Genomic DNA, 115,343 nt, shown 5'->3' with positions numbered 1-115,343 from the left:
TTCTTTTGTAGCGGGTTCGTAAAAATATAAAGCGAGTATAGTTTGAATAGGAAACATTGTAATCGCTTCTATAAACATGCTTATTCTTCTTATTGTTAAAAAAAGATTATTTTTCATTACGAATATATTTAATATATAAAGTATTTTTGTCGTGGCAAAACATAAAAATAATAATATTATTAAAAAATAAGGAAGACTATTTGCAGCGGGCAAAAGATTAATATATTTCGGAGTTTGATTATTATTTGCATTTTTTATAAAAAGAAATATTGCAAATAAATAAATAAAAGAAAAAATTATATCTAAAATTATAGTTATTAATTCGGCGTTTTTGCGAGATATTTCGGGATATAAAACCGCTCCACAGAAAGAGCATTTTTTGGCATATTTATCGTTTATCGATTTGCAAGATTTACATTTAATGGTTTTCGCCATATTTAAAAAATCTCCTTAAATTAATTGTAATTAATTATATTTTTTATTAAAAAATTGTCAAATGATTTGTATTATTTGTATTTATAGAAATTTATTTTTATATAACGAAACAATTAAATTCAAATAAATAAACTATAGATTAATTTTTAATTCTAATTTATACTATACTAAAATTATAAATTCTTAATTAAAGGAAAATATTATGCAAAATAATAATTACGATAAAGACTGCATTTTTTGTAAAATAATAAACGGAGAAATTCCTTCAAAATTTATAAAAGAAAATGAATATTGCGTTGTATTTGCAGATTTGCATCCGAAGGCGAAAGTTCATTTATTGGTTGTTCCTAAAAAACATTTTAAAGATATTATGAAAACGGAAGAATTTTATATAAATAAAATTTTTGAAACTATAAAAAAAGTCGCTAAAGAGAAAAATTTATCGTCTTTTAGAATAATAAATAATTGCGGAAAGGGTGCGGGACAATCTGTTTTTCATGTTCATTTTCATGTTCTTTCGGGCGATAATTTAAAAGAATAAAAATTAAAAATAATTTGGAGTAAAAATGATAGACAGCCATTGCCATCTAACATTAATATCAAAAAAGAGTAAAGAGTTAATAGAAGTTATACAAAGAGCGAATCAATCTGGAATATTATATTTTGTCGATATCGGAGTTCATCCAAGCGATATAGACGAGAGAATGTTTATATTGTCAGAAGCGGAAGGAGTCTTTTTAAGCATAGGATATTATCCCGATTATGCGAAAGAAAATAACGAGCATACTATAAAAGCGTTTGAATTAAAAATAAAAACTTTGAATAAAAATAAATTAAAGAAAAAATCCGTTTACGCTGTCGGAGAGATTGGACTCGATTATTATCACAATTCGGAAAATAAAAAAGAGCAGAGAGAATTTTTTAGTAGTTTATGCGAAGTTGCAAAAAGAGTGGAATTGCCAATTTTGATTCATAGCAGAGATGCGTTTAAAGACACATTTCAAATCTTAAAAGAAGCCGATATTCCAAAAAGAGGATTATTCCATTGTTTCAGCGGAAATGTCGAAGAGGCTAAAATCGCATTGGATTTGGGCTACACTCTTTCTTTTTCGGGAGCGGTGACTTATCTTAAAAACGATTTTATAAGAGAAGCTGCAAAATATGTTCCAAAAGATATGTTTACTATAGAAACGGACGCTCCTTATTTAACGCCGCAAAAAGTAAGAGGACGCGCAAACGAACCTTCTTTTATACCTTATACTGTTGAAGTTTTAGCCGAAGCGCGAAAAGAAAATAAAGAAGATATTATGAGAGCGGCTTTAGAAAATGCGGTTAGAGTTTTAGAATTGCCTATAAATTTATTATAATTTTTATTTTTAAATTTTATTATTTGATTTAATTTATTTCAGTTTCAATTACTACATTATAATCGTTTGAGCTATAACTTTCTTCGATTATATAAGCTTTATTTGTCAATTCCGAAGATTTATTTGCGTCAATTCCGCTTTCAATCAATATTTTGTATAACGATTCATAAGCTCTGCCTAAAGCGTTTTGAGTTAACATTTGTCTCGTATAAGCGTTTAATTTTGCATTTTCAGAAATTTCTATAGAAGCATTCGCCCTAATTTTAGAATCAATAAATCCTTCTTTTTTCATTTTCTCTAAACTTTCGACAACATTTTTATATAATTTTTCGTCATTAATTTTTATTTTGGTAAAAAATTTATCGTCTTTTTTGTATTCTTTTATAATAGCTCTTTTTTCAAAATCGATTAAATTATCGTCCTTCAATGCGAAAGCTATTATATTATAATCGTTTCTGTTAATTAAATTTGCCGTTTGATTTGCAATATAAAAATATATTTGATTTATCGCTTTTTCTTTGCTCGCTTCAAAACTTAAATCGCTTGATGATTTTGAATATAAAATTCCTTTTTGCAAATTATTATTTTTGCAGGAAAATAAAATTAATAGAATAATTTTAATAAAAATAAAAGAAATAAAATACAACTTGTTTTTTTTCATAATTTATTTATAATACATTGTTTTATAAAATAATCAATATAAACGGAGATATGATTGAAAATTAAAATATCCGACATATTATTTCTATCGTTTTTAATTTCTTTTTTAATATTTTCATGCAAGAAAGAAGAAGATAATTTACTTGAAGATATGGCTTATTTGGATAAATCTTATATTGAAACTTTGCTCGATATTAGAGACAATAGAAATATAAAACAAAGCATAGAAAGATTTATGATTAATTGGAGCGGTTTTAAGAAAAAATATTATAATATAAACGAAGAAGACCCGCAATGGAAAACCGATTTCGACACTTTGCAAGACATATTAATAAGTTCGCATTATTATATTATAAGCGGAGAAGATAAAAGCGCGGGTTATTCTATATTTCATGATATTAAATATGTTTTGTCGGATTTGAGAAAAAGAAATAATATAGATTGGTTTTTTGATAATTTAAACTCTATTTATAAATTAAGTTATAGACTCGGAGAATTATCAAAAGTGTATATTGGAAATAATGTTAATTTGTCTTTAGAAGAAAAAGAAAAACTTATAATGGTTTATTATTTATTAAATTCCGCCATCGAAACTACTATTGAAGAATTTGATAAAAGTAATATTTTTTTACTGCGATTAAATCAAGCTAGATTAGAAGCTATAAAACATAATATTAACGCTATCAATAATTTAAAACAATCTATTGGAAACGATATAGCCTCAAATATTTATAAGAATATAGCTAGCTTATGCAATAATATGCTCAATATATATTTTAATACAATTCAAATAATGAAAGGCTGATAATGAAAGGATTTTTAATAGCAAATAAACCCGCGGGCATAACTTCTTTTGATGTAATAAAAAAATTAAAACCGATTTTAAAAGAAAAGAAAATTGGACATGTGGGAACTTTAGACCCTTTTGCTAAAGGAGTTTTAATTTTGGCTTTTGGAAGATATACGAAATTATTTTTTTTATTTGACGATATGCCTAAAGAATATATGGCGGTTGGAGTTTTTGGAGAAAGCAGAGATACGGACGATATTAACGGAAATATTTTAAAAGTTGCAGATAAAAAAAATATTTTAAGTTTTGCCGAACTTGAAAATATTATTAAGAAAAATTTTCACGGAAATATAATTCAAAAACCGCCGATTTTCAGCGCAAAAAGAATAAACGGACAGCGAGCCTACAATATGGCGAGAGAAAATATTGATTTTGAAATTAAAAGCGTCAATGTTTGCGTAAACGATATAGAATTATTGGAATATAATTATCCTTTTTTTAAAATTAAAACTTCGGTTAGCAAGGGAACTTATATAAGAGCGATTATAAGAGATATTGGCGAGATAACGGGAAATTTTGCTTATACAAAAGAATTAATTAGAATGGCAATCGGAGATTTTAGTTTAGATAAAGCAAGCGATTTAAATAATATTTCAAGTAAAAATATATTGTCTTTTTTTGATATGTTTAAAAATATTGATAAAAAAATTATAGAAAACGAAAAAACTATAAAACAAATTCTTTGCGGAAATACAAAAATGATTGAGAATTTTGATTTTACTTATATAAAGAATAAATATTTAGCTTTGATTGATAAAAATAATAATTTAATCGCGTTAATAGAAAAAGAAAATATAAACGGAAAAAATATATTTGCATTTATTAATTCGTAAAATTATTTTTTATAATTGATTTTAAAATTTTTAAAAGGATTTTTAAAATGAAAAAAATTATTATTATCCTTGCTTCAAGAATCGGCTCTACAAGACTTCCAAAAAAGGCTTTGAAACCTATGGCAAATTGCGATTCCATGCTTGAGCTTATTATAAAGAGATTAAGAAGTTCTAAAAAAGCGCATAATATTGTCGTGGCAACTGAAGAAAAATCTTATAATGAATTTAAAAATATTTTTGAAAAACTAAAATGCGATTATTTTATCGGAAGCGAAAACGATGTTTTAGATAGATATACTAAAGCCTCTGAAAAATTCAAGGCGGATATTATAGTGAGAGCTACGGGAGATAATCCTCTTGTCAGCGTGAAAGCTTTGGATATGATTGTCGATTATCATATAAAAAATAATGCCGATTTAAGCTATTATGATGCGCTTCCTTATGGCAGCGGAGTCGAAGTTATAAATTATCAAGCTTTGAAATATGCAAACGATAATTCAAAATATATGCACGAGCATGAACATATTACTCAATTTCATTATAGAAACTCGGATAAATTTAAAATTGAAAATCCGAAAGTAAGCGAAGAGTTAGCAATGCCAGAATTAAGAACAACGGTAGACACGATTGAAGATTATAAAAATATTTGTGCTTTATTTGAAAAATATAATAATGATATTTATATTGATATTGATACAATTATAAAAGATATAAGAGAAAATGAATAATTATTTTGTATATATAATTTTATGCGAAAACGATTCTTTTTATACGGGAATCACAAACGATTTGATAAAGAGATTTGATAAACATAAAAGAAGAAAGGGAGCGAATTATACTAAAATGCATAAACCTTTAAAATATATTTCAGTTTGGGAAGTTGAAAATATTAATTTGGCTTTGAAAATAGAATATTATATAAAAACAAAATCTAAAAATATAAAAACTTTATTTATAGAAAATAATAAATTATTGAAAAAATATTTTAACGAAGAGAAAAAACAAAATATTAAAATAAAAAGTATGAATAAAAATAAATTGAATAAAATAAATAAAATCTTAAACGAAGAGAATAAAAAATAAACCGCTTTTGTGGGATGAACAAAGCGGCTTATTACAAATATAGTTATTGGGGGGTAGTCCAATCAACTATATATATTATCGTATTTGCCGTTATTAAACTTTAATAATTTTATTTTATAAATATCAAGATAAATATTATTTTAAGAATAAAAATATTTAATTTATAATTTTTCTAAATGTTTATCATGAACCAATTTGCATATTAATTTTAAATTGAATAAAGATACATAAGTGAAATTTCCGCTGTATTCTTCTCCGCTTTTATCGATTATGCTTATAGATAAATTTAAAGTATAAGGTCCTATATATATTGAAGCGTTGTCAATTACTCCGCTTAAATTTATACCGCTATCATTAGGAATAAATTTCAATCCGACTGCCGATAATTCGGTTAATGTCGCATGGAGAATTCTGTTATTTTTATCGTCTCTAAAAACCAACTCGGAATTGTCAAAATCTTTTGTTGTCATATATTTTAATTTTTTAGGTTTTAAATTCGCTTTATCTATTATTGTATTAAATCTTGACAAAAAATCTTTTTCATTGAAAGGCTTTAATAAAAAACCGATTGCGCCTTTTTCAAGCAAATTTGTCATAATTTCTTTACTTGTTTCGTCTATATGAGCGATAATATTAATTCCTTTATATCTGTCGTCAGTATAAATTGCTTCAATTATATTATTCATCTCTCCGTCATCTTCTTCAATATCGATAACGGCTATAGAAAAAGGTCTTTTCCCGAGCGTTCTCAATATATGTTTTTTTTCTCTTAACGCTACTACATCGTAACCTGCCATAATTAATATTGCCATCATGCTTTCTCTTATTTTTGTATTCGATTCGTAAATTAATATTCTCATAAATTTGCCTAAATAAAGAATTATATATTTTTGTATTATACTATAGAAATAATTAAAATCAATAAATACTTTCATATATTATTATTTAATTAATCTATAATCTTAATAATAACTTAAATTATAAATATTGCTTTATACAAAACTTTAATATATACTTCAAAAAATAGTTTGGTTGGTGAAATATGCTTAAAGAACTTTTGAAGCCAGAAATAGAAGATTTGATAGAAGAAGAACAGTGGGGCGATATAAGAGACACATTGATATTATGGCAGGAAGTTGAAACCGCCGATTTAATAACATCGTTAAAGTCAGAATACAAATATAAAATATTTAGCATTCTTCCAAAAGAATATTATACTAAAGTTTTTCCAGAATTAACGGCTATAGACCAGCAGAAAATAATAGAAAATATGAGCGAAAGCGATATTGCAGCATTGCTTGAAAATATAAGTCCAGACGATAGAACATATTTTTTAGAATCTATTCCCGAAGAGATGTCTCAAAAAATATTAAAATTATTAGGAAGCGAAGAGAGGGAAATTGCTTCTTGGCTTTTAGCTTATCCCGAAGGAAGCGTTGGAAGAATGATGACGCCAGAATATATAGCGATAAAACCCGATTGGACTGTTGAAGAAGCTTTTGAATATGTGAGAAGCAATATTGAAGAATCCGAAACTTATACTACTATATATGTTTTAGATTCTAAAAAAACTTTAATAGGTTCGATAGCGATAAGAAAATTATTCTTTACGGATAAAAATACTTTAATATCCGATATAATGAATAATTGTCCTTATATATCCGCTTACGAAGATAGAGAAGAAGCCGTTGATATAATAAAGAAATATAATTTGCATTCTTTGGCTGTGGTAAACGATAGGCATTCTATGATTGGAATTGTAACTATAGACGATATATTTGATGTCGCTCAAGAAGAATATAGCGAAGATTTTCACAAAATGGCGGGAATAAATCAATTTGACGACAATTTAAAAATCACGCCGATAACCGTAATATATAAAAAAAGAATATTATGGCTTATGGCTTTGGTTTTTGTAAATTTATTTTCGGGAGGAATAATTAGCGCTTTTCAAACGACTATACAAAAACATATAATATTAGTAGTATTTCTGCCTTTATTAATAGGAAGCGGCGGAAATGCGGGAAGTCAATCCGCGACTTTAGTAATTCGTTCTTTAGCGGTAGGCGATGTAACATTAAAAGATTGGTTTTATATGCTTTCAAAAGAAATGATTGTCGCGTCAATATTAGGATTAAGCATGGCTTTGGGAGGTTATATTTTAGGAATAATTAGAGGAGGGCTTGAGATTGCTTCTATAGTCGCTATGTCAATGTTTAGTATAGTTTTTATAGGAAGCATAATAGGAATTACTCTGCCTTTTATTTTAACTAAATTTAAAATCGACCCTGCGATAAGCGGAGCGCCAGTTTTAACTTCAATTTGCGATATAGCGGGAACTGCGATTTATTGCTCTATAGCTTCTATATATTTTCTTCTTTAAGATTAAATATAGAATTTATTTAAAAAATATAAATTTAACATAATTTTTAACGCTTAAAAATTTGAAGTTTTATAATAAATACTATATAATAAAAATTATATAATGTAATTTTAACAATCTAATAAAAGGGAATAATAATGAGAGAGATAGAAATCGAACTTCATGAAGCGGCTGCTCATAATAAAGCGTCTGTAGTTAAAATATTACTAAAAAATAAAAATATAGATATTAATTTGCCTAATGTATTGGGACTTACTCCTTTAACTCATGCGGCTAAATTAGGGCATATCGAAATAGTAAAAATACTTTTAGACGCGGGAGCGGATATTAATAAACAAGACAAATTATTTATAACTCCTTTAATGAACGCTTCGGCGAGGGGACATTTTGATATAGCGAAATTATTGATTGAAAGAGGAGCGGATGTAAATATAAGCAATGTAAACTGCGAAACGGCTTTGCATTATGCATGTTCGGAAGATTATTTTAATATAATAAAATTGCTTATTGAAAATAAAGCCAATGTAAATGTTAAAACCGATATAAGTATGACGCCTCTTATGTATGCTTGTCAGAAATCCGATTTTGAAGCCGTAAAATTTTTAATAGACAACGGAGCTAATCTTGACGATGAAGATATGTATGAAGAGAGCGTTTTATCTTATGCAATTGCAAGCGGAAATATCGATATAGTGGAATATATAATTAATAAAGGAAATTTGAAAATTCCAAGATATTCTTTAACGATAGCGGCTATAAGCGGCAATTTATCTTTAGTTCATTATATTCATCAAAGATTGGGAAATAAAAAAGAAAATGTTTTTTCAAGCGCTTTTGTTTCTGCAGCTCATAATGGATTTTTAGATATTGTAAGATATTTCTTTGCAGATTCAAAAAAAGAAGCTCCAAAAGCGATGGCAATGGCCGCATCTGCGGGACATAAACATATCGTAGAATATTTATTAATGAACGGTATCTCGCCTAACGGAGTTTCTGACGAAGGCAAAACGCCATTAATTTATGCAATCGAAATTTCAAATAACGAATTAATAGATATTTTAATAAATTATAAAGCCGATATAAATAAAGCGGATGACGATTATAGAACGCCTTTAATGTATGCGGCTTTTCAAGGAAAGGTTGAAATAGCGGAAAAACTTTTAGATAAAAAAGCGGATATTAAAGCGGTGGATAGCATAGGAAGAAGCGCTATGGTTCATGCTATAATAATGGGAAATATCGATATTATAGAATTATTAAGAAGTAGAGGATATTCTTTAACAAATAAAAGTTCAAATAATATAACTCCTTTAATGTGGGCGATTATATACGACAATTTGAAATCGGTTAAATATTTGATTCAGGATAATATAAAAGTTTTGGATGAAAAAGATGTTAACGGATGGAATGCTTTTATGTTTGCATGCGCAAAAGGTTATTTGGATATCGTTCAATATATATTAAAATTATCTCCGAATATTATAAATAAAAAAAGCAATAATAAAGAAACAGCCTTAATTATAGCTGCAGACAATGGCAAAGCTAATATAGTTCAATATTTGCTCGATAACGGCGCTTTAAATCAAATAGAAGACAAAACCGTAAACGGATTTAGCGCTTTATATTTGGCTTCGGAATACGGACATATAGAAGTTTGCGATATATTATTAAACTATTATGATGAAAAAGGGCGTGAAAAAGTATATAAAGTTGCAAAAGAAAAAGGCGATAAAGAAATACTTAAATTGATTCAAAAGAAATCAAAATAGATTAAAAATCAAATCAAATGATTAATAAAAAAAATAAAAAAACTTTAGAAAAGTTAGGGACATTAGGAATTTTTTTAACGGCTTTAATTTGGGGATATAGTTTTGTAGCCGTAAAAGTCGTTGTTGAAAAAGTTCCGCCTTTTTATTTAGTCGGTTTTAGAAATTTAATCGGCGGATTATTCCTAGCTATAATATTTTTTAGATATTTTAAAATGACGAAATTAAAAGATATATTGCTTTCGCTTCCCGTTGGAATAGCTTTATTTTTTGGTTTCTTTTTTCAAACTATGGGAGCGCAATTTATAACCGCTTCAAAAGTCGCTTTTTTTACGGGTTCAAATGTTATATTCGTTCCTTTTTTAGCTTGGATTATTTATAAAAAGCGTCCGCATATATCTTCGTTTGTAGCCGCGATAATAACAATAATCGGTTTATATTTTCTCACTTTAGCAAACGGATTAAACGAAGTTAAAATTGGAGATTTATTTGCAATTTTATGCGCGGTAGTTTTTGCAATTCATTTAATTTTGATAGACGCTATAATAGAATATGTAAACGGAATATTAATGGCAATTTGGCAATTAATAATAGCGGGCATAATATCTTTATCTTTCGCTCTTATTACAAAAACTTCGTTAAATATAGAAATTCTTTCAAGAGGCGATATAATATCTTTTTTATATTTGGCTATCGGCGGTTCGGGACTCGCTTATTTGCTCCAAACCGTTTCTCAAAAATATGTTTCGGTAAATAAAACAAGCATTTTATTAAATTTAGAGGCTTTTTTAGGAGCTTTATGCGGAGTTATATTTATGAACGATAAACTTACTTTTAATTTTGTATTAGGCGGAATTTTAGTAATATCGGCAATATTTATTTGCGAGCTTGGAAATAATATAAAATCCGATTAAAAAAGAATTGTAAAATATGCTATTGATAATTAAATTAAAAGATATATTATAAATAAAATGAATAATATAATTAAAAAAATATTTATAATAATTTTATTTCCTATTTGTCTTTATTCAGAAGAGCCTAAAAACGATTTTAAAGAATTATATTCTAAAATGAAAGAAAAATATTCTTCAATATATCCAAAAACTTTTGAAGCTTATATAGAAGGCAAAATTATTGAAAGGCAAATATCGACTATACCTACAAAAAATTATACTTCTTCAAAAGATAAAATAAAATTGAAATTCGCTTTTACTCAAGGAACAAAGCCTACTATAATTTTAGAAAATGTCGACAGTTTTTACAAAAATATGTTTGAAATATTTGAAGGCGTTTTAGAGACTACGGGATTTTACGCAATCGTTGGAAACTCTCAAAATTTTAATTCTTTTTCAAGTAAGTTTATATTTGAAAGTTTAAAAGAAGAAAACGAAAAATATAAAATTTCTTTAAGAGCAAATGGCGATAATAAAGATTATAGCATAACTTATACGATAGACAAAGAAAATTTATTAATTGAAAAAGCGGAATATTATAATAAAAAATCTAAAATTTACGATGTCGATATTTTTTATACGAATATTGAAAAATATACTTTGCCCGAAATTATAAAATATAAAAGTTTAGACGGAGCGGTTAATTCTGAAATTAAATTCGTAAATATAAAAACTTCTTCAAAATAATTTTTTTATTATTTAAATATAATCTAAATAAAATATAATTTAAATAAATATTATCTGAAAAATTTTCTATCCAAATAATCTTTCGATAATCTTAAAACAAACGGGCGTCCATGCGGGCAGTTGGTTAAAATATTTTCTTTTTCAAGCAAGTCAAGTAAAATTTGAATATCGCTATTTGAAAGTCTATCTCCCGCTTTTGGAGAATATTTGCAAGAGATTGAACTGCATGTATGTTTTATAAGTTTTTCCAAAGAATTATTTTCGCCTTTTGAAATATAAATATCCAAAATATCTTTAATCATTTTTTCTATTTTTTGATTTTTCGGCATATATATCGGAACTTCTTCTATTATTATGCTGTTTTTTGAATTGGTTTCAAATTTTATTCCGATAGCTTCGATAGTTTCTTTATGACTATTTAAAATATCTATTTCGTAATCTCTGTATTCTATTTCGCAAGGAACTAATAATTTTTCGTATTCTAATTTTCCTTTTGTTAAGGTTTTATATATTCTTTCGTAATTTAATCTTTCATAGGCGGCATGCTGGTCTATAATATACATTTCCTCTCCTCTTTCAGCGACTATATACGAAGAAAATATTTGTCCAACCGCTTTCGTATATTCTCCGAATTCTCTTAAATCTCTTTCGGGTGCGAATTTACTAAACTCTTTAATTTGATAAGAATTATAATATTCTTTTGTATTATTATAATTGTTATACTGATTAGCGTAATTTTCAGCATTTTGAATTTTAAAAATCGGAGTCGATTCAATATCGGTTTCAATATTTACAGAAGAAAAATAAGCGCCTTCGTTTATTTTATTAAATATTTCGTTATAAATCATTGCCGATGTTTCTCTTTCGTTTTTTATTCTAACTTCTTTTTTGCTTGGATGAACATTGACATCGACTTTATTGCAATCAATATTTATATATAAAAAATAAAACGGATATCTTTCTTTTGGTATGGTGTTTGAATAAGCGTTTTTTATTGCAAAAGAAATCGCTCTATTTTCAATCGGACGATTATTTAAAAATATAAAATTATTCTTTTTGATTGATTGACTAATTTTTGAATTTGAAAATAAACCGTAAATAGAAATATTTTCTTTTTCAATGTTTATTTCTATAAGATTTGAAAATATATCGTTATCATTTAAATAATTTTCTATTCTATCTTTTAAGCTTTTAGCTTTCGCGTAAGATATTGCAAGTCTTCCGTTATTTGTTAATCTCATTGAAATATTAGGTTGAACTAAAGCTTCCGCATCGAAAACTTCTTTCATAAGAAAAAATTCTCTTGAAGTATGTTTTAAGAATTTATATCTTGCAGGTATATTAAAAAATAGATTTTTCGCTATAATTTTTGTGCCTTTAGAAGCGGCTGCGGGTTTATGCTCTATTATCTTTCCTCCTTCTACAATTATTTTGCCTCCGTTATTTTCATTTGCATTTTTTGAAATAATTTCTAAATTCGTAACATCCGATATTGAAGCTAAAGCCTCGCCTCTGAAACCTAAAGTATTAATAGAATCCAAATCTTCAATAGAATGAATTTTACTCGTGGCATGATGAGATATTGCAAGAGGAAGTTCTTCAAATTTTATTCCCTCTCCGTTATCTTCTACAATCATGCTTTTTATTCCAGATTCTTGAGTGGAAACTTCTATATTATCGGCTTTAGAATCAATAGCGTTTTCTAAAAGTTCTTTAAGCATAGAAGCGGGTCTTTCTATAACTTCTCCAGCAGCTATACGATTAGCGACAGAATCGGGCAATTTCATTATTTTTTTATTCATGATTAACGATTTTAATAGATTTTTAAAATTTTGGAATAATACAATTTTGAAATTACTTTATATAATCGTCTCTTCCCAAAACTTTTGCCAAATGCTGAATAATGGTTTGTCTTTGAACGGGTTTTACCACATATCCGTCTATTTTAAGTTTTAAAAATTCGCTTAAAATTCCTTTATTTGCATAAGAAGTGACAACTATAACTTTGCCTTCATAATTCAAAGCTCTTATTCTTTTTAATAAATCTATTCCATTCATTTGAGGCATTTCAAAATCAATCATAAGTATATCGGGTCTGTCGGGCGATTCTTTTAATTGCTTTAACGCCGTCATTGCTCCGTCAGCTTCGAGCATAACATTAAAATTTTCGGATAAAAGTATTTTTTTTTCGGCTATACGAATTGTGCTTGAATCGTCCACTATCATTACCTTATATTGTTTCTCTGTTTTAGGATTTATCCCTAGCGGATATGAAGCCATAATTATTCCTTATATTATTTTTTTATTAATATTCTTTAATTAAATATTTACGATAAATATTATATAATATTGAAAAATTATTATCAATCGTTTTATTGCTATTTTATTAATAAAATTTTTATAATATTTAACATTTGTAAAAAGAAAACAAGCAAATATAAAGAATAATTAAATTTATTATAAATGAAAATCCCGCATCGATAATAGATTTGGCTTTTGGAGTAGCTTCAGGCGTAAAATTTATTCCGCTTATAGAAGGAATAAGAAGACCTACTAAAATTCCTTATTCGCCTTATGTTCGTTTATTTGCAGAAGATAGAATTTACGCTACAGAAAAAATTGCTTTGGTTGCAGGATTAGACATTTATTACGAATATATGTTTTTCGATAAAAATGATAGAAACAGATTATTTGCAGGCTATAATATAAATCAGCATCATTCTATTGGCGCCGACATAACTGTAGGTTTGCATTTTGGTAAAAGATAATAAATTAAATAATTAAGAAATTATAGATTCTTGCTCTTTTAATTTTCTGCATCCATGTGAGAAATTATTTTTTTTCTTAAAAACGCTTGACATATTTTTTTAATATTGTATAATTTAATTAGTAAAACTATTTGCCGAGAAATCGGTGAGGAAAGTTTAATATGAAAATTACAATAAATAACAATACTGTATATGCATTTGCAACGCAACGCAACGCAACGCAACGCAACGCAACGGCATAACTTTAAATTTTTTAAAAAACAATCTCATAATAAATTTAATAAATTATTTTTTAATTCTTTATCCGTTTCTTTCGGATACTTTAACTTTGGCAACTTATCGGGAGAGAAGAAACCCGATTTTGTTATAAATAAAAATTTTTCATACAAGGAGATAATAAAATGAAAAACATTAAAAAATTTATTGTAATAATGGCGATGACGATGATTTTTAGCGTATCGGCATTTGCAGCAAGCGGATTTGAGTTTATATTAAATGTGCCACTCGGATTGGGTATCGGCATTCCTAGCAAAAGTGAAAAAGACATTAAATGGAAAAGCGGAATAGGTTTTGACGCTGGAGTTACCGCTCAATTAGGTTATATGTTGCAAGTTAAAAGCGGTTTTGGAATAAGCGTTTTGGGAGAGTTAGGATACGCTCATACTACTCGCGCGCTTACTCAAAAATATGAAGAGTTAGGAACTAAAATTTCAATCTATGCAGCTTATATTATGGATAGTTTCCAAATTGGCTTGCTTCCAAAAATCAATATCGGAGCTTTCGCAATCGGTATTGGCGGCGGAGTAAAAATTCCCGTAGCTTTTCAATTGTCTTCTAAAGCTAAAATTGGAGATACTACAATTAAAGGCAAAGAAAAAATAGACATGAAAGTTTTTAGAGATAACTATAGTCCCGCTATTATAGGCTATATTAAAGGAACTTTTGATTATTCTATTTTCTTTACCGATAAATTAGCTTTTAATATTGGTTTATATTTAGGATATGATATGCTTAAAACTAAAGCTACGCCAGAGCTTGGAGAAAAATCTGAAATTGAAGGCGTATTCGATATAGGCGTAGAGTTAGGTTTGAAATTTGGACCGAAAGCATAAAGCAAAATCTTTTTCAAATTTTTTATATAAATTCTAATACCTTGATTTGCGGTTTATACTTAATTGTATAAACCGTTTTTTTTATGTTGTTATTTTTGTTAGCAAAATAACCAAAAAATTACTTCTTTACTATCGCGCCTTTGCAAGGTCTATTAAATTTACCCGAAATTAAATTTCTGTTTTTATCTGTGTATTCTTTCCAATATGGAAAAGTTTTGCATTGAGTAGGTTTCGCTTTATGTATTAAACATTTATCGTTTTTATCTAAAAAATGACAACGATTTTCATTATCAACTTTAATATGATAACCTAAAGAATCATCATAATCTAAATATTTGCTTATAAAAATTAAAGGAGTTATGCCGAGATATTTTGAGGCTTTCGATATATCGCTTTTATTAAAAAAAATATATCCTTTTTCTTTGCAACATGTTCCGCAGCCTTTACATGAGAATCCTAATATAATATTTTTCTTTTTTATATTTTTCATTTTATAATTGAATTCGCTCTGCTCTTCATTGTATTTGCAGAATTTGTTTTTCCAATACTTAAATATATTTCGGCTACTCTCATATAGTCGTTATATAAAGCCCTTCTCTCTTCCGCATTCATCTCATCAACTTTTTTTTTTGCGCCTTCGGGAATTTTAATATCTTTATTGAAAACCAAAGAATCAGGGTCCTTAAAAATATTTTCATTCATAACATAAATTGTGGGCCATCTTCTTGCATCTCCAAGTTCGCTTGAAGCTATAGAAGTTAAAGTATCCGTCCATTTTGTTCTGTATGTGTTTCCGCCCAAATATGCATTCGTATTTTTTGCTGGCGGATTTGGTATAATCGGCGGATTAGGAATATTTGGAGTATTAGGCAAATTTGGTTTTGGAGAAGTTGCGATATTCGATTGAATAATCGTATTATTTGAAGAAACCGATTTAATATCGTTAGTTTCAATAACTTTATCGCTATTCTGTTTTGCTATATCGTTAGTTTTAGAAATTTCATTTGTAATATTTTCAGTTTCATTAGTTTGAGAAATATTTTCATTTGTATTTGTAGTAGTAGAAGAAATTATATTATTAGTTTCGTTTTCATTTGTCGATATAGTGCTATAAAAATCGTCTTCTAAAGCGTCCGTTTTATTTCCAAAAAATTGAAATCCTAAATAAGACAAACCTAATATTATTATTATAATTCCTATAATCGCAATCAATTTGTTTGATTTTTTTTGTTTTTTTGCCGAAGAATGAGCTGGAGCGGTATAAGGTTGAGCTGGTTTTCTTTCAACTTCTGGAATTCCGCTCGCTTTCATTTCGTCTTCAGTTTCTATTATTTTTATATCTTTTTTTCTTAACTCTTCTAATTTTTTACTCGAATATATGCTATAATCTTCAATCGGCGTATCTTCTTCTATCATAGCCGCATTTTCTATAGCTTCGTCCATTTCGCTTTGATTAAATTTAGAGTTTTCTATATTTCTTTTTAATTCTTCCGCTTCTATAGGACTTCTTATTATAACGGGCTTTTTAAATATATCGCTTTTGCTATAAGTATTTTTGCTAAATGTTTTATTTTCAGTTTTTATTTCTTTAGTTTCTTCTTTTTTCTTAAACTCGTTAAAAATATAATCGGCTTTTTCTACATTTTTAGCGTTTTCTTTATTTATAATAGAACTTTCCGTTGTATTTGAAGCTGTTTCATTTTCTTTTATCTCTTCGTCTTTTATTATCAAATGTTTTTTTACAGATACGGGTTTTGAGATATTTTTAGATTTTGCTTTTATAGCTTCTCTCAATAATTTTATTGATTCTCTCTCTTCTTTTTTTTCAATATCGTCCGTTTTTATAGGTTCTATTTTTCTTATGCTTGAAGAAACGGTTTTTTTAGGAACTTCAACGCTTTTTTTAGTTGCAGTTTTTTTAGTCGTAGTTTTTTTTATCTGCCCATCCGTTTTCTTTTTTAAACTTGCAGTTTGCTTTTTGCTCGTTTTAGATATTTCCGCAGATTTTTTTGAAGCGGAATTTCTTTTAGAATTTTCTTCGTTATTTGTTTTTTTTGTCGCCATAATTTTACTCTGTAATATTTTGTTTATTTTTTATAATTATATTTCTTATAGTATTCATTGTTTCATTATCAAATATATTATCTCTTAAATTTCCTTTTTTCAATAAATCTATAAGATATTTATTTAAATCAATATTTTTCTTTAAATTATATTTTTTAGCTATATAAATTGCATCCGACATAGATAATATAATTCTTAATTTACCTCCATCCGAAGAATATTTATCAATCAGTTTATGCGGAGCGTCTATTCCTAAACAGTTTAAATTATAACAAACCTTGTAAAAAAGTTTATCAATCGACTGTTTAGATTTTTCTTCTCTTTTATTCTTTTTGCTTATGGTATAAAAAGCCGATAAATCTCTCGCTTCAAAATTGCATGTTTCGGAATAAAGTTTTTCTTGATAAGGCATTAAATAATGATGACTTTTCGATTTTGATTCCACTCTTATTATAAAACCTTTCTCTTCTAAAATATCGATAGATTTAACTATAGTTGCATTTCCGCCAATTCCAGCTTCGTTTAATATTTGAGAATGCGTTATTCTCGCTATTCCAAGCTCATAATCGTAATTTGAAACCAAAGTTCTATAAATCTCTTTAGCCGTAGCTTGCAATTCTTTCCATTTAGGATTTTCGGTAATACTTTTTGGAATAGAAGAACATAAAGAACTTACAGATAAAAATGTATCTTTATCTATAGTCTTTAATTGAGCTTTATTAATTATGTCTATCATATTTTCCAAAATTTATTCCCCGAATCGATTTTAGCGTTTATTTTTTTAATATATAATACAATGAATTTAAGATAAAATCAAGTTATATAAATAAAGTTATAGCTATTTAATTATACATATAAAACAAACTTTATAAACCGATAATTATGTAAAAATAATATTAAAATATAAAACTAATTAATATTCTTTTTCAAAATTGCAAAATTATTGCATCTTAATTGAAAATATTTATGTTTTTCAACTATAAAATTAGAAATTTCAGCAGCTTCAAATATATCTTTTTTATTATAATATTTTTTATGGTCTTCTATTTCAAGCCTGTCAATAACATGCATATTATAAGCTAAAAATTCCAATATAGGTTTTGCTATTTTTGAAGGAACAGTTATTATTAATCTTCCATCTTTTTTCAAAACCCTGCGAATTTCTTTTAAAATATCTTCAGGATAACTTAAATGCTCCAATACAGCTAACATTGTAACCACATCAAAACTTTCATTTTCAAAAGGAAGTTCTTTTTCTAAAACCGATTTGATAGTTTCTAATTTTTCAGTTTTTAATTTTGGAGGTTTAAAATCTATTCCTACTCCATAATCTATATAATTTTCTATCGACTTTAATAATTTGGCTTCCCAACCGCAACCTACATCCAATAATCTACAATTATTATATTTTTCTATAGTCGGTTTAACCATTCTTATTCTATATTTTCTTAAAAATTTATCTAAAATAGTTTCTTTCATTTTGTATTATTAACTCCTATATTTTTATTTTCAAAAATATAAAAGTCAGTAATACGAGGATTTAAATATATTATACCAAAATAATTTATTTAAACTACAAGTTGAGTTGAGTTGAGTTGAGTTGAGTTGAGTTGAGTTGAGTTGAGTTGAGTTGAGTTGATGCAGACATAAAAAATCCTACTTAATTATATTTATATAATAACATATTGTAAATAATTGTCAATAGTTTATTAATAAAAAAATTCGATTAATTTTACATAATATAAAAATTAATTCTTATAATTAATCAAAAAATCAATATCTTCCTTACTCAAATAACTTTTTGGAATAATTATAGCCGAAGTATTATCGGTATAAATAAAAATTGATTTCTCGCTAAAATCTATATTTTTTATGTCCGATTTATTAAAAGTCATCTCGCCTCTGTCTTCTTTGAAAATTATTTTATCTTCGCATATAGTTAAAATTTTATCGCCAAAAACTCCGTCAAGTTTTCTATCATCTACATATTGATATATTTTTTTAATTATTTTTTTATTCAAACGATTTTTATAAGTTTTTATTTGTATTAACGAAAATAAAGCGGAAAGTAAAATTGCAGGAACGATTATAAAATAATTATCGCCTTTGAAAAATAAAATAATCGCTATAAATATTAATATATAAATCGCTATCAAAATTATAACGCTTTTTTTAGCGGAAGATTTAATTTGAGAGTTTGTTTTTAAGTAATGAAGTTGAAAATCTATAAAATCGTTTATTTCAATTTTGTATTTAAATTCTTTAATCATAATTAAATGTCTATTCCTAAAAAGTTTTTAACCAAAATTCCTATAAAAAAACTTATTCCTGCAACCGTTAAACTTATGCTTACCATTTCAAAAAATCTATTTCTAAAAGGCAGACTTTTTGCAACCGAAACATAATAAGTAAAAATAAATATTATACAAATAACTATAATAATCATAGTAATTAAAGCATAAACGCATTTATCGTTTGGAAAAATTAAATAAGGCGTAATTAAAAAACTTACGGTTAACAAATAAATTATTCCCGTATATAAAGAAGACTTAAAAGCGTTTTTATTTCCGTCCGATTTTGCAGAAAGATATTCTGAAGAAGCCATTGATAAAGTCGCCGATATTCCCGTTATTATTCCCGATAAAGCTACAAGTTTATTATTCTGCAATGCAAAACTTAATCCCGCCAAAGTTCCGCTTATTTCAACGAGAGCATCGCTTAAACCCAAAACCATAGAGCCGATATATTTTAATCTCTCTTCGTCAAGTATCGCTATTAATTTATTTTCATGTTCGTCTTCTTCGAACGCGATTTTTTTAGCGTCTGGAATTTCTTCTTCTATTTTTGAATAAATATATTCGGCGTTTTTCTCTCCGCCTTCCATTATCTTAATTACGAAAGTGTAGCCAAAAAGAACGCTTAAAATAAAGAATTTAAAAACTTTTAATTTTTGAGGTTTCAATTTTTTATTAGTATATTTTTCCAAAGTTTTTGAATGAATCAACTCCTCTTTCGCTATATCCGTTAAGACTTTTTTGTCGTCTTCTTTTTTAACGAATTTTACCAAATTCAAATAAACATGATATTCGTTTATTTCGTTTTGCTGCATATTGAGTAAGAATTTCAAAGTTTTTTCAGATATTTCCATAATAATTCCTATTACTTTTAAATTATCGAATAATTCTATAATGAAAATCTATTAATTGCAAAAATTTTTTATTTAAATTATTTTAAGAAAATTTTAATTCCATTTTTTATTAATTACTTCTTCGTAAGTCGGAATAGAATCTATAGCGCCTTTTCTTGTAACCGTTATATTGGCGACTTTCATTGCAAAAGTTATCGCTTCTTCAATAGTTTTATCTTCCGCTAACATTCTAACTATTCCGCCTAAAAAACTATCTCCCGCCGCCGTAGTGTCGACAACTTCTACATTATAAGCGTTAAAAGTTTTTCTGTTAATTTTATTATTTTCTTTAGTTATCAATTCGCAACCTTTTTTGCCTAAAGTTAAAATAATATTTTTAACTCCGCAATCAAAAACATAATCTATTCCTCCAATTATATTTATTTCGGTTTCGTTAGGAATAAGAATATCAATATAACTTAAAAATTCTTTGTCTAATTTTATTGCAGGCGAAGGATTTAGAACGACTATTTTATTAAGTTTTTTTGAAATCTTTGCAGAATATTTTGCAATCTCTAAAGGAATTTCTAATTGCATAACTATAATATCGTATTTATTAATTAATTCTTCTTTAATGTCTTCTTTAGTAATTAAAGCGTTAGCTCCTTGAGATACTATTATATTATTTGCTCCGCTTTCAATAACCGTAATAAAGGCTATTCCCGTAGAAACATTTTTTTTAATTATAAGATTGTCTATATTAACTTTATTTGACGATAGAGAATAAGATAAATCTTTTCCAAAATTATCATCTCCCACAGCTCCGAGTATGCTTATATCTCCGCCTAACTTTGCTATAGCCGCCGACTGATTAGCGCCTTTGCCTCCATTATTAGTATAAAAACTTTTTCCAAGTATTGTTTCGCCTTCTTTAGGAAATCTTGGAGCGTTTATTACCAAATCTTTATTTATACTGCCTATTACTAAAATTTTTTTCATTATTATTTAAATCTCTCTTTTTAATGGCATTATTATGAAGTAATAATTTTTAATTAACTATTACTCCATAATAAAGATAAGTTTAATTTATTAACTTTATTCTTTTATCAAAGTAATATCTACGGGTATAGTTTTTTCGACAGTTTCTCCGTTTATTATTTTTAAAGCGGTTTCAACTGCTATCGCTCCCATAAGTTCAGGTTGTTGAGCGACTGTAGCTTTCATAGTTCCCATTTTTACGGAATAAACTGCATCGTCCGTAGCGTCAAATCCTATAATGACTATATTTTTTCCTAACGATTGAATAGCTTCTAAAGCGCCTAATGCCATTTCGTCATTATGAGCAAATACTCCTTTTAAGTCAGGATTAGCTTGAAGTATATTTTCCATTACGGTTAAACCTTCGGCTCTATTGAAATTAGCGGTTTGACTTGCAACTATATTTAATTTTCCGTCTACGGCTTGATGAAAACCTTTCCCTCTATCAATAGTAGCGGTAGCGCCAGGAATTCCTATAAGTTCGGCGACTTTGGATTTTTCTCCTATCAGCTCAATTAAATATTCTCCCGCCAATCTAGCTCCTGCGACATTATCCGAAGCTATCGAACTTGTAACTTCCACACCGTTTACTCCTCTATCTACGCTTATAACGGGAATATTAGCGTTAATAGCGTCTAAAACCGCTGGAGCTACGGCGTCAGAATCTACAGGATTAACTATTATGACTTGAACATTTTTAGAAATTAAATCCTCTATGTCGCTAGTTTGTTTTGCCGTATCATCGGAAGCATTAACTACGCTTAAATTAATATTAAGTTCTTTCGCTTTTTGTTTTGCTCCGTCTGAAAGACTTACAAAAAATGGATTATTTAAAGTTGAAACGGATAACCCAACCGTTATCTTATTATCTTGACTTTCTCCAGATTTGCAAGATAAAATAAGAATCGATAATAATGTAATAATTAGAGTTTTCTTCATTTTTATTCTCCTTTTGTTAAATTTTTTATATTTATTTTTATTATCTACCTATTTCTATCAGAAATTACGGCTAAAAATATCACTAAAGCTTTAACTACATCTTGATAGTATGAAGATACTCCTATAATATTTAAACCGTTATTTAATACCGCTATAATAAGTATTCCTATTAAAGTTCCCGTTATTTTTCCTCTTCCACCCTTCATACTTGTTCCGCCTAAAGCAACCGCTGCAATAGCGTCAAGCTCATAACCGCTGCCAAGTGTAGGTTGAGCCGAACCGAGCCTTGAAACCAATATTAAACCAGACAACGAAGCCATAAATCCAGAAACGGCATAAACTATTAATTTTATATTATTTATATTTATGCCAGCCAATTCCGCCGCTTTTGCATTGCTTCCTGTAGCGTAAATTTGTCTGCCTAATACTGTCTTTTTTAATACAAATAAAAATATGGCAAAAAATATAATTAATATCCATACGGGAATAGGAATGCCTAAAAAAGAACCTTTACCTATTTGATTTAAAAGTAAATTATTACCCAATCTTGAAATAGGCTTACCTCCGCTTAAAATCATTGTCAATCCTCTGTATCCCGTCATAGTGATAAGAGTCGCTATAAAAGGTTGTAATCTTGATTTCGTCACCATTAATCCGCTTATAGTTCCTAATATAATTCCAAATATTAAAGCTATTAACATAGATAATGGAGCGGGTAGTCCAATTTTTATTGTATGAGCGCAAATTATACTAGTTAATGCGAGAACAGAACCTACCGATAAATCTATTCCGCCAGTAAGAATTACGCAAGTCATACCGAAAGCTATTAAACCGTTAATAGCGGATTGACGAAGCAAAGATAAGAAATTATTAACAGTTCTAAAATCGGGACTTATTGCGCCAATAACTATAACCAAAAAAATTAAAGCTATAAAAGAGCCGTAATCCTGCAGGTATTGTATTATATTTTTATTTTTCATAATAAACCTCCAGTGGCAAGCACCATAATATTTTCTTCGTTTGCATCATTTCTATTTAAAAATCCAGCTACCTTTCCCTCATGTATAACCATAACTCTATCGCTCATGCCTATTATTTCAGGTAATTCTGAAGAAACCATAAGTATTGCTATGCCTTTAGAAGCTAAATTATCCATCATGGAATATATTTCTTTTTTGGAGGCTATATCTACTCCTCTTGTCGGTTCATCCAATATAAGTATTTTAGGATTGCTAATTATCCATTTTGCAAATATAACTTTTTGCTGATTTCCTCCGCTTAAATTATTGCATATATGATTAATACCGCTGCATTTAATATTAAAATCTCTAACTGCAAAAGAACTTATAAAATTTTCTTTGCTATTATTTATTAAAAAATTACCGTTAACTATTTTATTAAAATTATTTAAAGAAACATTATTTTTTATATTTTCATTTAACATTAAACCTTCCGTCTTTCTATCTTCGGTAATAAATCCTATTCCGTTTTTTATAGCTTGTTGCGGACTTTTTATAAACGCTTTTTTACCTTCTATTTCTATATTACCGCTATCTATAGGCAATACTCCAAATATACTTTTCATAATTTCGGTTCTGCCAGCTCCCATAAGCCCATATACGCCTAAAATTTCTCCGTAATGTAAATTAAAAGAAACATCCTTAAAAAAGTGATTTGAAGACAAAGATTTAACTTCTAAAGCAACTCCAAGTTTTTTATTTTCTGTTTTTGGAAATCTATCTCCAATATCTCTACCTATCATCATATTTATAATTTCATTCATAGAAGTATCTTTTATATTTTTTGTTCCTATGAATTCGCCGTCTCTCATTACGGTAATTCTATCGCATAATTCAAAAATTTCTTCCATTCTGTGAGAAATATAAATTATTGACACTCCATTTTGTTTTAATGATTTAATTATTTTAAATAAATGCTCCGTTTCATTATTGGTTAATGCGGCGGTTGGCTCGTCCATTATTATAACCTTTATATCGGATATTAAAGCTTTTGCTATTTCAACCATTTGCCTTTGTCCTACCGATAAATCGGATAATTTTTGATTTACATTCAAATTTATTCCCAAATTAGAAAGAGTTTCTTTAACTTTTAATTGCATAGATTTTTTATCTAAAATTCCAAATTTATTATATATCTCTTTACCAATAAATATATTTTCTTCTACTGTCATATCAAGTAGACTATTTAATTCTTGATATATAAAAACTATTCCGTATTCTTCGGCTTCTTTAGGATGATTAAATGAAATATTTTTACTATCTATAAATATTTGTCCAGAATCTTTAGTATATACTCCCGTTAATACTTTCATAAGAGTAGATTTTCCTGCTCCATTTTCTCCCATAAGGGCATGTATCTCTCCGTTAGATAATAAAAATTCGGCGTTATTTAATACCTTTATACCGCCAAAAGATTTTATAATATTTTTCATTTCTATATTCATAATCAGTCCTATTAAAATATACATGCGGATTGCAATATTATATTAGCGTAAGGAGTGGCTTCTCCCGTTCTAATAATAGCTTTACAATACGAAATTTTATTTTTAAAATCAGTATGACTTATATATTCTTTTGATATATCTTTAAACATACTTAAAATTTTATTATAAACTTTTTTATTATTATCTTTTATTTCTTCCGCAAGTATTATATGTTCTATTTTTATATCTTTCATTATTTCAGATAATACCTCCATAAAAGATGGATAGCCTAATTTTAACGATAAATCTATAGTTTTTATATTTTCTGGACATGGCAATCCTAAATCCGATATGCATATCAAATCAGTATGTCTCATATACGATAATACTTTAGAAATATCGCTATTTATAATTCCGTTTTTCTTCATAGTTTATTAAATCCAAATATTCAAATAGATTATACCATATAGTATAGCAAACTATTTTTTATTTGTCAAGTTTTTTCTGTAATTTTTTAGAAAAAATTTAATTAATTTTCTTAAAATATATAAAAATATGATATTATATATAGATAAATACATATTCTGAATGATTTTTGAGATAAAAATATAAATTATTACGACTTAATTTAAATTCTAATAAATATTTTTTATAATATTTTTATAATAATAAATTAAAACCATAGATTAAAATTTTTTGATTTATTTTATATTTAATATGCAAATCTTTCATATCACTACAAAAACGAATAAAAATTTGACAAATTAAAAAATATAAATAGAATATTATATTATGTTAATTTATTGAAGAGGTATTAATTTTAATGAAAGTAATTGATATAGATAAAAAGCCCGAGAATGAAAAAATATTTTTTGGAGATTTCGGGCATTATATAAGAATCGACTCTATAAGCCATGAGGTTGCGAGAAAATTAAAAGAAGCGAGCGAAGGAAATACTTGGTTTTCAAAAGAGGTAGATTATAAATCGGACAAAACAAGATTTTCTTCTCTGCCTGAAGACGCTCAAAGGGCTTTTAAATTAAATATCGCTTATCAAACTTTAATGGATAGCGGAGTGACGAGCGGATTTGCATCAATTTTAAATAGAATAGTTTCGAGTTCTATTTGGTCTATTTTATATTCGAGAATCGCCATTGAAGAAGTTATTCATGCGGAGTCTTATTCTTATGGACTTTCGGAGGTTTTCGCTCAGCAGGCTACGGAAACTTTGGATTTGGTTTATAATGATGAATTTGTAAAACATAGAATGGAGAAAGAAGTTGAACTTTTCGATTGCGTTGATACTTTATGCAATATAGAAGCTTCAAAAGTTTCTTTAGACGAAAAAAAGCAAGCGGTTTTGAAATTGCTAACGGGAATATATTTGCTTGAAAGCGTTAAATTTCCTTTTTCATTTTTGGTGACTTTTACTATTAATAATAGCTACGGCGATGCGATTACGGGATTTACAAAAACAATAAAACTTATAGCTCATGACGAATTAAATGTTCATGTTCCTACGGGAAAAAATGTTTTATCGATACTCAGAAAAGAAGGAAATCAAGAATTCAAACATTTATTCGATAACGGATGGTTTGATAAAACTGCAAAAGAAATGACTGACTATACTGTCGCAGAAGAGATTAAATGGGCGAAATATTTATTTGACGAAAGAGATGTTTTGGGAATAAACTCTTCTGTAAGCGAACATTTTATTAAATATTGGGCGGGAGTTAGATTGAGAGATATTGGAATTGAAACGGAATATTTGAAAGAAAAAAAATCCGATATAATAGATTGGTTTAATACTTATAGAGATATAAATAAACAAAATGCAGCTTTACAGGAAGCTACAAATATATCTTATCAAAAAGGAACGCTTAAAAACGACTTATAATTGGAGCAGATTATGATTGAATTAACTAAAGATAAAAAACATATTATTATAAAAAGAGACGGAAGAGAAGAGCCTTTCAACGAAGAAAAATTAAAAAAAGTTATTAATTGGGCTACCGAAGGAAAAGAAGTTTTTACAAACGCTTTACTTCAAGGACTTAATATAAAAATAAACGATAAAATGAAAATTGAAGTTTTATATGACGAGCTTATAAATACTGCCGTAAATAAAATAAGTCCGCTATATCCGATATACGACACTATAGCCGAAAAACTTTATTTAATGAAAATATATAAAGAAACGGCGGGATTAAAAAAAATAGGCGCTTATCCTCATATAAAAACTTTCTTAAAAAAAGGATTAAAATACAAAATATACGATAAAGAAATTATAAAACATTTTTCAGACATAGAATTGGATAAAATAAATTCAATGATAGAGCCAAATAGAGATTTGCTTTTTACTTATAAAGGACTTGCCATATTCAATAGAAAATACTGCAAAGCAATCGGAAATAAAAAATTGGAACTTCCTCAAATAACTTATATGGTTGCCGCTATGTTTTCTTTTTATGACGATATTTATAAAGGCGATAAAAAAGAAATATTTAAAAAAAGTAGAAACGATAGATTAAAATATATAAAAAGAACTTACGATATGCTTTCAAAACATGAAGTTACATTTGCCACGCCAAGAATTGCAAATAGTATGACGGTAAAAGCTCAACTTGCAAGCTGCATATTAAACACTCCCGATGACGACACTTGGAGTTTAAATCAAACCGATGGCAATATGGCTTTATATTCAAAATTTTCAGGCGGAATCGCTTATGACGCTTCTTTTATAAGGGCTTCAGGCTCAAGCATTCAAACTAATAGAGGACGCTCGGACGGACCTATTCCTTTTATAAAGAGAGTAGAGCAGACAATTTCATCGTTTAATCAAGGCGGAGTTCGTAAAGGAGCATGCGTTATAACTTTTCCTTGGTGGCATATGGATGTTATGGATTTGGTAATGCTTAAAGACGCGGGCGGAACGGAAGATACGAGAGCGAGAAAATTAGTATATTCAATAAGAATAAGCAATATTTTTAGAGAGAGAGTAAATAAAGACCAATATATAACTTTATTCGACCCTAAAGAAACTCCATTACTTAACGAAGAATACGGAGAGAATTTTAATATAGCTTATGTTTATTATGAAAGCAAATCTTCAATAAGAAAAAAGAAAATAAAAGCGAAAGAATTATTATTTCAAATATTGAAAGTTCGTCAGGAAACGGGAAATATATATTTAACTTTCGTTGATAATATAAACGAACAAAATATGGTTAATAAATTTGTCGGCGCTTCAAATCTCTGTCAAGAAATTGTAATTCCGTCTTTTCCTTCAAAACTTTTAGAAGAAAAATATGTAGTAAACGAAGATGGAACTTACGAAATAATTCAGAGAAAGCAAAGCGGAGAGATTGGAATATGCAATTTGGTTTCTGTAAATTTAATGTCTTGGGTTAATTTTAAGCCCGAAAAGAAAAAATCTTTCTGCTATACTTTATTAAGAGGATGCGATAATATAATAGACGCTCAATTTTATCCCGTAAAAGAAGGCGAGATTGCAAATAAAAAAAATCGTCCAATTGGAATTGGCGTTATAAATTATGCAAATCTTTTAGCGTCAAATAAATTAAAATATACAGACAAAGAAGCGATAGAGTTCACAAATAAAGTTTTTGACGATTTATATTATCATATTTACGAAGCTTCAAATATTTTAGCGAAAGAGAGAGGACCTTATAAAACTTTTTACGAATCAAAATGGAAAGAAGGAAAAACTCCTTTTCATTTGTCGATTTTAAATAATAAAAAAAATATTCTTAATATTGAAACCGATTCTGAAAAATGGGACAAACTCGCAGAAGATATAAAAAATTATGGCGTTAGATTTTCTTTTCATGGCGCTATAGCTCCGACAGCGACTTCGGGAAAAAGCGTTTCGGCAACGGAAAGCATAGAGCCTATAGTAGATTTATTTTTTGTAGAAGAAGGAATTCAAACCTTGCCTTCTTTAGCGCCTAATCTTAAAAAGAATAGAGATTATTATCAAAGATGTTGGACTATTCCTGCAAAAAATATTATAGAGCTTGCCGCCGTGAGACAAAGATATATAGACCAATCGCAATCGGTAAATCTTTATTATATTAAACCAGAATCGGCAAAAGAACTTTGGGACGATATTCAATACGCTATGGATTTAGGACTTAAAACTTTATATTATATGAAAACTCCTAAATCGAATTTTGAGCTTGAAGAGGTTTGCGAATCTTGCACTTAAAATTTAATAAAAAATATTTAATTTTATTATAAGATAGCTTCCACATTTCTAGTGGCGATTATATCGACTCCAGCAATATCTTTGGCTATAATATCTCCTATATTAACGGGCGCTTTAACTTTTATATCTTTCAATGCATGAAGACAAATATTTATTTTATCTTTATCTATAGGCTCTTTTGTTTTTACGGGAAGCATTTTTAATTTTCCGTTTTCAACTTTAACTATAGTAGTAACCATTCTAACGGGACGAACTATTTCGGCTCTCGCATAAGTGTCGCCTCTTTTACAAGTATTGCCTATAACTTTTATAATCTCGTTATTTTCCATTTCAATATTTAAAGCGCATCCCATAGGACAACATATACAAGTTAATTCTTTATTTTCCATTTTATTATCCTTAATTTAATTATCTTCGATTTTAAATTCTATATTTTTTAATCCTTCTTTTAATAACATATCTTTATTTAATTTTAAGGTTTCCATTTCGCCAGGCGCAAATATCAAATGTTTTTTATGAACGAGCCTCGCTCCGTCAAAATAAACATTCAAAAATTTATTTGTAAATACTCCGCCTACTCTAAATCTAACCGTAAGTTCTTTATCTATATTTTCAATATTAACGATTGACGGAACTGTATAACGAATTCCGTTTGAAGCTTTTAAATAAATATATTCTTCTTTTTCTTTTTTTGTTTTTTTATTTAGAATATAAATAGCGGCGCTTTTTCCCGCAGTTTCCGCTTCTTCTGAAACAAAATCAACCAAATCATGAACATGCAAAGCGTTTCCGCATGAAAATATTCCTTCGATATTAGTTTCCAAACTTTCGTTTACTATAGGTCCCGATGTGATTGGGTTTATTTCAATTCCTATTTCTTTTGAAAGTTCATTTTCGGGAATTAATCCAACCGACAAAAGCAAAGTGTCGCATGAATAATATTCTTCAGTTCCTTTAATCGGCTTCATATTCTCGTCAACTTTAGCAATAATAACTCCTTCGATTCTGTCTTTTCCTTTAATGTCAATAACCGTGTGACTTAATTTCAAAGGAATATTAAAATCGTCCAAACATTGAACTATATTTCTTTTTAAGCCTCCCGAAAATGGTAAAATCTCGGCTACAACTTTTACATTCGCTCCTTCAAAAGTCATTCTCCTTGCCATAATAAGTCCTATATCGCCCGAACCCAAAATAACTACTTCTTTTCCTGGCATATATCCTTCAATATTTACTAAATGTTGCGCAGCTCCCGCCGAAAATATTCCCGCTGGTCTATATCCCGCTATATTAAGCGCGCCTCTCGCTCGCTCTCTGCATCCCATAGCTAAAATAATAGATTTAGATTTAATTTGAATAAAACCTTCTTCTTTGTTTATATAAGTTATATTCTTGTCGGCATCGATATTCAAAACCATAGTATTTAATTTATATTCTATTTTCAAATCTATAACTTTTTCTATAAATCTGTAAGCGTATTCTGGTCCCGTTAATTCTTCTCCAAATCTATGAAGTCCAAAACCGTTATGAATGCATTGATTTAATATTCCGCCTAAAACTTCGTCTCTTTCTATAATAAGCAAATTTTCAATTCCATTTTCCCTTGCCGAAATAGCAGCCGCAAGTCCCGCAGGTCCTCCGCCTATAATAACAATATCGTAAGATTTCATTGTCTCTCCTTATAAACTTTCTTTATCAAATCCTTTAATTATTTCAGAACCTTTTTCGGATTTTGTAATATCGAGTATATTAATATTAAGCTCTCTTGAAAGTATTTCCATTATTTTTGGCGAACAGAATCCGCCTTGACATCTTCCAAGTCCAGCCCTCACTCTTCTTTTAATTCCGTCTAAAGATTTCGCTCCAATCGGGCTTTTTATTGCATCGACTATTTCTCCTTCTGTAATTTTTTCGCATCTGCAAATTATATGCCCGTATAAATGATTTTCTTTTATAAGTTTATTTTTTTCTTCGTTAGACAAACTCATAAATTTTGTAATGCCTTTTCTCTTCTCTATAAAATCTTTTTTAGTTTCTAATTTTGCTTTTTCTTTTAAAATATCCGCTACCATAACTCCAATTGCAGGCGAGCTTGCAAGTCCAGGCGATTCTATTCCCGCGCAGTCAATAAAATTTTCAGCGTCTTCTACTTCTTTAATTATAAATTCATGTCCGTCTTCATGAGGGCGAAGCCCCGCAAAAGAAGTGATTACTTTATTATAAGGAATATTTTTTACCGTGAGTTTAGATTTTTCTATTATTTGATTTAATCCTTCTGTCGTAGTATTTACTCCTTCTTTATCTTCTATATCTATTGCCGTAGGACCAATCATTATATTTCCATGAACCGTTGGCGTCACCAAAATGCCTTTTCCAAATTTGCTTGGCAAAGCGAATATTGTTGAAGAAACTATATTTTTAACTTCGCTATCAAGCAGAATATAATCGCCTCTTCTTGGTTTTATGTTTATTTTATTGTCGCTTACCATATTATGAAATTTGTCGGCATAGATTCCCGCTGCGTTTACAATATATTTTGTTTTTATCATTTCGTTATTAGTTATAACTTCAAATATATTATTAACTTTTTTTATATTCAAAACTTCCGTATTAAATTTGAATTCTACTCCGTTATCGAATGCATTTTCCGCATAAGCGACATTGAGTATAAAAGGGCAAATTATTCCCGCAGTCGGCGCGTATAAAGCGGCTACAACATTATCATTTAAATTTGGCTCTCTTTCAAAAACTTCTTCTTTGTTTAATATTTTTAAATTCTCTACTCCGTTTGCAATTCCTCTTTCGTATAATTTTTGTAAATTCGGAATATCTTCTTTATTTGAGCATACTACTAAAGAACCGTTTAATTTAAAAGGAACATTCAAATCTTTTGCTATTTTTGGCATCATTTTATTTCCCAAAACATTCAACTTTTCCATAAGCGAACCGTTGGCGGCGTCAAATCCCGCATGAACTATTCCGCTATTTGCCTTTGAAGTCCCCGAACATACATCCTCGCATTTTTCGACAACGCATGTATTTGCCTTATATCTCGATAATTCTCTCGCTGCCGAAGTCCCAGAAACGCCCGCGCCAATTATTAATATATCATACATAAAATACCTTTGTTTTTGTTATAAGTTAAAATGTAATCCGTATATCGAAATAATCAATATACGGATTACAAAATTTTATTATACAGCCCAATTTTTAGCTCTTTCAACCGCTTTTTTCCAGCCTGTATATTTTTTATTTCTTTCATCTTCGGGTAAAGAAGGGTTAAATTCTTTGTCTAATCTCCATCTTTTAGAAATTTCTTCTTTATCTTTCCAAAAACCTACCGCCAAGCCTGCCAAATACGCGGCGCCCAAAGCGGTTGTTTCGGTTATTTGAGGTCTTAAAACTTTTGTATTTATTATATCCGCTTGAAATTGCATTAAAAAATTATCTCTCGAAGCTCCGCCGTCAACTTTTAGCGAACCTAATTTTACTCCCGAATCGGCAACCATAGCGTCTATAACATCTCTACTTTGATAGGCTATAGCCTCTTCCGCCGCTCTTATTATATGACTTCTATTTACGCCTCTCGTGATTCCTACTAAACAACCTCTTGCATACATATCCCAATAAGGAGCGCCAAGTCCTACAAAAGCGGGAACTAAATATACTCCGTTTGTGTCTTTAACTTTAGTGGCAAAATATTCCGTGTCTTTAGCGTCATGCAATAGTCTTAATTCGTCTCTAATCCATTGAATAACCGCGCCTGCAATAAATACCGAACCTTCTAAAGCGTATTCTATTTTTCCTTTATATCCTATTCCTATAGTGGTTAATAATCCGTTTTTACTTAAAATGAATTTTTCCCCTATATTCATAAGAATAAAACTGCCCGTTCCGTAAGTGTTTTTTATATCTCCCTTGCCAAAACATGCCTGCCCAAATAAAGCCGCTTGTTGGTCTCCCGCTATGCCCGATATTGTGACATCTTTTCCGTTTATATTAGCGTATCCGTAAACTTCGGAAGAATCTTTAACTTCTGGAAGCATACTTTCTGGAATATCCAATTCTTTTAATATTTTTTCATCCCATTTAAGCTCTTTAATATTATAAATCATTGTTCGAGAAGCGTTAGTATAATCGGTAACATGAACTTTTCCGCCCGTGAGTTTCCATATAAGCCAAGTGTCTATAGTTCCAAATAATAACTCTCCTTTTTTAGCTTTATCTCTCGCTCCAGCAACATTGTCTAATATCCACTTAATTTTAGTTCCTGAAAAATAAGCGTCTATAACAAGTCCCGTATTCTCTCTAATATAAGAATCTAATCCTTTAGATTTTATAGCATCGCAAATTGAAGCCGTTCTTCTGCATTGCCAAACTATAGCGTTATATATAGGCTCTCCCGTATTTTTATCCCAAACAACCGTTGTCTCTCTCTGATTTGTTATTCCTATAGCCGCTATATCTTCAGGCTTTGCTCCAGCTTTTTGTATAGCCTCTTGCAATACTCCGAATTGAGTCGCCCAAATTTCCGAAGCGTTATGCTCTACCCAACCTTCGTTTGGATATATTTGAGTAAATTCTTTTTGAGCTACGGATACCATATTTTGGTCATAATCAAATAATATTGCTCTGCTGCTCGTTGTCCCTTGGTCTATTGCCACTACATATTTAGCCATTTAAAACTCCTTCGCCGCATTCTTGCGACAATTTTAATTTTTATTTATTTGAAGATAATATTTTTCCCAAAGTTAAATCATAAATTATGCCAGCTAAAATACCGCCGATTATAGGACCTATTATAGGCACTATCCATACATTAGTTCCATCCGTAAGTCCGTTATTTTTAAAACCCGCAACTACGGCAAATAGTCTAGGTCCTAAATCTCTTGCAGGATTAATCGCATAACCATGCATATAGCCGAAAGATAATCCTATAGCTACGACTATTAAACCTACAATTATAGGTCCTAAATTAGAACCAGCGGGCGTATTATTTGCATCTCCAACCGTTAAAATTAAAAATACTAATATGAAAGTTCCTACAATTTGGTCGACTAAACCCGATAAGAAACCTGGAACAGCTGGAAAAGTGCAAAATACTCCAGCCGTGTTTACAAATTCCGAGTCAACCTCTATCCATTTTTTATAATATACCGCAAATACTATAGCCGCTGCAATAAAGCAACCTATCATTTGAGCTACGATATAATATAAAACCTTACTCCATGGAAACCTTTTTGTAACAGCTAAAGCCAAAGTAACAGCTGGATTTAAATGAGCGCCGCTTATTTTACCCGATACATAAATACCGAATGTAACGGCAAGTCCCCAAGCCAAATGAATATTAACGGGCGCACCATTATTACAAATAACAACCGACGCTACAACTCCGCATCCTAAAAGAATTAGAAACATTGAACCTATGAGTTCCGCTAAAAATTCGCTTTTTTTACTAAACATATTTTTCCTCCAAAAATAAATATTTATCTATGCTTAATAGTATAGTAATTCTTTTTTGAAAAGTCAAGTTTAATTTTATATTTTTTAACAAAAAAAAAAAAACGATAACAAAAATATAAAAATATCATTTATACAAAATTCTTATTTGTCCAAATGCGGAATTTACATTTAAATATAATATTTTATCAGAATCTCCTATAATAAAATTAACTTCGCCAAAACTTACGCTATCGCCCGTAGGAAGAGATATACTTCCAAACGAACTTGAAGCCTTTATATAAACTTGAATATTTTGATTTATAAATATAATTGTGTCGGAAAATATGGAATCAACCGTTATGTTAATATTTCTGTCTATTTCTATATTGCTAAAATCGATATTTGAAGTTTTAAAAAATAATCTGTAATATCTTTTTTTATAATCGGGAATATTATCTCCGAGATAATAAACGCCGATTAAAATATAAATTCCTAAAAAAACTATTATTATGCTAAAAATCATTCTAAAAATTGGCGTGTATAAAATGAAAGGCATATTTACATTAAAGCAATATCTTATAAGAATATATATGCCGAACAAAATTAATAATAAACCTATAATTATTTTAGAAGAATAAAAACCTCGTCCAAATAATATGGCAACTCCCCAAGAAACTATAAGAAAAGCGACTATTATAGTAAATACGGGAATTGAAGCGAGAAAAGGAATATAAATGTGAAAAATATATTGAAGAAGTATATACACTCCTATGATTATTACCAAACTTCCTATTATTATTCTTGAAAAAATAAATTTCATAATTAAAGCCTTTTTAATAAATTATATATTATAAATATACTAAACAATTTTTATTTAAAATCAAGTTATTTATATCTATATTTTAATTATTGATTTATAATAATAAAATCGTTTTGTAATTAATGGAAAAATTAAAATGAAAAAAAATAATATTAAAAAAATATCGACAAAATCTAAAAACATAAATAATATTTTTATATCTTTTATAATAATATTTTTAATAATCATAGTTTTAATTTATATTGTTCCGAATAAAAATAAATCGGTTAATATAAATTTTCAAGATGAAAACGGAATGACAATAATAATGCATGCTCTTATTAACGAAAATGATAAATTAGATAAAAACGATATAAAGAATTTATTAATTCAAAATAGAAATAAAATCGATTATAATATAACCGACAATAATAATAGAACTTTGCTTATGTTTGCCGCTTCTTACGGAGATAAAGACATAATAGAAGAAATAGTTAAATATGGAAACGGAATAGATAAAACCGACAATAATGGACAAACGGCTTTGCATTTGGCTGCTAAATATAATAAATTAGATTCTGTAAAAGAGCTTATAAGATTAAACGCTAATCCTAATATAAAAGATAATTCTTCTCTTACTCCAATCGATATAGCGGAATTTGAAGGTTATGAGGATATATACGAATTTTTAAATAACATTAATTAAAATATAACCGATAAAAGCATAAAGATAAGTTTTATAAATATTAAAATCGATAAAGAAATATAATTTCCAAGCAAAAGTATTTTATTAACTTTTTCTATAAGTTTATAATTTAATTCTTCCATATAATCGCCTACATTTTCTCTTTCAAATAATTCTCCGTCTTTAAAATAATCTCCGCCAATTTCTATATCTAAAGAACCTGCTACCGCGCATTCTAAAATTGATTTGCTATCTTTAGCGTCCTTTTTCAAAATGGCGAAAGAATTTCTAAATCTATATTGCAAAAATAAACTTGAAATTGCATAAAATAAAAAAGAAATTAGAGAAAGTATTATATTTATAATAAAGCATAATTTTACTAAAAATATTTCAAATAATTTTTTGTTTTTATTTTCGTCAATTGCAACTTCGTTTTTAGATAATGTGTAAATTGTCTTGTATAAAAAACAAATTGGAATTCCGCCGATAATAAAAAGTATTAATAAATAAATAGAATTCTCTGCGGAAGTTATAGTCGCATATTCTATAGTTCTTTTTATAATCGTCTCTTCGTCCATATCTTCCGTATCTATTTTTAAATTTTCTTTTAATATATTTCTTGCTTTATTAAAATTATTATTCTGCAAAGTTCCAAATATGATTGAGGCAAATTCTAAAGGCTTTCTTGTTTCTAAAATATTATAAAATAAAATCAATTCTATAATCAAACCTATTATAAAATGTATTTTATAAAATAATTTTAATAAATAAAAAGAAATTAGAAAAACTATAACTATTATAAATATTGAAATTAAAGTTCCAAATATAAACTCTAATATTTTATTTTCTTTATAAACTTTTTCATGCAATATATTATTAATTTTATCAAATAGATTTTTTATATAAGCGAATATGTCTAATTTAAAACTATTAATAAACATATCCATAAGAAAAGATATTGGCAATATTAATAATGTTTCCATATTTAATTTATTCCGTTATTTTTTAATCAAAATTTTTCCAAAATATCTATATTATTTTTTTCGTCAATTTTTGTAAGAAATCCGCAACCGTTTTTAACCAAATAATCGTAGAAAGCCATTTTTTTATTGTCGAATTCGCTTATTATAGACATAATAATTCCGCCATGCGAAACTATAGCTGCATAATCTAAATTATTTTTTTTCATGTCTTGTAAAATATTTAAATATACTCTTTTAGTTCTTTTAAAAAATTCTTTATAATCTTCTCCGTTTGGTATATTGCTTCTCCAAAGTTTTTTATTAAATTCTTTATAATAATGATTGTCTTTTAATTCTTCGTATTTTTTTCCTTCAAAATCTCCAAAACATCTTTCTTTTAAGTCGTCAATTATTTCAATATTCATTTGATTAAAATATATTTCTGCGGTTTCAACGCATCTTTTCATTGGGCTGCAATATAATTTTTGAATTGGTTTATATTTTTCTATAATATGTTTTTTTTCTAAAAGTTCTTTTTTTCCGTTTTCGCATAAAGGATTGTCAGTAGAACCTAACCATCTAAATTCGGCGTTATATTGCGTTTGTCCATGTCTTATAAATAAAATTTTCATTAATTTTAAATTCTCCGATTAATTACTATATATTATACTTTATTTTTTTCAATAATATTTTTTAAAGAATAAGGCTAAAATATACAAATTATAAACTTGACTTTAATTTTAAAATTTGCTATACTATAGATATAATAACATAATTTATGGTTAATATTTATGACTGAAGATAAAGAACAACCTATTGAATTTGAGGGCATATATTGCGCTAATTGCCGTTATTGCGTTTTGTTTAGAAAATCAAGCGGTTTAGAGGGAAAAGAATATTTATTAAGAATAAAATGCACTCAAGAGCAATGGCGTAAAAAACTTGGCGAAGAGAAGATGTATAAGTATTTTACCGTAGCTAGAAGAACGGTAGAAAAGTGCGACAGTTATAAGGATATGGGAGACTTGGGCGATTTTTTAAGAATCTTGCGTAAAAGTTTGCCTGTGCGAGATGAAGTTTATTCCTATAAAAAATAGTAGGTTTTGTCAGTGAAAAAGAATTTTATTTTTCTTATAGCGTTTATTTTTTATTTAACTTCATGCGCAACCGCACTTAAAATTACTCCCGAAGAAGCGAGATATCCTAAAATAATTGCAGAAAAAGCTTATACGGAATTTAATAACAAAAAATATAAAAGAGCCATAAAATATTATCAATATATAATTGATAATTTTGATAGAGAAAATTATTCAAAAGATATGGCTTGGGCTTATTATGAAATAGGATTTTGTTATTATTATCAGAAAAAATATAAAAAGGCTTTAGAATATTTTAATATCGTTATGAATGATTTTGCAGTTTTGCCTCCTAAAATGTTAGCTCAAAAAGTTATGAACGATATTTATGATAAAAAGCCAAAATTAAAACCTATAGAAATTATAGAGGAAACTAAAGAAATAGAAATTGAAGATATTGAATCATGAATAAAAGCATAGTTAAAAGACTTATATTAAATTTTATAATAATGTCGATTATTGGCATATTTTTAATATTAATTTTCTATGTTATATATTCAAAAATATACGCTAAAGAACATTCTTTAATCTCTTATATATTTACAAGTTTAATATTATATAAATATATAATTCCTTATATAATAGCTTTAAGTATTTATTTTGCATTTTTTAAAGGTTCTTATATTGAAGGCGGAATTAATTTATCAAAAACAATAGCTATTCCGCTTGCTACAGTTTTGATTTTAATTTTATTTTACGCATTATACGATTATTATTTATTAGACGAATTGGTATATAAATTAAAAGAACATAATATTAATAAAGATTATAGAGTCTTTATGCAATATGAAGCGAAATTAAAAAATAAAGATTATGAAATGGCAAGAGAAGAATTATTAAAAGGAAATTTAGATAATTCTTATAAACTTGCAAGAAGAGCTTTATTTTACGAAGGCGATAACGGAAATATACTTCTTCTTTTAAAAAGCATTCAAAAAGAAAAAAACGAATTATACGATATACAAAATAAAGATAAAATAGAAAATATTAATAAATTAATGCAATTAGGCTCAAGAGCTTATTCGTATTCAAATTATAACGAAGCTAATAAATATTTTGAAAGAATTTTAAATATTGATAGATATAATCCTTTAGCTCTATATTATTTAAACAGAATAAGCATAGCTCAAAATAATAAACCTAAATATTTGGGAAATACTACAGAAGAATTATACGCTTATAAAAAATTAGCGGAAGTAATAAATTTATACGAAGCGGGAAGATTATGGGAAGCTTATGACGAAATATTATCTTTATATGCGGAAGCTCCAAATATAGGCGAAGTTAATAATTATTATTCTATTATTACAGAAAGTATAAATAATTACGATTTCTTTATTGAAGAAGCTTTTGAAGTAAAAAATGTTTTTATAGATAACGCTAATTCTTTAGAAAATAATTCTATAACGGAACATAACGGATTAAATTTAATGATAGATAAAAATACTATGCTATCTTCCGTAAACAGCATATATTTTAAAGGCAATTTATATATGTTTGATATTTCTATTATTAAACTTGATAATAATTCTAAAATATTAAATATACAAAATTATAAATATGGAAAATTAGTAGAAACTCTTCATCCAAATACAAATAATATAAAAAATATTATATTAAAAGCTCCGCTTGACACTAGCAAAAAAAATTACGCTATAGGCGATACTAATTTTACAATAATTCCAATAGCGATATCTTCAAGCGCGGTTGAAAGCGTTAAAAATTATACCGAAATGATATTAGATTATATAAATTTGCCTAAACTTATATCTTTAAAAAATGAAATTCCTAAATTCGGATATTCAAACGTTCCGATTAATTTAATAATATTCAAAAAAATTATATCTCCGATTTTATATTTATTATTATTTCTAATTATAGCTTATAATTCTTTTAAGTTTAGAGAAGAAGTATATTACGAAGGCGCTAGTTTAGTCGCTAAATTTATAGGAATAATTGGAACTCTAACAATAACTTTAATATATAGCGTATTTATAAGTTATATATCCGATATTTTAGTAAAATTTTCAAATATGGTTATTAATATAGCCGTAGTATATGCGATAAGTTTGGCGATTATATTAATAATGCTTTTACAAATTTCAAGAATACCAAAAAATGTTGAATAATTTATATTCTAAAAACGAAGTAAAAAATTATTTAAAAGAAAATTCAATATTTCCAAATAAAAATCGAGGACAAAATTTTTTATGCGATAGAAATATTGCAAATAATATAGCAAATATCATAATTAAAAATCGTTCAAAATACGCTATAGAAATTGGCGGCGGACTCGGTTCTTTAAGCGAAATTCTTATAAATATTTATAAAGAAAATTTAACTATAGTAGAATACGATAAAGCTTTATACAAACATTTAACCGAAAGATATTCTAATATAAATATAATTCATAAAGATATTTTAACCGTTAATATTTCGGATATTAAAGATAATGAGAAATTCGATATTTACGGAAATATTCCTTATAATATAGCAAGTCCGATAATGGAATGGCTTTTTTGCGACTGTTATAAAAAATGGAATTATGCGGTTTTTATGGTTCAAAGCGATTTTGCAAAAAGATTAATTGCTAAACCAAATACCGAAGATTATTCTTCATTAACATTATTTGCAAATTTTATGTCGGATATTAAATTAGAATATAATGTTTCAAAAGAAGTTTTTTATCCGATTCCAAATGTAGAATCTTCTATTATAAGCATAGTTCCAAAAGATATTGATTTTCAAATTCTTAATATATTTAAATCCGTTTCAAAAACTTTATTTCATAATAGAAGAAAAAATATAAAAAATAATTTTATCGTCTCGCCTTATATAAATATAGAAAAATACAAAATTGACGAAATTCTTGAAAAAGCTAATATTGATAAAAACGATAGAGGAGAATCTTTGAGTTTGGAAGAAGTAAAAAAATTATCGAATATAATTAAAGAATATATTTGATTAATTATTATTCATTATAAATCAATTTTACTGACGCTATAATATTATCGATTCTTTTATCGTCTTTTTTGCTGTTGGCGTTATACATACAAGTAATTTTTATAACTTCGTTTCCTTCATTAATCATTATAAAAGATTTATTATAAGTTAAATTTGGTCCATAATAAAAACTGCTTAAAATTTGATAACAATTATTTTTTCCGTCAACATAACCTTCCGAAACTATTTTATATTCTTTTATGGCAAAATGATTTTTTAAATTATTTATAATATTATTTTTAATATTTTCTATTTTAATTGAAAATTTATATTTTGAATATTCTATTCCGTAAATTGCAGTTTTAGTTTCAAGTCCGTAAGTTTCGTAATCTATAACCGTCTTGTCTATATTTATAGCTCTGTCTAAAAATCCTCTTTCAAAATTTTCGGGCATAACTACGGAGAAATTGCCAATATGAACTGTTTTATTATTATTTTTTTCGCATGAAAATAAAACTATAATAATAGCGAATAAAATTAATATATTTTTAATTGTTTTAACCATATACTTATTATATAATAATTTAAAATTTTTTAAAGATAAAATAAATAAAAATAATTGTAATATAGTCGTTAATATTTTATAATATTTGCAATTATTGATTAAAAAAATTATTAAAGAGGAAAACAAATTAATGAGAAAAACAAAAATTATAGCGACTTTAGGTCCGAGATGGTCCGATGAAAATAGCATAACTAAAATTATAGAAAATGGAGCGGATGTTTGCAGACTCAATTTTTCTTTCGGAACTTATGAAGAACATTTAGAGAGAATTAATATTATAAGAAAAGTTTCAAATAATTTAAAAAAGCCCGTTTCGATTTTGGCGGATTTGCAAGGTCCGAAAATAAGAATAGGAAAATTAAAAGAATCTATAACTATTAAAGAAGGCGATATTGTCCAATTAAGCGGATATAAAGAAATTAAAGAAGAAGATATTATTCCAACGACTCACTCAAATATAGCTCATGATGTTAAATCGGGTTCTATGCTTTTAATAGCCGATGGAACTATTCAATTAATTGTAGAATCAAAAGACGAAGATAAAAAATTAGTTATATGCAAAGTTATAACGGGCGGAACGATATTGAGCGGTAAAGGAATCAATTTGCCTGGCGCTCATGTAACAACCGAAGTTTTAACAGAAAAAGATATTTCGGACGCTTTATTTTCCGCTAAAAACGGAGTCAATTATTTGGGAATGAGTTTCGTTAGAAAAGCGGACGATGTTATAAGACTTAGAAAAATTTTAGACGATAATAATTTTCAAGATGTCGGAATAGTCTCAAAAATAGAAAATACGGAATCTTTAGAAAATTTGGAAGATATTATTAAACATTCTGACGGAGTTATGGTTGCAAGAGGAGATTTGGGAGTTGAAATTCCTTTTGGCGAAGTTCCAATTTGGCAGAAAAAGATTTTGAAAATAGCAAACGATATGGGAAAGATAACGATTATAGCGACTCAAATGCTTGAAAGTATGACAAAAAGTCCCGTGCCTTCGAGAGCCGAAGCGAGCGATGTTGCAAACGCCGTTTTGGACGGAACGGATGTAGTTATGATGTCCGCTGAAACGGCATCGGGAGATTATCCTATAGAATCGGTTAAAGCTATGGTTTCTATAGTTGAAGCTGTGGAAAAATCTATAATCGTAAAAAAAGAAATTAATAATTCTTCGGATATAAATTTAAATGACGCATTAACAGATAGCGCTTCGTATTTGTCTTATTGTCTTCCTAATAAAATTATTATAGCTCTTTCAAGGTCGGGATGGACGGTTAAAAATTTATCTAAAAAGCGTCCTAAAACTCCAATAGTTTTTATGTCGGCGGATAAAGATTTATGCAATAGAATTTCTATATGTCATAATGTTTATACAATATTAATGCCTGAAGATTTGAATTTTAGCGCGGGAATAAGTCATGGCGGACAGATTGATATTCTTGAAGATACTTTAATAAAACATAATTTAGCAAATCATGGCGACACCGCGATTGTAGTGAGCGGAAGCAAATGGCAAGGAAGATGGCAAGAAAATAGCGTTCGTATAGTGGTTATTCATTAATTAATTTTTATTATCTATTTTTTAAATTTTTCTAATTCTGCAGCTATAATTTCTTACGAAGCTTTAAAGCGTATTAAACTTTAATAAACATTAATTACGCTAATATTAGTATTGATTTATTTCATAGTGTAAATTAAAATGGCGCTATATTCTTATAAAGGCAGATAAATGATTTTTGAGAAACAAGATTACCAACAAGATTGCATAAACAATATAATTAATCTTTTAAAAGATTTTGATTTTAAGAAACATGATGCAAATAATCTTAAAGAAGTTTTTAATAATTTTTTAAAAGATAAAGTATCGGCGTTTGGATTAAGCGATAAATTAAATATAGATATTTTAATGGAGACGGGAACGGGAAAAACTTTTACTTATTTAAATCTTATATTTGAAATTAATAAAATATATAAACAAAATAAATTTATAATATTCGTTCCGAGAAAGGCAATTTTAGAATCCGTTAAACAAAATATTAAACTTACTAAAGATTATTTTTACAATCAATATAAAAAGCATCTTAAAACTTATGTATATAGCGATATTAAAAGTTTAAGCGCTATAGTTAATCATTATATTAAAAATAAAGAAGAATTAAGCGTTCTTATTCTTACAAATAGCTCTATTGATAAATCTGCAAATATACTTAATAGAAATAGCGAGAGTTTATTTAATACTCAAAGTATTTTTGAAAATATAGCCGAGTTAAAACCGATTTCAATTATAGACGAACCGCATTTACTTAAAGGCGAGGCTTTCAGTAAATATTTTAATAAAATTAAAACTCTTTATTTTCGTTTCGGGGCGACTTTTCCAAAAGATAGCGATTTTTCGCTTTCAAATGTCGCTTATTGTTTAGATTCTATATCCGCTTTTAGAAATTATTTAGTTAAGCAAATAAGAGTGCATACTATAGGACGAGATAATCAGAGTCCTTTTTTATTATCTACAAATACAAAAATAAAACAGGCTATATTTTCTTATTTTAATTTTGGAATAGAAAAACAAACTAAAATTTATATAGGCGAAGATTTGGGAAAATTAGATTTAAGATTTAAAGGAATTTCATTAAATAAAATATCTCAAGATAAAGTTTATTTAAGCAATGGAGAGATTATAGAAAAACAAAAAACTTATAAATTAGAAAATAACGAAATTACAAATTTATTAAACAAGGCTATTGATTTGCATTTTGAAAAAGAAGAAAAACTTTTTAAAGATAATATTAAAGCTTTAAGTTTATTTTTTATTCCTAATATTGAAGATTTTAGAGGAGAGAAACCTTTTATAAAAGAAGAATTTGAAAGATTATATAAACAAAAGAGAGCGAAAATTTTAAAGCAAGATTTAAGTAAAGAATATAGAGATTATTTAGAAAAAGATTTTGATAAAGATTTTAACTTAAAAGTGCATGAAGGTTATTTTAGCGGAGATATTAAAAATAAAGAAGATAGGGAAGCGGATGGAGTTAAAATGATTTTGGAGGAAAAAGAAAAATTGCTTTCTTTCGATTATCCTTTAAGATTTATATTTAGCGTATGGGCATTGCAAGAAGGTTGGGATAATCCTAATATTTTTACTCTTACAAAAATTGCAAGCTCAAGTTCCGACACGAGCAGACATCAGCAAGTTGGAAGAGGATTAAGAATTTGCGTTAATAACGAAGGAAAAAGAATAAATCATAAATATTTAAATTATAATGACAATGAATTTTTTGATATAAATTATTTAGATATGCTTATAAGCGGAGAAGAGCGAGGATTTATAGAAGGATTGCAAAGAGAAATTATTGAAGCGAGTTTTACTTTAGGAGGCGATATTTTAGATAGAGATAGTTTAATAAAATTAGGATTAAATCAAAGAGAAGTAGACAGATTTACAATAGCTTTGGAAGATTTAGGTTTGGCGGAATTTGACGAAGAGAGCGACACTTTTAAAATAATATCTCCGATTTACGAAGGCATTATAAATGACGACAAAATTAAAAATTTACTTAAAGATAAATTCTATAGAATATTAGAAGCATTTAAAGAGCCTACAAATAAACATTCGCAAATTATAAATTCAAATAAAAAAGAAGAAAAAATAAAAATAAAAAAGAATTTGGCTAAAGAGTTTAAAGAATTATGGCAAACTATAAATAAGAGAGCGATTTTAACTTATAATAATATAAATAAAGATATTCTTTTAAAAGAGATTACAAAAAGATTTAATAATGAAAAAATTGAAAAAGAAAAAATAATTTACGAGAAAAAAGTTTACGATACGAAACATAATAAAATAATTACCGAAGAAGTAAAATCTTTCGCTATAAAAGATTATTCTAAAATATTAAAGATAGAAGATTTAATTTTAGATTTTTCAAATGACGAAGGAATTCCTATAAAATTTTTAATCGAAATTTATAATAATCTTAATAAAGAAAATTTTATTAACTCTCCAAAAAAAGCTTTTGAAACTCTTAAATATATTATTAAAGAAGAATTGCATAAAAATCTGCTTTTGTCCGTAAGCTATGATTTTTGCGAAAATTCTTTTTCAAATTCTTCTTTTATAAACGGATATGATATTTTATATAATAAGGACGGAACGCCAAAAGAAGATATAGAAAAATTTAAATTGGGAAGATATATTACTAAAGATAAAAAACCGAGCGAAAATTATCTTTATGAAAAAGCCATTTGGGATTCTAAAATTGAGGAAGAGGTTATTTTAGAAGAAAACAGATTAATTGACGATAAAACTTTAGAAGTTTTCGCTAAACTTCCAAAGTTTAAAATTCCAACGCCTTATAAAGATTATGAGCCAGATTTTGCATATTTATTAAAAAATAAAAATAATCAAAAAATATTTTTCGTATGCGAAACTAAAGGCTATGATAAAGAAAGCGATATTCCAGAAGATGAGATGCAAAAAATTAATTACGCTAAAAAGTTTTTTGAATGCCTTAATAATAATCTTAAAAGAGAAGATATAAAAGTAATTTATAGAACGAGAATAAATAAAGAAAATTTAATTGAAGTAATTCAAAAAGCTATGGCAATATAGGAGATTAAAATGATAAATAAAAATGAAGCTATAAAAAATAATATCAAAGTTGTAGACAATTCTATTAAAAACGAGTTGTTTGAAAATTTAAAAACAAATTTTCCGCAAACGATTATAGAAGGCAAAGCGGATTTAAAAGCTATATCTTTACTTTTGGGCTTGGATAAAAAATCGGATATTTCGGGCTATGAGCTTACTTGGACGGGAAAGGGACTTTCAAACGCTCTTTATAGTTCGCCTTGTAATAAAGAATTGAAATTAGAAGAAATTTTTTCTAATGCGGATTGCAAAAATTTAAATTCGTCAAATATTGAAATGAAAGATTCAAACAATCCTAAAAATATAATAATACGCGGCGATAATTTGGATGTTTTGAAAATTCTAAAATCGGCTTACAGCGAAAAAATAAAAATGATTTATATCGACCCGCCTTACAATACGACAAATGAAAATTTTATTTATCCCGATAATTTTAGGCAAGATTACAAAAAGATTTTAGAGGAAGTTGGCTTAATTGAAATTGACGAAAACGGAGAAGAAGTTGAAAGCGAGGATTTGAAATTTTTTAAAAACATTCAAGGAAGTAGAACGCATAGCGGTTGGCTTTCTTTTATGCTTCCGCGTCTTAAACTTGCGCGCGATTTGCTTAAAGAGGACGGCGTCATTTTTATTAGCATTGACGATAATGAACAGGCAAATTTAAAACTTTTATGCGATGAAATTTTAGGGGAAGATAATTTTGTAAGTTGTTTTGTATGGCAGAAAAAATCGGGCGGAGGACAAGCAAAGTATTTTTACGAAGGACACGAGTATATTTTGATTTATTGCAAAAATAAAGATTTATTACAAGGTTTATTTAAAATTAAAGAAAAAGGTAAAATTGAAACAGATTTTTTGAGAAAAATACACGGCAAATATACAAATAATTTAAAACTAAAAAATGTTTATGAAAAATATCCAAATCAACTTATAGAGCATAGAAATTTAATGTTTGAAGAAATGGATATATTTTTACAAGAAAAACTAATCACACAAGAAAAATATGATGAAATCAAGCAAAATTTGACTAATGGCATTTATTTCTTAAAACCTTACAATGATAAATTTCATTTAGTTTGTCGTAATAACGAAAATAATCAAGCCTTAATGTATTCTATTATATCTGGCGTCTGGACTTCTGATGGCAATACTGAAAATGAAGAATTGTTTGGACAACTTGTATTTAACGACCCGAAACCTATAAATTTACTTAAACAACTTATACAAAGCGTTACAATGCAAGGAAATTCAAACGATATTATTTTAGACTTTTTTGCAGGAAGCGGAACGACTGCCCAAGCGGTTATGGAATTAAACGCAGAAGATAAAGGCAATAGAGAGTTTATTTTAGTTCAAATTGACGAAGAGATAAAAGAAGATAAAAGCAAGAGCGCTTATGATTTTTGTAAGAAAGAATTAAAAAGCTAAAATCCTGTAATTAGCGATATTACAATAGAGAGAGTAAAAAGAGCCGCTCAAAAAATAATTCAATCGTCAAAAGATAAAGATTTAAATTTAGGCTTTAAAGTTTTTACTTTAGAAGATAAGCCCGAAATTATAATAGATAAAGATAAAAATTTAAAATTAATTAATCGTAGAAATTTAAGCGTTATCGATAAGGTTGTTAATATGTTTCTTATTAGCGGAAAGACGCTCGATAAGAAAATTGAAAATATTTTTGACGGAAAACTCTATAAATGCGAAGATTCTTTTTATTTGATAAGTTTCAATAAAGAGATTTTAAAATATTTAATAAAAACTCAAAACGAATATATTTTTATAGACGCTTACGGAGATATAGAATTGGAAGATTTTTTAAATTTGGATGCGGGATTTAAAGAAAGGTTGAAGGTTGTTTATTAAAAGATTAGGTTTTATTTTTTATTTTTTTAATGCTTTTTAATCAAAAAATAAATTATAAATTTTTTAAAGTCGTTTATATTTATACAAATTTAATAATCAACTTCTTATTTAAAAATTTAGCCGCTTTTTCCAAAGTATCCAAAGTCACCGATTGATTATTTTCGTCTAATAATCTGTTAATTGCAGCTCGGCTCGTATGCATTCTATTTGCTAGTTCTTGTTTTGTTATCGCTTCTTCTTTCATTATATTTCTTAATTGATAAACTATTAACTCTTTTGAAGATAAAGCCAAGCATTCTTCTAAAATTCCTTCTTCAGCCAAATATTCTATAAAATTAGAACCTATAGGATTTGTTTTTTTATTTTCATTTAATTTATTTACGCTTTTCATTTTATATATTATAATAGTATCATTTTTGATACAATTATCAATATATAAATAAATAAATTAAAAATATGAATTATTACAATTTAATTAAATATTTTTTAAAAATATATTTTATAATAATTAATATATTTTACTTGACAAATTAAGTATTATGTGTATTATTGCGTATAGTAGAGATTTGAATTTGTATGAAAGCCAAAGAAATTATAAAAATATTGAAGAAAAACGGATATTATTTTTTTAATCAGAAAGGAAGCCACATGCAATTTAAACAAAGGTTAATAAAAATAAAATAACCGTTCCCTATCATAGCAAACAAGATTTAAATATCAATGTAATTAAAAGTATTGAAGAGCATACGAATTTAAAAATTTTAAAAAAACTAAATAAAAAGAAAAATAAAATAAACAAGGAGGAGTTATGAAAAAAAATATAGAGAGATACATTGCCGATATATACAAAACGAACGGCGGATATAATGCGATATTTTACGATTTTCCAGGTTGCATAAGCTCGGGAAAAACTTTGGAGCAAACTATTAAAAATTCTCATGCGGCTTTACAAATGCATATAAACGCTATGATTGAAGATAAAGAAAAAATTCCTAAACCTTCAACGCTTGAAGAAATAATAGAAGATAGAAAAAATAAAGGTTATTATAAAGCCGATTTAAGAGTTCTTATAGAAGCGAAAATAAGAAAAGAAAATAAAAAAAGAATAGACATTACTCTTGATGAAAATTTAATTAAAATTGTTGACGACATAACGGCAAATAGAAGCGAATTTATAAGTTTAGCTATAAACGAATATGTTGAAAGTCATTATAAAATAAATTAAAAATAATATTTTTCGCTATTTTAAGAATATATTTTGAAAACAGAATAGGAGTTAATAAATGAATAATATAAATTTTGAAGATATAACGGTTGTAGTTCAAGGGACTATGCTTGAGAATAAAGATATTAGGGAAGTATGGGGAAAAACGGAAGACGAATATACGAAGAAAAATTTACAGCCAAAATTATGGCTGATAAATTTATAGATTATTATAAAAGTATTTTAAAATGCAGGAGTTAATTATGCTATTTAATATTGAAAACACGGAAAAATATAAAAAAATTAGTCTTTTGGGATTGAAGATTAATATAAAAAAAGAAACCTACAATTAATGATATATGCGTCATTAATGAAAGATTAAATGAGATAGAATATAATATGAAAGTAATTAATGGAATATTAAATCTGGAAAATAAAATTGTTTTTACCAAAATATATAAAACTAATTATTGGGGTTCAAAAGAAAGTTTTTCAGGGCAAGGTTCGGAATTAAAAAGCACGAAAACTTTAAGAAATAGATTGATAGATATAGTAAAAAATTATAATATGAAAAGCATATTGGATATACCTTGCGGAGATTTTAATTGGATGAAAGAAATAGTTAATAATTTTGAATCATATACGGGATGCGATATTGTATCCGAAATTGTCGATGCAAATAATAATAAATATTCCAATGAAAATATAAAATTTAAAGTTTTAAATATATGTAGCGATAAATTAGATAAAGTCGATTTAATATTTACGAGAGATTGTTGGCAACATTTACCGCTTGATTATGTTATAAAGGCTATAAATAATATAAAAAACAGCGGTAGTAAATATTTAATAGCAAGTTCTATGCCATATATAGAAGATAATTTAACAAATGATATAAACTTAGGCGATTGTAGATATTTGAATTTAGAAAAACCGCCTTTTAATTTTCCAAAACCTATTTTAATGATTAAAGAGGATTATCAATATACAGCTCCAGATAAGTATATGGGAATGTGGGAGATTAGCGAATTGTAATTAGTTGCGGGTATATTTATTTTAAAAATAGACTATAATATGCATATAATTTTGTAAATAGCTATATTACTAATTATACTTAAATAACAAATATAGGCTTAAATAATTATACAATTTCAAATTTGCTTAAACCATCCTTATTTGATTTTATAACACTAATAACATCTATAATATTATGCATAGTTCCTATTATAGAATCAATATATAGTATTTCGATTAACCGTAAATTAAACGAAATAAATGAACAGCAAGAAAAAGAAATAGATAATCAAAAGAAAGTTAATAATATTATTTATCTTATACAGTCAGATTTGGAAAGTAGTATTAATACAATTGCTAATATATGCTACGATATAGAAGTTAATCTATTTTTATATAAAAATTATAAAAGCCTTAATGAAAGTCGTATAAGGTATATACATTCAAATATAGATTGTGTCAATAGTATATTAAACTTCTTTAATAAAATGGCATTGCTTCTTTAATTTTTTTATAAAGAATTAAAAAAATAAAATATTATCTAAATAAAGTTTATGATAAAAAATAGAAGATAAATCCTTATCTAATAATGAATATAAACTATTATTAAATTATTATAAAAATATAAATAATTTTTATATAATAATAAAAAAATATATGTATTCTAAAATTAATAATAGTGATGATGAAAAAATAAATGAAGTATGTATTAATGAAATTTATCAAAAAATATAAGAGATGCATAAAGAATTTGATAAAGTGTTATAAGATTTTTTAATTTAATATAATATTTAATACAAAACGATTTTAAAAACTGCCGATATTAATATTATTTAAATTAGATATTAACATTTTTATTATAATTAATCAAAATCCAAATAATCTAATTGACAAAATAGCTTGGTGGATATCCATTAAAAAGTTGAGAGATAGGCTTAAAATAAATTCAAAATAATAGAATAGAATATTTTATATATAGTTAATATTAAAAAATATAACTTTTAAATATAAACTAATATCTTAAATACCATCAGGCTTACAAATCTTACAAGCTTCATACCCATTTTTTATTGCTTCGTTCAAATCTACGGCTTCCTTCTCGCCTCGCAAAGTTCGGCAATTTTCAATATGATATTTTTTACCCGTTTTTGCTATATAAACAATTTTTTCAGTGTCATTAATTTTATTTTCGCTTACAGTTTCATTGGCATTTTTAATTTCTGAATTTTCATTTGCTTTATTTTCTTCGCTTTCGTTAGTCGTTTTAATTTCGTTTGTTTTTATTTCACTTATTTTCTTTTCTTTAGATATAGTTTTAGTTTCATTAGTTTTTATAATGTTTGTTTCTGCTTCCTCATAAACAAAATTATCCGCGTCATCTTCAATAAATTCTGTTTCGGATTTTTCACTCTCGCCAGAAGTTTCATTTGAACATTGAATAATTAAAACCGATATAATAATTAATAAAATAATAATTTTTTTCATAAAAAACTCCTAATATTTTTAATTGATAATATTATATTACATTTTTATATTTTTGTCAATCTTTAAATCAAATAAAATTTCATTCTATAAATACAACTTCTTTTGTATAAGGAAATCTAAATTTCATTCTCGCCATAGTGAAAGTTATATAAGTTTTAGCAACGCATTTCAAATTTCTATTTTTTAACGAAGTAAGAACGGTGGAATAAACTTCAAAATATTTTGCATTAAAAATTATAGTTTTAGCCATAGTTTCATTTGCAGGAATTTTTAGAGATTCAACAGAATAAGCCTTTGAAAATACTTTATCGCTTGTATTTATTAATTCTATTTCTATTTTTTCTATAGGAAGCTCAACGGAAAGATTATTTTTTATATCTAAAACGCATTCTAAAGTTATATCGTTTAAAGTTATGCTTTTTAATTTTGCGCTTTTAACAGTTATGTCGGGTTTATTTTCTTCTATAAAACTTCTTGAAAGTTCTCTTGCTGAATTTTGCAATGTTTCGCATGATAAAATAAAAATCGACATTAATAAAATAATTATTTTCTTCATAAACTCTACAACCTAAATTTATTTTTTATCAATTTTAAAAACTCTTTAAATATATTTATTTCGTATTTTTCATTAATATATTTATTAAATGTTTTAAATAAAACTTTAATTAAAATATTTATATTTGCTTTACATTCTAAATTAAAAAATATATTTGGAAGAATAATTAAAAAAAATTCTCTCCAATAAATAATTAAATTTAATTCTATAAAATTTAATTTCTTATATTCTAATTTTACAAAATCGTAACAAAAAAGCTCTCCGATTTTTTCATTATAACCAATTTTAATTTTTCTATTTATTATATACAAATCGCCAAATAAACTATTTAAAGTTAAAGCGCAAATAAAATTATTTTGTATAGAAAGACAAATTTTTAATTTTATTCCTTCTTTGACAAAACCTTTAAAACAAATTTTATGCAAACTTATATTTGGCTTAAAAAACATCAACTTAATTTTAAATTACATTCATGTTCTTCTCTTTTATACATTGCCTGCCTTTTCATTAATAAATCGAAATCTACCAAATGCCCGTCAAATTCCGGTCCTTCAACGCATGCAAATTTAGTTTCAGTTCCAACCAAAACTCTACAGCAGCCACACATTCCCGTTCCGTCAATCATAATAGGATTTAAACTAACGGTTGTAGGAAGATTATATTCTTTTGTAAGTTTAGCTACGAATTTCATCATTATTGCAGGACCAATTGCAATTACTTCGGATATTTTCTCGCCCTTATCGTAAACTCTTTTAATCATATCTGTTACAAGTCCTTTCTCTCCATAGCTTCCATTGTCAGTGCAAATTAAAGTTTCTTCGGAGATTTTTTTCATCATATCTTCCATAATTATTAATGATTTATCTCTCGCTCCCAAAATTGAAATAACTCTATTCCCATTGTTATGATGAGCTTGAGCGATTGGATGCAAAGGAGCGATTCCAACTCCGCCGCCAACACATAAAACTATTCCGTCATGTTTTTCAATATGAGTAGGTTGCCCTAAAGGACCGATAATATCCATTATTTCATCGCCGACTTGAAGTTCCATAAGTTTAGCCGTAGAATATCCGATATTTTGAGTCACTATAGTAATAGTTCCCTCTTTAATATCCGCGTCCGCTATAGTGAGAGGAATTCTCTCGCCGATTTCGTTTAATCTGAAAATAATAAAATTTCCAGCTTTACGATGCTTTGCTATATCGGGAGCTACAACTTTCATCATAAAAACTTTTTCAGACCATTGTTCTCTTTCAACTATTTTATACCCCATAAAAACCTCCTTTTATTATAAACCTTAAATTTTTTATTGGTTATTATCCGAAGATTTCGCTTCGTTATTAATTATTTCATTTTCATTATTTGCTATATTATTATTTTCGTCATTTTTTATTTCATTATTTGATTCCCCCGCTTTTATTAAATCGGAATGTTTAGGAATTTTAACTCCGAGTCTTTCAACCAATCTCGCTTTCTTTCCAACTTTATTTCTCAAATAATATAATTTTGCCCTTCTGACTTTAGCCTTACGAACAATATCGACATGGTCTATTCTCGGAGAGTTAATTAAAAATATTCTTTCGACTCCGACTCCGTAAGATATTTTACGAACAATAAAACTTTTGCTTATTCCTTTTCCGCGAATCGAAATAACGACTCCTTCAAAAGCTTGCAATCTTTCTCTGTCGCCTTCTATAATCTTTACCCAAACTTTTATCGTATCGCCAATTTCAAAAGGTAAAATCGCTTCTTTTTTGTATTTTGCTTCCGCTAATCTAATTTTCTGTTCCATATTTTCTCCCGTTTATTTTAACTTAAATTTAATTCAAAATATAAATAATTATCGAATAATTATAACATATCGTATGAATTTTATCAAGCGAATTTATAAAAATAATTCTGAATATTATGATAACCATATAAAAATTGTTATTATTTAAATATTATAAAAGATTTTATTGTAATATTTTTAAATTTTGTAAATTTCGTATTTTTACAGTTTCTTTGACAAGTTTATGTTAATTGTTTAATGTTGTTGAAAAATTTATTCCTTTAATTGTCTATTCTAATTTTATATTATTTGAATTTTTTGCAAAAAATCAAATTTTGCATTTCATATAAATTAGTTTTATTTAGCAGGATTTTAAATAAAAAATTTTATAATATTTTATATTGCTTTTTTTAATATATAAATTATTATATAAATAAAAATATTATGTTTATAAAGTTGAATAAATGAAATTAAAAAAAATTAATATTATAGCGGCGTTTTTTTTATGCTTTAATTTTGTATATGCAAATATAAATACCCTTTTTAACATCAATTTAAGAGATTTGCCTGTATTTAGCATATATAATAGAGCGCCTACAAATTTATCTACCAATAATACTAATAATATAACGCCTGCAAAAAGAAAGCATGAACTTTTTATAGAGCAAACCGCTTCTGGAGGTTATAATCCGATTAAATTTAACGCCGAAACAAAATTTTATTATAGGATGTCTTTTTATAAAAATAGAAAAGGTTTTTTATGGGACGGAAGTAAAGTAGAGTTTGGAATTGAAAATAATTTTTCATTGTCTTCAGATATGGTTGGAGCTTATGCGGATATAAGACCTTTATCTTTTTTCGGAATAAGAGCGGGCGGATATTTTATAATTATGTATGATATCATGAATTTCGGTTATGCGGGATTTGATACAAACGAAGGAATAGATTACTCTGCCGAAGCTTTATTTAAAAAGCAAAAATACAACACATTTGGTTTTATGGTTAATGTCTCTCCGTATATTGTTTTTAAGTTAAATAATCTTGTAATTATAAATAATTTTAGCTTTAATTATATTTTTGCGGGAAATAGAAATTATTATTATGAGCCAAGAACTTCAATATTGCATAAGCAGAGCGAAATTGAAATTATGGACGAAGCTTTTATTCTTGCAAATATTAATCCTATATATTTAGGCGGATATTATAGTTTAACATATTTATTTAACTCAAAAATAATGACTCATAAATTAGGAATAGCGGGAATAATTTATTTTAATTTTTTAAAAGACAGATTAAGGTTAAATGTTTTATTATCGGGAGGCTTGCATGTCGGACTTCCAAATTATAACAGCAAAACTTTTGTAGAAGCGAAAGCGTCTTTAATTTATAAAATAATTTAAAACGGATTTTTTATGATAAGAAGAAAATTAATGCCCGATAAATATTTGCTTATAATATATATAGCGTTATTGATTGCGGGACTTTTGGCAATTTACGGAGCGCAAACTCTTCATGAGCCAAACGGACAGTATTTTCAAAATCATTTGCATTTGCTTATATATATGTTAGTTATGACGATTTTTATTCTTATATTGCCCGACTTTTTTAATCTGCTCGATAAAATAGTGCCTTTATTATTAGTTGTCACTTTATTATTATTAGTCGCCGTTTTAATATTTGGAATAACCGTGCCAGGAAGTTACGCTAAAAGATGGATTTTAATCGCTTCAAGTTTCACAATTCAACCTTCAGAAATTGCAAAGATAACGACTACAATATATTTGGCAAGCGTTTTAAGTAAAAAAGGAGAAAAACTTTTTGATTTTAAAAAAGGTTTATTTCCTCCTCTTATAGTTTTGTTATTAATTTCGGTTCTTATATTGATAGAGCCTGATTCGGGAACGGCTTTATTATTTGCAATGGTTGGCTTTTCAATATTTTCTTATGCGGGCATTCCAAATAAAACTTTAATAATATCCGCTATATTTCTTTTAGCTTTATTCGTTATTTTTGTATTTAATGTTCCGTATATGAAAAGCAGAGTAAACGCTTATTTTGACCCTAAAAATCAATCGGAAGAAGATATTTATCAAATAAGAAGAGCAAAATTGGCTTTTAATTATGGCGGAATTTATGGAATTCCCGATGAAAATATCGGAGAGATTAGCGTTCATTTGCCAGCCGCTTTAACAGATTTTATATTCGCTTCGGTTTCTCAAAAATATGGTTTGATTGGCGATATAATAATTCTATCGCTTTTTTTATCTTTTACTATAAGAGGATTTATTATATCGTCTCGAATTAAAGATTTATTTTTAAAAAATATTTCTTTCGGAATAACTATATTTATAAGTTTGCAAGCATATTTAAATATTATGGTAGCGACTCTTATGATTCCGACAACGGGAATGCCTTTGCCTATAATAAGCTATGGACGAAACGCTTTAGCCGTAAATATGATTATGTTTGCTATTTTATTAAAAATAACTCAAAGGAGAGAGCTATGAATATAGTATTATGCGGCGGAGGAACGGCGGGGCATATAACTCCCGCAATTTCTATTTACGACTTTTTAAAAAAATTAGGACATAATCCAAGACTCGTTGTCGCTCAAAAAGATTATAATTTAATTCCAAATCATTATAATTTTAATAGCATAAATATAAACGCTCCTGGAAATATATTAAAAAATATAGCTTTTATATTGAAATTTATTCCCGCTTTATTTAAGGCAAAAGAAATAATAAAAAAACAAAAGCCTGCTTGCATAATAGGAATGGGCGGATTTGTCGCTTTGCCCGTTTTATATGTCGCTAAATGGAATCATATTCCGATTTTTTTATGCGAACAGAATTCTATTCCAGGAAAAGTAAATAGAATATTTTATAAACATGCAAAATGTTGTTATTTAACTTTTACTAAAAGTTTGGAATATATGCCTAAAGGAAAAGTTTTTGGAAATCCCGTTAGAGAAGATTTTTTTGTGGTTAATAGAGAAAGCGCAAGAAATGTAATGCGATTAAAAGAAAACGAAAAACTGCTCGTAATCATGGGAGGCTCTCAAGGCGCTTTGAAATTAAACGAATTATTTTTTGAATGCATAAAACCTATTCAAAGTAAAGTTGAAAATTTGCGCATAGTTTGGCTTGCAGGTCCGAAATGGGCAAATCAAATGATTGAAAAAGTTAATATTGCTAAATTAAATAATATAACCGTTCATAGTTATTATAGAGATATGCCGACTTTGATGCATGCGGCGGATTTTATGGTTTCGAGAGCGGGAAGCAGTTCTATAAGCGAGATATTGGCGGTTAATCTTCCTTCGATTTTAATTCCTTTTCCTTATGCTGCAAATAATCATCAATATTATAACGCTTTGGATTTGTCAAATAAAGATATGGCTTATTTAATGGAAGAAGCCGAACTTGATAAAGATAAATTAAGCAATATTATAATAAAAAATTTAAATAATAATGAAAGACTTCAAACAATGCGAAATAATATTAAGAAAAATTTTACTGCAAAATCTGTTTCTTCAATAGTAGCCGATATTATTGATAAATTAGAAACGGATAAAATAAAAATTAAAAAGTAATTTTATAAATTAAATTATTAACAGAATAGGATACGCTTAAAATATGTTTACGAAGAAAAAAGAAAAAATACATTTTGTAGGAATAGGCGGAATTGGAATGAGCGCGATTGCGAGCGTCCTAAACGCTATGGGTTATACGATAACGGGAAGCGATTTATCAAAAACGGAAAAAACAAAATCTTTGGAAAAAAGCGGAATAAAAATTTTTTACGGACATAAAGCTAAAAATATAGAAGACGATATTATAGCGGTTGTCACTTCTTCTGCTATAAGTCCGACTAACGAGGAGATAATAGAAGCGAAGAAAAAAAAGATTATGGTTATCTCAAGAGGCGAAATGCTTGCCGAACTCATGCGTTTAAAATATGGAATAGCAATTTCAGGTTCTCATGGAAAAACTACTACAACATCTTTAATAAGTCAAATAATGGTTTACGCGGATTTAAATCCCATTTGTATAATAGGCGGAAATCATTTTAATTTGAAAAGCAACGCTCTATGCGAAGATTTGAATAGCGAATATTTGGTTTGCGAAGCCGATGAAAGCGATGGAAGTTTTTTGAGATTATCGCCCGTTATTAATATCGTGACAAATATCGATAACGACCATTTGGATTATTATAAAAATGTTGAAAATTTGAGAGTTGCATTTTTAGAGTTTATAAATAAAGTTCCTTTTTACGGATGCTCTTTTTTATGCTTTGAAGATAATGTCGTTAAAGATTTGTCAAAAAGCGCGGTTAAAAAATATTATTCTTACGGTTTTTCGGACAAATACGATTTTTATGTCGATAAAAATTCTATAAGAATTGAAACTTCAACGACTTATTTTACCGCGTATTATAAAAATAAATCTTTAGGAGAATTTGAAATTCCTTTAATTGGAAATCATAATATTTTAAACTCTCTCGCTTCAATCGGAGTTTGTTATCATTTAGATATTGATACAAAAATTATAAAAGAAGGACTTAAAACATTTGAAGGAGTCGGAAGAAGATTAAATAAATTGTATGACAAAGAAATAATTATATTTGACGATTATGCCCATCATCCGACTGAAATAAAAGCGACTCTCTCTTCGATTAAATTAGCTTATAAAGACAGAAGAATAATAGCGATATTTCAGCCTCATAGATATAGCCGAACGGAATTATTATTAAACTATTTTAAGGACGCTTTTGAGTATGCGGACAATTTAATCATTACCGATATTTATGCGGCGGGAGAAAATGAAATTGCAGGCATAAGCGGAGAGACGATTTTTGATATTGTAAAAAACGGAAATAATAAAACAAAATATATAAAAAATATAGACGATATAATTCCCGAATTAGATAAAATGAAAAAAGACGGAGATATAATTTTAACTTTAGGAGCGGGAAATATTTCAAGAATTAGCAACGAGTATGCTAAAAAATTATTGGATTCTTAAAAAATAATTGTCGTATAAAATAATCGTTTTTATTTTTAAAAATATCAATTATAATAATTTTTTTAATTTTACTTTCAATATTATGTTAATTATGTTATAATAATAAAATGAATTTTGATTTTTATAATAATCCTTATCCTTCAAAACGAAATTCTATTTTCGCTAAAAACGGAATGGTTGCGACAAGCAATATTTTAGCTTCAGAGGCGGGAATTGAAATTTTGAAAAAAGGCGGAAACGCTATCGATTCTGCAATCGCTACTGCCGCGGCTTTAACCGTTGTAGAGCCTACTTCAAACGGACTTGGCGGAGACGCTTTCGCTATAATTTATTTTAAAAATAAAATTTACGCTATAAACGGAAGCGGATTTTCTCCTAAAAATTTGGATATAGAAAAAATATTATCTCTCAATTTAAATAAAATTCCTCTTTACGGACTTATTCCGATTACAGTCGGAGGAATTCCTGCAACTTGGGCTGCGTTAAATAAAAGATTTGGAAAATTAAAATTAATCGAAGTTTTGAAACCCGCTATAAAATACGCCGAAGAAGGATTTGCAATTCAACCTACTGTCGCATTAGATTGGAAAGAAGCTTTTAATATTTATTTGAATGCATCGAATAATAATAAAATAGAAGAGTTTAAATATTGGTTTGAAACTTTTACTTTTAACGGTAAGCCTCCCGAACTTGGCGATATAGTAAAATTGCCATATCATGCAAAAACTCTTAAAGAAATTGGCGAAACTAATAGCGAGTGTTTTTATAGAGGCGAGATTGCCGAAAAAATAGACAAATTCATGAAAAAACATAAAGGTTATTTGTCAAAAGAAGATTTAAACGATTATTATCCCGAATGGGTTGAGCCGATAAAAACAAATTATAAAGGTTATGATATTTACGAAATTCCGCCAAACGGACATGGAATAACCGTTTTAATGGCTTTGAATATTCTTGAAAATTTTGAAGAGATAAATTTGCATTTTCAAATAGAATCTTTAAAACTTGCATTTGCCGACGCGAAAAAATATGTCGCCGATATTAAATATATGCAAACTTCTATAAAAGAAATGCTTTCTAAAGAATATTCTAAAAAAAGAGCTAAATTAATTTCTATAAATAAAACTTTGCAACCTAAAGAAAATATTTTTTCTTCAGGCGATACTGTTTATTTAGCTACCGCAGATAAAGACGGAAATATGGTTTCTTTTATACAAAGCAATTATACGGCGTTCGGTTCGGGAATAGTAATTCCAAAAACGGGAATAGCTTTGCATAATAGAGGAGCTAATTTTTCATTAGATAGAGAATCCGACAATTTTATAGCGCCTAGAAAAAAACCTTATCATACAATAATACCTGGATTTTTATGCAAAGACAATAAGCCAATAGGAGCTTTCGGAGTTATGGGCGCTTTTATGCAACCGCAAGGACATTTGCAAATATTAACTAATATGATAGACGAAAATTTAAATCCTCAATCTTCTTTAGATAAACCAAGATGGCAATGGGTTGGAGAAAAAACTATAGAGATAGAAAATAACTTCGATAATAAAATAGCAAATAAACTTTCAAAATTAGGACATAATATTATTAGAAAATCCGATAAAAATTATTTTGGATATTTTGGAAGAGGACAGATAATATTTAAAAACGAAAATAATATTTTATACGGAGCATGCGAGTCGAGAGCAGATTCGGGAATTTCCGTTTTTTAATAAAATAAATTAAAGAGGCAGAATTATGAAACAATACAAATACTTTTTTATTATAATCGCTTTATTTTATAATTTTCTAAACGCTCAAGATTTGCCGAAAAACGCTTTTAATTTTATGCATTTAGTATTTCCCGATTTTAAAATAAATAATATTTCTTTAGAAGACGATATATATAAAGTGACTCTTGAAAATGAAGCTATAATATCTTTTAACGGATATGGAGATTGGATTAAAATAGACAGTTCTTTTGAGCCGATACCTCAAGAAGTTTTGCCTAAAAAAATTCTTAATTCAATAAGTAAAAATTTTAAAAATCCAAAAATAGTTTACGCTAATAAATACGATAAAATCTACGAAAAATTATTTTTTGAAGTTATTATATACGACAAATACGATATATTTGCGATTTATATAAAAGAAGACGGCGAGATAATCGATATACATTTTTTAAAGTCAATGTAATCTATAAAATTTAAACTCTTGAATTATTTATATTTCTTATATATTATATTCAATATAATTATTTAATAAAAATTCTACGGAGGAAAAAATGAAACCTGAAAAAAGTAATTTATTTACGCCATTAAAAATAGGAAATCTTGAAATTAAAAATCGTATAGTAATGCCGCCTATGTGTATGTATAGCGCAGAAGACGGATTTGTAAACGATTGGCATATTCAACATTATACTACAAGAGCGATTGGCGGAGCGGGATTAATCATAGTTGAAGCTACGGGAGTTTTGCCTTATATAAGCATGATAACCGATAACGATTTGGCTATTTGGGACGACAAATATATAGAAGGCTTAAGCAAACTTGTAAACGCCGTTCATAATAACGGAGCTAAAATTGGAATTCAAATTAATCATGCGGGAAGAAAATGCGAATCTGTAAAAACCGATAAAATTCACGCGCCAAGCCCGATAGCGTTTAACGATAAATACAGAACGCCCGTTGAAATGACAAAAGAAGATATAAAAGAAGTTGTTGACGCTTTTGCTAGCGCTTTTAAAAGAGCGGTTAAAGCGGGATTTGATTTAATAGAAATTCATGCGGCGCATGGTTATTTGATTTCTGAATTTTTATCTCCGCTTTCAAATAAGAGAGAGGACGAATACGGAAAAAATAGAGTAAAAATATTGGAAGAAGTTTTAAGAAAAGGAAGAGAAGCCGTAGGAAAAGACTTCCCGATTCAAATAAGAATTTCTTCTTACGATTGGAAAGAAGGCGGAAACACGGTTAAAGATTTTGCCGAAATGTTAAAGCCTCTTGAAAATGAAAAATTATTTGATTCTATAAATGTAAGCACTGGCGCTGTGACTGCGGATGGAAAAATAATTCCTTATGAAGGTTATCAAATACCTTTTGCAAGAGAATTAAAACAATATATAACCGTTCCTTGTATCGGAGGCGGACTTTTAAGCGAGCCAAAAATGGCTAATATGATAGTTAGAAACGGAGCGGCGGATGCGGTTTATATCGGAAGAGAGCTTTTAAGAAATCCTTATTGGGCTTTGCAAGCTGCAAGAATTTTAGGAATAGATATTCCTTTTCCTAAACAATACGAACAAGCTAAAAGATAATATTATTTATATTTCTTTTTAAGACAATGTATAATAACAAGGGGTTTAAACTCCTTGTTTTTTATTTAACTTTATTTAATTAAAATAAAAATTATAATCGATTTTCAAATTTGATTATTTTTTTAATTATAGTATAATTTCCATAAATTTTTTAATAATTAAAAGGAATTAAAAACAAAATGAAAAATAAAATAATTTCAATAATTTTTATAATATTACTTATTACAAGTTGCCGTAAATCTCGAGATATAACGGGGGGGGGGTAATAATGGCGGTAATAACGGAAATTCTAGACTTACAAAATATAATTATGAACCACCTCAAAAAGACACTAAAGTCGCAAAAGATTTTTTAGTAAAATTAATGGAAATGAAAAAACAATATCCCAAAGGCGAATTAATGGCATATTATAAAGGTCTAACAAGCTGGCACTTTACAATCGATAGCGGATATAAAAGATATTATTTCGACAATGACGCCAATATAACAAACATATATATAAAAGGCAAAATAGAAACAAATTGCATATTTTGGGGAATGCTTCCCGAGAATCCTCAAATTGCATGCTATTATTATAAGAAAAGTGACGGAAAAATTGAAGTGCTTAATTCTTTAATGTATGAAAATGGATTAATTAAAGATAAAGTTTCAATTTGGAATAAAGACGGAAGCATTTCTAGAAATGAAGGTTTAGCAAAAAAATCAAGAGATGCGGTATTAAAATCAACAAAAACTAACTCCACTTATGATAATACAAAATTAAAACCATCTCAAACTGACAGCAAAGACGCTAGTGAATGGAAAGAACAAATGAAAAATAAAGTTCTTAATGGACAAACGCCTTATTATAAGCAAGCAAATTTTTATTTTGATAATATAGGAAATCTTACTATTAAATATACAAATAATACTACGGAAATTAATGATAAATATACTTTTTGGGGAGCTACTAATTGTAATGGCGATTTATACGGACTTTATTATATTTCTAATAATTTAAATATGTATTATGAAGCTATAAATATTTCTACAAATTGTAAATGTAATAATGGTCCTTTTTTTACGAAAGACATTATTTTTGAAGAAGGTAAAATATATGAATATGATTATACAGGGATAAATACTTCAACGACTACTACTGAAAATAACGATTGGAAAAATAAAGTTGCGGGTAAAATTATAGAAGAGAAAGATGTTGAAAATACCTATACTTTTTTAGATAACGGAGATATAAGCGTAAAAACAAGAAAAGGCAAAAATTATACTCTTAAATTTTGGGGCGCTACTAATTATCATAATGATTTATGCGGAATATATTATATTAAATTTAATTTGAAAGATATATTTGGCATTATAGCTCCGAATGAAGAAACTTATTTTTATTATGGTTATAGATTTGAAGAATACGGAGAAGATAAAGGTTATAAAGGTCGTTTTCCCGAATTAATAGAAATGGGGCAAAATATATTCTATTATCCTCCATCATATTATTTTGACATTTTTATATTATGGTGTGATACATATTTTTACAAAAACGGCAAACCTAAAAGACCTATAGATTGGACTACAATGCCTATTCAAGAAACTCAATATATTTCATCTCTAAATACTAAAACTATACTTTTAATGGAAAATAAAAAATAATTATCTATCTTCCATCGGAGTAAATTCAATAGGTTCTGTTACATTCTTATAAGCGGGTCTTATTATTCTTCTTGCGTCAAAATTAAGCTCCTCGATTCTATGAGCGCACCAACCGACTATTCTCGCCATAGCAAATAAAGAAGTATAAATTTCTTTCGGTATTCCTAGCATATCGTATATAAATCCCGAATACAAATCTACATTTGCGCAAACTCTTTTATTTTCTCCCTTAACTTTTATAAAGCATTCTATAGCTCTTTGTTCTATAAGCTCTAAAAATTCAAATTCTTTTTCTTTGCCTTTTTCTTTTACAAGCTCTCTTGCCAACTCTTTTAATATAACCGCTCTCGGGTCCGATAAAGTATAAACCGCATGCCCCATTCCGTAAATTAATCCGCTTTTATCGTATGCCTCTTTATTTAAGATTTTTATTAAATAAGCGTCCAATTCTTTTTTATTTTTCCAATCGGTTATAACTTCTTTTAAATGATTAAACATATCGGCTACTTTTATATTAGCTCCGCCATGCAAATCTCCTTTAAGAGAACCAATACCTGCAGAAATGCTTGAATAAGTATCTGTGCGCGCCGAACTTGTCACTCTCACGGTAAATGTTGAATTAGTTCCTCCGCCATGTTCCGCATGAAGTATCAAAAGCAAATCTAACATTCTAGCTTCTAAATGAGTAAAATCTTGTTTAAGCATATATAAAAAATTTTCCGCTATAGAATATTTTGTTTTTGGAAGAATAATATTTAAATACTTATGAAATACGCTATAATGATACATATTATAAGCGTAGGCTATAACGGCGGGAATTTGCGCTATTAATCGTATAGATTGAATCATTAAATTTTCTAAAGATAAATCTTCAGGATTCGGGTCATGAATATACATTTCAAGCACGCTTCTTGAAAGAATATTCATTATATTTTGCCCTTCTAAATCTATTATATGCATTATAGTTTTTTTATCCAAATACATATTTTCTTTTATAATTTCATTAAAAGATTTTAATCTCTCCATATCGGGAAGTTTTCCCGAAAGAAGTAAATAACATACCTCCTCATAACCAAATCTTTTGCTTTGTAAAATATCTTTCGTTATATCTTCTAAATCGTATCCTCTATAAAATAATTTTCCGTCTATAGGACAAACTTCGCCGTTTTCGTTTTTCTTATATCCTACGACATCGCCTATATTTGTAAGCCCAACCAAAACTCCCGTGCCGTCTTTATTTCTTAATCCTCTTTTAACATTATACTTTTCAAAAAGTTCGTTATTTATATGAACTCTTTTTTTTGAATGGTCGTATAGTTTATATAATAAATATTCTTTTTTCATTTTATACTCCGTTAATTAAATAGTTTATAATTTTTCTTGCAATAAAGAAAGTATTTTATCTCCAAATTCTTTAGTTCCTAAAGGTTTTCCGTTTTCCATAAATAAAGCCAAATCTTCGGTTGCAAATCCTTCTTCAAAAGATTTTTCTAAAGCTTTTATAATCAAATCAGCGGCTTCATTTAAATTCAAATATTCTAAAGCCATAACAGAAGAGAGAATTAAAGAGCATGGATTTGCCTTATTTTTTCTAGCTATATCTGGCGCAGTTCCATGCGTAGCTTCAAAAATAGAATGTCCAGTTTCATAATTAATATTTCCTCCTGGCGCTATTCCGATTCCTCCAACCATAGCCGCAAGCTGGTCGGATATATAATCTCCGTTCAAATTTAAAGTCGCTATAACAGAATAATCTTCTGGCTTTAATAAAGTATTTTGCAAAAATGCATCCGCTATATTATCCTTTATTATAACTTTTCTTTTTTCTTTAGCTTCTTTTAATTTTTCTTTCGCTTTATCTTCTCCAAAATCTTTTTTTATTTCGTTAAATTCTTCCATAGTAAAAGTTTTTTCATAAAAATCTTCTCTTGCAATTTCGTATCCGTATTTTCTAAAAGCTCCTTCCGTAAATTTCATTATATTTCCTTTATGAACTATCGTAACCGAAGGCAAATTAAATTTAATAGCGTATTTTATGGCAGAAGAAATTAATCTTTTTGAACCTTCTTCAGAAACGGGCTTTACTCCAAACGAAGAAGTTTTTGGAAATCTAACTTTATTTATTCCCATTTCGTTTTTTAAGAATTCGTAAAATTTTTTAGCTTCTTTAGTTCCGTTTTTCCATTCTATTCCCGCGTATATATCTTCCGTATTCTCTCTAAATACAATCATATTAACTTTATTCGGTTCTTTTACAGGCGATGAAATTCCCTTAAACCATCTTATCGGTCTTAAACAAACATATAAATCTAAAGTTTGACGCAAAGCCACATTTAAAGAACGGATGCCTTCTCCTATAGGAGTCGTTAATGGTCCTTTTATTCCAATCAAATATTTTGAAAAAGTTTTTATTGTCTCTTCTGGCAAATGAGTTCCAAATTCTTTTAAAGCTTTATCTCCCGCGAAAACTTCAATCCATTCTATAGATTTTTTTCCGTTATAAGCTTTTTTAATCGCTTCGTTTATAATTTGTTGAGATATTGGTGTTATTTCAGCGCCGACTCCGTCTCCTTCTATAAAAGGAATAGAAATTTTATCTGGAATAATTAATTTTCCGTTTTTCATTTCAACTTTGCTCATAATATAGCCTTTGATTATTTTTTTTATTTTATTAAAATTTTTATTAAATTTATTATTTATTATTTATTATTTTTAATTAATTATTTTTTAGAAGAGTATTTAAAGCTCCTCCGTTTTTAAACCATTCTATTTGAGTCTCGTTATAAGTATGCAAAGCCTCAAAATAAATTTCTTTTTTATCTTCTCTGACTACCTTAATTAATAAAGATTTATTCGGCGAAAAAGATTCTATATTTTCTATTGAAATTTTATCTTTTTCTTTAATTTTATCATAATCGTTTTTATCTTTAAATGTTATAGCAAGCATTCCTTGTTTTTTTAAATTCGTTTCATGAATTCTTGCAAAACTTTTTACTAAAATAACCTTTACATTTAAAAATCTCGGCTCCATCGCCGCATGTTCTCTGCTTGAACCTTCGCCGTAATTTTCTTCGGCAACTACAATAGAAGATATATTATTTAATTTATATTCTTTAGCGACTTTTGAAACCTCTTCATAATTTCCGCTTAATTGATTAAATACGCAATTTGTTTTATCGTTAAAATAATTAACCGCTCCCATTAACATATTGTCAGAAATATTTTCTAAATGTCCTCTAAATTTTAACCAAACTCCCGCCATAGAAATATGGTCGGTTGTGCATTTTCCTTTCGCTTTTATAAGTAAAGGCATATTCTTAAAATCTTCCGCATTAAATTTTGGAAAAGGTTTTAATAATTGCAATCGATTAGAATCTTTATTTATTATAATTTCAACTTTTGAATCTGCAATATTTTCTCTATTTTCAATTTCTGCATTTTCTATATTAAGTCCGTTTTTAGGAAAAATCTCTCCCGTTGGAATATCTAATTTTACTTTTTCTCCGTCTTCGTTTATCAAATAATCTTTTAATGGATTAAATTTTAAATCTCCCGCTATGCTTAAAGCCATAACTATTTCGGGGGAAGCTATAAAAGCATGAGTATTTGGATTTCCGTCCGCTCTTTTTGCGAAATTTCTATTAAAAGAAGTCACTATTGAATTTACTTTATTGTTATCGTCAGTTATTCTTTTCCACTGCCCAATACAAGGTCCGCAAGCGTTTGTCATTATAATGGCGTTTATATTTTTAAAATCGTCTATAATTCCTTCTTTTAATGCTGCGTTATATGAGTTTAAAGAGCCTGGATTAATTATTATTTGAGATTTGACTTTTAATTTTTTTTCTTTAACTTGACGAGCTATAGAAGCCGCTTTACTTAAATCATAATAAGAAGAGTTTGTGCAAGAACCTATAAGCCCGACTTCCATTTTTTCGGGATATTTATTTTCTTCAACTTTTTTTGCAAAATCGCTAATTTTTGAAGCCGAGTCAGGAGTAAAAGGTCCGTTAATATAAGGTTCTAATTCGGATAAATTTATTTCTATTATTTTATCGTAAAACTTTGAAGGATTTTTATAAACTTCTTCATCCGCTTTTAAATTATTTGAATTCTCTTCTGATAATTTTGCAACCTCTTCTCTTCCCGTTTTAATCAAATATTCTTTTATATTATTATCGAAAGGAAATATTGAAGTCGTAGCTCCAACTTCCGCTCCCATATTGCATATTGAACTTTTTCCTACGGCAGAAAGATTTAAAGCGCCTTCGTCGAAATATTCTATAATGCAATTAGTCGCTCCCTTTACGGTTAAAATTCCCGCCAATTTTAATATAACATCTTTAGCGCTCGCCCAACCGTTTAACTCGCCTGTAAGTTTAACGCCTATTAAATTAGGTATTTTTAATTCCCATTCCATTCCCGTCATAACATCAACGGCATCCGCTCCGCCAACTCCGATTGCCATCATTCCTAAACCGCCGGCATTTGGAGTATGCGAATCTGTTCCAATCATCATACCGCCTGGAAAAGCGTAATTTTCCAAAACTATTTGATGTATTATTCCCGAACCCGCTTCCCAAAAACCTAATCCGTATTTTTTAGCCACGCTTTGAAGAAAATCATAAACTTCTTTATTTATATTTATTGCATTTTTTAAATCTTCTTCCGCTCCTTTATAAGCCTGAATCAAATGGTCGCAATGTATCGTAGCTGGAACGCTTGAAGATTCTTTTCCCGCATTCATAAATTGCAAAAGCGTCATTTGAGCCGTAGCGTCTTGCATAGCGACTCTATCGGGTTTAAAATTTGCATAATCTTCAGAGCGTTTAAAATCTTTAATATCGTTTTCATTATATAAATGAGCGAATAATATTTTTTCCGACAAAGTCAACGGTTTTTTAATTTTGTTTCTTATTCTGTCAATTTTAGCGGAATAATTTTTATAAAATTCTCTTATCATTTCAATATCATAAATTTTCATGAAAAATCCCAATTAATAATTTTATAAATATTTTTATAAAGTATTACTATATACCGTTTTTTCTTTTTTTTCAATATCATAATTTATATTATTAATATAAAAAGTATAAAAAGATTTATATTTTATCTATAATTAAATTAATTTGATATTTATTTTTTATAATATATAATATCTAAAATTAAAATTAAACAATTAAGGAGATTAAATATGGCAAATCCAGCTTTATCAAACAAAGCGTTTGATTATGCGATTAAAAATTCAAATGAAGATACAATGACAATAAACGGAGCTATTAATAAAGCTATAATGTTATCTTTAATACTTATGCTTTCCGCTTTGGTTAGCGTTTATTTTGTTTTGGCAAGAAATATAGAATTATTATATCCCGCGGTTATGGTTTCAAGTATCGGAGCGCTTTTGCTTGCTATTATAATGATATTCAAAAAAGAAATGTCAAAAACTTTTTCTATTCTTTACGCTATTTTAGAAGGCGTTGCAATAGGCGGAGTATCTTTTATATTTAATGCGGTTTATGAAGGAATAGTAGTTCAAGCCGTATTTTTTACTTCTGCAGATTTACTTATTATGCTTTTGTTATACAGATTTAGAATAATAAAAGTAAACGATAAATTTAGAAGCGTTATATTCGGCGCTACTCTATGCATTGCGATAGTATATTTTATAAATTTTATACTTGGTTTTTTTAAAATGTCGGTTCCTTTTTTAAACGATTCTAGTCCTATCGGAATAGTAATAAGCGTTGTTATAGTCGCTATAGCTTCTTTTAATTTACTTCTTGATTTCGATTTTATAGAACAAGGAGCTAATATGAATATGCCGAAATATTTTGAATGGTATAGCGCTTTTGGTTTGCTTGTTACTTTGGTATGGTTATATTTGGAAATTTTAAGATTGTTATCTAAAGTTAGAAGTAGAGATTAAAATTATTTAACTTTGCTTATATTTCGGACTTTAAAAAATAACAGCATATAAAAATAAATTATTATCTTCATTTATAAAATAAAACCCCTATGCTCTTTTTGAACATAGAGGTTATTTTTTTATCTTTATTTTATTAGCATATATAATTTTATAAATTTAATTTAAATTAATTATAATTTAAATTTTGACAAATAAAATTATTCTGTTATAATATTCTTATGAAAAGAAATAGAGAAATTGATAAACTAAATGATTTATTTGTCCGATATTTACTCGGCAAAAACGGAAATGAAAATATGCTTGAGGATATGGTTAACGCCGCTTTAAGTGATTTCAATTTTGAAGAAGTTAAAGATTTAGAAATAATAGACCCTTATAATTTATCTGAAAATATTGATTTAAAAGAATCAATTATAGACATTAAAGCAAAAACTAAAGACAATCAAACCGTTATAATCGAAGTTCAACTTTGCGGAAATATGGATTTCGTAAAAAGAATTTTTTATTATATTTCAAAAAATATTGTAAACGAATTGAGAGAAGGCGAAGATTATAAAAATCTTCCAAGAATAATAAGTATAAATTTATTAAATTTTAATTTAGATTTCGGAGACGAAGGCAAACCGCATCGCTGTTTTAAATTAATCGACACGAAAAACCATAATATAGATTTAGATTTTATTCAAATGCATATTATAGAAGCGAAACGATTTATTGAAATAATTGAAAAATCGACTTTAAACGAACTTAAAAAGAATAGATTATTAACTTGGATGAAATTTTTTACAAGCAAAAATTTAAAAGCTATAGAAAAAGAATTAATGGAGGCAAACCCGATTATGACAAAAGTAATTGAAGAATACAAAAGATTTACTTCTGACGATAAATTAATGAGAGCTTATGATGCCCGAGATGCGTTTTTATTGGGGCAAAAAATGATGTTATCAAGAGAACGAGAGGAAGGCAAAGCGGAAGGAATTAAAGAAGGAATTGAGAAAGGAAAACTTAAAGGAATAAAAGAAGGAATTGAAAAACGAAATTACACTATTGCAAAATCAATGAAAAAAGAAAATATTGATATAGAAACTATTAAACGAATAACAGGCTTAACCATAAAAGAAATTGAAAAATTATAATTTATAAAACGCGTCTAAACAGATAAAAATAAATTATTACCTTCATTTAAAAAATAAAATCCCTATGCTCATAAAGAACATAGGGCTTCAAATCTTTATTTTGTTTTTTTAATTAATTTTAAAATTATTTAATCTACCCAATTTTGATCGGGAGTAATTTTTAATGTTAGTTTAGCTGATTTATCGCTTGCATTATAAGTATATGTTGTTTTACCTGCGCCTGTTATACTTTCATCAAATTCAAAACCACTATTTGCTTTAAAGGTTATATTTACTTCTAATGCTGCATTATCAGTTGGTTTATTTTTACTTTCTAAATCCGTAGTTACTGTAAGTATAGTTTGTGGAGTTCCAAATACGGTTGTTAAAGCTGTTTTAACTTTAGCAAAACTTTTATTTGCATTGGCTATATTAGCGCTTCCATTTGCAGGTTCACTCATTGTTCCAAAATCCAATATAAGTGTTTGTGTTTGGTCAGTATCTTTTAATTGTCCAAGTCCTTTAAGTGTATCCGTAATATTTTGCGCGCTTACTTTTACAATCGTAGGATTAGTTGGGTTTTTTGTTCCGCCTTCGTCCTTACTGCAGCTAACTGTAAACAATGATATCGCTACTATCATTATTAATAAAGATTTGAAAATTGTTTTTGTGTTGTTCATGTTGAACTCCTTGTAATTAAATTTTTTTATAACTAAACAGAGATTTCTCTCTGATAAGCTATCGAAGTTGATTGAAGTTAAAAAAGTTTTAACTGAATGTAAAAAATATTTTTGAAATAGAAATTTAAAATAATTATTTAAGATATAATTATGGCTTTGCTTTGCTTTGCTTTGCTTTGCTTTGCTTTGCTTTGCTTTGCTTTGCTTTGCTTTGCTTTGCTTTGCTTAACAAATTTACAGTATTGTTATTTATCGTAATTTTCATATTAAACTTTCCTCACCGATTTCTCGGCAAATATTTTTACAATTAAATTATACAACATTTAAAAAATTAGTCAATAGTTTATTTTAATTTTTTTTCAATATTGATTAATTTAATTTAACAATATTTTATAATATTTAAAATTTTTCGTCAATAATAAAATTTAAATATTTATTAATTATTATACAATCTTTTAAAATAATGTCAATATAATTAATTTAAATATTTTTTTAATTTATAGAGATTTTTAACATAGATTAAAAAATATGTCAACACTTTAAAACAAAAAATTCTAAAAATAAATCGTTCAATGAATTAAAATTATATCAATATTCCGCTTGTAAATTTATATATATATTATATAATAAAGTTAATTTCTTCGTTTAAGAATTAAGGAAATTTTAATATGGAAAAAATTAATATAATTAAAATAATGGAGTTATTGCCTCATAGATATCCTTTTTTACTTGTTGACAGAGTCGAAAGTATAGAAGAAGGAAAAATACATGCAATAAAAAATGTAACTTTTAACGAACCTCAATTTACGGGACATTTTCCCGAAAGCCCGATTATGCCAGGCGTTCTTATGGTTGAAGCTTTAGCTCAAGTTTCGGGCATTTATTGTTATACAAAAATATTGAAGCCAGAAGAATACGATAAAAAATTTATGTTTTTTGCAAAAATAGACAATGTTAAATTTAAAAATCCCGTTATTCCAGGCGATATAATGGATATGTTTGTAAATGTAGAAGCTTTCAGCAATAATTTATTAAAAACGCATGGAGAAGTTAAAGTAGAAGGCAATCTTGCATGCTCTGCGGATTTGGGATTATTTTTGGTAGATAAAGAAGCAATGAAAATAAATAAATAAAATTAGGAAAATAAATGGAAAAGGAAATTCATGAAACGGCGATAATATCTAAAAGCGCTAAAATATCCGAAGGAGTAAAAATAGGTCCTTACGCTGTTATTGAAGGAGAGGTTAATATTGGAGAAAATACTATAATCGGAGCGCATACCGTTATTAAAGAATATACGACTATAGGAAAAAATAATATAATTCATCCTCATGCGGTTTTAGGAGATTTGCCTCAAGATATAAGTTTTGATAGAAAAAAAATAACATTTCTTGAAATCGGAGATAATAACGAAATAAGAGAATTTGCAAACTTGCATAGAGCTAGCAAAGATAACGGAAAAACTATTATAAAAAATAATTGTTATATAATGGCAACGGGACATGTCGCTCATGATTGCGAGATAAACGATAATGTGATTATATGCAATGGTTCTTTAGTGGCGGGACATGTAAGAGTGGAAAAAGGCGCTTTTATTTCGGGCAATTGCGTTATTCATCAATTTTGCGCTATAGGAGAATATGCAATGATAAGCGGAATGGCGGGAGTCGGCAGAGATATTCTTCCATACGCTTTAACTTCGCATGCGGGCGAGGCTATAGTATATAAATTAAATCTTGTAGGAATGAGAAGAGCGGGATTTACTTCGATTGAAATATCGCAGGCTGAAGAATCTTACAATATGTGGTATAACTGGAATAAAACTAAACAGGAATTTTTGGATAGATATTTAAACGATAATTCTTTAAATAAGATAGCTAAAAATATTGTGGAGTTTATATCAAAATCTAAAAGAGGAATAACTCCAAAAAAAACGGTATAATGAAAATATTTATAGCTACGGGAGAAGTATCGGGCGACATTCAAGGAGCGCTTTTAGCAAAAAAGATAAAAGAATTATCCCCAAATACGATAATAGACGGTTTCGGCGGAGTTGAAATGCAAAACTCTGGGGTTAATATTCTCTCCGATATGTCCACTTTATCGACTATGGGAATATTTGAAAGCATAAATCCAAAATTTGCTTTTAAGAAATTGGACGCATTTAAAATATTAAAAATGTATCTTAAAAAAAATAAAATAGACATTATGGTTTTAGTCGACAATCAAGGCGCTAATTTGCTTCTTGCAAAATATTGTAAAAAAAATAATATTAAATATATTTATTATTTCCCGCCTCATGTTGGAATTTGGGGCGAATGGAACGCTAAAAGATTAATTTCGGCTAGAAAAATAATAACGCCTTTTAAATTCGATTACGAAGTATATAAAAAATATGGTTGCAATGTCGTTTATAGCGGGCATCCTTTTGCCGATTTGAATTATAATTTAGATATTCCAAAATTAAATTTGGAAGAAAAAGAATGGACGGTTGGAATATTATTCGGAAGCAGATATCAAGAAATAAAAAAATTATCTCCCGTATTTATAAAATCAATGAAAATGCTTAACGATATGCTTTCTTCAAATATTAGATTTGTAATACCGATTGCATATCCCGAATACAAAAAAATGATAGAAAAAATAATTGCAAATCATAAAGACTTATTAAAAAATATATCCTATACTTTTTTAGAAGGAGAGAGCAAGGATTTTGTATATAAATATTCTGACGCTTTAATAATGTCGAGCGGAACTGCAAGCTTAATATCCGCATGCTATGGAAAACCTATGGTTATATGCTATAGAATTTCTTATATAACTTTTTTTCTTGGAAAAATACTTACAAATATAAAATATATCGGCATGCCAAATGTTATGCTAAACGAAGAAGCGGCTCCCGAATTATTACAAAGCGATTGCAATCCAAACGCGATAACAAGCCATATAATAAAATATTTAACCGATAAAGAATATTACAAAAAAGTAAGCGATAATTTAATTAGAGTTAGAGATATGCTTGGCGAAAAAAATGTTTTGGAAAGAGCGGCTAAAGAAATTATAAATTCGTAAATTCTTTATTTTTTAAAATAGATAAAAGAGAGTTTTAAATATGCTTGAAGTAAATTCTCAAAGTAATTTTGACGATATAAAAAAAGTCGTTTCAAAAATTGGCAAAGAAGCTATTGAATTCAATATTATTTGGCTTAATTTTATTACGAGAAAAAAAATAATATTTTTAATAAGCCAAATATTAAAAAAATACAATATAGAAAAATATAATGACGACATTGCATATATATTAATGGAACTTATTTCAAACGGAATAAAGGCAAGATATTTGCATATAATTACTATAAAATGTTTAAAAAATCTTTATCCTTCTTATAATCAAAAAATAGACAAAGAAGAATATTTTAATGACAATGAAATAATGGCTCAATACTCCGATTTATTCAAAGAAGAAAAAAATAAAGAAAAATTAAAAAAATTAATGAAATTAGAAAAAAGTTTAATTAAAGACATGGACGAAAATAATAATATAAATATTTTAGAAGACGAAAGATATAAAGAATTATTATCTTTTAGAGAAAACGATAAAAATAAATTTATAATAAAATTGATTATAGAAATTAAAAAAAATAATATCGAATTTAGTATTATAAACGATTCGCCTTTAATAATGATAAATAAAACTAGAATAGATTCAAAAAGATTAACTTTTAAAGAATATTATAATAAAGGAATGACTGAAAACTTTTTTATGGAACAGTTGGATAATTCTGAAAGCGCGGGATTCGGTTTGGCTTTATGCGATTTGAGACTTTATAATAACGGATTAAATCCGCATGAACATTTAAAAATTTACGATGAAAATAATAAAACTCACTCGAAACTTATATTGCCGATAAAACAAACTTTTAATTATTTGTCGTCTCATAATAAATATTGATAAAATTCGATTATAATTCTTGAGCTATTTCTTCGATTTTGAATATTTCTAAAACATCGCCTTTTTTAATATCGTTGAAATTTTCTATTGAAGCGCCGCATTCGTATCCCGAAGCTACTTCTTTAACATCGTCTTTGATTCTTCTTAAACTTGATATTTTGCTTGTATATATTAAAACATCGTCACGCACAACTCTAACGCCCGAATTTCTTTCTATTTTGCCTGAAGTGACATAACAACCCGCTATAGTTCCGACTTTAGGAATATGGAATACATCTCTCACTTCAACGACTCCAATATCTACTTCTTTTTTAATTCTTTCAAGAGAGCCTTTCATAGCGTTTTGAATCGATTCTATAGCTTCGTAAATAATATCGTATCTTTCAATCGGTATTGAGAGTTTTTCCGATAATTCTTTAGCTTTTGCCGAAGGACGAACTCTATAAGCTATTATTATAGCGTTTGAAGCATGAGCTAAATTAACATCGCTTTCTGAAACCGCTCCCGATGCGCTATATATTGAAACAAAACGAATTTTATCGCTCTGTATTTTATTTAAAGCGTCTTTTAAAGCTTCCGCGCTTCCTTGAACATCCGCTTTAATTATTACTTTAAACTCTTTCATAGATTCTGAAGCGATTTTTTCGTATAGATTTTCTAAAGTGACTTTAACATTTGCCTTCAAAGCTTCCTGTTGTTTTAATTGCACTCTCTTATCGGCTATCGCTTTAGCTTCTTTTTCGTCAAGCATAACATTAAAAGATTCTCCCGCTTCAGGAGTTTTTTCAAATCCCAAAACTTCTACTGGAGTGGAAGGCAAAGCTTCGTTTACTCTTTTGCCCAAATCATTAACCATCGCTCTAACTTTTCCAACCGAAAGTCCGCAAACAAAATAATCTCCAATTTTCAAAGTTCCATTTTGCACTAAAACAGTTCCGACAGGTCCGCGTCCTTGCTCTAATGACGCTTCCAAAACTATTCCAATCGCTTCTCTGTTAGGATTCGCTTTTAATTCAAGCATTTCAGCCTGCAAAATAATCGCTTCCAATAATTCTTTAATTCCCGTTTTCTGCAGCGCGCTTACGCCTATATATTGAGTATCGCCTCCCCATTCTTCGGGTGTTAATCCATACTCCGATAACGCGGCTTTAACTTTATCCATACTAGCGTTTGGCAAATCCATTTTATTAACCGCTACTATAATAGGAACATTCGCTTCTTTTGCATGATTTAAAGCTTCTAAAGTTTGAGGCATAACTCCGTCATCGGATGCCACAACCAATATTACTATATCGGTGCTTTTCGCTCCTCTCGCTCTCATCATAGTAAAAGCCGCATGTCCCGGTGTGTCTATAAAAGCAATCTCTCCGCTCGGTATTTTTACTTTATAAGCGCCTATATTTTGAGTAATTCCTCCGCTCTCTTTAGCCGTTATATTGCTTTGCCTTATAGCGTCCAAAAGCGAAGTCTTTCCATGGTCAACATGTCCCATTATCGTAACTACAGGAGGACGAGGTTTTAAATCTTCTTCTCTGTCTTCTTTTACTTCAATAGTCGCTTCTTCTTGCAATGATATTACATTAACTTTACAACCAAAATCGTCCGCTATAATCGTTGCTGTGTCGGAATCTATTATATCGTTTACTCTTGCCATTGTTCCCATAGCCATTAATTTTGATATAATATCGGAAGCTCTTAAATTCATTTTCTTTGCCAAATCGCCAACGGTAATAGTTTCCATTATATTAATTTCTTTTTCAACGCTTGCAAGTCTCTGTTCCTGCTGTCTTTTTTTAGCTTGCAATTTATTAAATATTTTATTTTCTTGTCTTAATGCGGCTTCGGCTTTAGCGTCTTTTATAAAATTCTTTTTATCGTAATCTCTTTTTTTAGAATCTCTTCTTCCGCCGCCTTTTTGATATGAATTATCTTCAGTAGAAGTCGGAGCTTGAGCGGATTCTTTATTTGAATGTTTGCCAAAATGTTTATTGTCTTCTCCGAAAGATGATTTTTGTTTATTTTCTTTATGCTCTCTATTATGAGAGTAATTTTTTTCTTTAACTCTTTCTCTAAAATTTTCTTTAAAACCTTCTTTATTTTTTTTATTGATTTCAGTTTTATTATTTTCAGATTTTTTAGTATCTTCGGCTTTATCGGTTTTTTCAGTTTTGATTATTATTTTTTTCTTTACGACTTTTTTAACTTTCTTTTTTACCGCAGTAGCTTGAGTATCTTCGGTATTTTTTGTAGCCTTGCTTGAACTACTGGCTTTGGATTTAATGATAACTTTTTTGGGTTTATCGACTGTAATATTTTCTTTTTCTTTATCGCTTTTTTTAGGCATATAATCCTTTCCAGTAATTTTTAATTAAATTAATTTCCCCTTGGCAATAAATTAGTTTGTTGTATTTGTTGTCCTTGTTGTAAAGGAGAAAATTCTCCCAATATAGAATTATTTCTTTCTATAATGGCTTTATCTTTTAAGTCGGTTATATCTCTTTGAACTAATTGCTCGGAGTATGCGACTTTATATAATTGATTAATCGAAGGCATAGTTTGAGTATTATATTCCGTTATTCCATACATTTGAGATAACTGTTCTTTTGCCTGCTCGAAAAACGCTTTTGCCTGTTCTGTGGTAGGGTCGGGAATATTTTTGCTCGCTTCTAATATAAGTTTTTGCAAATAATATTGAGCTTTAAGAGTTCTTATAGCCGCATTCATTATAGATTTTGCTTCTTCGGTTTCAAAAAATTTATCCTCTTCCGCTTTCTTTAATAAAAGAACATCTCTAATTAAAACTTCAGAATAATATTGTTTTGTGGCGTTATCGTTTTTAGCCAAAGAAATTTGCTCGTCATTAGCGCCTTGATATTTCATTGAAGCCGTTAAATCGCTATCGAAAATACTTTTATTTATCGTAAGATTGTCGATTTTTACAACCCAATCTCCCTCGCCTCCCGATAAATAATTAACGGAATCTAAAGACGCCGTAGAACCTCCTTTATTATTTGAACATGATAAAACCATAGACAAACTTATAAATAACATTGTAAATTTTTTTAAATACATAAATTTTCTCCTTCTTAAAAAAAATAAAATAAAAAATAATTTAATGATTTTATAGTTTACCATAATATAGATATTTCTGCAAGTAAAAATTAATAAAAATTTATTATTTTTTACCCGAATACATATTAATAATTAAGTTAGAAGATTCTTTTTCTAATATTCCATACCATATAGATTTTCGTCTTTGAAGAGCGGGACTTACCATAGCGAAATTTATTAATTTATTATAAGTGGCGTTAGCTTTTTGAACATTATTAAATAAAGGAATATGATTAGCTGGAAATATTTTTGCAATATTTGTGTCTATTTCTTTTTTCATAATCGATTCGTATAGAGGAAGAACTTTCTCATAACCGTCATAAATGCTTTCTGCGTATTCCAAAACCATTTTATCAAAATCGGGAATCGTATTTAAAAGCCTTATTATTAAAGCGAAAGTTTCTATAGCTTCTTTATAATTTTCTTTTACGACATAAGAGCCTATAGCGTCCGAACATAAATCGCAAATTGTAGAATTTGAATAGCCCGATATATATTCGTTTACACTTTCGTTAATTTGAAAAGGAGGCATAGATTTTGCAACTTTTGAAATTAATTCCATAATAGCGTTAAATATTTTCTGTTTCCATAAATTATCTTTCACGCTTTTTACAAGCTCTTCCATTTCGTTAAAAAATAATTCTTTATATTTTTCTTCGGGATTAAATATAGCTTCGACAATAGGAATATCCGTGCCTTTAAAAAATATTATTCCGTTATCGTAAAAAGAGATTATATTTTTATCAAATATTTCGCTTTTGATTTTTGCGTTTTCTTTTAAGAAATTGAATTGCAAATTTTTTGTAACGATAATTTTATTTTCTTTAGGCGATAAAGTATTCGCTCTCGCTTGCATTCTTGCCGCGTTATTTATAAGAAAACCCGATAAATCTCCGTCTTCGGTAATTATTAAAGAACTGTTGGAATTTCCTCCCGATATTCCCGCGCTTATCTTAAATTCGGGCATTCCCGAAGTGTCTATATTCGGATGTTCTGTTAAAAATTTCTTTTTATTCAAAACATCGATTATTGCGATAGTCGCGCTTAAAGCGTCAGTTGCCGAAGGACAAACCATAATAATTTCGTCTCCCTGTTTTCTATGAGAGATAACATTATAGAATCTTGCAATTTCGCTTACTTTATTTTGAAGCAAATCGTCCAAAGCATGCATTTTATACAAATTATTTTTATTCTCTTCGCAAAAGTTTGTATAACCATGAATATCAATCATCGCTATATAAATGTCGGCTATAGATAAACTTAATTTTAAATCTCCCGCAAAATTAAATTTATGATTTTCTATAACAAACTGTTCCCATAATTTTGGATGAAGTTCTTTATCTAAATTGTTGAAAAATCCCCAATTAATTTTACGAATTAAAGAAAATAAACTTTTTAAAATATTTTCATGGTCTTTTATTTTTTCAAAATTGACATTTTGAGCGTAAGTAAAAATTTCCGAAAAAGTTTTTATATTTCCCGCGACTATTTGGTCGCTTAAATGAGCGTATAATTCATATTTTGAAATGTTTTGATTATAATCTTCTATCTTATTCACTTTATTTCCTTAAATAAATTGATTTTCAATTAAAAATTTAAAGATAAAATAATATCGAATATTTAAACTTTAACTTATAAATTAAAAAAATCAATAGTAAGAATCTTTACGCATAAATTTAATAATTTGTTTTTCTAAATACCGCAGGGTCAATAAACGCTCTTCTGCCTTGAAATTTAGACAGATAAACTATATTGCTTGCTATTGTCGAAAAACCGCTATCTCCGTATTTAATTATAGTTTCTTTAGCGTATTTTTCTTTAATCATAGAATAAGCCAAAGGTTCTCCGTCTATAATTATATGGCATAATATTCTATCAAACAAATCATAAGAATCTATTAGCATATAAATTTTATCGGCATTGTTAATAGAATTTATTACATAGCTTTTAGCGTTTTCTCCGTAATTTTGATTAAGCTCGGGAGCGTCAAAACCTATAAATCTATATCTTTTATTTTTATATTTTATCGTATCGCCGTCTAAAACGATTATATATTTTTTATTTAATTTAACTGCATATTTATAAGAATTATAATAATCTTTATTTGTAATCGACAAAAAAATCCGCGCGTTATCTTTATCTCTTAAATTTAAATATTCTTTCGCCGTTATTTCGTTAATATTTAAAACGACTTTGCAATATTTAATATTATTTCTTTTCAAATATTCTATTAAATTAAAATCATTAACATAGCACATAATTTTTTGTTTAAATAATTTTGAATATAAAAAGAATTGAAATTTATTAATAAATTTTATACTCGGAAAATGATTATTTATATAAGTTTTATTTTTTTCAGACAAATTATTATTATAATCTATGCAATAAACTTTATCTCTATATTTCAAATAATCGTAAATTATTCCCGTTTTATTATTTTCAATTAAACTTGAAATAGATTGAAAATCAATAAATAAATTTTTTGAATTACTTAAATTAATATTTTTAATAATTATGAAGAAAGATGCAAATATTATTAAAACTATTATTAATATTTTTAATTTAATATTTTTCTTCATTATTATTTGCGCTCAATATTTTAATTCCTTCTTCTCCCAAAACGGATTTCAAGGCGATTAAAAAAGCCGTGTCAATATCTTTTGTAATATTTCCTTTATATAATTTCATCGCGTATCTTGCCATATTTATTCCGTCTCTAACCGAAAAGGAAGCTTTATTTATATGAGATTTTTGCAAAAAACCGACAGTTATTTTTAATACCTCTTCTTCTGCAAAAGGAAGATTCATTTTTAAAATATCGTATTCTTCTTTTACATCGGGAAAAGGAAGCTCTATAGTAGGTTGCAATCTTGAATGAATATATTCGGGAAGCTCAAAAGTGCTTGCATCATCGTTCATTGTGACAATTATTCTAAAATCGGGATGCGCTTTTATTTTTATTCCCGCTATAACGCTTTCTACATATCTTCTATCGTCAAGCAAAGGCGCAAGCGAAGCCCAAGTTTTTTCGCTCATTCTGTTTCCTTCGTCAAGAATAGCGACTCCTCCTTTAATCATAGCGCTAACCAAACTTGAAGCATGATAACTTATTTTGGGCGACTGCCCGCTGGAAGCGTTATTCTCTGAAATAACGGGAACTATAATTAAATCTTCGGGACGAGTATCGACTGTGCATTGAAAAATATAAACTTCTCTTTTAAGCAATTCTTTTGCAGCATAATACGATAAAGTTGTTTTTCCCGCTCCAGGCTTTCCAACTATTCGAGGATTTAGCGGAATATCGTCTTCGGATATTGTATGCCAAGCCGCCATTATTTGTCTGATTAAATCGTTTTGTCCCGACCATTTTATATTTAAATCATCGGGATGCGATAATACTATTTCTACATTTTCAATTTTTACTTTTTCCATTTTTATTTATCCTGTAAAATTAAAGAACGATTTTTAATTGAATTATGATAAATGGGATTTTATAAAAAGTCAAATTTTTAGAATATTTATTATTTTGAAATATATAATTTAAGTTATCGATTTTAAAAAATATATTAAATTAATTTTAAGTCTTTTTATATTCTTTATAATCTTTAAATTTATTTTTATCATTTAAACCAGATTCTTCTATTATCTTTTTTACTTCAGCCTTCTTCTTATCATCCAAATTTTGAGTAATTGAATCAGCATCAAGTTTTCCTCCGTTTCCTTTTGATAGTATCTCTGTTACAACCTTAAGAGAATCTGTTTCGCCGACTACATCTATAATTTTAGTTACTGCTTCTTTTTCATTTTTACTCATAGTAACCGTATGCATAGAACCTCCGATAGGAAATACGCCAATATAATTACTAGAATTAGCATCTTGATATATTCCGCCAATTCCCATTATATCTGATTCAAAAGTATAATTATTAGTATTACTGCCACTACCAATTGTTATATTCTTACCGTCATCACTAACATTAAAACTATCATTTCCATCTCCATTAGTATAATCTCCTCCTTTCATTTTATCTAAAAAGAAAGAAGGCTCAGGCTCTGTAATTTTAAGCGTAGACTTTCTGCAAGAAATAAAGAAAGTTAAAATAATAATTGCTATTAAAATTATATTTTTCATGTCAATTCCCTTTTTACTTAATTTATTATAGGAATATTATAATATAAAATTAGTTATTTGTCAAAGTTTTATAATAATAGTTTTTAAATATAAAATAATGTATTGTATAAATTATAAATTTGTATAAAATTATAAATGATTTAATTTTTTATATTTTTGAATGAATTAATTTTTAAGTTGTTTTATTCCGAAGTATAATAATAGTATATTTTTTAAAATTTAATATAAAATGGTAAATATAAAATGTGTAGATTTGTAAAAGATAATTTTGTATTTAAGATAATTCTTTATATCTCAATTATAAATTTCTCTATATATTTAACGGCATTTTCTAAAACTAATTTAAATAATTTTTTCTCTGGCGATTTTTCTACAAATGAGATTTTAGCTAGAAAATTTGCAAAAGAAAGACAATTAATAAGCGTTAATTTATTGCCTACTCATTCGGTTATATTTCCAAATTTTATAAATAGCTTTGTAAAAAATATCGAAACTTTTGCAGGTTTAGCCCAAATTAATATTGGCGAAGATATTTCAAAATTCCTTGAATATGTAGATATAAAAGGCAGTTTTTGGTATGTGCCTAGTATTTCCTATACTTTTTTATTTACAAGAAGAGTAGGACTCGAAGCGGGAATATCGGCTCAATCGATAACATATACTTTAAATCTTACTAAAGAAAACGCAGACGCTTTTGTAAAAGAAAACGCAAACGGTTTAATTAATAAAATCGGGGGCGGAAGCGTAATCGAACAACTTGGCGGAGTTGTTGGAGGCGACACTACTTTTAGAGCTTCTTTCGTTCGTATTCCATTTTATATAGGATTAAAAGTTTTGTTAGGAATGAACTATAATATTATAAATACTTTTAAATTTGGAATAGAATCGATAATTTCTAAAGTAGAAACAGTAAACGGAGTTACGGGAATTAGAACTAAAAGAGAGACTACCGATACAGCTTTATATATTTCTTATGAATTGGGTTGGAGTATAAATTTATTTCCAAAGAAAAATTGGAGAGTAAAGCCTTCTATAGATTTTTCTTTATTTGAAATCGGTTATTATGTTAAAAATGTTAATAAAGGAATTTACGGAGATTTTAAAGAAGGAATTTCATTTCTTGGAGGAGGATTAATCAATGTTAATAGCACTCTTCCCGAATGGGATTCTTTTTCGCCTTATGTAGATATTATAACTTCTTTGAAAATATCAATATTTCCAAGATTTGGATTTACAATAAGGTTTTAATTAATGGGGTTTTATGATAAATAAAAAATTTGTATTATTGATTTTATTTATATTAAATTGCATCTCTTTCGCTCAAATAATGATAGAAGAACAAAATAATATTCCTACAACAGAAAATTTTATAATGGATTATAATTTGATAGATATAATTCCGTTAGAACCTGAAAAAACTAATTTTATAATTTCAAATAATAATCAAACTAATAATAAAACTAATAATAAAAATAATTATGAGGATTCTTCAAATTCGCATAAACATTCTTTAGGCATTGATTTTGGAACTACAATATTTTCTATGTTTACCGCGCCTTTATTAGTTAATTCGATTTTTAAACAACCTGAAAATTCACCTAAACAAACTTTAAACGGTAAATTCGGATTACGATTAACCTATACTTATAGAATTTTGCCAAAATTAGATTTAGACGCTACATTAGGATTTTATATTATGAATACTTATTATACAAATAAAAATTCTACTTCGTATTATTTTGGAGAAACTTATGGAATTCCTTTATCGTTTGGATTAAGATTTTATTTTAATAAAAAAAATAGAGCTTCGGGATTTTTTATTCTTCCTAAAATTGGAGCTACTATATTGATAACTAAAGGCAACGAATATAAAAACGACTTAATAATTAAAAATAAAAATGATATTTTATTTGACTTTCATACTGCTTTTGAAATGGGCTTTAGAATAGATATTTCAAGGAATTTGGGAATAAATAGCGGAGTTAGAGCTTTTATAGATATATCGATTGTAGATTTTGGAGTTTCATATTCGTATTTATTTAGGTTTATTCCTTTGCCGAGATTGGCGATAGGAATATTATTTTAATACTGTTTAATTTAATTGAAAATAGTATATAATTAAAGAGGTTAAAATTGAGAATTTAAGGATTGAGGATTTAATTTTTTATTATTTATGAATAATTTAAGAAAAATATTTATAATTATATTCTTTTGTATATCTGTTATAAATTTATATGCTAAAAACGGATTAGCTTTATCTACCGTTTCAGAAACTAATAAATATCCTTATATGAAAGGAAGACAGATGATAAATATTAATTTTTCAAGCGGTTGGGCTGGATTTTTAACTGCATCTCTAAATGCAATAACTTATGATTATGAGGTTACAACCAATTTTGCAAAACTTAATTTAAATCTTCTGATTCCCGGCGGCATTTCAAAATATTTGCATAATATGGATTTTAAGGGAAGTATGTGGTATATTCCAAATATAGCCTACACTTTTTTATATAAAGAAAATTTAGGATTTGAATTTGGAATAGGCGTTCAATCGATGACTTTTGGATTAAGCATATATTCAGATAAATTTAGCGGAATAGTTAAGCAGGATGCTAGTTTTTCTAGTATTAATGGAGATTCTACATTTAAGGCAACTTATACTTATATACCGATTACTTTCGGAGTTAAACTTTTTTCGGGCAAAAGCAGAAGAACGGTTAATACTTTTAGAATAGGTTTTGAGCCAATAGTTTATAGTTTAAGAACGAAAAACGCTTTAACGGGAGATACGATTAATAAAACTTATAATAATTTTAGCATGTATATATCTTATGAACTTGGATGGAGTATAGAATTATTTCCTACGAGAGAGTGGCCCGTTAAACCTTATATTGATATTTCATTACTTGAGATAGGTTATTATATAAAATCGAGCGCTCATATTTTATATAGAGATACGAGAGATGCGTTTTTATCGTTTGGAGCTGGAACGGATTTAGTAGATTTGCAGATTCCTTCGCTTTCTGAAGCTCCTTATTTAAAATATGTTTTTGGCATAAGATTTATTTTATTTCCAAGAATAGGATTTAGCATGAGGTTTTAAGTATGAAGCGAAAATTATTGAATATTATTATATTGACGCTTATATTTAGCGCTCTTGCATTCTCTCAAAGCAATTTTATGGATTATAATATTATAGATATTAAGCCGATTGAAACGAATATTGTCGTTCCTTTTATAACTAATTTGCAAACGAATAGAATATTTTCAAATTCTCTATTTAGACCAGGAACAAATATTTATAATGACGATTTTACTCATAGGCATTCTTTAGGCATTGATTTTGGAACTACTTTATTTTCTACTCTTATAGCGCCGTTTTTATTTAATTTAACTTATGAGCAACCTGACGGAGCTTATAGAAAAGCTTTAGATGGAAAATTTGGATTTAGATTTGCATATACTTATAGATTATTGCAAAAAATGGAATTGGATGCCACGCTTGGAATGTATTTTATAAACACATATTATACGAATACAAAAGGATATTATAGCGGAAGCGTTTATGCAATTCCTTTTTCTGCGGGAGTTAGATTTTATTTTAATAAAGGCAATAACGCGACAGGATTTTTCTTACTTCCTAAAATCGGCGGAACTTTTTTTATAACGAAAGCGAATTTATATCGGTATGATAAAAATAAAGTAGAAAATAAAAATACTTTTGTATTTGATAAATATCTCGCTCTTGAAATGGGATTTAGAATAGATATTTCAAGAAGTTTTGGACTTACTAGCGGAGTGCGTCCTTTTATAGATATTTCAATAATGGATGTCGGAGTTTCTTTTGTTTACGCTTTAAGATTCGTTCCGCTGCCAAGATTTAGCGTAGGAATATTTTTTTAAGATATTTGATATTATTAATTTTAAGGAAAGATTTTTATATGATTAAAAAAACGGTTTTAATTTGTTTTATATATTTTTGTATGAGTAATATTGCAAACGGCATAGAAACGGGTTTATATTTGTCGCCTAAATTTATATTTTCCGCTTCAAGTTTGAAAGTCGACAATAAAAATGTTAATAATTTATTTATCGGAGCGGGCGCTTCTATAGGTTATAATTTTTACGCTTTTAATTTATCTTCGCCTATAAGATTAGAATTTGAATATTTATTTAGAGGAGGATTAAATAGAAATATATATTCTGCAGGCGTGGATAGTATGAAATCGCATTCTTTTTTATTTGGCGCTTATTATGATATTAATTTTTTAAAAGTCGATTATAATCCCGTAGTCGAAAGCAAAGTTTATAGAAACGGAAAAAGATATTTAATGAATTTTTATTTGGGAATTCTTTTAGGAGCGGGATTGGAAAAATATATTACAGACACGATTACCGAAAAAATAGGAATGATTACTATTGCAAATTATTATAATCAAACTAAATTAATTTACGGTTTAGGCTTAGGTTTTGGTATTAATATAACGACTTTAATTACTCTTGATTTTGGTTATAGATTATTATTTGACTCAAAAGCGGAGATAAAAAACGATATTATAATCGCTTTAAGGCTTAATTTTTAATATTTAGGGAGAAAAATTTTAATGAAAAAATATTTATTATTTATATTATTATGTTTGGCTTCAAATCTATTTGCCATCTCTCCGAAAGGACTTTATTTATCTCCTAAATTTATGTTTAGCCATGACGCCAATAACGCTTATATAAAAGATAATGGAAAACAAGGATATTTTAATTATTTGGGATTTTCTTTAGCTTTAGGATATGGAATAACTACGGAAAATACTGTTTCGCCCGTTAGATTAGAATTTGAATATTCTATAGGAAAAGCCGTTGGAATAAAAGATAATTTTTTAACGCATACTTTACTTGGAACGATTTATTACGATATAAATTTCTTTTTTACTAATGAAGAGGTTAATAATCAAACTAAAGAAAATATATTAAAAAATCAATATCCTTTATTTTCTATTTATTTAGGTTTTTCTATTGGAACAAAAATAAATACTCTATTAAAAAATAGAATAGAGCAGGAAGGAATAGGAATAAATATTGAACCCGATAATAAATTGAATATTTCAAGGAGCGCTATTGTATTTGGATTTTCGCTCGGTTTTTCTTACAATATAAAAAATTGGCTTGCTGCGGATATTGGATATAGATTTGTAGTAGATGTTGCGCCGAAATGGTATCATGAGGTTTTGTTGGGATTAAGATTTACTTTCCCAAAATTGTAAAAATGGTTGAAATTTTTAAATATTTTTATATATTATAAATAGAGAGTTTATTTATTAGGATTTTTATTTTATGAGATACATTTTATTATTTATAGCAATATTTACATTCTCTTGTAAATATAATATTACTTCGCCTGTGGGAACTATTAAAGATTATTCTGCAAATAGCGGAAAACTTTTTTATACTTCGTCTGATGATAGCGATGACGATATAGAAACGACTTTAAAGAAAAATAAACATTCTCTTGGAAAATATTTAATAAAAGTTTCGCCTACCAATGATAAATCTACTGCAATTTTAACAAATATAAAAAAAGTTTTAAATAAAAATCCTTCTTTTGATAATGTGGAAATAGATTTATCTCTAACCAAAATAACAAACATTCCAAAAGAAATGTTTACAAATACTACTAATTTAGGAAAAATTACATTGCCCGATACCGTTACAAATATAGAGGAAAAAGCATTTTCAGGTTGTTATTCTTTAAATAGTATTCGATTTCCAAACAATTTAGAAAATATATCGGAAGGAGCTTTTTCAAATTGCTCTGGTTTAACATTGATAATACTTTCATCAGGAGCATTAACAAATATATCAAATAATGCTTTTTATGGGAGTTCCTCTTTAGTTAATTTAATTTTACCAGCAAATATAAGTAATGTATGCAATACCGCTTTTTCAAGTTGTTCTCGATTAAAGAATTTAGAATATTTAGGCACTAATACAAATGTTAGTGGCTCTCCTTTTAAAAACGGTTCAAGTATAAGTAATTTATATTTACCTAATGTAGATACAAGTAAAACAAATGAATTTAATACTAATTGTTTCTTGGGCAAAAAAGATTGGAAGATTACAAAAGGACATATTCCGTCTTGAAAACAAATAATAAATAAAATAATTTTTCGCTTGATTATATCCTCTTTGTATAATATAATAATTATTAAAGAAATTTTTATTTATTAAAGGTGGATTTAAAAAATGGAAAAAATCGTAGAAGAGAGAATAAATTCATGGCTTAACGGCGCTTATGACGAAGAAACTAAAAAAGAAATAAGAGATTTGATTGATTCAAAAAACGAAAAAGAATTAACGGACGCGTTTTATAGAGATTTGGAATTTGGCACGGGCGGACTTAGAGGAATAATGGGAGTCGGCTCAAATAGAATGAATAAATATACTGTCGGAAAAGCGACTCAAGGTTTGGCAAATTATATTTTAAAACAAAACGGCGAGAGTTTTAAAGTCGCCATTGGATACGATTCAAGAAATAATTCGGATATATTTTCAAAAACTGCTGCGGAAATACTCTCTTCAAACGGAATAAAAGTTTATTTATATGACGATATTCATCCGATTTCTCTTTTGTCTTATGCGGTTAGAAGTTTAGGATGCATTGCGGGAATTGTTGTGACTGCAAGCCATAATCCGAAAGAATATAACGGTTATAAAGTTTATTGGACTGACGGCGCTCAAGTGATTCCTCCGCATGATAAAAATATAATAGACGAAGTTTTAAAAGTTAAACCCGAAGAAGTAAAATTTGGCGATAATTCAAATGTCCGTTTGATTGGCAAAGATATTGAAGATAAATATATGAACGATTTGATGGGCTATCTTGTCAATCCCGATATTATAAAAAAACATAACGATATAAAAATAGTTTATACTCCGATTCATGGCTCGGGTTATAAAATGGTTCCTATGGCTTTAAAAAAGGCGGGATTTACAAATATAACGACTTTAGAAACCGTTCAAGCGCCAAATGGAAATTTTCCGACTGTAGAATCGCCAAATCCTGAAAATCCTGAAGCTTTAAAAATGGCTGTTGATAAAGCAAAAGAAATTGGAGCGGAACTTGTAATGGGAACGGACCCAGATTGCGACAGAATGGGCTGCGCTTTGCTTGATAGAGATAAAAATTATATTTATCTTACGGGAAATCAAATAGGCTCAATAATTCTGCATTATTTAATAACGAATAAAAAAAATATTAAAAATCCTTTCGTAGTAAAAACTATAGTGACAACCGAACTTGCAAAGTCGATAGCAAACGCCAATAATGTAAAAATTTTCGATGTATTGACGGGTTTCAAATGGATTGCCGATATTATCGAAAGAGAAAAAGACGGAAATTATTTATTCGGATTTGAAGAAAGTTTTGGATATTGCATAAACGGAAATGTGAGAGATAAAGACGGAGTAAGCGCATGTTTAATTTTTGCCGAAATTTTAGCTTATTGTAAAGACAACGATATTACTTTAGTCGATTATTTAGAAAGCATTTACGAAAAATACGGATATTTTTACGAAGAGACAATTTCGATAACTAAAAAAGGCGCTGACGGAGCGAAAGCTATAGAAGATATGATGACTTATTATAGAAATAATATGCCAAAAGAAATTTCGGGAGTTGAAGTTATTCATATAAGCGATTATGAGAAAAAAGAAGTTTATGGAAACGATGGAAAAAAGATAAAAGATATAACTCTTCCAAAATCGAATGTTCTTCAATATATTCTTAAAGATAATGTAAAAATTACGATTCGCCCTTCGGGAACTGAACCGAAAATTAAATTTTATTTTGAGGTTTGCGTTAAAGAAAGTAAAGATAAAAGAGTTTCGGTTGCAAAAGAGAAAGTTGAGAGTTTTAAGAAGTTTATTAAAGAATAGTATTTATTATAATAATTTAAGAATTTAGAGAAGATTAAAGTTTTGCATTAAAATACCTAAACAATCCATAGAAAATAATTTTTATTATTTATTATAGCTATAATAATATAAATAATAGCGAGATTTTAATTATAAAATCAAAATCCCGCTATTTATTTTTAATTTTACCTTTCGTTTAATTTTCTTAAAAATTGTTTTAATCTATCGCTTTGAGGATTTTCAAATATATCTTTAACTTTTCCTTCTTCCAAAATATAACCGTCCGACATGAATATCACTTTATTTGAAACATTTCTTGCAAAATGCATTTCATGAGTCGTTATTAACATAGTGGTTCTTTTTTCGGCTAAATCTTTTATTACATTTAAAACCTCTCCCACAAGCTCGGGGTCTAAAGAAGATGTAGGCTCGTCCAAAAGTATAACATCGGGATGAACCGCCATCGCTCTCGCTATTCCCACTCTTTGCTGTTGCCCTCCCGAAAGTCTTGAAGGATATTCGTCTCTTTTATTATATAGCCCAACAGTTTCTATTATGGATAAAGCCTCTTCTTTCGCTTTTTTAAAATCCATTTTTTGAACCGTTACCATAGGCTCCATAATATTTTCTAGTGCCGTTTTATTTTTAAATAAATTATAGTTTTGAAAAACCATAGAAGTCTTTTTTCTTATAGCGTATATCTCCTCTCTCGAGCATTTTTGAGCGTCTACGGTTAAATCTCCAATGGTTATTTTCCCATAATTTGGTTTTTCCAAAAAGTTAATGCATCTAAGAAGAGTCGATTTTCCAGTTCCCGAAGGTCCTATTAAAGTTAAAACTTCTCCGTATTCTATTTTGAAACTTACGCCTTTTAATACTTCCAAATTTCCAAAGCTCTTTTTAATGTCAATCGCTTCTATCATAAATATTTCTCCAAATTATTTCTAATAGGCTCTATTTAATTTTTTTTCAACTATAGTTTGTAAATAACTGAATACCGATATTAAAGCCCAATATATGATAACGGCTGCAGCATAAGCTTCCATATATCTATATGTAACGCTTATCTCTATACTCGCTCCCGCCATCATATCTTTTAATCCTATTACGAAACCCATAGAAGTCGATTTAAAAATATTTATAAAACTATTTGAAAGTCCTGGAACCGCTACTCTCGCGGCTTGAGGGATAACTATTCGTTTTAGAATATTAAAAGTTCTCATTCCTATCGAAAGTCCCGCTTCAAACTGCCCTTTATCAACCGAATTTATAGCGGCTCTTATATCTTGCGACATAAATGATGCATAGTTTAAACTTAAAACTACCGTTAATGCCGTAAATGCCGACATACTGCTTATTATTTTACTAAATTGAGCGAATCCATAATAGAATAAAAATAACTGCGCTATAAAAGGAGTCGCTCTAAAAAATGAAACATAAACTTGGGCTATTTGATACAATATTGGAATTCTATATTGCAACATTAAAGCTATTATTAATCCTAATAAAAGAGAAAATAATAAAGCTAAAAAAGCCACTTCGCATGTTGTCGGCAAATACTTTAATAATTTTGGAAAAACGCTTAAGAAGTAATCAAATTTAAAATTTATCATTTATTTATCCTTAACAAATTATTTTATCAAGCCGTCTCTTCTATATTGTTCCAAAAGCTTATCTAAAGCTTCGTTAGCGTCAAGTCCTTCCATTGGGTTATAACCGAACCATTTATTTGCCAATTCTTCCAAAGTTCCGTCTTCCCTCATTTCTACTACGACTTTGCTTACTTCATCGCGTAACTTTTTTCCCGCTTCGTCTTTTCTGAAAGGAAACGCATTAACTTCGGTAAATATTACATCGCCTACCATTTTTATATCCAATCCCGTATTTTCTTTTAGGTTAGGAAATATAATAACGGCAGTTGTAGAACCCGATATTTTACCGTTTATAACATTATTCGGTATTGTGGCAACAGTATCAGGGCTAAAAGAAACTATTTCTATTTTTCCTTCAGGGTCCAGAGCCTTTATATTTTCATGCGAAGATGTTCCCGTTTGAAGTCCTAATTTTTTGCCGAAGAAATCTTCCAATTTATTAATAGAATTATTTGTTCCAGCTACATAGAATCTATAAGGACTTAAAAAATAAGGCTCTGAAAAATAATACTTTTCCAATCTTAACGGAGTAATGCTAATTTGTTGAGTCACAGTGTCGGCTTTGCCAGATTCTAAAGAACCGAAAGCGCCTTCCTATCTCTTCCCAGACATCAATATCGTAGCCTTCCAACTTGCCTTCCGAATTCGCTCTGCTAAATAACGGATGCATTCCTGGTGTCGCAACTCTGATAACATTGCTGTCGCTTCCGTTTCCTTGCTTACCGCATGATATTAAAATAGTAGCTATCATGCAAACTAAAATTTTAAATACTTTCATTTTTATTCTCCTTTGTTTTTAATTTTTTATTTATAAAGTATTTTTAAATTTTTCTAATTCCGCTTTTGGGTCTAATCCTTCCATTGGATTATAACCAAACCATTTTATCGCCAATTTTTCCAAAGTTCCGTCTTCTCGCATTTCCACTACGACTTTGCTTACTTCATCGCATAGCTTTTTGCCTTCTTCGTCTTTTCTAAACGGAAATGAATTAACTTCCGTAAATAAAGGCTCGCCAACCATTTTAATTTTTGCGCCTGTAGCATTTTTAAGCTCTTCAAAAATTATAGCAGCGTCTTGAGAAGCGTCTATTTTTCCATTTTGAACTAAAAGCGGAATTCCCGAACGAGCTTCGGGTGAAAAAGTTTCTAATTTTATTTTTCCAGAAGGGTCTAATACTTTTAAATGTTCAACCGCAGCTTCTTGTATTGTTACCGCTAAAGTTTTGCCAAATAAATCTTCAAACTTATTTATTGATTCGTTAGTTTCAGCAACATATAATTTATATGGGCTTAAAAAATAAGGTTCTGCAAAATAATACTTTTCCATTCTTGAAGGCGTTATGCTAATTTGTTGAGTTAAAGTGTCTAATTTTCCCAATTCAAGTTCTCCAAAACCGCCCGTTAAATCTATTTGCCTCCATTCTATTTTTCTGTTTAATCTTCTTCCGATTTCTTCCCAGACATCGATATCGTAGCCTTCTATTTCCCCATTATTATTTATTTGACTAAATAGTTTATGTTTTGCTGGAGTTCCTACTTTGATAATATTTTTTATATCACTTTTATTTTCAGATTTACCGCATGATATTAATATAATCGCTATCATGCAAACTAAAATTTTAAATACTTTCATTTTTATTCTCCTTTTGTTTTAATTTTTTATATTTAATTTATTTTTCCACATAAGAATAAAAGAATCTTGGCGGTATTGTAGAACTTATCATAATATCTTTTAATTCTGGACGAACGAGTATAACTCTATTATAAAAATAAATAGGAATAAAAGGCATATCTTCCATTAAAATATCTTCCGCTTTATGAAGAGTTTTCATTCTTGAAATTTTATCTCCGTTGGTTAATGCCGATTTTACCAAATCCTCGTATTCCTTATTATAATAGCTTCCCGTATTTTGTGGACTATAGCTTAAAAAAGTATCCAAAAAAGTCATTGGGTCGTTATAATCTCCCATCCAGCCTGAACGAGCTATTTGAAAATTTTTATCTCCTCTTGTAGTATTCATAAATACTCCCCATTCAAGCTGATTTACTTTAGCGTCTATATTAAGATTTTCTTTCCACATATTTTGAACGGCTTCAAATATATTTAAAGAACTTTGAGATTCTACGCTATATTCTATAACGGGAAAATTTTTACCGTTTGGATAGCCAGCTTCTTCCAAAAGTCTTTTCGCCTCTTCTATATTCTTTTTATAATCTTCTTCTTTAAGGCTGAAATAATCTCCGCCTTTGTCTCTAAAAGAACCTTCAATATCAAATACTGAATACGGAACTAATGCCGCTGCGGGAATTTCTCCTCCTTTAGTTACATTTTCTGTTATATAGTTTCTATCTATCGCTAAAGAAAGCGCTTTTCTAACCCTTTTATCTTTTAAAGTTTCGTTTGTCGTATTTACCGATAAAAAATAAATGGCAAGAAGAGGAACATAATCAACATATCCTTCTCTCTTTAATTTTGGTATATCTTGTAATGGCGGATTACTACCAAAATATAAATTTCCGTTTTCTATAGAAGATATTATAGTATTCGGATTATCCAATAAGACGAAAGTTATTTTATTAGGAATTATATTTTCCGCGTTCCAATAATTTGTATTTTTTTCCATAATTATTTTATCATCGTTTATATGACTTGAAACAAAAAACGGTCCGTTTCCTATATATTCTTCTTGTGTCCAAATATCTCCATATTTTTCTATTAGATCTCTTCTTAAAGGACTATAAATTGTAGTAGCGAGCAAATCTAAAAAATAAGTAGTCGGGCTTTCAAGTTTTACCTCCAAAGTGAAATCGTCCAACGCTTTTATTCCCAAATCTTCAATTGGAAGTTCGCCGTTAATTATTTTATCCGCATTTTTTACGGGATTAAGTTGATAACTAGCCGAACTTGCGACTTTAGGGTCAACCGCTCTTCTCCACGCGTATACAAAATCGTTTGCAGTTACAATTTTACCGTCTGCCCATTTTGCGTTGGTTCTCAAATGAAAAGTATATGTTATATAATCGGCGCTTATCTCCCAACTTTCTGCCACGCCTTCGATTAGTTTATCGTCTTTGTCTCTCGAAGTTAAACCTTCAAATGTATGAGCTATATATGCGGAACTATCGTAAGTTTCTGTATAAGTTGGGTCTAAAGTTTTCGGCTCTGGTCCTATATTTATTAATAAACCTTCTTCTTTGTCTTTATTTGAGCATGAAATTATAAATATGCTTATTGAAAATATAATTATAGAAAATATGCAAAATATTGTTTTTTTATTCATTTTAATATCCTTTATTTAGTTTTTTAATTTTTTTATTTATTTTTTATAGAATTTTATTAATTGTCATGTAGACGCACGGTCTACGAAGATTAAAGAATATGAGGAACTTTATAATTTCTAAATAAAATTATAAAAGAAATAGTTATATTTAATTTATACATAAAAATGAACCTTAATATTTTATAAAAAAATATTATACTGAATTTATATTAAAGTCAAGTATAATAACAAATATTTTTATAAAATAAACGCTTTAAATATTATAAAATTTAGTATATTATATATCTTAATATAAAAATAGGTTAAGAGGAATATCCGTGAATTTATTTGATTATATTAGATACAATTTATTAAATATCAGAACTCCAGAATTAGTGGAAAAAATGAGAGTTCAAGAATATGCAAAAAAAATATCCGCTCAAAAATATCGTTTTGTAGATATAAAGAATAAAGCAATAACGGCAAATTGCGCAAAGTTTATATTTGAAATGTATAAAGTCGTTGGACCTTTATTAAATTCTTTAAGAGACGAGTTTATAGTTAAAGACGGAAAACAGTTTTCGTATTATTTAATAGAAGTTTCTTTTACTAAAGATATTAAAGAAATATATTCCACTTTAAATAAAGAATATATGCTTGAGAGAATTAAAGCGGGAGAAAATCCTAATAATGTTTTTTCAAAGACTAAAGAAAATTTTGTTAAATTCAAAAATTACTTGAGCGGCGAAAACGGAAAGGAAATAAATTTAACTTTTAATTTGCTTAAAGATTTTGCAAATATATCAAAATTCGATTTCTTTTTATTTTTAAGGTCTTTCTGTCCTTCTTTTGTGGACGGAGTTTATAATTCAAATCCGACATTTAAAAATTGTTCTAATCCTCAAGTGGTTGACGATTTATCAAAATTAGACGATGCCGTTAATAACATAATGATAAAAAAAGAGCTTATGTCGGCTTTAAATGTTTTTTGCAAATATGTTGGAATTCCCGCGATATCAGATAAAAATATGAGAGCGTTTTTAACAAGATTAAGATATTTGCAAACTCCAAATTTATTAAGCGATATAATAATTTTTATTCTTAAAGATTTTACTTATAAATGCCATGTATCTTATTCGGATGTTAATATATTTGTAAATTATATTACAGATTTTACTAAAAACTTAAAAAGCGATATGGAAAGCATAATTAAAGATATAAAGAGCAGTAAAATTGCCAGCATAAGAAATAAAGCTTTCAGCGGAATTGAAATAATGAAACTTCCTAATATTAACGAAGACAAAAATTCTCAGCTTGAACAATACGACTGCGAAATTTTTACATGCGTTGAACCTTTGCAATATATTAAAACTTTCGTTACAGAAATATTTGATATGGAATATAAAGCGCAATTAAACGATATGTTTTTAGGATGCGAGTTTGTTCATAAAGAAAGAGGCTCTCAAGGTTTGGACGCTTTTTATACTTTAAATGATTCTAAAACGGAAATTCAAATGTTTGATTCCACTTTGAGTCCCGAATCCGATAATTTTAAGAGACTCAAAACTTGGCTCGTGTCAAAAAATAAAGCAAACGCTAACAGAGATTTAATAGAAAATATGGTAAAAAAAATAGATACGGAAGGAAATAAAATAGTTTTGAATGTTTATAATTCGGTTTTGGATTTAACAACGATATTGAAAAATGTTATAGAAGATTGCGCTAACGGAACTAAAATAGAAATTTCAAACGGCATTAAAGCGTCTAATTTAGAAAAATTTAATGTCGGTATTGCAAGAGAAATGCTTAACGATTTTGAAAATTTTATCGCTCTTATGAAAAATTTTGTAAGATAGTTTGAAGATTTATAATTAAGGAATATTGATAAATGAAAAAAAATTATAAAACAATTATTCAAATTATAATAGGGATAATAATAAGCGTTATTTGTTTATATTTCGCTTTCAGAGGAATAGATTTAAAAGAATCTATAGAGATAATAAAAAATGTTAAAATTCCTTATGTTATAATTTCTTTAATTTTAAGCGTTGTTATAATAGTATTTCGAGCTTTAAGATGGGAATGTTTTATTCCGTTAAAAGAGCCAATAAAAAAAAGAACTATAATTGCATCCGTTTATATCGGCTATATGGCAAGCAATATTTTACCCGCAAAACTTGGCGAAGTCGTTAGAGCTTATATTTTAGGCGCTAAAGAAGGAGTTAGTAAATCCGCAGTTTTTGCGTCCGTTGTAACCGAAAGATTATTTGACATAATAACGGGAGTCGTTATACTTTCAATTTCGCTTATATTTATACCAAATTTGCCCGACACCGTTTTATATGCGGCAATTTCTTTATTTGTAATTTCGGTTATCGGAATAATAATTTTAGTATTTTTGAGTTTTAATAAATCTTTCGCCCATAAAGTTTTTAATAAAGTATTCGGAGTATTACCTAAAAAAATATCGATTAAATTAATAGAATTTTCATGCAATTTTATAGACGGAATAGGAATTAAAAGCGACATTAAACATATATTTTTAATTTTTTTATACACTGCATTATATTTAATCGGACAAATATTTACTATAGGATTTCTTTTAACCGCTTTCGATATAAAGGCTTCTCCTATAATCGCTTTATTCATATTTGCTGCGGGCGGTTTCGGTTTTGCTATTCCTTCCGCTCCTTCGGGAATAGGACCTTTCGAGTGGGCAATAATTTTTGGGCTTTCATTAATAGGAGTAGACAAATCGGTAGCCGCTCCTTACGCTTTGGTTTATCATATTATGGGAATAGTTCCAATTACAATAATAGGTTTTATATTCTTATTTATTTTGGGAATAGATTTAAAATCGGCTACAAAAAGATAGAGATTTATTTTTTTAAATAAAATATATTAATGCATAAAGTTTAAAATATAAAATTAATTATTTATATAATCTCATTATTAAAAATTCTTAAATTGCTTATATTAATTTTTTCAAGTTTAATATAAAATATATATTATGAATGAGCAAATAATATTAAAACTGCAAAATGTTAAAAAATACTTTTACAATAAAGTCAATATAATAGAGACGCTTTTGAAAAAGAATAAAGAAATAAAAGCGGTTGATGGAATCGATTTTGAAGTAAAGAGAGGAGAGATACTCGCAATTATAGGCGAATCGGGAAGCGGTAAAACGACTATCGGAAAACTTATAATGAATCTAATCGCTCCAACCGAAGGAAAAATTTTATTTGAAAACGAGGATATCAATTCTTTCAAAAACGAAGAGATAAAAAGTTATAGAAAAAAAGTTCAAATGATTTTTCAAGACCCTTACGCTTCAATGAATCCAAGATTTAAAATAAAAGACATATTGAAAGAACCTTTATATATTCACAAAATTGAAGGAAACGAAGAAACTTATAACGAAACGATTATAAACGCTTTGAAAGATGTTAAAATAAATACGGATTTTATGGAAGTTTATCCTCATATGCTTTCGGGCGGACAGAGGCAGAGAATAGCAACGGCAAGAGCTTTGATACTTAATCCGAAATTAGTCGTAGCGGACGAACCTGTTTCAATGATAGATTTATCTACAAGAGCCGAAATTCTTTATATGATGAAAGAGCTTCAAGAAAAAAGAAATTTAAGCTATATTTATATTACGCATGATTTATCAACGGCGAGATATTTTGCCGATAGAATAGCCGTTATGTATTTAGGAAAAATAATAGAAATAGGAAACGCTGACGAAATAATAGATAATCCGAAACATCCTTATACTAAAGCCTTAATTGAAGCCGTTCCAAATATTGAAGTTGGCATAGTTAATGTTATTAAAGAGCTTCCGATAAAAGGCGAAATTCCAAACGCTTCGGATATTCCTTCAGGATGCAGATTTCATACAAGATGCATATACGCAAAAGAAGAATGCAAACTTGAATCTCCAATTTTAAAAGACATAAACGATAATCATAAATCGGCTTGTTTATTTACGGATATTTAATTTATATTTTTTCTGCAAACGATTTGTTTATCCAACCTTTTGAAAAAGAAGAGTTTTTTACATAATACCAATTGCTATATTCTTTTAATATTCTAAATTTTTCGCCTTCGTTAATTATTGAAATTATATCAGCTCTTTCGCTTTCGCCTTTGTATAAATTAGAGCGTTCGATTACGATTAAATAATTTGAATTAATTATATTATAACTTATTATTGCAGGCAGAATAAATAAAATTGAGATTATAATTAATAAATAATATATTTTTCTTTTCTTTATAAATAAAATTATTAAAATCGTAAAAAATAAAATAAATAAAAATAAAGTTAAATAAAAAATTATAATTAAAGTCGATTTATTTTCAAAAGGATTAGAAAAAGAATTTGTATTAAACAAATCGATATTATTTTTTATTTCCTTATCGAAAGGCGAGATATTTAAAGCTCTTTCATACCATAAAATCGCATATCCGTTGCTTCCAATTTTTGCATAAGATAAGCCTAAATTATAATACAAATCTTTTGAAATAATATTTGAAGAAACAATATTTTTGTATAAATTATTCGCTTCAAAATAATCGCCTTCTTCGTATAATTTATTAGCATCGTTAAATATCGAGTTTATTTTATCAAAATCAATTTCTCCGTATAACAAGCAAAATTGAAAGACAAATATTATTATATATTTCACTTTAATTTATCCGTTTCCTTTAATATATTAATCGCTTTTGTATGATAATCTTCATTTTTATTAATCGAATTTCCCGAGTATAATTCAAATTGGCAAGAATCTATTATATCTTTTATATTTTTAATCGTCTCTTCGTCTATATTTTTATTTTTAAGTTCTTTATATATATCGGCATTTGAATCGATATTAAATTTTTTATTTATATTTTTTATAAGAAATTCTTTTATCGCTTTGCAATATTCTATTCTATTTTTTTTATTATAATATTCCAATATTTCGTTCATATCCGATATTTTATTATTGCCATTTAAAAATTTTAATTTTTTTATCTTTTCAAAATTATAAATTATAATCGATATTGCAATCATTAATAAAACATAAATATAAATTATATTGATATTTAATAATTTAAAATTTTTATCGTTTTGTTTTTTTATTATATTATTTCTTATCTGCATAATTTCCGTTTTTTTAGTATCGTTTCCAATATTTAAAGTAGCTTGAGAATTATTATAATTTTTATTTCCGTCTATAAAGAGATTTATATTTTTTGCATAAATATTCGTATAGCTTTTATCGTTAGGCGAAAAATAACAGAAATCTATATTTTCAATAGTATAATTTCCTTTATTTGTGGCGACTAAAATATATTCTTTAGTTTTTTTTCCAATCATTTTATTATTTTCAAACCAATTCGTTTCAAATATTTTTGGCTGATAAACCGAAAAATAATTTTTTATATCGTCATTTAAATTAGGCATATTTATAATAGATATATTTCCTTCGCCTATAACTTCAATAGAAATTAAAACTTCATCTCCTATATTAATATTTGTCTTGTTTATTTTTGTATTAAACTTAAAATCGCCAACCGCTCCAGAAAAATTTTTATAATCTTTAGCGCTTGGAAGAGATAAAATTTTAATGTCAAATTCTTCTTCTCCGTATTGAATTCTATCGTAAAACATATTATTTTTTTCAAATACGAAAGGAGTCGTTAATACATTTTTTTCTCCTTGCTTAACGGCAAATAAAACTTCTTTTTTTAAAGGAATAACATTTACTCTTTTTCCGTCTATTATCTCCGTATAAGAATTTCTTTCTGAAGAATCCGTATAAACTAAAAAATCGTTTCTGTCGGGGATTTTCGATATTCCTATAACATTAACGGGAACATGGGAATAAGCTTTTTGTTCTATATAAATCGGCTCGTATATATAAAATTCTTTTTTGTTTATCGTATTATTTACTATAATATCTTCTCTATAATTCATAAATCTTTCAAAAGAATCTCCTTCGGGTTTATTTAAAATTGAATTTCTAACCGAATCGCTTACCACTTCTATTGAAACGGGATTTGCAATATATGTGTTATTATTTGCCTTTACCTTTATTTTATCAATCGTATAAAATCCTTCTTTAATTGCCACATAATTATAACTGTAAGTTTGAATCGTTTTTAAGCTTCCTGAAGAATACATCATATTTACGCTTTTTGAAGTTCCTCGAAGCATAAGTCCGTCTATATCGGGAATCGTAATTTTTCCAGCTCCGTTGTCTATAGTCACAGATAAAGTAAATATTTCTCCAACGCCGATTTTATCGTCCGATAATTTTGCCGTAATCGTAGTTTGAGCGAATGAAGATTTAAAAGATATTAAAAAAATTAATAAAAATATTAGAAAAAATAATTTACCAATCTTTGTCAATTCTGCCTCCGCCATAATATTGCTCTTCGTTATTTTTGTCTTTTCTAAACTGCCTTAAAGATTCCAATAATCTGTCGATATCCGATTTTGAATTTTCTCCGCTTTCGTTTTTGTCATTTTCGTTTGAATTATCAGAATTATTATTTTCTTTGTTATCGTTTTGATTATTATCGGAATTATTAGAACCTTCGTTATTGTCGCTTTCTCCTTCTTGTTCATTGGGAGAGTTTTGACTTTTAGAACCGCTATTATTTTTTTGTTCTTCCAATTTCTTTTTCGCATATTCAAGCGCTCTTTTTGAGTTTTCGTCTTTCGGATTATTAACAAGCGATTCAATCAATTCGTTTATAGCGCCTTGATAATCTTCATTTTCAATTTTAGCGATTCCCGAATTATAATAAACGGAATTTTTTATAGATTTGCTCGTTTTATCGTTAAAATTATTTTTTGCCATGTCAAATAATTGTATTGCCGTGTCAGTTTCGCCTATAGAAACCATAGTAGTTCCCATGTTATAATATATTTGAGTAGAGTTTGTAATTTTACTTAAAGCTCTTTCGTATAATGTTATGGCGTCTTCGTAATTTCCTTTTTTGAATAATCTATTCGCTCTGTCTACATCGATTTTCGCCGTCATTTCATTTAAAGAAAAACCGTAAAAATTAGCGGTAAAAAATAAAAATAATAATAAAAATTTTTTAATCATAATTATTTGCCTTTATCCTTATTTGAGTAAATAAATTTAAAATTATAGAAATTGTTAATAAAATTATTGAAATAAAAATAAAAATTTGAAATCTCTCTTCATAACTTTTGCTATTTCTAATAGAAGTAAAAGAATCCGAATTATTTTTTATATCGTTAAAAACTTCTTTAAGCGAAGTATTTATATAGCTTTTGCCTCCCGTATAATCCGCTATCAATTTTAAAGTTTCATCGTCTCTCTTTGAAATAACCGTTCTTCCCGAAACTCCCAAATCGGAAACTATACTCTCTCCTTCTTCTGTGCCTATTCCAACCGTATATACGCTTATATTCATATCTTTTAATTCTTTTAATGTAGTCTCAAAATTTCCCGCATGGTCTTCTCCGTCTGTTATAAGAATTATAGATTTTTGGCTTATAGAGTTTATATTAAAAGTATTTTTTGCTGTTTGCAATGCATCCGCTATTCTTGTTCCTTGCAAAGCTACAGATTTTGGACTTAAATTATCAAGTATATGAGTAAATGTTTCCATATCTTGCGTGAAAGGAGTCGCTATAAAACTTGTTCCCGCGAAACCTACTAAAGCTACCGATAAATTATCTACGCTTTTTATAAAATCTTCTATTTCAAGTTTTGCTCTTCCCAATCTTGAAGGATAAATATCGTTTGCGTCCATGCTTTTCGACAAATCTAAAAGTATGGTTATCATATAGCTTTCGGTTTTTATTTTTTTTTCAATTATTCCCCATTTCGGCTGCATCAATGCGAAAATTAAAAAACCTATAGCAAGAATTAAAAATATTATAGACGATATTCTTAAATTAGATATTCTTTTATAATTTTTATCTTTTTTGAAATTAAAATTTTTTATAAATATTGAAAGCGCTTTATTTACTTTTTTTCTTGATAAAATAAATACCGTTATAAGAGCTGGCAATATTGCGTATAAAAAAATATAATTAATCTCTCCAAAAAACATTAAATAATTTTCCCTATCAAAGTATGATTTTTAATTTCGGTTATTTCGCAGTTATAAATATCGCCCATATTTAATTTTTTTTCTTTTTTCACGAGTATTAATCTGTTTTCTTTGCTTCTGCATTGATAATGCATATTGTCTTTTGCAATATCGTCAATCATAATTTCCGCTTTTTTTCCGACTTGTTTATTCAATAATTCTTGAGCTAAAATTCTTTGAAAGTTAACTAATTTTGTTAATCTTTCAGAGCCTATTTTTTCGTCATATTTAACTTTTTTCTTAAAAGCAATCGAGCCTTCTCTTTCGGAGTATTTATACAAATAAGCGTCTTCAAAACCAATCTCTTTTAATAAATCTAAAGTTTCGTTATATTCTTCTTCGGTTTCGTCAGCATAACCTACAATTATATCGGTTGAAATTGGAAAGTCTTTTGCATATTCTCTTAAATACGAAATTTTTTTAATATATTCTTCTTTCTCATATTTTCTATTCATTAATTTTAATATTCTGTTTGAACCGCTTTGAAAAGGCAAATGTATATGTTTTCCTACGCTTTTTAAATTCCATATTGCATCGGCTAAATCTTTATCAAAATCTTTTGGATGCGAAGTTAAAAATCTAATCCAAACTTTATTATCTAAAACCGTTTTATCGATTAAATAAAGTAAATCTGTAAAAGAAATTTCGTTTTCTATATCTAATCCGTAAGAGTTGACATTTTGTCCAAGTAAAGTTATTTCTTTAGCTCCGTCTTCTATCAATCTTTTAATCTCTTCTATTATTTCGCTTGATTTTCTGCTAACCATTTTTCCTCTTGTATGAGGAACTATACAATAGGAACACCAATTATTGCATCCATGCGATATCGGTAAAAACGCTTTATGCGGTTTATCTTTATCGACATAAGATTTATTAAAAATATAATTATCGTTAAATTTTTTTATAAACGCTTCTTCGTCTTTCATATAATCTAAAATATTTATTTCGTTATAAACATCAAATATTTTATCCGCTCCAAGATTTTTTAAAGTGTCTCTTGAAGTTTGAGCCATGCATCCCATAATTATTAATCTCATCTCTCTTTTATTTTTTTTTCTATGAGAGTTGAAAAGTTTAACTCTTGAAAAAACTCTCTCTTCGGCATGCGCTCTCACGCTGCAAGTATTTATTATAATATTATCTGCATTCTCATAATTTTCAGTTTGAATAAATCCTTCCTGTATTAAAGAATTAATTAAACTGTTAGAATCGGCTTTATTCATTTGACAACCGTAATTTTCTAAATAAAAATTTTTCATAATTATTTTATTTCTTTATAAATTTTGATTTTATATCTTCAATTAAAATTTCGGGAACTAATCCTTCAATCGGACCGTTGAATTTAAGAATTTCTTTTATTAAAGAAGAACTTATATGAGTATAATTTTCTGAAGTATTCAAAAATATCGTATCCATTTCGGGATATAATAATTTATTCATTCTTGACATTTTTAATTCATAATATAAATCTTCGCTATCTCTTATTCCTCTTGCCAAAACTTTAATTTGATTATTCTTCATATATTCCGTAACAAGTCCCGATATTGCGACAATTTCTATAGAATCGTTATTTCCAATGACTTTTTCTATCATTTTTTTTCGCTCTTCCAAAGTAAAAGTCGGGGATTTTTCCAAATTAATCGCTATAGAAATATAAACTTTTTCAAAAATATTTGCCAAACGATAAAGCACATCCAAATGCCCTAAAGAAAAAGGGTCGAAAGTTCCAGGAAATATTACTTTACTATTTTTCATGCCGTTATTATATATGCAATAAATATAATATCAATATAAAAAATAGAAATGTCTTAATTAAAGAATATATTTAACTGCAAAACAAAAGCCCAAATAAAAAATACGCTTAATTGATAGTTTAATTATACAATATAATTTAGCGTTAATTAATTTGGGCTTTCTGTTCAATTAAAAAATTTATAGTCTAATTTATTTTATTCCAAAACGACTATAGCGTTAGGCTCTTTTATTCTTGGTAAAACTGTTTCCATTATTCTAAAGCTATGATTTAAATCTTTCTGTTCCAAATAAGCCGTTGCCATATCTATTCCGATAGCTAAATCTATATATTGAGATTCGGCGCAAATTACGGCGGCTTTTTTATCTTTAATAACCGAAACATTGAATAAATTTCCAATCATACTTGAAATTCTTTGAGCTTCCGTCATTCCCGTTCCTTGCTGAATTCTTTGCAAATCGAAATATAAACCTCTGTTTAAACATAAGGTTATTTTTCCTACAATACCTTTTTCTGTAATCATATTAATAGCTTTAACTATATCTTTATAAGGATTTTCTCCAACTCCCCAATCGCTTAATTTTAATTTTTGACTTCCTTTAGCGTTTAATATTCCTTCAACGCTTAAAAATTCGTTTCCGTAAAATATTAGATTGTCTTCTATATTTGCCAAATTTTGAGCGGCGGAAGATACTACCGATAAATCTAAAGGCAATTTATTTTTTTCATTATTTTCAATATCTCTCCATAAAAGAGTAAAATCCTCGTATAATTGCGGAAGTTCTACAGATTTTCTGCCCGAAGTTTTAACTATTCCGTTTTCAAATACTTCTTCTCTATTATTTTTATCGTATTGAACGCTTATAGTTCCCGAGCCTAAAGGTCCGTAAATATTTAAAAATCTTCTTCCGATTAAAGTTCTGCTTGCCGTTTCTATAACGGTTTTATCAATATTTCTCCAAAAATCATTTTCAAAAGGCGAACTTTCTCTTGCCAAATAATCCATAAATGCCTCCTTATTTATTTTTTAAGCTTCCAACAGTAAGTCCCGATAATTCAGGTTCTTTTATTCCAAGCTCTTCCATTAATTCTTTAACTTCCAATTCTCCCGATTCAAAATGTTCCGCTTCTTTAGGGTCCAAATGTCTCAAAAGAGCCATTAACTCTCCAACATGCGCTTTTTCTTCGTCTCTTATATCACTTAAAACCGCTTTTGCAACGGCATCGTCCGTAGCCATAACATGAGCGTCATATAAATAAATCGCTTCCAACTCTCCCGCTATATCTAATCTTATAGCCTGAATCAACTCTTCCTTACTCACCTTTCTTTGAACATTAGCGTTAAAAGGATTTGCAAAACTTGGCATATATACCTCCAAAGTAAATAGTTTGTTATAATATTACCTTACTATACAAATTGAATAAAGTCAATATAAAGATTTTAGAATTTTAATTAAAAAATATACTTGCATAACTTTAAACTTTAATATAGTATAGATTTTTATGATATTTTTTATAAACTCATGCTTTTCGGAGAAAATATGCTAAAAAAATTTATTTCAAATATAATTGAAAAATCGCTTGATAATTATTTAAAAAATTTAAATATCAATATTGAAAATAATAATATAGAAATCGGTTATTCGGCTGACGATAAATTCGGCGATTATGCAAGCCCTATAGGAATGAGACTTGCAAAAATATTAAAGAAAAATCCAATGGAAATCGCGGATGGAATAATAAAAAATATAGAAAATAATAAATATTTCGATAAAATCGAAGTTGCAAAACCAGGTTTTATAAATATGACTTTGTCGAAAGAATTTATAAACGAAAAAATTAACGATTTATTGAAATACGAAAATTACGGAAAAAATATTATTAACGAAAATGAAAAAAAGAAAATTCTAATAGAATATATAAGCGCAAATCCGACTGGTCCTCTTCATATCGGGCATGGAAGATGGGCGGCGATTGGAAGCGCGTTATCAAATATGCTTAAATTCGTAGGGCATGAAGTTTATCAAGAATTTTATGTTAATGATGCAGGCGAGCAGATAGCGAAATTAAATCAAAGCGTTCAAGCGGTTAAGGAAGGCAAAGAGATACCAGAAGACGGTTATCATGGCGATTATATAAAAGATATTGCAAAACAAAATGGAATTCCTAAAGATATAATTTTAGAAAGTCAGAAAAAACTTTTGAAAAGATTCGGCGTAGAAATGGATAACTATGCATTGGAATCAAAAATAAGAGAAAATGGAGAGCTTGAAAAAACTATTGACTTTTTAGAAAAAGAAGGACTTTTATTTGAAGAAGATAACGCGGTTTGGTTTAGAAGCGTAAAATTCGGAGACGATAAAGACAGAGTAATTAAAAAAAGCAACGGATTATACACTTACTTTGCTCCCGATATTGCATATCATAAAAATAAAATCGACAGAGGTTATAAATATTTAATAGACATTTTGGGCGCTGACCATCATGGATATGTTCCGAGAATTACGGCGGCGGTTCGGGCGGTTTCGGGCGATACGGCGACTTTAAAAGTAATATTGGGACAAATGGTTAGATTATATAGAGGAAATGAGCTTATAAGAATGAGCAAGAGAACGGGAGATATGATAAGTTTAGAAGAGGTTATTGACGAGATTGGAGTAGATTCTACAAGATATTTTTTACTTATGCGTTCTTATTCGAGTTCGCTTGATTTTGATTTGGAACTTGCAAAAAAGAAAGACAACGATAATCCCGTTTATTATGTTCAATACGCTTACGCGAGAATTTGCAATATATTTTTCAAACTTGAAGAAAAAAATTTAAGCTATGATAAAAATAAATCTTTCGATATAAATAATATTTCAAACGAAAGCTCTTTAAAACTTGCAAAAATAATTTTAAGATTTAAAGACGAAATTTACGAATCTTCAAAATCTTTGGAAGTTTACGCTTTGCTTAATTATACTTACGAAATTGCAAGCGCATTGCATAAATTTTATTACGATAATATAGTTTTAGAAGAAAACGAATCGATTAGGCAAGAAAGATTAACTTTAGTAAAAGCGGTAAAAAAAATTTTAGGAATATGTTTTGATATCATAGGAATTTCTAAAGTGGAAAGAATGTGGTAATATTTAATTAATAAAAAATCCGCCTCATCGTATAAGACATAAATGCGCCTGACTATTTTGTCAGGTGGGCTACTCTGAAACATGACCTTGATTTCTCAAAACCGCAAGCGGCGAGCCTATCATTAATATTTCGCTCTGTATCCCTAACGCGTTAATTTATACTGGCGCAAAAATGTCGTCTATTCGCGTATGAGGCAGAATAATTAAACTATAAATTTAATTTTATTATTTGTCAATACTTTTACAATTTTATATTTTAAGATTATTTGACAAATTCTTTTTTAAAATATATCTTTATTATAATTTATATATTTCAAGGAATAATTATGATAAAATATTTTATAGCTATATTTTTAATATTAAGCTTTTCTTTATTCTCTCAAAATACAAATGAAATAAATACGAATAATAATACAAACTCGGGAAAATACGGAGTTTTAAGCGCGTCTTTAGAATTAGTAGCTTACGGAAGAATGAGCGATTTAATAGAACAAACGGGAAACGAAGATACTTTAGGAGTTTTGCTTTATGGAGATTTAAGTTATATCAAAGAATATAAATACGCATCAATCGGTGCGGATATTAAATCAAGATTTTACGAACCTTTATCGCATAAAGCGAGATTTTACAAAGATATGTCCCCCCCCCTATTCGACTTCACAAAATTAAATTTATTCGTAAATTTTAAGTATGTGGGAATAAGAGTCGGAGTTTTGGAATCATATACTAAAAATATTCCTATGACTTCTTATTTTCCAACTTTATTTTATTATCATACGGTAAGCGCTAATAAGGCTACAGTTCTTTCGGGACCAAGAGATTTGCCTATAGGATACGACACTCAATTTATTCCAAGATACGATACGGGAATAATGTTAGAATCAAGTTTTTACGGAGTGTTTATTGGAGTTGGAATGGTTAACGGCGAAGAAGGACTCGATGCAAACTCTTCAAAAGGTTTAATGGCAAAAATTTCTTATAGCAATGATTATATCAATACGGGAGTAGCGGGAATAGTAAGCGAATTAGGTTCGATACCGATAAAAGAATACGGCGATAGCATTAACGCTTTTTTATATTTTAGAAACGGCAAAAATGGAAGATTTACTATTGGAATTGAAGGATTTTGGTTTAGGCATGGAATAAGAGCAAATAATCAATACTCGCCTTCTAGTTCAAACTCAAACGAACATCATTATAATAGCGGATATTATACGGATTTTTCAATTCAAACATTTGCAGCTAAAAAACCTTTTTATGCAATGAGCGGATTTATATTTTTTGAAGTTCGCAGATTATGGAAATTCGACATAACAGCGCATTTTGGAATTCATGATAATAATATATATTCAAATTCTGAAGATATTTATCAATTAAAATACAGAGCTTTTTTGAAAATTACTTTTAATATAACGGACGATTTTAAAATAATGCTTTCCGATACTTTTACTTACGACCCTGTTTATAAAAATAATTGTCAATATTACGAATTAGAAGATAGGCGTCAAGTCGGCGTAATATCTTATAACGATAAAGGCGGAAAACATTATACCGTTGATAACGATTTTTATTTGGGAATGAGTTTTAAATTTGGCGGCGTTTGGGGAAAATAATGAAATAGATTATATTGACAAAAAATATAATTAATATTATAATATAGAATAACTTTAACGGGATGTAGCGTAATTGGTTAGCGTACCTGCTTTGGGAGCAGGGGGTTGTGAGTTCGAGTCTCACCATCCCGAATGCGCTAGTAGCTCAATTGGATAGAGCAACAGCCTTCTAAGCTGTGGGTTACAGGTTCGATTCCTGTCTGGCGCGAGTTATTTTCTTCGGTTTAATATATGGCGAATGTAGCTCAGTTGGTTAGAGCGCCAGATTGTGGATCTGGATGCCGCGGGTTCAAGTCCCGTCTTTCGCCCATTATCTTAAATATTCTTTTATAAAAATTATAAATTGCGTCTGTGGCTCAATTGGATAGAGCATCGGACTTCGGTTCCGACGGTTGGAGGTTCGAGTCCTCTCAGACGCGAATTCAAATTATTATAAATATACGATAATTTATATAAAATTTTATTCCGATAATTAATTGATTATTTTTATATTTATTTTATAATATCACTAAATAGGTATAAATAAATGAAAAGCGCAAATGTAAAGAAAATCAATTTCGCCATACTTATATTGTTCCCAGTAATAATGCTTATATTTTTAGTAATATGCAATCTCTATAGCATAAATTTAAATAATAATATAACTAAAGAACTTAACTCTTTTACAAATTCTCTATCTTCAAATATTGAAGGCAAATATTTGGAAATGATTTCTTTGTATTTTGGAGAACAATTAAAAAATAACGAAAAAGCCGAAGAGATTACAAATTTGGCAAAAGAGCAAATTAGACTAGGAATAAATCCGAATTTCAGCACGCTTAAATTTTCCATAAACAGATTAATTGGAAATAGTTTATTGAGAGTCACTTATGTCGCTTTATTTCTCTTAATTTTAATGTTCGCTTTAATATTATTTCTAAATTATACGAATAATAGTTTAAATACTAATCCCGCATCTATTTCAAATGACGCTCCTATAGATAACGATATAAATAAAAATGAAATTATAGAAGAAAATAATAAAAAGAGAGAAAGAGAAAATAAAAATTTAGTCGCTACTAATTCTAGCATATTAAAAAAACAGGAAGAGAAAAAACTTGAAGAAATAGAAAGTATGTATCGAGATTTGGTAATCGCTATAAAAAATTCTAACGATGAAAAAGCTTTGGAAATATTAGAAAATATTTTTAGCATAGACGAAAAAAATTATTTGGCTTTAAATGGAGCGGGAATATTATATACGAGAATGTATAGCAAAAATAATAAGAGTTTATATTTTAGAAAGGCTGATAAATATTACGAATCGGCTATATCGATTTACGACAATAAAGATATTTTGAATAATAAAGCCGTTTTGTATTCTACAAGATATGGAATAGATAAATCGGATTACGATTATAATACGGCTTTAACAATATTTGACAATATGATTTATTCAAGCAATAATTCCGACTTTATTTTATTAAATAATAGAGCGACTATTTATTTGGCAAAATATAATATAACGGGAAATAACGAATTATTTGAAAATGCATTAAAAGATTATGAGGAAATAATAAAATTAGATAATCGAAATGTTTACGCTTTGAATAATAGAAGTTCTTTGTATTTTAATAAATATAAGAAAACGAACGATAACGAATATTTTGAAAAGTCAATACAAGATTGCAGTTCGGCTTTCAAGATAGACGCAAACGAAGCTTTAAAAAATGACGAAGGTCCTATATATATATATAAATATTAATATAAACCGTATTTTTCTATCAAATCATAAATGGCATTTTCATCGTCTTTAATTCTATTATAAATTATGAGTTCAGGACGATATTCAAAATGAATTGTGTCGTAATTATTCCATTTTCCGCCCCAAATAAATCCATGCTTTTCAAAAATTTTAATAACATCTTCGGGAGGATGCCATCTATCTTCATAAGGAACTGCATACCAATTTTTATTATTAACTCTTGTCCAAGCCCAATATATTTGTTTTCCGCCATTTCTTCTTGGCAAAGTGTCAAAAGCCGCTCCATAACTATGATAGCTTTTACTTGAACTTTTTGAAATCATTTTCCATACATAACCGCTTACGGTTTTTAAAGACGATAAAAATTTTTTCACTTCTTCGTTGGTTTGAGCTACGGCGAATACTTCGGCATTTGCATTTGATAAAGGTTTTTGAATAAATTCATGAACCTGCGTTCTATAACCCAATACGCTCATAGTCATAATATTATTAAATATATTTCTTGAAGTGTTTCCATCGTATAAAGTATTTAAAAATTCATCGTTAATAGTTCTTCTGCTATTAATTCTTCTTTTAAATGAATCTTCAAACTCTCTCGTCATCTCTTCGCTTGCTTCGGGCAATTTTGGAAGTCCGTCTAAAGAATAGGAATAAAATCCGAAATTGATATATTCGTCTCTATTTGGCATATCTTCGTCTTTTAATAATTTTCCATCCGCCCAATTAAACCAAGTATTATCTAAATAAAAACCCAATTCTCTATTTTTTATTATAGGAACGGAAATTCTATTTGAATAACTTAAATGCAAAGAAATTAATTCTACAGCTCCAGGACGAATTATAATATTATTTCTTATTCTTTTTTTCTCTTCTTTTAATTCTTTTTCTTTTGCCGATACTTTTATTTTTGAAGAAATATTAACCGTATAATTCATATATACTATTAAGATTGATAATATAGATAAAATTGTTATTGCAATTACCGAAGCGAATATTGTTAACCTCTTTGAAGTGAATTTTATTATAAAACTTAAAAAAGCAAATACTAAAAGAATCGCTATAATTATTAAAATATATTTTAAAATAGCCATACAAAACTTTAAAATTCAAATCTAAAAGACTTTGGGCGATGACGGGATTGAACCGCCGACCTAGTGCTTGTAAGGCACCCGCTCTCCCAGCTGAGCTAATCGCCCTCGTTTTCTGAAACGATTTAAATATATTAACACAATAATAAAAAAAGTCAATACTTAAATCAAGCGTTTTTTATTAATTTTTTATCTTTTTAATAATCAATAATATTATAAAATAAATCGGTAAAAAATCAATTTGCTTTAAACTTATATTTATTTGAGTTTTTATGTATAAATATTATTTTATAATTATAAAAACTTTTTGACAATTTTTTATATTAAACTATAATTAAATAATAATTAATCGGTAATTTTAATTTTTTAGAGGTTTTTATGTTGCAATATGCCGTTATAGGAGTTGGCACATTAGGTAAAGCTTTAATAAATAGACTTATGGGCAAACCTTCCGTTGAAGTTTTGGCGATAGATAGCGATATTAACGAAATTGAAGCTATAAAAAATAATGTCACTCAAGCTATAAGATTGGATTCCACTCAAAAAGAAGCTTTGGAATCTATAGAGATAAATAAATTTGACGCTGTTATAGTTACTATTGGCGAAGATATGATGACAAGCATTTTGACTTCTCTTATATTAAAAGAATTAAATGTAAAAAATATAATCGCTCGATATTCTGACGAAAAACATAAAGCGATATTAAGTATGATTGGAGTCACTCATTTGGTTAGCCCTGAAGAATCAATGGGAATTCATATAGCCGAACAGCTTGAAGTTGGCGACTCTTTACTTTTATACGATTTAACAGAATATCATTCAATCGTAGAATTTCCCGTTCATTCGGGGCTTTCGGGAAAAAATTTAAAAGAATTGGATTTAAGAAAAAAATATAAAATAAATGTCGTGGCAATTAAAAAAGAAGCTATAAGCATTTTAGGAGAGAAAAAAATAACGGTTGATTGCACTCCCGACCCTGACGAATCTTTAATTGAAGGCGATATTTTAGTAATCGCGGGGCATGACAAAGATATTGAAAAATTAAATAAAAGGATGTCCGAATAATTTATGAATAATTATTTTGCAAAATTATTGATAGCGGTTGGAATAATCGTAGTTATTGTAGGCGTATTGATGCTTTTAAATATAAAAATTCCTTTTGGAAAATTTCCAGGCGATATTGTAATTAAAAAAGAAAATTTTACTTTCGCCTTTCCAATAGTCACATGCATAATAGCGAGCATTGTTTTATCTTTTGTAATGTGGATTATATCTAAATTTTAATTCTTTATTAATCTTATTTTTACTATTAGAAAATTAAAAGCGATAATATTTAAATATTAATTATCCGAGTTATACATTACATCAATATTCTTTATATATTTGCTACAATAATTATATAAATCTTCTCTCTTGGAATTTTCTCCATAGAATTTATGAAATTCGCCGCGCATATATTCGCAATTTTTTAGATTTTCTACATTAGCGCTATATAGAATTTCGTATTCTGCTCCTTCGCAATCTATTTTTAATAATTTGCATTTTGAAATATTATTATTGGCAAATATATCGTCAAAGGTTATAGATTTTATACTTATATCATTATTTGAAATTATATTACCGCTGCCACGAAAGTTATTATATATATTACTTGCTCCGCTATTATTAAAAGGCGAAGTTAAAATTACATCTCTTCTATCTTTTGTTATAGCCAAATTAAAAACTTTTATTATATCTTCATTTATATTATTTAATTCTATATTCTTTAGAAAATTTTCGTAATTTTGTTTAACGGGTTCAAACGCGTATATTTTTAGAAAAGGATATTTTTTAGCAAGATATATAGAAACCATTCCAATATTTCCGCCTATATCTATAACTACATCGCCATCTTTAAAATCTATAGAATCAAAATTATAGTCATCTATTTCATTACAAATACAGTTAACAGCCGTTGAAAATATAAAATCATAAAATTTAAAATCTATTCCGCCTAATTTACATGAATATAAATAGTTTTCATTAGAATATTTTTTTGTTATAACTTTACGAATATCTTTTAATGTATTATCGCTATCAATATTTTCTACATGATATTGAATATCTTTTATTGAATATAAAACTTCTCTAACGCTATCTCTTAATTTTCTAAATGGTATCCACCATACAATATTGTTTATAGTTTTTTCAGTCATTTTTTACTCCTTACGAATGAGTTAATATAATAAAATTTTATAGAATATTTATATAATAAATTTTTGAGTAAAACGCCAAAAGAAAGCGTATTATATAATTGTTGCAAAGAAAAATTTTTTAAAATAAAGTTAAATGAGATGAGATGAGATGAGATGAGATGAGATGAGATGAGAA

Annotated in this window: 113 protein-coding genes, 5 tRNA genes and 1 pseudogene (1 of these 119 only partly in view); 62 read left to right on the top strand and 57 right to left on the bottom strand. The window is 27.9% G+C overall.

Annotated features, from left to right (window positions below; translation table 11 throughout):
• A protein-coding gene (locus EPJ79_RS09565; protein WP_147739324.1) for a hypothetical protein crosses the window boundary here: on the bottom strand, nt 1-435 show its 5' portion. 18 nt of this gene lie to the left of the window's left edge; 435 of the gene's 453 nt are visible here — the first part of the coding sequence; it begins with the start codon at nt 433-435; its stop codon lies off the left edge, out of view.
• Nucleotides 436-637: 202 nt separating this feature from the next.
• On the opposite strand from EPJ79_RS09565, the gene EPJ79_RS09560 reads away from it, so the two are divergent.
• The gene (locus EPJ79_RS09560; RefSeq protein WP_147739323.1) at nt 638-976 is read left to right on the top strand and encodes an HIT domain-containing protein; all 339 of its coding nucleotides are present in this window, start codon (nt 638-640) and stop codon (nt 974-976) included.
• Nucleotides 977-1,001: 25 nt separating this feature from the next.
• A complete protein-coding gene (locus EPJ79_RS09555) occupies nt 1,002-1,802 on the top strand; it encodes a TatD family hydrolase (RefSeq protein ID WP_147739322.1) in 801 nt (266 codons plus the stop codon).
• A 28-nt stretch (nt 1,803-1,830) separates the two neighbouring features.
• Here the strand turns inward: EPJ79_RS09555 and EPJ79_RS09550 are convergent, their stop codons facing one another.
• Entirely contained in the window at nt 1,831-2,463 is a 633-nt protein-coding gene (locus tag EPJ79_RS09550) for a hypothetical protein (RefSeq protein ID WP_147739321.1), read from the bottom strand.
• Between the two features lie 54 nt (nt 2,464-2,517).
• Between EPJ79_RS09550 and EPJ79_RS09545 the strand changes: the two genes are divergently transcribed.
• Genes EPJ79_RS09545 through EPJ79_RS09530 form a run of 4 tightly spaced genes read left to right on the top strand, consistent with a single transcriptional unit; the run spans nt 2,518 to nt 5,228 of the window.
• Nucleotides 2,518-3,267 carry a hypothetical protein gene (locus tag EPJ79_RS09545; RefSeq protein ID WP_147739320.1) on the top strand — a complete coding sequence of 250 codons (750 nt, stop codon included), beginning with the start codon at nt 2,518-2,520 and terminating at the stop codon, nt 3,265-3,267.
• Nucleotides 3,268-3,269: 2 nt separating this feature from the next.
• On the top strand, nt 3,270-4,145 hold the full coding sequence (truB, locus tag EPJ79_RS09540) for a tRNA pseudouridine(55) synthase TruB (protein ID WP_147739319.1): 876 nt from the start codon (nt 3,270-3,272) through the stop codon (nt 4,143-4,145).
• 47 nt (nt 4,146-4,192) lie between these two features.
• Nucleotides 4,193-4,873, top strand: coding sequence for a cytidylyltransferase domain-containing protein (locus EPJ79_RS09535; protein ID WP_147739318.1), 681 nt, complete (start codon nt 4,193-4,195; stop codon nt 4,871-4,873).
• Entirely contained in the window at nt 4,866-5,228 is a 363-nt protein-coding gene (locus tag EPJ79_RS09530; RefSeq protein ID WP_147739317.1) for a GIY-YIG nuclease family protein, read from the top strand. Before EPJ79_RS09535 ends, EPJ79_RS09530 begins: the two co-directional genes overlap by 8 nt.
• Before the next feature lie 161 nt (nt 5,229-5,389).
• Here EPJ79_RS09530 and EPJ79_RS09525 read toward each other — a convergent pair whose 3' ends face one another.
• Entirely contained in the window at nt 5,390-6,088 is a 699-nt protein-coding gene (locus tag EPJ79_RS09525) for a response regulator (protein WP_147739316.1), read from the bottom strand.
• 182 nt (nt 6,089-6,270) lie between these two features.
• Between EPJ79_RS09525 and mgtE the strand changes: the two genes are divergently transcribed.
• The 4 genes from mgtE (at nt 6,271) to EPJ79_RS09505 (ending at nt 11,017) form a co-directional block, all read left to right on the top strand.
• Nucleotides 6,271-7,611 carry a magnesium transporter gene (gene mgtE, locus EPJ79_RS09520; protein WP_147739315.1) on the top strand — a complete coding sequence of 447 codons (1,341 nt, stop codon included), beginning with the start codon at nt 6,271-6,273 and terminating at the stop codon, nt 7,609-7,611.
• A 137-nt stretch (nt 7,612-7,748) separates the two neighbouring features.
• The gene (locus EPJ79_RS09515; protein ID WP_147739314.1) at nt 7,749-9,380 is read left to right on the top strand and encodes an ankyrin repeat domain-containing protein; all 1,632 of its coding nucleotides are present in this window, start codon (nt 7,749-7,751) and stop codon (nt 9,378-9,380) included.
• 17 nt (nt 9,381-9,397) lie between these two features.
• Nucleotides 9,398-10,291 carry a DMT family transporter gene (locus tag EPJ79_RS09510; RefSeq protein ID WP_147739313.1) on the top strand — a complete coding sequence of 298 codons (894 nt, stop codon included), beginning with the start codon at nt 9,398-9,400 and terminating at the stop codon, nt 10,289-10,291.
• A 57-nt stretch (nt 10,292-10,348) separates the two neighbouring features.
• A complete protein-coding gene (locus tag EPJ79_RS09505; protein ID WP_147739312.1) occupies nt 10,349-11,017 on the top strand; it encodes a LolA-like protein in 669 nt (222 codons plus the stop codon).
• Nucleotides 11,018-11,067: 50 nt separating this feature from the next.
• Here the strand turns inward: EPJ79_RS09505 and mutL are convergent, their stop codons facing one another.
• Complete coding sequence (gene mutL / locus EPJ79_RS09500; RefSeq protein ID WP_147739311.1) at nt 11,068-12,819, bottom strand: DNA mismatch repair endonuclease MutL; 1,752 nt, start codon at nt 12,817-12,819, stop codon at nt 11,068-11,070.
• Between the two features lie 52 nt (nt 12,820-12,871).
• Nucleotides 12,872-13,297: a response regulator gene (locus EPJ79_RS09495; protein ID WP_021957982.1), complete on the bottom strand. Its 426-nt coding sequence runs from the start codon at nt 13,295-13,297 to the stop codon at nt 12,872-12,874.
• A gap of 209 nt (nt 13,298-13,506) precedes the next feature.
• On the opposite strand from EPJ79_RS09495, the gene EPJ79_RS09490 reads away from it, so the two are divergent.
• Entirely contained in the window at nt 13,507-13,785 is a 279-nt protein-coding gene (locus EPJ79_RS09490) for a hypothetical protein (RefSeq protein ID WP_147739310.1), read from the top strand.
• A 401-nt stretch (nt 13,786-14,186) separates the two neighbouring features.
• Entirely contained in the window at nt 14,187-14,897 is a 711-nt protein-coding gene (locus EPJ79_RS09485) for an outer membrane beta-barrel protein (RefSeq protein ID WP_147739309.1), read from the top strand.
• A gap of 118 nt (nt 14,898-15,015) precedes the next feature.
• Here EPJ79_RS09485 and EPJ79_RS09480 read toward each other — a convergent pair whose 3' ends face one another.
• The 11 genes from EPJ79_RS09480 to rbsD form a co-directional block, all read right to left on the bottom strand.
• Nucleotides 15,016-15,387, bottom strand: a complete 372-nt coding sequence (locus tag EPJ79_RS09480) for a YkgJ family cysteine cluster protein (RefSeq protein ID WP_147739308.1) — start codon at nt 15,385-15,387, stop codon at nt 15,016-15,018.
• Nucleotides 15,384-16,961, bottom strand: coding sequence for a LysM peptidoglycan-binding domain-containing protein (locus tag EPJ79_RS09475; RefSeq protein ID WP_147739307.1), 1,578 nt, complete (start codon nt 16,959-16,961; stop codon nt 15,384-15,386). The genes EPJ79_RS09480 and EPJ79_RS09475 overlap by 4 nt, the downstream gene beginning before the upstream one ends.
• Before the next feature lie 4 nt (nt 16,962-16,965).
• Nucleotides 16,966-17,697, bottom strand: coding sequence for a hypothetical protein (locus tag EPJ79_RS09470; protein WP_242002847.1), 732 nt, complete (start codon nt 17,695-17,697; stop codon nt 16,966-16,968).
• Nucleotides 17,698-17,870: 173 nt separating this feature from the next.
• Nucleotides 17,871-18,440, bottom strand: a complete 570-nt coding sequence (locus EPJ79_RS09465) for a class I SAM-dependent methyltransferase (RefSeq protein WP_147739306.1) — start codon at nt 18,438-18,440, stop codon at nt 17,871-17,873.
• 269 nt (nt 18,441-18,709) lie between these two features.
• Nucleotides 18,710-19,231 carry a YcxB family protein gene (locus EPJ79_RS09460; protein WP_147739305.1) on the bottom strand — a complete coding sequence of 174 codons (522 nt, stop codon included), beginning with the start codon at nt 19,229-19,231 and terminating at the stop codon, nt 18,710-18,712.
• 2 nt (nt 19,232-19,233) lie between these two features.
• Nucleotides 19,234-20,109 (bottom strand): VIT1/CCC1 transporter family protein, encoded by an 876-nt coding sequence (locus EPJ79_RS09455; protein WP_208745270.1) that lies wholly within the window; start codon nt 20,107-20,109, stop codon nt 19,234-19,236.
• 93 nt (nt 20,110-20,202) lie between these two features.
• Entirely contained in the window at nt 20,203-21,090 is an 888-nt protein-coding gene (locus tag EPJ79_RS09450; RefSeq protein WP_147546704.1) for a ribokinase, read from the bottom strand.
• A gap of 93 nt (nt 21,091-21,183) precedes the next feature.
• Complete coding sequence (locus EPJ79_RS09445) at nt 21,184-22,065, bottom strand: D-ribose ABC transporter substrate-binding protein (RefSeq protein WP_021959699.1); 882 nt, start codon at nt 22,063-22,065, stop codon at nt 21,184-21,186.
• A 44-nt stretch (nt 22,066-22,109) separates the two neighbouring features.
• Entirely contained in the window at nt 22,110-23,045 is a 936-nt protein-coding gene (locus tag EPJ79_RS09440; protein ID WP_147739303.1) for an ABC transporter permease subunit, read from the bottom strand.
• Complete coding sequence (locus tag EPJ79_RS09435) at nt 23,042-24,529, bottom strand: sugar ABC transporter ATP-binding protein (RefSeq protein WP_147739302.1); 1,488 nt, start codon at nt 24,527-24,529, stop codon at nt 23,042-23,044. Before EPJ79_RS09435 ends, EPJ79_RS09440 begins: the two co-directional genes overlap by 4 nt.
• A gap of 11 nt (nt 24,530-24,540) precedes the next feature.
• Nucleotides 24,541-24,936 carry a D-ribose pyranase gene (gene rbsD, locus EPJ79_RS09430; protein ID WP_147739301.1) on the bottom strand — a complete coding sequence of 132 codons (396 nt, stop codon included), beginning with the start codon at nt 24,934-24,936 and terminating at the stop codon, nt 24,541-24,543.
• A gap of 395 nt (nt 24,937-25,331) precedes the next feature.
• Here rbsD and EPJ79_RS09425 point away from each other — a divergent pair, with 395 nt between their 5' ends.
• Together EPJ79_RS09425 and EPJ79_RS09420 are read left to right on the top strand one after the other, a co-directional pair.
• Nucleotides 25,332-26,405, top strand: a complete 1,074-nt coding sequence (locus EPJ79_RS09425; protein ID WP_147739300.1) for a ribonucleotide-diphosphate reductase subunit beta — start codon at nt 25,332-25,334, stop codon at nt 26,403-26,405.
• 12 nt (nt 26,406-26,417) lie between these two features.
• Nucleotides 26,418-28,736: a ribonucleoside-diphosphate reductase subunit alpha gene (locus EPJ79_RS09420; RefSeq protein ID WP_147739299.1), complete on the top strand. Its 2,319-nt coding sequence runs from the start codon at nt 26,418-26,420 to the stop codon at nt 28,734-28,736.
• 26 nt (nt 28,737-28,762) lie between these two features.
• On the opposite strand, the gene EPJ79_RS09415 is transcribed toward EPJ79_RS09420, so the two are convergent.
• From EPJ79_RS09415 to EPJ79_RS09390, 6 genes are all read right to left on the bottom strand, one after another.
• Nucleotides 28,763-29,125: a DUF1667 domain-containing protein gene (locus EPJ79_RS09415; RefSeq protein ID WP_147739298.1), complete on the bottom strand. Its 363-nt coding sequence runs from the start codon at nt 29,123-29,125 to the stop codon at nt 28,763-28,765.
• A gap of 15 nt (nt 29,126-29,140) precedes the next feature.
• Complete coding sequence (locus tag EPJ79_RS09410) at nt 29,141-30,406, bottom strand: NAD(P)/FAD-dependent oxidoreductase (protein WP_147739297.1); 1,266 nt, start codon at nt 30,404-30,406, stop codon at nt 29,141-29,143.
• 9 nt (nt 30,407-30,415) lie between these two features.
• A complete protein-coding gene (locus tag EPJ79_RS09405; protein WP_147739296.1) occupies nt 30,416-31,852 on the bottom strand; it encodes an NAD(P)/FAD-dependent oxidoreductase in 1,437 nt (478 codons plus the stop codon).
• A gap of 78 nt (nt 31,853-31,930) precedes the next feature.
• The gene (gene glpK / locus EPJ79_RS09400; protein WP_147739295.1) at nt 31,931-33,415 is read right to left on the bottom strand and encodes a glycerol kinase GlpK; all 1,485 of its coding nucleotides are present in this window, start codon (nt 33,413-33,415) and stop codon (nt 31,931-31,933) included.
• A gap of 40 nt (nt 33,416-33,455) precedes the next feature.
• Complete coding sequence (locus tag EPJ79_RS09395; protein ID WP_147739294.1) at nt 33,456-34,199, bottom strand: MIP/aquaporin family protein; 744 nt, start codon at nt 34,197-34,199, stop codon at nt 33,456-33,458.
• 124 nt (nt 34,200-34,323) lie between these two features.
• Nucleotides 34,324-34,998 (bottom strand): hypothetical protein, encoded by a 675-nt coding sequence (locus EPJ79_RS09390; RefSeq protein ID WP_021959077.1) that lies wholly within the window; start codon nt 34,996-34,998, stop codon nt 34,324-34,326.
• Between the two features lie 136 nt (nt 34,999-35,134).
• Between EPJ79_RS09390 and EPJ79_RS09385 the strand changes: the two genes are divergently transcribed.
• A complete protein-coding gene (locus EPJ79_RS09385; protein WP_147739293.1) occupies nt 35,135-35,683 on the top strand; it encodes an ankyrin repeat domain-containing protein in 549 nt (182 codons plus the stop codon).
• Here the strand turns inward: EPJ79_RS09385 and EPJ79_RS09380 are convergent.
• Nucleotides 35,680-36,645, bottom strand: coding sequence for a cobalamin biosynthesis protein (locus tag EPJ79_RS09380; RefSeq protein ID WP_147739292.1), 966 nt, complete (start codon nt 36,643-36,645; stop codon nt 35,680-35,682). The two genes, EPJ79_RS09385 and EPJ79_RS09380, sit on opposite strands and share 4 nt — an antisense overlap.
• 26 nt (nt 36,646-36,671) lie before the next feature.
• Nucleotides 36,672-37,256, bottom strand: a complete 585-nt coding sequence (locus tag EPJ79_RS09375) for a histidine phosphatase family protein (RefSeq protein WP_147739291.1) — start codon at nt 37,254-37,256, stop codon at nt 36,672-36,674.
• A gap of 159 nt (nt 37,257-37,415) precedes the next feature.
• On the opposite strand from EPJ79_RS09375, the gene EPJ79_RS09370 reads away from it, so the two are divergent.
• From EPJ79_RS09370 to rsmA, 4 genes are read left to right on the top strand one after another with little or no spacing between them, the layout of a single operon-like run.
• Nucleotides 37,416-37,721, top strand: a complete 306-nt coding sequence (locus EPJ79_RS09370) for a hypothetical protein (protein ID WP_147527687.1) — start codon at nt 37,416-37,418, stop codon at nt 37,719-37,721.
• A gap of 12 nt (nt 37,722-37,733) precedes the next feature.
• Complete coding sequence (locus tag EPJ79_RS09365) at nt 37,734-38,168, top strand: tetratricopeptide repeat protein (protein ID WP_021957660.1); 435 nt, start codon at nt 37,734-37,736, stop codon at nt 38,166-38,168.
• The gene (locus tag EPJ79_RS09360; RefSeq protein ID WP_147739290.1) at nt 38,165-39,889 is read left to right on the top strand and encodes a tetratricopeptide repeat protein; all 1,725 of its coding nucleotides are present in this window, start codon (nt 38,165-38,167) and stop codon (nt 39,887-39,889) included. The genes EPJ79_RS09365 and EPJ79_RS09360 overlap by 4 nt, the downstream gene beginning before the upstream one ends.
• Nucleotides 39,879-40,724, top strand: coding sequence for a 16S rRNA (adenine(1518)-N(6)/adenine(1519)-N(6))-dimethyltransferase RsmA (rsmA, locus tag EPJ79_RS09355; RefSeq protein WP_147739289.1), 846 nt, complete (start codon nt 39,879-39,881; stop codon nt 40,722-40,724). The genes EPJ79_RS09360 and rsmA overlap by 11 nt, the downstream gene beginning before the upstream one ends.
• A gap of 7 nt (nt 40,725-40,731) precedes the next feature.
• Here the strand turns inward: rsmA and EPJ79_RS09350 are convergent, their stop codons facing one another.
• Nucleotides 40,732-41,268: a hypothetical protein gene (locus EPJ79_RS09350; RefSeq protein WP_147739288.1), complete on the bottom strand. Its 537-nt coding sequence runs from the start codon at nt 41,266-41,268 to the stop codon at nt 40,732-40,734.
• Between the two features lie 130 nt (nt 41,269-41,398).
• Between EPJ79_RS09350 and pyk the strand changes: the two genes are divergently transcribed.
• From pyk to EPJ79_RS11770, 4 genes are all read left to right on the top strand, one after another.
• Entirely contained in the window at nt 41,399-42,829 is a 1,431-nt protein-coding gene (pyk, locus tag EPJ79_RS09345) for a pyruvate kinase (RefSeq protein WP_147739287.1), read from the top strand.
• 168 nt (nt 42,830-42,997) lie between these two features.
• Nucleotides 42,998-45,877: a restriction endonuclease gene (locus EPJ79_RS09340; protein WP_147739286.1), complete on the top strand. Its 2,880-nt coding sequence runs from the start codon at nt 42,998-43,000 to the stop codon at nt 45,875-45,877.
• 9 nt (nt 45,878-45,886) lie between these two features.
• Nucleotides 45,887-47,344, top strand: coding sequence for a site-specific DNA-methyltransferase (locus EPJ79_RS09335; RefSeq protein ID WP_208745269.1), 1,458 nt, complete (start codon nt 45,887-45,889; stop codon nt 47,342-47,344).
• Nucleotides 47,345-47,545: 201 nt separating this feature from the next.
• On the top strand, nt 47,546-47,779 hold the full coding sequence (locus EPJ79_RS11770; protein ID WP_208745268.1) for a hypothetical protein: 234 nt from the start codon (nt 47,546-47,548) through the stop codon (nt 47,777-47,779).
• Nucleotides 47,780-47,858: 79 nt separating this feature from the next.
• Here EPJ79_RS11770 and EPJ79_RS09330 read toward each other — a convergent pair whose 3' ends face one another.
• Nucleotides 47,859-48,170, bottom strand: coding sequence for a helix-turn-helix domain-containing protein (locus EPJ79_RS09330; protein ID WP_147545256.1), 312 nt, complete (start codon nt 48,168-48,170; stop codon nt 47,859-47,861).
• A gap of 185 nt (nt 48,171-48,355) precedes the next feature.
• On the opposite strand from EPJ79_RS09330, the gene EPJ79_RS11970 reads away from it, so the two are divergent.
• The 5 genes from EPJ79_RS11970 (at nt 48,356) to EPJ79_RS09310 (ending at nt 50,503) form a co-directional block, all read left to right on the top strand.
• Entirely contained in the window at nt 48,356-48,463 is a 108-nt protein-coding gene (locus EPJ79_RS11970; protein WP_338134180.1) for a type II toxin-antitoxin system HicA family toxin, read from the top strand.
• Nucleotides 48,464-48,587: 124 nt separating this feature from the next.
• Nucleotides 48,588-49,004, top strand: a complete 417-nt coding sequence (locus tag EPJ79_RS09320) for a type II toxin-antitoxin system HicB family antitoxin (RefSeq protein WP_147739285.1) — start codon at nt 48,588-48,590, stop codon at nt 49,002-49,004.
• Between the two features lie 58 nt (nt 49,005-49,062).
• A complete protein-coding gene (locus tag EPJ79_RS11585; protein ID WP_158634367.1) occupies nt 49,063-49,209 on the top strand; it encodes a hypothetical protein in 147 nt (48 codons plus the stop codon).
• Between the two features lie 173 nt (nt 49,210-49,382).
• Nucleotides 49,383-50,018 carry a class I SAM-dependent methyltransferase gene (locus EPJ79_RS09315; protein WP_147739284.1) on the top strand — a complete coding sequence of 212 codons (636 nt, stop codon included), beginning with the start codon at nt 49,383-49,385 and terminating at the stop codon, nt 50,016-50,018.
• A 122-nt stretch (nt 50,019-50,140) separates the two neighbouring features.
• Nucleotides 50,141-50,503, top strand: a complete 363-nt coding sequence (locus EPJ79_RS09310) for a hypothetical protein (RefSeq protein WP_147739283.1) — start codon at nt 50,141-50,143, stop codon at nt 50,501-50,503.
• 514 nt (nt 50,504-51,017) lie between these two features.
• Here EPJ79_RS09310 and EPJ79_RS11845 read toward each other — a convergent pair.
• The 5 genes from EPJ79_RS11845 to rplS all read right to left on the bottom strand — a co-directional run bounded on the left by EPJ79_RS11845 (nt 51,018) and on the right by rplS (nt 53,830).
• Nucleotides 51,018-51,482, bottom strand: coding sequence for a hypothetical protein (locus tag EPJ79_RS11845; RefSeq protein ID WP_244289097.1), 465 nt, complete (start codon nt 51,480-51,482; stop codon nt 51,018-51,020).
• Nucleotides 51,483-51,561: 79 nt separating this feature from the next.
• A complete protein-coding gene (locus tag EPJ79_RS09300; protein ID WP_147739282.1) occupies nt 51,562-52,038 on the bottom strand; it encodes a hypothetical protein in 477 nt (158 codons plus the stop codon).
• A 5-nt stretch (nt 52,039-52,043) separates the two neighbouring features.
• The gene (locus EPJ79_RS09295; RefSeq protein ID WP_147739281.1) at nt 52,044-52,487 is read right to left on the bottom strand and encodes a hypothetical protein; all 444 of its coding nucleotides are present in this window, start codon (nt 52,485-52,487) and stop codon (nt 52,044-52,046) included.
• Complete coding sequence (locus tag EPJ79_RS09290; RefSeq protein WP_147739280.1) at nt 52,487-53,311, bottom strand: sulfide/dihydroorotate dehydrogenase-like FAD/NAD-binding protein; 825 nt, start codon at nt 53,309-53,311, stop codon at nt 52,487-52,489. Before EPJ79_RS09290 ends, EPJ79_RS09295 begins: the two co-directional genes overlap by 1 nt.
• Nucleotides 53,312-53,344: 33 nt before the next feature.
• Nucleotides 53,345-53,830, bottom strand: coding sequence for a 50S ribosomal protein L19 (gene rplS, locus EPJ79_RS09285; RefSeq protein ID WP_244289096.1), 486 nt, complete (start codon nt 53,828-53,830; stop codon nt 53,345-53,347).
• A 443-nt stretch (nt 53,831-54,273) separates the two neighbouring features.
• Between rplS and EPJ79_RS09280 the strand changes: the two genes are divergently transcribed.
• The 8 genes from EPJ79_RS09280 to EPJ79_RS09245 all read left to right on the top strand — a co-directional run bounded on the left by EPJ79_RS09280 (nt 54,274) and on the right by EPJ79_RS09245 (nt 63,784).
• Complete coding sequence (locus EPJ79_RS09280; RefSeq protein WP_147739279.1) at nt 54,274-55,209, top strand: toxin A; 936 nt, start codon at nt 54,274-54,276, stop codon at nt 55,207-55,209.
• A gap of 12 nt (nt 55,210-55,221) precedes the next feature.
• Nucleotides 55,222-56,316 carry an FtsW/RodA/SpoVE family cell cycle protein gene (locus EPJ79_RS09275; protein ID WP_021959581.1) on the top strand — a complete coding sequence of 365 codons (1,095 nt, stop codon included), beginning with the start codon at nt 55,222-55,224 and terminating at the stop codon, nt 56,314-56,316.
• Nucleotides 56,313-57,404 (top strand): UDP-N-acetylglucosamine--N-acetylmuramyl-(pentapeptide) pyrophosphoryl-undecaprenol N-acetylglucosamine transferase, encoded by a 1,092-nt coding sequence (locus EPJ79_RS09270; protein ID WP_147739278.1) that lies wholly within the window; start codon nt 56,313-56,315, stop codon nt 57,402-57,404. Before EPJ79_RS09275 ends, EPJ79_RS09270 begins: the two co-directional genes overlap by 4 nt.
• Nucleotides 57,405-57,447: 43 nt before the next feature.
• Complete coding sequence (murC, locus tag EPJ79_RS09265) at nt 57,448-58,836, top strand: UDP-N-acetylmuramate--L-alanine ligase (RefSeq protein WP_147739277.1); 1,389 nt, start codon at nt 57,448-57,450, stop codon at nt 58,834-58,836.
• Between the two features lie 107 nt (nt 58,837-58,943).
• Entirely contained in the window at nt 58,944-60,554 is a 1,611-nt protein-coding gene (locus EPJ79_RS09260) for a gamma-glutamyltransferase family protein (RefSeq protein WP_147739276.1), read from the top strand.
• Nucleotides 60,555-60,579: 25 nt separating this feature from the next.
• Nucleotides 60,580-61,017 (top strand): PepSY-like domain-containing protein, encoded by a 438-nt coding sequence (locus tag EPJ79_RS09255; RefSeq protein WP_147560033.1) that lies wholly within the window; start codon nt 60,580-60,582, stop codon nt 61,015-61,017.
• Between the two features lie 88 nt (nt 61,018-61,105).
• Entirely contained in the window at nt 61,106-62,140 is a 1,035-nt protein-coding gene (locus EPJ79_RS09250; RefSeq protein ID WP_147739275.1) for an NADH:flavin oxidoreductase/NADH oxidase, read from the top strand.
• Between the two features lie 399 nt (nt 62,141-62,539).
• Nucleotides 62,540-63,784, top strand: a complete 1,245-nt coding sequence (locus tag EPJ79_RS09245; RefSeq protein ID WP_147739274.1) for a hypothetical protein — start codon at nt 62,540-62,542, stop codon at nt 63,782-63,784.
• On the opposite strand, the gene EPJ79_RS09240 is transcribed toward EPJ79_RS09245, so the two are convergent.
• The 3 genes from EPJ79_RS09240 to EPJ79_RS09230 form a co-directional block, all read right to left on the bottom strand.
• A complete protein-coding gene (locus EPJ79_RS09240) occupies nt 63,785-65,128 on the bottom strand; it encodes a citrate synthase (protein ID WP_147718366.1) in 1,344 nt (447 codons plus the stop codon).
• A 24-nt stretch (nt 65,129-65,152) separates the two neighbouring features.
• Nucleotides 65,153-66,439 (bottom strand): NADP-dependent isocitrate dehydrogenase, encoded by a 1,287-nt coding sequence (icd, locus tag EPJ79_RS09235; RefSeq protein ID WP_274596011.1) that lies wholly within the window; start codon nt 66,437-66,439, stop codon nt 65,153-65,155.
• Between the two features lie 61 nt (nt 66,440-66,500).
• Nucleotides 66,501-68,768 carry an aconitate hydratase gene (locus tag EPJ79_RS09230; protein ID WP_147739272.1) on the bottom strand — a complete coding sequence of 756 codons (2,268 nt, stop codon included), beginning with the start codon at nt 68,766-68,768 and terminating at the stop codon, nt 66,501-66,503.
• A 207-nt stretch (nt 68,769-68,975) separates the two neighbouring features.
• On the opposite strand from EPJ79_RS09230, the gene EPJ79_RS09225 reads away from it, so the two are divergent.
• Together EPJ79_RS09225 and EPJ79_RS09220 are read left to right on the top strand one after the other, a co-directional pair.
• On the top strand, nt 68,976-69,710 hold the full coding sequence (locus EPJ79_RS09225) for a Bax inhibitor-1/YccA family protein (RefSeq protein WP_147739271.1): 735 nt from the start codon (nt 68,976-68,978) through the stop codon (nt 69,708-69,710).
• A 218-nt stretch (nt 69,711-69,928) separates the two neighbouring features.
• On the top strand, nt 69,929-70,846 hold the full coding sequence (locus EPJ79_RS09220) for an Rpn family recombination-promoting nuclease/putative transposase (protein ID WP_147739270.1): 918 nt from the start codon (nt 69,929-69,931) through the stop codon (nt 70,844-70,846).
• Between the two features lie 128 nt (nt 70,847-70,974).
• Here EPJ79_RS09220 and EPJ79_RS09215 read toward each other — a convergent pair whose 3' ends face one another.
• Nucleotides 70,975-71,505 (bottom strand): hypothetical protein, encoded by a 531-nt coding sequence (locus EPJ79_RS09215; protein WP_147739269.1) that lies wholly within the window; start codon nt 71,503-71,505, stop codon nt 70,975-70,977.
• A gap of 668 nt (nt 71,506-72,173) precedes the next feature.
• On the opposite strand from EPJ79_RS09215, the gene fabZ reads away from it, so the two are divergent.
• From fabZ to EPJ79_RS09195, 4 genes are read left to right on the top strand one after another with little or no spacing between them, the layout of a single operon-like run.
• On the top strand, nt 72,174-72,638 hold the full coding sequence (gene fabZ / locus EPJ79_RS09210) for a 3-hydroxyacyl-ACP dehydratase FabZ (RefSeq protein WP_147526103.1): 465 nt from the start codon (nt 72,174-72,176) through the stop codon (nt 72,636-72,638).
• Between the two features lie 14 nt (nt 72,639-72,652).
• The gene (gene lpxA / locus EPJ79_RS09205; RefSeq protein WP_147739268.1) at nt 72,653-73,447 is read left to right on the top strand and encodes an acyl-ACP--UDP-N-acetylglucosamine O-acyltransferase; all 795 of its coding nucleotides are present in this window, start codon (nt 72,653-72,655) and stop codon (nt 73,445-73,447) included.
• Nucleotides 73,447-74,577, top strand: a complete 1,131-nt coding sequence (gene lpxB / locus EPJ79_RS09200; RefSeq protein ID WP_021958239.1) for a lipid-A-disaccharide synthase — start codon at nt 73,447-73,449, stop codon at nt 74,575-74,577. The genes lpxA and lpxB overlap by 1 nt, the downstream gene beginning before the upstream one ends.
• A gap of 40 nt (nt 74,578-74,617) precedes the next feature.
• Complete coding sequence (locus tag EPJ79_RS09195) at nt 74,618-75,457, top strand: hypothetical protein (RefSeq protein WP_147739267.1); 840 nt, start codon at nt 74,618-74,620, stop codon at nt 75,455-75,457.
• A gap of 10 nt (nt 75,458-75,467) precedes the next feature.
• Here EPJ79_RS09195 and infB read toward each other — a convergent pair whose 3' ends face one another.
• From infB to EPJ79_RS09165, 6 genes are all read right to left on the bottom strand, one after another.
• Entirely contained in the window at nt 75,468-77,801 is a 2,334-nt protein-coding gene (infB, locus tag EPJ79_RS09190; protein ID WP_147739266.1) for a translation initiation factor IF-2, read from the bottom strand.
• A gap of 29 nt (nt 77,802-77,830) precedes the next feature.
• Complete coding sequence (locus tag EPJ79_RS09185) at nt 77,831-78,529, bottom strand: hypothetical protein (protein WP_147739265.1); 699 nt, start codon at nt 78,527-78,529, stop codon at nt 77,831-77,833.
• A gap of 103 nt (nt 78,530-78,632) precedes the next feature.
• Complete coding sequence (locus tag EPJ79_RS09180) at nt 78,633-80,126, bottom strand: nucleotidyl cyclase domain-containing protein (protein ID WP_147739264.1); 1,494 nt, start codon at nt 80,124-80,126, stop codon at nt 78,633-78,635.
• Nucleotides 80,127-80,244: 118 nt separating this feature from the next.
• Nucleotides 80,245-81,147 (bottom strand): thermonuclease family protein, encoded by a 903-nt coding sequence (locus tag EPJ79_RS09175; protein WP_147739263.1) that lies wholly within the window; start codon nt 81,145-81,147, stop codon nt 80,245-80,247.
• Nucleotides 81,131-82,000 carry an AAA family ATPase gene (locus tag EPJ79_RS09170; RefSeq protein WP_147739262.1) on the bottom strand — a complete coding sequence of 290 codons (870 nt, stop codon included), beginning with the start codon at nt 81,998-82,000 and terminating at the stop codon, nt 81,131-81,133. The genes EPJ79_RS09175 and EPJ79_RS09170 overlap by 17 nt, the downstream gene beginning before the upstream one ends.
• A gap of 145 nt (nt 82,001-82,145) precedes the next feature.
• Entirely contained in the window at nt 82,146-82,700 is a 555-nt protein-coding gene (locus EPJ79_RS09165; protein ID WP_147739261.1) for a hypothetical protein, read from the bottom strand.
• 243 nt (nt 82,701-82,943) lie between these two features.
• On the opposite strand from EPJ79_RS09165, the gene EPJ79_RS09160 reads away from it, so the two are divergent.
• The 8 genes from EPJ79_RS09160 (at nt 82,944) to EPJ79_RS09125 (ending at nt 90,629) form a co-directional block, all read left to right on the top strand.
• On the top strand, nt 82,944-83,948 hold the full coding sequence (locus tag EPJ79_RS09160) for a hypothetical protein (RefSeq protein ID WP_147739260.1): 1,005 nt from the start codon (nt 82,944-82,946) through the stop codon (nt 83,946-83,948).
• 13 nt (nt 83,949-83,961) lie between these two features.
• Entirely contained in the window at nt 83,962-84,786 is an 825-nt protein-coding gene (locus EPJ79_RS09155) for a hypothetical protein (RefSeq protein WP_244289095.1), read from the top strand.
• A gap of 87 nt (nt 84,787-84,873) precedes the next feature.
• Nucleotides 84,874-85,803: a hypothetical protein gene (locus EPJ79_RS09150; protein ID WP_147739259.1), complete on the top strand. Its 930-nt coding sequence runs from the start codon at nt 84,874-84,876 to the stop codon at nt 85,801-85,803.
• Between the two features lie 2 nt (nt 85,804-85,805).
• The gene (locus EPJ79_RS09145; protein WP_147718351.1) at nt 85,806-86,603 is read left to right on the top strand and encodes a hypothetical protein; all 798 of its coding nucleotides are present in this window, start codon (nt 85,806-85,808) and stop codon (nt 86,601-86,603) included.
• Between the two features lie 38 nt (nt 86,604-86,641).
• Entirely contained in the window at nt 86,642-87,283 is a 642-nt protein-coding gene (locus tag EPJ79_RS09140) for an outer membrane beta-barrel protein (protein ID WP_147739258.1), read from the top strand.
• A gap of 21 nt (nt 87,284-87,304) precedes the next feature.
• Nucleotides 87,305-87,958 (top strand): invasin, encoded by a 654-nt coding sequence (locus EPJ79_RS09135; RefSeq protein WP_147739257.1) that lies wholly within the window; start codon nt 87,305-87,307, stop codon nt 87,956-87,958.
• Nucleotides 87,959-88,028: 70 nt separating this feature from the next.
• Nucleotides 88,029-88,835, top strand: a complete 807-nt coding sequence (locus EPJ79_RS09130) for a leucine-rich repeat domain-containing protein (protein ID WP_147739256.1) — start codon at nt 88,029-88,031, stop codon at nt 88,833-88,835.
• 102 nt (nt 88,836-88,937) lie between these two features.
• Nucleotides 88,938-90,629 carry a phospho-sugar mutase gene (locus tag EPJ79_RS09125; protein WP_147739255.1) on the top strand — a complete coding sequence of 564 codons (1,692 nt, stop codon included), beginning with the start codon at nt 88,938-88,940 and terminating at the stop codon, nt 90,627-90,629.
• Between the two features lie 164 nt (nt 90,630-90,793).
• On the opposite strand, the gene EPJ79_RS09120 is transcribed toward EPJ79_RS09125, so the two are convergent.
• From EPJ79_RS09120 to EPJ79_RS09100, 5 genes and pseudogenes are all read right to left on the bottom strand, one after another.
• A complete protein-coding gene (locus tag EPJ79_RS09120; RefSeq protein WP_147739254.1) occupies nt 90,794-91,531 on the bottom strand; it encodes an amino acid ABC transporter ATP-binding protein in 738 nt (245 codons plus the stop codon).
• 21 nt (nt 91,532-91,552) lie between these two features.
• Nucleotides 91,553-92,221: an amino acid ABC transporter permease gene (locus EPJ79_RS09115; RefSeq protein WP_147739253.1), complete on the bottom strand. Its 669-nt coding sequence runs from the start codon at nt 92,219-92,221 to the stop codon at nt 91,553-91,555.
• Between the two features lie 18 nt (nt 92,222-92,239).
• Nucleotides 92,240-92,836: pseudogene (locus EPJ79_RS09110) on the bottom strand (transporter substrate-binding domain-containing protein); the annotation flags it as partial.
• A 232-nt stretch (nt 92,837-93,068) separates the two neighbouring features.
• Entirely contained in the window at nt 93,069-93,893 is an 825-nt protein-coding gene (locus EPJ79_RS09105) for a transporter substrate-binding domain-containing protein (RefSeq protein WP_147739251.1), read from the bottom strand.
• 37 nt (nt 93,894-93,930) lie between these two features.
• The gene (locus EPJ79_RS09100; protein ID WP_147739250.1) at nt 93,931-95,541 is read right to left on the bottom strand and encodes a peptide ABC transporter substrate-binding protein; all 1,611 of its coding nucleotides are present in this window, start codon (nt 95,539-95,541) and stop codon (nt 93,931-93,933) included.
• A gap of 317 nt (nt 95,542-95,858) precedes the next feature.
• Between EPJ79_RS09100 and EPJ79_RS09095 the strand changes: the two genes are divergently transcribed.
• The 3 genes from EPJ79_RS09095 (at nt 95,859) to EPJ79_RS09085 (ending at nt 99,523) form a co-directional block, all read left to right on the top strand.
• The gene (locus EPJ79_RS09095) at nt 95,859-97,376 is read left to right on the top strand and encodes a DUF5312 family protein (RefSeq protein WP_147739249.1); all 1,518 of its coding nucleotides are present in this window, start codon (nt 95,859-95,861) and stop codon (nt 97,374-97,376) included.
• 32 nt (nt 97,377-97,408) lie between these two features.
• The gene (locus EPJ79_RS09090) at nt 97,409-98,395 is read left to right on the top strand and encodes a lysylphosphatidylglycerol synthase transmembrane domain-containing protein (protein WP_147739248.1); all 987 of its coding nucleotides are present in this window, start codon (nt 97,409-97,411) and stop codon (nt 98,393-98,395) included.
• A gap of 135 nt (nt 98,396-98,530) precedes the next feature.
• Complete coding sequence (locus tag EPJ79_RS09085; RefSeq protein ID WP_147739247.1) at nt 98,531-99,523, top strand: ABC transporter ATP-binding protein; 993 nt, start codon at nt 98,531-98,533, stop codon at nt 99,521-99,523.
• Between the two features lies 1 nt (nt 99,524).
• On the opposite strand, the gene EPJ79_RS09080 is transcribed toward EPJ79_RS09085, so the two are convergent.
• From EPJ79_RS09080 to EPJ79_RS09045, 8 genes are all read right to left on the bottom strand, one after another.
• Nucleotides 99,525-100,211, bottom strand: coding sequence for a tetratricopeptide repeat protein (locus EPJ79_RS09080; protein ID WP_244289094.1), 687 nt, complete (start codon nt 100,209-100,211; stop codon nt 99,525-99,527).
• The gene (locus EPJ79_RS09075) at nt 100,208-101,920 is read right to left on the bottom strand and encodes a BatD family protein (protein WP_338134179.1); all 1,713 of its coding nucleotides are present in this window, start codon (nt 101,918-101,920) and stop codon (nt 100,208-100,210) included. Before EPJ79_RS09075 ends, EPJ79_RS09080 begins: the two co-directional genes overlap by 4 nt.
• Nucleotides 101,904-102,626, bottom strand: a complete 723-nt coding sequence (locus EPJ79_RS09070) for a tetratricopeptide repeat protein (RefSeq protein ID WP_147739244.1) — start codon at nt 102,624-102,626, stop codon at nt 101,904-101,906. Before EPJ79_RS09070 ends, EPJ79_RS09075 begins: the two co-directional genes overlap by 17 nt.
• Nucleotides 102,619-103,605, bottom strand: a complete 987-nt coding sequence (locus tag EPJ79_RS09065; protein ID WP_147739243.1) for a vWA domain-containing protein — start codon at nt 103,603-103,605, stop codon at nt 102,619-102,621. Before EPJ79_RS09065 ends, EPJ79_RS09070 begins: the two co-directional genes overlap by 8 nt.
• Entirely contained in the window at nt 103,605-104,903 is a 1,299-nt protein-coding gene (gene miaB / locus EPJ79_RS09060) for a tRNA (N6-isopentenyl adenosine(37)-C2)-methylthiotransferase MiaB (protein WP_147739242.1), read from the bottom strand. Before miaB ends, EPJ79_RS09065 begins: the two co-directional genes overlap by 1 nt.
• Nucleotides 104,904-104,910: 7 nt before the next feature.
• A complete protein-coding gene (gene coaD / locus EPJ79_RS09055) occupies nt 104,911-105,399 on the bottom strand; it encodes a pantetheine-phosphate adenylyltransferase (RefSeq protein ID WP_147739241.1) in 489 nt (162 codons plus the stop codon).
• Nucleotides 105,400-105,593: 194 nt separating this feature from the next.
• Nucleotides 105,594-106,403, bottom strand: coding sequence for a family 1 encapsulin nanocompartment shell protein (locus tag EPJ79_RS09050; RefSeq protein ID WP_147739240.1), 810 nt, complete (start codon nt 106,401-106,403; stop codon nt 105,594-105,596).
• Nucleotides 106,404-106,413: 10 nt separating this feature from the next.
• Complete coding sequence (locus tag EPJ79_RS09045) at nt 106,414-106,764, bottom strand: demethoxyubiquinone hydroxylase family protein (protein ID WP_021959718.1); 351 nt, start codon at nt 106,762-106,764, stop codon at nt 106,414-106,416.
• A gap of 174 nt (nt 106,765-106,938) precedes the next feature.
• On the opposite strand from EPJ79_RS09045, the gene EPJ79_RS09040 reads away from it, so the two are divergent.
• From EPJ79_RS09040 to EPJ79_RS09010, 7 genes are all read left to right on the top strand, one after another.
• The gene (locus EPJ79_RS09040; protein WP_147739239.1) at nt 106,939-108,528 is read left to right on the top strand and encodes an arginine--tRNA ligase; all 1,590 of its coding nucleotides are present in this window, start codon (nt 106,939-106,941) and stop codon (nt 108,526-108,528) included.
• A 326-nt stretch (nt 108,529-108,854) separates the two neighbouring features.
• On the top strand, nt 108,855-110,141 hold the full coding sequence (locus tag EPJ79_RS09035) for a hypothetical protein (RefSeq protein WP_147739238.1): 1,287 nt from the start codon (nt 108,855-108,857) through the stop codon (nt 110,139-110,141).
• Between the two features lie 58 nt (nt 110,142-110,199).
• A tRNA-Pro gene (locus tag EPJ79_RS09030) sits at nt 110,200-110,273 on the top strand.
• Between the two features lie 2 nt (nt 110,274-110,275).
• Nucleotides 110,276-110,349, top strand: a tRNA-Arg gene (locus EPJ79_RS09025).
• A 25-nt stretch (nt 110,350-110,374) separates the two neighbouring features.
• Nucleotides 110,375-110,450 (top strand) — tRNA-His (locus EPJ79_RS09020).
• A gap of 36 nt (nt 110,451-110,486) precedes the next feature.
• A tRNA-Arg gene (locus EPJ79_RS09015) sits at nt 110,487-110,560 on the top strand.
• 107 nt (nt 110,561-110,667) lie between these two features.
• On the top strand, nt 110,668-111,885 hold the full coding sequence (locus EPJ79_RS09010) for a tetratricopeptide repeat protein (protein ID WP_147739237.1): 1,218 nt from the start codon (nt 110,668-110,670) through the stop codon (nt 111,883-111,885).
• Here the strand turns inward: EPJ79_RS09010 and EPJ79_RS09005 are convergent.
• Nucleotides 111,882-112,976, bottom strand: coding sequence for a M15 family metallopeptidase (locus EPJ79_RS09005; RefSeq protein WP_147739236.1), 1,095 nt, complete (start codon nt 112,974-112,976; stop codon nt 111,882-111,884). The two genes, EPJ79_RS09010 and EPJ79_RS09005, sit on opposite strands and share 4 nt — an antisense overlap.
• Nucleotides 112,977-113,008: 32 nt before the next feature.
• Nucleotides 113,009-113,081 (bottom strand) — tRNA-Val (locus EPJ79_RS09000).
• Nucleotides 113,082-113,351: 270 nt separating this feature from the next.
• Between EPJ79_RS09000 and EPJ79_RS08995 the strand changes: the two genes are divergently transcribed.
• Complete coding sequence (locus EPJ79_RS08995) at nt 113,352-114,038, top strand: potassium channel family protein (protein WP_021959227.1); 687 nt, start codon at nt 113,352-113,354, stop codon at nt 114,036-114,038.
• Nucleotides 114,039-114,041: 3 nt separating this feature from the next.
• The gene (locus tag EPJ79_RS08990; protein ID WP_147739235.1) at nt 114,042-114,257 is read left to right on the top strand and encodes a DUF2905 domain-containing protein; all 216 of its coding nucleotides are present in this window, start codon (nt 114,042-114,044) and stop codon (nt 114,255-114,257) included.
• A 56-nt stretch (nt 114,258-114,313) separates the two neighbouring features.
• Here the strand turns inward: EPJ79_RS08990 and EPJ79_RS08985 are convergent, their stop codons facing one another.
• On the bottom strand, nt 114,314-115,168 hold the full coding sequence (locus EPJ79_RS08985; RefSeq protein ID WP_147739234.1) for an FkbM family methyltransferase: 855 nt from the start codon (nt 115,166-115,168) through the stop codon (nt 114,314-114,316).
• Nucleotides 115,169-115,343: the final 175 nt, after the last annotated feature.

Origin of the sequence: Brachyspira aalborgi (genome assembly GCF_008016455.1) — a bacterium.
GTDB classification, from domain to species: Bacteria; Spirochaetota; Brachyspiria; order Brachyspirales; family Brachyspiraceae; genus Brachyspira; species Brachyspira aalborgi.
Note: the sequence above shows the minus strand (reverse complement) of the source record. Positions and strands in the feature narration are given on the sequence as shown.

Excerpts from the sequence above, each read along its gene's own strand:
- EPJ79_RS09560 (WP_147739323.1), top strand. The coding sequence starts at position 638 with ATGCAAAATAATAATTACGATAAAGACTGCATTTTTTGTAAAATAATA.
- EPJ79_RS09555 (WP_147739322.1), top strand. The coding sequence starts at position 1,002 with ATGATAGACAGCCATTGCCATCTAACATTAATATCAAAAAAGAGTAAA.
- EPJ79_RS09550 (WP_147739321.1), bottom strand. The coding sequence starts at position 2,463 with ATGAAAAAAAACAAGTTGTATTTTATTTCTTTTATTTTTATTAAAATT.
- truB (WP_147739319.1), top strand. The coding sequence starts at position 3,270 with ATGAAAGGATTTTTAATAGCAAATAAACCCGCGGGCATAACTTCTTTT.
- EPJ79_RS09535 (WP_147739318.1), top strand. The coding sequence starts at position 4,193 with ATGAAAAAAATTATTATTATCCTTGCTTCAAGAATCGGCTCTACAAGA.
- EPJ79_RS09530 (WP_147739317.1), top strand. The coding sequence starts at position 4,866 with ATGAATAATTATTTTGTATATATAATTTTATGCGAAAACGATTCTTTT.
- EPJ79_RS09525 (WP_147739316.1), bottom strand. The coding sequence starts at position 6,088 with ATGAGAATATTAATTTACGAATCGAATACAAAAATAAGAGAAAGCATG.
- mgtE (WP_147739315.1), top strand. The coding sequence starts at position 6,271 with ATGCTTAAAGAACTTTTGAAGCCAGAAATAGAAGATTTGATAGAAGAA.
- EPJ79_RS09515 (WP_147739314.1), top strand. The coding sequence starts at position 7,749 with ATGAGAGAGATAGAAATCGAACTTCATGAAGCGGCTGCTCATAATAAA.
- EPJ79_RS09510 (WP_147739313.1), top strand. The coding sequence starts at position 9,398 with ATGATTAATAAAAAAAATAAAAAAACTTTAGAAAAGTTAGGGACATTA.
- EPJ79_RS09505 (WP_147739312.1), top strand. The coding sequence starts at position 10,349 with ATGAATAATATAATTAAAAAAATATTTATAATAATTTTATTTCCTATT.
- mutL (WP_147739311.1), bottom strand. The coding sequence starts at position 12,819 with ATGAATAAAAAAATAATGAAATTGCCCGATTCTGTCGCTAATCGTATA.
- EPJ79_RS09495 (WP_021957982.1), bottom strand. The coding sequence starts at position 13,297 with ATGGCTTCATATCCGCTAGGGATAAATCCTAAAACAGAGAAACAATAT.
- EPJ79_RS09485 (WP_147739309.1), top strand. The coding sequence starts at position 14,187 with ATGAAAAACATTAAAAAATTTATTGTAATAATGGCGATGACGATGATT.
- EPJ79_RS09480 (WP_147739308.1), bottom strand. The coding sequence starts at position 15,387 with ATGAAAAATATAAAAAAGAAAAATATTATATTAGGATTCTCATGTAAA.
- EPJ79_RS09475 (WP_147739307.1), bottom strand. The coding sequence starts at position 16,961 with ATGGCGACAAAAAAAACAAATAACGAAGAAAATTCTAAAAGAAATTCC.
- EPJ79_RS09470 (WP_242002847.1), bottom strand. The coding sequence starts at position 17,697 with ATGATAGACATAATTAATAAAGCTCAATTAAAGACTATAGATAAAGAT.
- EPJ79_RS09465 (WP_147739306.1), bottom strand. The coding sequence starts at position 18,440 with ATGAAAGAAACTATTTTAGATAAATTTTTAAGAAAATATAGAATAAGA.
- EPJ79_RS09460 (WP_147739305.1), bottom strand. The coding sequence starts at position 19,231 with ATGATTAAAGAATTTAAATACAAAATTGAAATAAACGATTTTATAGAT.
- EPJ79_RS09455 (WP_208745270.1), bottom strand. The coding sequence starts at position 20,109 with ATGGAAATATCTGAAAAAACTTTGAAATTCTTACTCAATATGCAGCAA.
- EPJ79_RS09445 (WP_021959699.1), bottom strand. The coding sequence starts at position 22,065 with ATGAAGAAAACTCTAATTATTACATTATTATCGATTCTTATTTTATCT.
- EPJ79_RS09440 (WP_147739303.1), bottom strand. The coding sequence starts at position 23,045 with ATGAAAAATAAAAATATAATACAATACCTGCAGGATTACGGCTCTTTT.
- EPJ79_RS09435 (WP_147739302.1), bottom strand. The coding sequence starts at position 24,529 with ATGAATATAGAAATGAAAAATATTATAAAATCTTTTGGCGGTATAAAG.
- rbsD (WP_147739301.1), bottom strand. The coding sequence starts at position 24,936 with ATGAAGAAAAACGGAATTATAAATAGCGATATTTCTAAAGTATTATCG.
- EPJ79_RS09425 (WP_147739300.1), top strand. The coding sequence starts at position 25,332 with ATGAAAGTAATTGATATAGATAAAAAGCCCGAGAATGAAAAAATATTT.
- EPJ79_RS09420 (WP_147739299.1), top strand. The coding sequence starts at position 26,418 with ATGATTGAATTAACTAAAGATAAAAAACATATTATTATAAAAAGAGAC.
- EPJ79_RS09415 (WP_147739298.1), bottom strand. The coding sequence starts at position 29,125 with ATGGAAAATAAAGAATTAACTTGTATATGTTGTCCTATGGGATGCGCT.
- EPJ79_RS09410 (WP_147739297.1), bottom strand. The coding sequence starts at position 30,406 with ATGAAATCTTACGATATTGTTATTATAGGCGGAGGACCTGCGGGACTT.
- EPJ79_RS09405 (WP_147739296.1), bottom strand. The coding sequence starts at position 31,852 with ATGTATGATATATTAATAATTGGCGCGGGCGTTTCTGGGACTTCGGCA.
- glpK (WP_147739295.1), bottom strand. The coding sequence starts at position 33,415 with ATGGCTAAATATGTAGTGGCAATAGACCAAGGGACAACGAGCAGCAGA.
- EPJ79_RS09395 (WP_147739294.1), bottom strand. The coding sequence starts at position 34,199 with ATGTTTAGTAAAAAAAGCGAATTTTTAGCGGAACTCATAGGTTCAATG.
- EPJ79_RS09390 (WP_021959077.1), bottom strand. The coding sequence starts at position 34,998 with ATGAAATTTATTTTTTCAAGAATAATAATAGGAAGTTTGGTAATAATC.
- EPJ79_RS09385 (WP_147739293.1), top strand. The coding sequence starts at position 35,135 with ATGAAAAAAAATAATATTAAAAAAATATCGACAAAATCTAAAAACATA.
- EPJ79_RS09380 (WP_147739292.1), bottom strand. The coding sequence starts at position 36,645 with ATGGAAACATTATTAATATTGCCAATATCTTTTCTTATGGATATGTTT.
- EPJ79_RS09375 (WP_147739291.1), bottom strand. The coding sequence starts at position 37,256 with ATGAAAATTTTATTTATAAGACATGGACAAACGCAATATAACGCCGAA.
- EPJ79_RS09370 (WP_147527687.1), top strand. The coding sequence starts at position 37,416 with ATGACTGAAGATAAAGAACAACCTATTGAATTTGAGGGCATATATTGC.
- EPJ79_RS09360 (WP_147739290.1), top strand. The coding sequence starts at position 38,165 with ATGAATAAAAGCATAGTTAAAAGACTTATATTAAATTTTATAATAATG.
- rsmA (WP_147739289.1), top strand. The coding sequence starts at position 39,879 with ATGTTGAATAATTTATATTCTAAAAACGAAGTAAAAAATTATTTAAAA.
- EPJ79_RS09350 (WP_147739288.1), bottom strand. The coding sequence starts at position 41,268 with ATGGTTAAAACAATTAAAAATATATTAATTTTATTCGCTATTATTATA.
- pyk (WP_147739287.1), top strand. The coding sequence starts at position 41,399 with ATGAGAAAAACAAAAATTATAGCGACTTTAGGTCCGAGATGGTCCGAT.
- EPJ79_RS09340 (WP_147739286.1), top strand. The coding sequence starts at position 42,998 with ATGATTTTTGAGAAACAAGATTACCAACAAGATTGCATAAACAATATA.
- EPJ79_RS09335 (WP_208745269.1), top strand. The coding sequence starts at position 45,887 with ATGATAAATAAAAATGAAGCTATAAAAAATAATATCAAAGTTGTAGAC.
- EPJ79_RS11770 (WP_208745268.1), top strand. The coding sequence starts at position 47,546 with ATGTTTCTTATTAGCGGAAAGACGCTCGATAAGAAAATTGAAAATATT.
- EPJ79_RS09330 (WP_147545256.1), bottom strand. The coding sequence starts at position 48,170 with ATGAAAAGCGTAAATAAATTAAATGAAAATAAAAAAACAAATCCTATA.
- EPJ79_RS11970 (WP_338134180.1), top strand. The coding sequence starts at position 48,356 with ATGAAAGCCAAAGAAATTATAAAAATATTGAAGAAAAACGGATATTAT.
- EPJ79_RS09320 (WP_147739285.1), top strand. The coding sequence starts at position 48,588 with ATGAAAAAAAATATAGAGAGATACATTGCCGATATATACAAAACGAAC.
- EPJ79_RS11585 (WP_158634367.1), top strand. The coding sequence starts at position 49,063 with ATGAATAATATAAATTTTGAAGATATAACGGTTGTAGTTCAAGGGACT.
- EPJ79_RS09315 (WP_147739284.1), top strand. The coding sequence starts at position 49,383 with ATGAAAGTAATTAATGGAATATTAAATCTGGAAAATAAAATTGTTTTT.
- EPJ79_RS11845 (WP_244289097.1), bottom strand. The coding sequence starts at position 51,482 with ATGAAAAAAATTATTATTTTATTAATTATTATATCGGTTTTAATTATT.
- EPJ79_RS09300 (WP_147739282.1), bottom strand. The coding sequence starts at position 52,038 with ATGAAGAAAATAATTATTTTATTAATGTCGATTTTTATTTTATCATGC.
- EPJ79_RS09295 (WP_147739281.1), bottom strand. The coding sequence starts at position 52,487 with ATGTTTTTTAAGCCAAATATAAGTTTGCATAAAATTTGTTTTAAAGGT.
- EPJ79_RS09290 (WP_147739280.1), bottom strand. The coding sequence starts at position 53,311 with ATGGGGTATAAAATAGTTGAAAGAGAACAATGGTCTGAAAAAGTTTTT.
- rplS (WP_244289096.1), bottom strand. The coding sequence starts at position 53,830 with ATGGAACAGAAAATTAGATTAGCGGAAGCAAAATACAAAAAAGAAGCG.
- EPJ79_RS09280 (WP_147739279.1), top strand. The coding sequence starts at position 54,274 with ATGAAATTAAAAAAAATTAATATTATAGCGGCGTTTTTTTTATGCTTT.
- EPJ79_RS09275 (WP_021959581.1), top strand. The coding sequence starts at position 55,222 with ATGATAAGAAGAAAATTAATGCCCGATAAATATTTGCTTATAATATAT.
- EPJ79_RS09270 (WP_147739278.1), top strand. The coding sequence starts at position 56,313 with ATGAATATAGTATTATGCGGCGGAGGAACGGCGGGGCATATAACTCCC.
- murC (WP_147739277.1), top strand. The coding sequence starts at position 57,448 with ATGTTTACGAAGAAAAAAGAAAAAATACATTTTGTAGGAATAGGCGGA.
- EPJ79_RS09260 (WP_147739276.1), top strand. The coding sequence starts at position 58,944 with ATGAATTTTGATTTTTATAATAATCCTTATCCTTCAAAACGAAATTCT.
- EPJ79_RS09255 (WP_147560033.1), top strand. The coding sequence starts at position 60,580 with ATGAAACAATACAAATACTTTTTTATTATAATCGCTTTATTTTATAAT.
- EPJ79_RS09250 (WP_147739275.1), top strand. The coding sequence starts at position 61,106 with ATGAAACCTGAAAAAAGTAATTTATTTACGCCATTAAAAATAGGAAAT.
- EPJ79_RS09245 (WP_147739274.1), top strand. The coding sequence starts at position 62,540 with ATGGCATATTATAAAGGTCTAACAAGCTGGCACTTTACAATCGATAGC.
- EPJ79_RS09240 (WP_147718366.1), bottom strand. The coding sequence starts at position 65,128 with ATGAAAAAAGAATATTTATTATATAAACTATACGACCATTCAAAAAAA.
- EPJ79_RS09230 (WP_147739272.1), bottom strand. The coding sequence starts at position 68,768 with ATGAAAATTTATGATATTGAAATGATAAGAGAATTTTATAAAAATTAT.
- EPJ79_RS09225 (WP_147739271.1), top strand. The coding sequence starts at position 68,976 with ATGGCAAATCCAGCTTTATCAAACAAAGCGTTTGATTATGCGATTAAA.
- EPJ79_RS09220 (WP_147739270.1), top strand. The coding sequence starts at position 69,929 with ATGAAAAGAAATAGAGAAATTGATAAACTAAATGATTTATTTGTCCGA.
- EPJ79_RS09215 (WP_147739269.1), bottom strand. The coding sequence starts at position 71,505 with ATGAACAACACAAAAACAATTTTCAAATCTTTATTAATAATGATAGTA.
- fabZ (WP_147526103.1), top strand. The coding sequence starts at position 72,174 with ATGGAAAAAATTAATATAATTAAAATAATGGAGTTATTGCCTCATAGA.
- lpxA (WP_147739268.1), top strand. The coding sequence starts at position 72,653 with ATGGAAAAGGAAATTCATGAAACGGCGATAATATCTAAAAGCGCTAAA.
- lpxB (WP_021958239.1), top strand. The coding sequence starts at position 73,447 with ATGAAAATATTTATAGCTACGGGAGAAGTATCGGGCGACATTCAAGGA.
- EPJ79_RS09195 (WP_147739267.1), top strand. The coding sequence starts at position 74,618 with ATGCTTGAAGTAAATTCTCAAAGTAATTTTGACGATATAAAAAAAGTC.
- infB (WP_147739266.1), bottom strand. The coding sequence starts at position 77,801 with ATGCCTAAAAAAAGCGATAAAGAAAAAGAAAATATTACAGTCGATAAA.
- EPJ79_RS09185 (WP_147739265.1), bottom strand. The coding sequence starts at position 78,529 with ATGTATTTAAAAAAATTTACAATGTTATTTATAAGTTTGTCTATGGTT.
- EPJ79_RS09175 (WP_147739263.1), bottom strand. The coding sequence starts at position 81,147 with ATGAAGAAAAATATTAAATTAAAAATATTAATAATAGTTTTAATAATA.
- EPJ79_RS09170 (WP_147739262.1), bottom strand. The coding sequence starts at position 82,000 with ATGGAAAAAGTAAAAATTGAAAATGTAGAAATAGTATTATCGCATCCC.
- EPJ79_RS09165 (WP_147739261.1), bottom strand. The coding sequence starts at position 82,700 with ATGAAAAATATAATTTTAATAGCAATTATTATTTTAACTTTCTTTATT.
- EPJ79_RS09160 (WP_147739260.1), top strand. The coding sequence starts at position 82,944 with ATGTGTAGATTTGTAAAAGATAATTTTGTATTTAAGATAATTCTTTAT.
- EPJ79_RS09155 (WP_244289095.1), top strand. The coding sequence starts at position 83,962 with ATGATAAATAAAAAATTTGTATTATTGATTTTATTTATATTAAATTGC.
- EPJ79_RS09150 (WP_147739259.1), top strand. The coding sequence starts at position 84,874 with ATGAATAATTTAAGAAAAATATTTATAATTATATTCTTTTGTATATCT.
- EPJ79_RS09145 (WP_147718351.1), top strand. The coding sequence starts at position 85,806 with ATGAAGCGAAAATTATTGAATATTATTATATTGACGCTTATATTTAGC.
- EPJ79_RS09140 (WP_147739258.1), top strand. The coding sequence starts at position 86,642 with ATGATTAAAAAAACGGTTTTAATTTGTTTTATATATTTTTGTATGAGT.
- EPJ79_RS09135 (WP_147739257.1), top strand. The coding sequence starts at position 87,305 with ATGAAAAAATATTTATTATTTATATTATTATGTTTGGCTTCAAATCTA.
- EPJ79_RS09130 (WP_147739256.1), top strand. The coding sequence starts at position 88,029 with ATGAGATACATTTTATTATTTATAGCAATATTTACATTCTCTTGTAAA.
- EPJ79_RS09125 (WP_147739255.1), top strand. The coding sequence starts at position 88,938 with ATGGAAAAAATCGTAGAAGAGAGAATAAATTCATGGCTTAACGGCGCT.
- EPJ79_RS09120 (WP_147739254.1), bottom strand. The coding sequence starts at position 91,531 with ATGATAGAAGCGATTGACATTAAAAAGAGCTTTGGAAATTTGGAAGTA.
- EPJ79_RS09115 (WP_147739253.1), bottom strand. The coding sequence starts at position 92,221 with ATGATAAATTTTAAATTTGATTACTTCTTAAGCGTTTTTCCAAAATTA.
- EPJ79_RS09105 (WP_147739251.1), bottom strand. The coding sequence starts at position 93,893 with ATGAAAGTATTTAAAATTTTAGTTTGCATGATAGCGATTATATTAATA.
- EPJ79_RS09100 (WP_147739250.1), bottom strand. The coding sequence starts at position 95,541 with ATGAATAAAAAAACAATATTTTGCATATTTTCTATAATTATATTTTCA.
- EPJ79_RS09090 (WP_147739248.1), top strand. The coding sequence starts at position 97,409 with ATGAAAAAAAATTATAAAACAATTATTCAAATTATAATAGGGATAATA.
- EPJ79_RS09085 (WP_147739247.1), top strand. The coding sequence starts at position 98,531 with ATGAATGAGCAAATAATATTAAAACTGCAAAATGTTAAAAAATACTTT.
- EPJ79_RS09070 (WP_147739244.1), bottom strand. The coding sequence starts at position 102,626 with ATGATTAAAAAATTTTTATTATTATTTTTATTTTTTACCGCTAATTTT.
- EPJ79_RS09065 (WP_147739243.1), bottom strand. The coding sequence starts at position 103,605 with ATGTTTTTTGGAGAGATTAATTATATTTTTTTATACGCAATATTGCCA.
- miaB (WP_147739242.1), bottom strand. The coding sequence starts at position 104,903 with ATGAAAAATTTTTATTTAGAAAATTACGGTTGTCAAATGAATAAAGCC.
- coaD (WP_147739241.1), bottom strand. The coding sequence starts at position 105,399 with ATGAAAAATAGTAAAGTAATATTTCCTGGAACTTTCGACCCTTTTTCT.
- EPJ79_RS09050 (WP_147739240.1), bottom strand. The coding sequence starts at position 106,403 with ATGGATTATTTGGCAAGAGAAAGTTCGCCTTTTGAAAATGATTTTTGG.
- EPJ79_RS09045 (WP_021959718.1), bottom strand. The coding sequence starts at position 106,764 with ATGCCAAGTTTTGCAAATCCTTTTAACGCTAATGTTCAAAGAAAGGTG.
- EPJ79_RS09040 (WP_147739239.1), top strand. The coding sequence starts at position 106,939 with ATGCTAAAAAAATTTATTTCAAATATAATTGAAAAATCGCTTGATAAT.
- EPJ79_RS09035 (WP_147739238.1), top strand. The coding sequence starts at position 108,855 with ATGATAAAATATTTTATAGCTATATTTTTAATATTAAGCTTTTCTTTA.
- EPJ79_RS09010 (WP_147739237.1), top strand. The coding sequence starts at position 110,668 with ATGAAAAGCGCAAATGTAAAGAAAATCAATTTCGCCATACTTATATTG.
- EPJ79_RS09005 (WP_147739236.1), bottom strand. The coding sequence starts at position 112,976 with ATGGCTATTTTAAAATATATTTTAATAATTATAGCGATTCTTTTAGTA.
- EPJ79_RS08995 (WP_021959227.1), top strand. The coding sequence starts at position 113,352 with ATGTTGCAATATGCCGTTATAGGAGTTGGCACATTAGGTAAAGCTTTA.
- EPJ79_RS08990 (WP_147739235.1), top strand. The coding sequence starts at position 114,042 with ATGAATAATTATTTTGCAAAATTATTGATAGCGGTTGGAATAATCGTA.
- EPJ79_RS08985 (WP_147739234.1), bottom strand. The coding sequence starts at position 115,168 with ATGACTGAAAAAACTATAAACAATATTGTATGGTGGATACCATTTAGA.